Annotated in this window: 109 protein-coding genes, 3 tRNA genes, 1 other RNA gene and 3 pseudogenes (2 of these 116 running past the window's edge); 57 read left to right on the forward strand and 59 right to left on the reverse strand. The window is 70.8% G+C overall.

What is annotated here, in order from left to right; all coding sequences use genetic code 11:
- On the forward strand, positions 1-347 hold the end of the coding sequence (locus tag LRS74_RS15210) for a cytochrome P450 (protein WP_277741510.1). It extends 934 nt beyond the left edge of the window; the window shows 347 of its 1,281 coding nt (coding positions 935-1,281); the start codon falls outside the window, past its left edge; its stop codon occupies positions 345-347.
- Positions 348-409: 62 nt separating this feature from the next.
- On the opposite strand, the gene LRS74_RS15215 is transcribed toward LRS74_RS15210, so the two are convergent.
- On the reverse strand, positions 410-1,252 hold the full coding sequence (locus LRS74_RS15215) for a class I SAM-dependent methyltransferase (RefSeq protein WP_277741512.1): 843 nt from the start codon (positions 1,250-1,252) through the stop codon (positions 410-412).
- A gap of 71 nt (positions 1,253-1,323) precedes the next feature.
- On the opposite strand from LRS74_RS15215, the gene LRS74_RS15220 reads away from it, so the two are divergent.
- A complete protein-coding gene (locus tag LRS74_RS15220; protein ID WP_277741513.1) occupies positions 1,324-3,213 on the forward strand; it encodes a prolyl oligopeptidase family serine peptidase in 1,890 nt (629 codons plus the stop codon).
- A gap of 917 nt (positions 3,214-4,130) precedes the next feature.
- On the opposite strand, the gene LRS74_RS15225 is transcribed toward LRS74_RS15220, so the two are convergent.
- The 10 genes and pseudogenes from LRS74_RS15225 to ffs all read right to left on the reverse strand — a co-directional run bounded on the left by LRS74_RS15225 (position 4,131) and on the right by ffs (position 15,301).
- Complete coding sequence (locus tag LRS74_RS15225; protein WP_277741514.1) at positions 4,131-5,267, reverse strand: SURF1 family cytochrome oxidase biogenesis protein; 1,137 nt, start codon at positions 5,265-5,267, stop codon at positions 4,131-4,133.
- Positions 5,268-5,364: 97 nt separating this feature from the next.
- Positions 5,365-6,897: a hypothetical protein gene (locus LRS74_RS15230; protein WP_277741515.1), complete on the reverse strand. Its 1,533-nt coding sequence runs from the start codon at positions 6,895-6,897 to the stop codon at positions 5,365-5,367.
- Positions 6,894-7,550, reverse strand: coding sequence for a SigE family RNA polymerase sigma factor (locus LRS74_RS15235; protein ID WP_186318972.1), 657 nt, complete (start codon positions 7,548-7,550; stop codon positions 6,894-6,896). Before LRS74_RS15235 ends, LRS74_RS15230 begins: the two co-directional genes overlap by 4 nt.
- A gap of 392 nt (positions 7,551-7,942) precedes the next feature.
- Entirely contained in the window at positions 7,943-9,013 is a 1,071-nt protein-coding gene (locus LRS74_RS15240; RefSeq protein ID WP_277741516.1) for an aspartate-semialdehyde dehydrogenase, read from the reverse strand.
- A complete protein-coding gene (locus tag LRS74_RS15245) occupies positions 9,010-10,290 on the reverse strand; it encodes an aspartate kinase (RefSeq protein WP_277741517.1) in 1,281 nt (426 codons plus the stop codon). Before LRS74_RS15245 ends, LRS74_RS15240 begins: the two co-directional genes overlap by 4 nt.
- Positions 10,291-10,560: 270 nt before the next feature.
- Positions 10,561-11,226, reverse strand: a complete 666-nt coding sequence (locus LRS74_RS15250) for a DUF5063 domain-containing protein (protein WP_277741518.1) — start codon at positions 11,224-11,226, stop codon at positions 10,561-10,563.
- Positions 11,219-11,818: a recombination mediator RecR gene (recR, locus tag LRS74_RS15255; protein WP_277741519.1), complete on the reverse strand. Its 600-nt coding sequence runs from the start codon at positions 11,816-11,818 to the stop codon at positions 11,219-11,221. Before recR ends, LRS74_RS15250 begins: the two co-directional genes overlap by 8 nt.
- 185 nt (positions 11,819-12,003) lie before the next feature.
- A complete protein-coding gene (locus tag LRS74_RS15260; RefSeq protein ID WP_277741520.1) occupies positions 12,004-12,336 on the reverse strand; it encodes a YbaB/EbfC family nucleoid-associated protein in 333 nt (110 codons plus the stop codon).
- A 356-nt stretch (positions 12,337-12,692) separates the two neighbouring features.
- Positions 12,693-15,079: pseudogene (locus tag LRS74_RS15265) on the reverse strand (DNA polymerase III subunit gamma and tau).
- Positions 15,080-15,202: 123 nt separating this feature from the next.
- Positions 15,203-15,301, reverse strand: an RNA gene (ffs, locus tag LRS74_RS15270) — signal recognition particle sRNA small type.
- Between the two features lie 73 nt (positions 15,302-15,374).
- Here ffs and LRS74_RS15275 point away from each other — a divergent pair.
- Positions 15,375-15,459: transfer RNA gene (locus LRS74_RS15275), tRNA-Ser, on the forward strand.
- 55 nt (positions 15,460-15,514) lie between these two features.
- On the opposite strand, the gene LRS74_RS15280 is transcribed toward LRS74_RS15275, so the two are convergent.
- The 14 genes from LRS74_RS15280 to LRS74_RS15345 form a co-directional block, all read right to left on the reverse strand.
- Entirely contained in the window at positions 15,515-16,807 is a 1,293-nt protein-coding gene (locus LRS74_RS15280) for a site-specific integrase (RefSeq protein ID WP_277741521.1), read from the reverse strand.
- 83 nt (positions 16,808-16,890) lie between these two features.
- Positions 16,891-17,130 carry an excisionase family DNA-binding protein gene (locus LRS74_RS15285; RefSeq protein ID WP_277744766.1) on the reverse strand — a complete coding sequence of 80 codons (240 nt, stop codon included), beginning with the start codon at positions 17,128-17,130 and terminating at the stop codon, positions 16,891-16,893.
- Between the two features lie 510 nt (positions 17,131-17,640).
- A complete protein-coding gene (locus LRS74_RS15290) occupies positions 17,641-19,119 on the reverse strand; it encodes an ATP-binding protein (protein ID WP_277744767.1) in 1,479 nt (492 codons plus the stop codon).
- A gap of 2 nt (positions 19,120-19,121) precedes the next feature.
- On the reverse strand, positions 19,122-20,003 hold the full coding sequence (locus LRS74_RS15295) for a bifunctional DNA primase/polymerase (RefSeq protein ID WP_277741522.1): 882 nt from the start codon (positions 20,001-20,003) through the stop codon (positions 19,122-19,124).
- A gap of 89 nt (positions 20,004-20,092) precedes the next feature.
- Positions 20,093-20,590, reverse strand: coding sequence for a hypothetical protein (locus LRS74_RS15300; RefSeq protein WP_277741523.1), 498 nt, complete (start codon positions 20,588-20,590; stop codon positions 20,093-20,095).
- 22 nt (positions 20,591-20,612) lie between these two features.
- Positions 20,613-20,906: a hypothetical protein gene (locus tag LRS74_RS15305; RefSeq protein WP_277741524.1), complete on the reverse strand. Its 294-nt coding sequence runs from the start codon at positions 20,904-20,906 to the stop codon at positions 20,613-20,615.
- A 16-nt stretch (positions 20,907-20,922) separates the two neighbouring features.
- On the reverse strand, positions 20,923-21,399 hold the full coding sequence (locus LRS74_RS15310; protein WP_277741525.1) for a hypothetical protein: 477 nt from the start codon (positions 21,397-21,399) through the stop codon (positions 20,923-20,925).
- A gap of 14 nt (positions 21,400-21,413) precedes the next feature.
- Positions 21,414-21,608 carry a hypothetical protein gene (locus LRS74_RS15315; RefSeq protein WP_277741526.1) on the reverse strand — a complete coding sequence of 65 codons (195 nt, stop codon included), beginning with the start codon at positions 21,606-21,608 and terminating at the stop codon, positions 21,414-21,416.
- A gap of 4 nt (positions 21,609-21,612) precedes the next feature.
- The gene (locus LRS74_RS15320; protein WP_277741527.1) at positions 21,613-21,852 is read right to left on the reverse strand and encodes a hypothetical protein; all 240 of its coding nucleotides are present in this window, start codon (positions 21,850-21,852) and stop codon (positions 21,613-21,615) included.
- A gap of 36 nt (positions 21,853-21,888) precedes the next feature.
- Positions 21,889-22,131: a hypothetical protein gene (locus tag LRS74_RS15325; protein WP_277741528.1), complete on the reverse strand. Its 243-nt coding sequence runs from the start codon at positions 22,129-22,131 to the stop codon at positions 21,889-21,891.
- 150 nt (positions 22,132-22,281) lie between these two features.
- Entirely contained in the window at positions 22,282-24,513 is a 2,232-nt protein-coding gene (locus LRS74_RS15330) for a cell division protein FtsK (protein ID WP_277741529.1), read from the reverse strand.
- Positions 24,514-24,598: 85 nt separating this feature from the next.
- Positions 24,599-25,216: a GGDEF domain-containing protein gene (locus LRS74_RS15335; protein WP_277741530.1), complete on the reverse strand. Its 618-nt coding sequence runs from the start codon at positions 25,214-25,216 to the stop codon at positions 24,599-24,601.
- On the reverse strand, positions 25,213-26,331 hold the full coding sequence (locus tag LRS74_RS15340; protein ID WP_277741531.1) for a conjugal transfer protein: 1,119 nt from the start codon (positions 26,329-26,331) through the stop codon (positions 25,213-25,215). Before LRS74_RS15340 ends, LRS74_RS15335 begins: the two co-directional genes overlap by 4 nt.
- Entirely contained in the window at positions 26,328-26,618 is a 291-nt protein-coding gene (locus tag LRS74_RS15345) for a hypothetical protein (RefSeq protein ID WP_277744768.1), read from the reverse strand. Before LRS74_RS15345 ends, LRS74_RS15340 begins: the two co-directional genes overlap by 4 nt.
- A 644-nt stretch (positions 26,619-27,262) precedes the next feature.
- Between LRS74_RS15345 and LRS74_RS15350 the strand changes: the two genes are divergently transcribed.
- The 10 genes from LRS74_RS15350 to LRS74_RS15395 all read left to right on the forward strand — a co-directional run bounded on the left by LRS74_RS15350 (position 27,263) and on the right by LRS74_RS15395 (position 35,739).
- Positions 27,263-27,613, forward strand: a complete 351-nt coding sequence (locus tag LRS74_RS15350; protein ID WP_277744769.1) for a winged helix-turn-helix domain-containing protein — start codon at positions 27,263-27,265, stop codon at positions 27,611-27,613.
- Positions 27,614-27,839: 226 nt separating this feature from the next.
- Entirely contained in the window at positions 27,840-28,856 is a 1,017-nt protein-coding gene (locus tag LRS74_RS15355) for an AAA family ATPase (protein ID WP_277741532.1), read from the forward strand.
- The gene (locus tag LRS74_RS15360) at positions 28,853-29,440 is read left to right on the forward strand and encodes a guanylate kinase (RefSeq protein ID WP_277741533.1); all 588 of its coding nucleotides are present in this window, start codon (positions 28,853-28,855) and stop codon (positions 29,438-29,440) included. Before LRS74_RS15355 ends, LRS74_RS15360 begins: the two co-directional genes overlap by 4 nt.
- On the forward strand, positions 29,437-30,288 hold the full coding sequence (locus tag LRS74_RS15365; protein WP_277741534.1) for a DUF1932 domain-containing protein: 852 nt from the start codon (positions 29,437-29,439) through the stop codon (positions 30,286-30,288). Before LRS74_RS15360 ends, LRS74_RS15365 begins: the two co-directional genes overlap by 4 nt.
- Before the next feature lie 202 nt (positions 30,289-30,490).
- Positions 30,491-31,525 carry a Shedu anti-phage system protein SduA domain-containing protein gene (locus LRS74_RS15370; protein WP_277741535.1) on the forward strand — a complete coding sequence of 345 codons (1,035 nt, stop codon included), beginning with the start codon at positions 30,491-30,493 and terminating at the stop codon, positions 31,523-31,525.
- Positions 31,526-31,580: 55 nt separating this feature from the next.
- Entirely contained in the window at positions 31,581-31,871 is a 291-nt protein-coding gene (locus LRS74_RS15375; RefSeq protein ID WP_277741536.1) for a hypothetical protein, read from the forward strand.
- 589 nt (positions 31,872-32,460) lie between these two features.
- Positions 32,461-32,739: a CopG family transcriptional regulator gene (locus tag LRS74_RS15380; RefSeq protein ID WP_277741537.1), complete on the forward strand. Its 279-nt coding sequence runs from the start codon at positions 32,461-32,463 to the stop codon at positions 32,737-32,739.
- The gene (locus LRS74_RS15385; RefSeq protein WP_277741538.1) at positions 32,736-33,161 is read left to right on the forward strand and encodes a PIN domain-containing protein; all 426 of its coding nucleotides are present in this window, start codon (positions 32,736-32,738) and stop codon (positions 33,159-33,161) included. Before LRS74_RS15380 ends, LRS74_RS15385 begins: the two co-directional genes overlap by 4 nt.
- 761 nt (positions 33,162-33,922) lie before the next feature.
- Positions 33,923-34,906: an ATP-binding cassette domain-containing protein gene (locus LRS74_RS15390; protein WP_277741539.1), complete on the forward strand. Its 984-nt coding sequence runs from the start codon at positions 33,923-33,925 to the stop codon at positions 34,904-34,906.
- Entirely contained in the window at positions 34,903-35,739 is an 837-nt protein-coding gene (locus tag LRS74_RS15395; RefSeq protein WP_277741540.1) for an ABC transporter permease, read from the forward strand. Before LRS74_RS15390 ends, LRS74_RS15395 begins: the two co-directional genes overlap by 4 nt.
- Before the next feature lie 36 nt (positions 35,740-35,775).
- Here LRS74_RS15395 and LRS74_RS15400 read toward each other — a convergent pair whose 3' ends face one another.
- The 3 genes from LRS74_RS15400 to LRS74_RS15410 form a co-directional block, all read right to left on the reverse strand.
- Entirely contained in the window at positions 35,776-38,901 is a 3,126-nt protein-coding gene (locus LRS74_RS15400; protein ID WP_277741541.1) for a BTAD domain-containing putative transcriptional regulator, read from the reverse strand.
- 325 nt (positions 38,902-39,226) lie between these two features.
- Positions 39,227-39,688 (reverse strand): rhodanese-like domain-containing protein, encoded by a 462-nt coding sequence (locus LRS74_RS15405; RefSeq protein WP_277744770.1) that lies wholly within the window; start codon positions 39,686-39,688, stop codon positions 39,227-39,229.
- 412 nt (positions 39,689-40,100) lie between these two features.
- Positions 40,101-41,120, reverse strand: coding sequence for a helix-turn-helix domain-containing protein (locus LRS74_RS15410; protein WP_277741542.1), 1,020 nt, complete (start codon positions 41,118-41,120; stop codon positions 40,101-40,103).
- Between the two features lie 101 nt (positions 41,121-41,221).
- Here LRS74_RS15410 and LRS74_RS15415 point away from each other — a divergent pair, with 101 nt between their 5' ends.
- Positions 41,222-41,545, forward strand: a complete 324-nt coding sequence (locus LRS74_RS15415) for a plasmid stabilization protein (RefSeq protein ID WP_277741543.1) — start codon at positions 41,222-41,224, stop codon at positions 41,543-41,545.
- Complete coding sequence (locus LRS74_RS15420) at positions 41,542-42,018, forward strand: DUF6328 family protein (RefSeq protein ID WP_277741544.1); 477 nt, start codon at positions 41,542-41,544, stop codon at positions 42,016-42,018. The genes LRS74_RS15415 and LRS74_RS15420 overlap by 4 nt, the downstream gene beginning before the upstream one ends.
- A 216-nt stretch (positions 42,019-42,234) precedes the next feature.
- Here the strand turns inward: LRS74_RS15420 and LRS74_RS15425 are convergent, their stop codons facing one another.
- Entirely contained in the window at positions 42,235-43,665 is a 1,431-nt protein-coding gene (locus tag LRS74_RS15425; RefSeq protein WP_277741545.1) for an MFS transporter, read from the reverse strand.
- A 156-nt stretch (positions 43,666-43,821) separates the two neighbouring features.
- On the opposite strand from LRS74_RS15425, the gene LRS74_RS15430 reads away from it, so the two are divergent.
- On the forward strand, positions 43,822-44,793 hold the full coding sequence (locus tag LRS74_RS15430) for a LysR family transcriptional regulator (RefSeq protein WP_277741546.1): 972 nt from the start codon (positions 43,822-43,824) through the stop codon (positions 44,791-44,793).
- A 22-nt stretch (positions 44,794-44,815) separates the two neighbouring features.
- Here LRS74_RS15430 and LRS74_RS15435 read toward each other — a convergent pair whose 3' ends face one another.
- The 3 genes from LRS74_RS15435 to LRS74_RS15445 all read right to left on the reverse strand — a co-directional run bounded on the left by LRS74_RS15435 (position 44,816) and on the right by LRS74_RS15445 (position 47,924).
- The gene (locus LRS74_RS15435; protein ID WP_277741547.1) at positions 44,816-46,069 is read right to left on the reverse strand and encodes a cytochrome P450; all 1,254 of its coding nucleotides are present in this window, start codon (positions 46,067-46,069) and stop codon (positions 44,816-44,818) included.
- Positions 46,070-46,282: 213 nt separating this feature from the next.
- Positions 46,283-47,677 carry an FAD-dependent oxidoreductase gene (locus LRS74_RS15440; protein WP_277741548.1) on the reverse strand — a complete coding sequence of 465 codons (1,395 nt, stop codon included), beginning with the start codon at positions 47,675-47,677 and terminating at the stop codon, positions 46,283-46,285.
- Positions 47,667-47,924: a ferredoxin gene (locus LRS74_RS15445; RefSeq protein WP_277741549.1), complete on the reverse strand. Its 258-nt coding sequence runs from the start codon at positions 47,922-47,924 to the stop codon at positions 47,667-47,669. Before LRS74_RS15445 ends, LRS74_RS15440 begins: the two co-directional genes overlap by 11 nt.
- Before the next feature lie 426 nt (positions 47,925-48,350).
- Here LRS74_RS15445 and LRS74_RS15450 point away from each other — a divergent pair, with 426 nt between their 5' ends.
- The gene (locus tag LRS74_RS15450; protein ID WP_277741550.1) at positions 48,351-49,019 is read left to right on the forward strand and encodes a CAP domain-containing protein; all 669 of its coding nucleotides are present in this window, start codon (positions 48,351-48,353) and stop codon (positions 49,017-49,019) included.
- A gap of 106 nt (positions 49,020-49,125) precedes the next feature.
- On the opposite strand, the gene LRS74_RS15455 is transcribed toward LRS74_RS15450, so the two are convergent.
- Positions 49,126-49,527, reverse strand: coding sequence for a hypothetical protein (locus LRS74_RS15455; RefSeq protein ID WP_277741551.1), 402 nt, complete (start codon positions 49,525-49,527; stop codon positions 49,126-49,128).
- Complete coding sequence (ctaD, locus tag LRS74_RS15460) at positions 49,524-51,188, reverse strand: cytochrome c oxidase subunit I (protein WP_277741552.1); 1,665 nt, start codon at positions 51,186-51,188, stop codon at positions 49,524-49,526. The genes LRS74_RS15455 and ctaD overlap by 4 nt, the downstream gene beginning before the upstream one ends.
- Before the next feature lie 107 nt (positions 51,189-51,295).
- On the opposite strand from ctaD, the gene LRS74_RS15465 reads away from it, so the two are divergent.
- Complete coding sequence (locus LRS74_RS15465) at positions 51,296-51,940, forward strand: sigma-70 family RNA polymerase sigma factor (RefSeq protein ID WP_277741553.1); 645 nt, start codon at positions 51,296-51,298, stop codon at positions 51,938-51,940.
- A complete protein-coding gene (locus LRS74_RS15470) occupies positions 51,933-52,985 on the forward strand; it encodes a CU044_5270 family protein (protein WP_277741554.1) in 1,053 nt (350 codons plus the stop codon). The genes LRS74_RS15465 and LRS74_RS15470 overlap by 8 nt, the downstream gene beginning before the upstream one ends.
- Positions 52,986-53,111: 126 nt before the next feature.
- On the opposite strand, the gene LRS74_RS15475 is transcribed toward LRS74_RS15470, so the two are convergent.
- The 3 genes from LRS74_RS15475 to LRS74_RS15485 form a co-directional block, all read right to left on the reverse strand.
- The gene (locus tag LRS74_RS15475) at positions 53,112-53,771 is read right to left on the reverse strand and encodes a DUF4360 domain-containing protein (protein ID WP_277741555.1); all 660 of its coding nucleotides are present in this window, start codon (positions 53,769-53,771) and stop codon (positions 53,112-53,114) included.
- Between the two features lie 235 nt (positions 53,772-54,006).
- Positions 54,007-56,274, reverse strand: coding sequence for a terpene synthase family protein (locus LRS74_RS15480; RefSeq protein WP_347178136.1), 2,268 nt, complete (start codon positions 56,272-56,274; stop codon positions 54,007-54,009).
- Between the two features lie 134 nt (positions 56,275-56,408).
- The gene (locus LRS74_RS15485) at positions 56,409-58,439 is read right to left on the reverse strand and encodes an APC family permease (RefSeq protein WP_277741557.1); all 2,031 of its coding nucleotides are present in this window, start codon (positions 58,437-58,439) and stop codon (positions 56,409-56,411) included.
- Between the two features lie 293 nt (positions 58,440-58,732).
- Here LRS74_RS15485 and kdpB point away from each other — a divergent pair, with 293 nt between their 5' ends.
- The 3 genes from kdpB (at position 58,733) to LRS74_RS15500 (ending at position 63,342) form a co-directional block, all read left to right on the forward strand.
- On the forward strand, positions 58,733-60,904 hold the full coding sequence (kdpB, locus tag LRS74_RS15490) for a potassium-transporting ATPase subunit KdpB (RefSeq protein ID WP_277741558.1): 2,172 nt from the start codon (positions 58,733-58,735) through the stop codon (positions 60,902-60,904).
- Between the two features lie 112 nt (positions 60,905-61,016).
- On the forward strand, positions 61,017-61,601 hold the full coding sequence (locus LRS74_RS15495) for an HhH-GPD-type base excision DNA repair protein (protein WP_277741559.1): 585 nt from the start codon (positions 61,017-61,019) through the stop codon (positions 61,599-61,601).
- 172 nt (positions 61,602-61,773) lie between these two features.
- Positions 61,774-63,342 (forward strand): M28 family metallopeptidase, encoded by a 1,569-nt coding sequence (locus tag LRS74_RS15500; RefSeq protein ID WP_277741560.1) that lies wholly within the window; start codon positions 61,774-61,776, stop codon positions 63,340-63,342.
- Between the two features lie 69 nt (positions 63,343-63,411).
- Here LRS74_RS15500 and LRS74_RS15505 read toward each other — a convergent pair whose 3' ends face one another.
- Complete coding sequence (locus tag LRS74_RS15505) at positions 63,412-65,037, reverse strand: helicase HerA-like domain-containing protein (protein WP_277741561.1); 1,626 nt, start codon at positions 65,035-65,037, stop codon at positions 63,412-63,414.
- A gap of 88 nt (positions 65,038-65,125) precedes the next feature.
- Between LRS74_RS15505 and LRS74_RS15510 the strand changes: the two genes are divergently transcribed.
- On the forward strand, positions 65,126-65,422 hold the full coding sequence (locus tag LRS74_RS15510) for a type II toxin-antitoxin system VapB family antitoxin (protein WP_003986294.1): 297 nt from the start codon (positions 65,126-65,128) through the stop codon (positions 65,420-65,422).
- A 250-nt stretch (positions 65,423-65,672) separates the two neighbouring features.
- Positions 65,673-66,374 carry a LytR C-terminal domain-containing protein gene (locus LRS74_RS15515; protein ID WP_277741562.1) on the forward strand — a complete coding sequence of 234 codons (702 nt, stop codon included), beginning with the start codon at positions 65,673-65,675 and terminating at the stop codon, positions 66,372-66,374.
- Positions 66,375-66,664: 290 nt separating this feature from the next.
- On the opposite strand, the gene upp is transcribed toward LRS74_RS15515, so the two are convergent.
- The gene (upp, locus tag LRS74_RS15520; RefSeq protein ID WP_277741563.1) at positions 66,665-67,300 is read right to left on the reverse strand and encodes a uracil phosphoribosyltransferase; all 636 of its coding nucleotides are present in this window, start codon (positions 67,298-67,300) and stop codon (positions 66,665-66,667) included.
- 159 nt (positions 67,301-67,459) lie between these two features.
- Between upp and LRS74_RS15525 the strand changes: the two genes are divergently transcribed.
- The 4 genes from LRS74_RS15525 to LRS74_RS15540 all read left to right on the forward strand — a co-directional run bounded on the left by LRS74_RS15525 (position 67,460) and on the right by LRS74_RS15540 (position 69,028).
- On the forward strand, positions 67,460-67,642 hold the full coding sequence (locus LRS74_RS15525; protein WP_144383014.1) for a hypothetical protein: 183 nt from the start codon (positions 67,460-67,462) through the stop codon (positions 67,640-67,642).
- Between the two features lie 140 nt (positions 67,643-67,782).
- Entirely contained in the window at positions 67,783-68,310 is a 528-nt protein-coding gene (locus tag LRS74_RS15530) for a hypothetical protein (RefSeq protein WP_277744772.1), read from the forward strand.
- A gap of 69 nt (positions 68,311-68,379) precedes the next feature.
- The gene (tadA, locus tag LRS74_RS15535) at positions 68,380-68,880 is read left to right on the forward strand and encodes a tRNA adenosine(34) deaminase TadA (protein ID WP_277741564.1); all 501 of its coding nucleotides are present in this window, start codon (positions 68,380-68,382) and stop codon (positions 68,878-68,880) included.
- A 61-nt stretch (positions 68,881-68,941) separates the two neighbouring features.
- Positions 68,942-69,028: transfer RNA gene (locus LRS74_RS15540), tRNA-Ser, on the forward strand.
- A 103-nt stretch (positions 69,029-69,131) separates the two neighbouring features.
- Here the strand turns inward: LRS74_RS15540 and LRS74_RS15545 are convergent.
- A complete protein-coding gene (locus tag LRS74_RS15545; protein WP_277741565.1) occupies positions 69,132-69,857 on the reverse strand; it encodes a helix-turn-helix domain-containing protein in 726 nt (241 codons plus the stop codon).
- 223 nt (positions 69,858-70,080) lie between these two features.
- Between LRS74_RS15545 and LRS74_RS15550 the strand changes: the two genes are divergently transcribed.
- Genes LRS74_RS15550 through LRS74_RS15560 form a run of 3 tightly spaced genes read left to right on the forward strand, consistent with a single transcriptional unit; the run spans position 70,081 to position 72,560 of the window.
- Positions 70,081-70,749: a DUF4097 family beta strand repeat-containing protein gene (locus LRS74_RS15550; protein WP_277741566.1), complete on the forward strand. Its 669-nt coding sequence runs from the start codon at positions 70,081-70,083 to the stop codon at positions 70,747-70,749.
- A 33-nt stretch (positions 70,750-70,782) separates the two neighbouring features.
- The gene (locus LRS74_RS15555) at positions 70,783-71,745 is read left to right on the forward strand and encodes an ATP-binding cassette domain-containing protein (RefSeq protein ID WP_277741567.1); all 963 of its coding nucleotides are present in this window, start codon (positions 70,783-70,785) and stop codon (positions 71,743-71,745) included.
- Positions 71,742-72,560, forward strand: coding sequence for an ABC transporter permease (locus LRS74_RS15560; protein ID WP_277741568.1), 819 nt, complete (start codon positions 71,742-71,744; stop codon positions 72,558-72,560). The genes LRS74_RS15555 and LRS74_RS15560 overlap by 4 nt, the downstream gene beginning before the upstream one ends.
- A gap of 217 nt (positions 72,561-72,777) precedes the next feature.
- On the opposite strand, the gene LRS74_RS15565 is transcribed toward LRS74_RS15560, so the two are convergent.
- On the reverse strand, positions 72,778-73,461 hold the full coding sequence (locus tag LRS74_RS15565) for a TetR/AcrR family transcriptional regulator C-terminal domain-containing protein (RefSeq protein WP_277741569.1): 684 nt from the start codon (positions 73,459-73,461) through the stop codon (positions 72,778-72,780).
- A gap of 142 nt (positions 73,462-73,603) precedes the next feature.
- Here LRS74_RS15565 and LRS74_RS15570 point away from each other — a divergent pair, with 142 nt between their 5' ends.
- The 7 genes and pseudogenes from LRS74_RS15570 (at position 73,604) to LRS74_RS15600 (ending at position 78,826) form a co-directional block, all read left to right on the forward strand.
- Complete coding sequence (locus LRS74_RS15570) at positions 73,604-74,122, forward strand: hypothetical protein (protein WP_277741570.1); 519 nt, start codon at positions 73,604-73,606, stop codon at positions 74,120-74,122.
- A 127-nt stretch (positions 74,123-74,249) separates the two neighbouring features.
- Positions 74,250-74,711 carry a carboxymuconolactone decarboxylase family protein gene (locus LRS74_RS15575; protein WP_277741571.1) on the forward strand — a complete coding sequence of 154 codons (462 nt, stop codon included), beginning with the start codon at positions 74,250-74,252 and terminating at the stop codon, positions 74,709-74,711.
- 302 nt (positions 74,712-75,013) lie between these two features.
- A complete protein-coding gene (locus LRS74_RS15580; protein ID WP_277745051.1) occupies positions 75,014-75,184 on the forward strand; it encodes a hypothetical protein in 171 nt (56 codons plus the stop codon).
- 37 nt (positions 75,185-75,221) lie between these two features.
- Positions 75,222-75,515: a Dabb family protein gene (locus LRS74_RS15585; protein ID WP_277741572.1), complete on the forward strand. Its 294-nt coding sequence runs from the start codon at positions 75,222-75,224 to the stop codon at positions 75,513-75,515.
- Between the two features lie 615 nt (positions 75,516-76,130).
- A pseudogene (locus tag LRS74_RS33625) lies at positions 76,131-76,898 on the forward strand (RNA polymerase sigma factor SigF); the annotation flags it as partial.
- A 187-nt stretch (positions 76,899-77,085) separates the two neighbouring features.
- The gene (locus LRS74_RS15595) at positions 77,086-77,916 is read left to right on the forward strand and encodes an RNA polymerase sigma factor SigF (protein ID WP_144383024.1); all 831 of its coding nucleotides are present in this window, start codon (positions 77,086-77,088) and stop codon (positions 77,914-77,916) included.
- Between the two features lie 430 nt (positions 77,917-78,346).
- Positions 78,347-78,826, forward strand: a complete 480-nt coding sequence (locus LRS74_RS15600; protein ID WP_277741574.1) for a hypothetical protein — start codon at positions 78,347-78,349, stop codon at positions 78,824-78,826.
- Positions 78,827-78,849: 23 nt separating this feature from the next.
- Here the strand turns inward: LRS74_RS15600 and LRS74_RS15605 are convergent, their stop codons facing one another.
- Positions 78,850-80,097: a helix-turn-helix transcriptional regulator gene (locus tag LRS74_RS15605; RefSeq protein ID WP_277741575.1), complete on the reverse strand. Its 1,248-nt coding sequence runs from the start codon at positions 80,095-80,097 to the stop codon at positions 78,850-78,852.
- Between the two features lie 137 nt (positions 80,098-80,234).
- Between LRS74_RS15605 and LRS74_RS15610 the strand changes: the two genes are divergently transcribed.
- A complete protein-coding gene (locus tag LRS74_RS15610) occupies positions 80,235-80,585 on the forward strand; it encodes a hypothetical protein (RefSeq protein WP_277741576.1) in 351 nt (116 codons plus the stop codon).
- 119 nt (positions 80,586-80,704) lie between these two features.
- On the opposite strand, the gene LRS74_RS15615 is transcribed toward LRS74_RS15610, so the two are convergent.
- Both LRS74_RS15615 and LRS74_RS15620 read right to left on the reverse strand, forming a co-directional pair.
- Positions 80,705-81,202 carry a ricin-type beta-trefoil lectin domain protein gene (locus LRS74_RS15615; RefSeq protein ID WP_144383028.1) on the reverse strand — a complete coding sequence of 166 codons (498 nt, stop codon included), beginning with the start codon at positions 81,200-81,202 and terminating at the stop codon, positions 80,705-80,707.
- Positions 81,203-81,643: 441 nt separating this feature from the next.
- On the reverse strand, positions 81,644-81,982 hold the full coding sequence (locus LRS74_RS15620) for a hypothetical protein (RefSeq protein WP_144383029.1): 339 nt from the start codon (positions 81,980-81,982) through the stop codon (positions 81,644-81,646).
- A 160-nt stretch (positions 81,983-82,142) separates the two neighbouring features.
- Between LRS74_RS15620 and LRS74_RS15625 the strand changes: the two genes are divergently transcribed.
- Positions 82,143-82,415: a hypothetical protein gene (locus LRS74_RS15625; RefSeq protein WP_277741577.1), complete on the forward strand. Its 273-nt coding sequence runs from the start codon at positions 82,143-82,145 to the stop codon at positions 82,413-82,415.
- Positions 82,416-82,440: 25 nt separating this feature from the next.
- Here LRS74_RS15625 and LRS74_RS15630 read toward each other — a convergent pair whose 3' ends face one another.
- Positions 82,441-82,893 carry an Lrp/AsnC family transcriptional regulator gene (locus LRS74_RS15630; protein WP_144383031.1) on the reverse strand — a complete coding sequence of 151 codons (453 nt, stop codon included), beginning with the start codon at positions 82,891-82,893 and terminating at the stop codon, positions 82,441-82,443.
- Positions 82,894-83,080: 187 nt separating this feature from the next.
- Between LRS74_RS15630 and LRS74_RS15635 the strand changes: the two genes are divergently transcribed.
- Positions 83,081-83,761 (forward strand): LysE family translocator, encoded by a 681-nt coding sequence (locus tag LRS74_RS15635; protein ID WP_277741578.1) that lies wholly within the window; start codon positions 83,081-83,083, stop codon positions 83,759-83,761.
- 90 nt (positions 83,762-83,851) lie between these two features.
- Here LRS74_RS15635 and LRS74_RS15640 read toward each other — a convergent pair whose 3' ends face one another.
- Positions 83,852-84,067, reverse strand: a complete 216-nt coding sequence (locus tag LRS74_RS15640) for a hypothetical protein (RefSeq protein WP_277741579.1) — start codon at positions 84,065-84,067, stop codon at positions 83,852-83,854.
- 224 nt (positions 84,068-84,291) lie between these two features.
- On the opposite strand from LRS74_RS15640, the pseudogene LRS74_RS15645 reads away from it, so the two are divergent.
- Positions 84,292-84,699, forward strand: a pseudogene (locus LRS74_RS15645) (MarR family transcriptional regulator); the annotation flags it as partial.
- 246 nt (positions 84,700-84,945) lie between these two features.
- Positions 84,946-86,658 (forward strand): MDR family MFS transporter, encoded by a 1,713-nt coding sequence (locus LRS74_RS15650; protein ID WP_347178137.1) that lies wholly within the window; start codon positions 84,946-84,948, stop codon positions 86,656-86,658.
- 502 nt (positions 86,659-87,160) lie between these two features.
- On the opposite strand, the gene LRS74_RS15655 is transcribed toward LRS74_RS15650, so the two are convergent.
- From LRS74_RS15655 to LRS74_RS15670, 4 genes are all read right to left on the reverse strand, one after another.
- Positions 87,161-88,063, reverse strand: coding sequence for a TetR/AcrR family transcriptional regulator (locus tag LRS74_RS15655; RefSeq protein ID WP_277741580.1), 903 nt, complete (start codon positions 88,061-88,063; stop codon positions 87,161-87,163).
- A 116-nt stretch (positions 88,064-88,179) separates the two neighbouring features.
- Positions 88,180-89,718, reverse strand: coding sequence for an MFS transporter (locus tag LRS74_RS15660; RefSeq protein WP_277741581.1), 1,539 nt, complete (start codon positions 89,716-89,718; stop codon positions 88,180-88,182).
- Positions 89,719-89,783: 65 nt separating this feature from the next.
- The gene (locus LRS74_RS15665) at positions 89,784-90,518 is read right to left on the reverse strand and encodes a response regulator transcription factor (RefSeq protein WP_277741582.1); all 735 of its coding nucleotides are present in this window, start codon (positions 90,516-90,518) and stop codon (positions 89,784-89,786) included.
- 241 nt (positions 90,519-90,759) lie between these two features.
- Positions 90,760-90,833 (reverse strand) — tRNA-Met (locus LRS74_RS15670).
- A 229-nt stretch (positions 90,834-91,062) separates the two neighbouring features.
- On the opposite strand from LRS74_RS15670, the gene LRS74_RS15675 reads away from it, so the two are divergent.
- A complete protein-coding gene (locus LRS74_RS15675) occupies positions 91,063-91,794 on the forward strand; it encodes a hypothetical protein (protein WP_277741583.1) in 732 nt (243 codons plus the stop codon).
- A gap of 118 nt (positions 91,795-91,912) precedes the next feature.
- On the opposite strand, the gene LRS74_RS15680 is transcribed toward LRS74_RS15675, so the two are convergent.
- Together LRS74_RS15680 and LRS74_RS15685 are read right to left on the reverse strand one after the other, a co-directional pair.
- The gene (locus LRS74_RS15680; RefSeq protein ID WP_277741584.1) at positions 91,913-92,356 is read right to left on the reverse strand and encodes a MerR family transcriptional regulator; all 444 of its coding nucleotides are present in this window, start codon (positions 92,354-92,356) and stop codon (positions 91,913-91,915) included.
- Between the two features lie 135 nt (positions 92,357-92,491).
- Positions 92,492-93,262 (reverse strand): SDR family oxidoreductase, encoded by a 771-nt coding sequence (locus tag LRS74_RS15685; RefSeq protein ID WP_277741585.1) that lies wholly within the window; start codon positions 93,260-93,262, stop codon positions 92,492-92,494.
- Positions 93,263-93,391: 129 nt separating this feature from the next.
- Between LRS74_RS15685 and LRS74_RS15690 the strand changes: the two genes are divergently transcribed.
- Positions 93,392-94,156, forward strand: coding sequence for a class I SAM-dependent methyltransferase (locus LRS74_RS15690; RefSeq protein WP_277741586.1), 765 nt, complete (start codon positions 93,392-93,394; stop codon positions 94,154-94,156).
- A gap of 43 nt (positions 94,157-94,199) precedes the next feature.
- Here LRS74_RS15690 and LRS74_RS15695 read toward each other — a convergent pair whose 3' ends face one another.
- Positions 94,200-94,871, reverse strand: coding sequence for a hypothetical protein (locus LRS74_RS15695; protein ID WP_277741587.1), 672 nt, complete (start codon positions 94,869-94,871; stop codon positions 94,200-94,202).
- Positions 94,872-95,277: 406 nt separating this feature from the next.
- On the opposite strand from LRS74_RS15695, the gene cutA reads away from it, so the two are divergent.
- On the forward strand, positions 95,278-95,595 hold the full coding sequence (gene cutA, locus LRS74_RS15700) for a divalent-cation tolerance protein CutA (protein WP_277741588.1): 318 nt from the start codon (positions 95,278-95,280) through the stop codon (positions 95,593-95,595).
- Positions 95,596-95,845: 250 nt separating this feature from the next.
- Here the strand turns inward: cutA and LRS74_RS15705 are convergent, their stop codons facing one another.
- Positions 95,846-96,316, reverse strand: coding sequence for an NUDIX domain-containing protein (locus LRS74_RS15705; protein WP_277741589.1), 471 nt, complete (start codon positions 96,314-96,316; stop codon positions 95,846-95,848).
- A gap of 2 nt (positions 96,317-96,318) precedes the next feature.
- The gene (locus tag LRS74_RS15710) at positions 96,319-97,062 is read right to left on the reverse strand and encodes an XRE family transcriptional regulator (protein WP_277741590.1); all 744 of its coding nucleotides are present in this window, start codon (positions 97,060-97,062) and stop codon (positions 96,319-96,321) included.
- Positions 97,063-97,181: 119 nt separating this feature from the next.
- Here LRS74_RS15710 and LRS74_RS15715 point away from each other — a divergent pair, with 119 nt between their 5' ends.
- Positions 97,182-97,541 carry a DUF6415 family natural product biosynthesis protein gene (locus LRS74_RS15715; protein ID WP_277741591.1) on the forward strand — a complete coding sequence of 120 codons (360 nt, stop codon included), beginning with the start codon at positions 97,182-97,184 and terminating at the stop codon, positions 97,539-97,541.
- A gap of 1,446 nt (positions 97,542-98,987) precedes the next feature.
- Here the strand turns inward: LRS74_RS15715 and LRS74_RS15720 are convergent.
- The gene (locus LRS74_RS15720; RefSeq protein ID WP_277741592.1) at positions 98,988-99,641 is read right to left on the reverse strand and encodes a hypothetical protein; all 654 of its coding nucleotides are present in this window, start codon (positions 99,639-99,641) and stop codon (positions 98,988-98,990) included.
- Between the two features lie 595 nt (positions 99,642-100,236).
- Positions 100,237-100,734, reverse strand: coding sequence for an NUDIX hydrolase (locus LRS74_RS15725; RefSeq protein WP_277741593.1), 498 nt, complete (start codon positions 100,732-100,734; stop codon positions 100,237-100,239).
- 115 nt (positions 100,735-100,849) lie between these two features.
- Between LRS74_RS15725 and LRS74_RS15730 the strand changes: the two genes are divergently transcribed.
- The 3 genes from LRS74_RS15730 (at position 100,850) to LRS74_RS15740 (ending at position 102,792) form a co-directional block, all read left to right on the forward strand.
- Entirely contained in the window at positions 100,850-102,052 is a 1,203-nt protein-coding gene (locus LRS74_RS15730; protein ID WP_277741594.1) for a helix-turn-helix transcriptional regulator, read from the forward strand.
- Between the two features lie 114 nt (positions 102,053-102,166).
- Positions 102,167-102,496 (forward strand): DUF6415 family natural product biosynthesis protein, encoded by a 330-nt coding sequence (locus LRS74_RS15735; RefSeq protein ID WP_277741595.1) that lies wholly within the window; start codon positions 102,167-102,169, stop codon positions 102,494-102,496.
- On the forward strand, positions 102,493-102,792 hold the full coding sequence (locus LRS74_RS15740) for a hypothetical protein (protein WP_277741596.1): 300 nt from the start codon (positions 102,493-102,495) through the stop codon (positions 102,790-102,792). The genes LRS74_RS15735 and LRS74_RS15740 overlap by 4 nt, the downstream gene beginning before the upstream one ends.
- 1,255 nt (positions 102,793-104,047) lie before the next feature.
- Here LRS74_RS15740 and LRS74_RS15745 read toward each other — a convergent pair.
- The gene (locus LRS74_RS15745) at positions 104,048-104,509 is read right to left on the reverse strand and encodes a winged helix-turn-helix domain-containing protein (protein WP_277741597.1); all 462 of its coding nucleotides are present in this window, start codon (positions 104,507-104,509) and stop codon (positions 104,048-104,050) included.
- Between the two features lie 143 nt (positions 104,510-104,652).
- On the opposite strand from LRS74_RS15745, the gene LRS74_RS15750 reads away from it, so the two are divergent.
- The 6 genes from LRS74_RS15750 to LRS74_RS15775 all read left to right on the forward strand — a co-directional run bounded on the left by LRS74_RS15750 (position 104,653) and on the right by LRS74_RS15775 (position 109,109).
- Entirely contained in the window at positions 104,653-105,027 is a 375-nt protein-coding gene (locus LRS74_RS15750) for a hypothetical protein (protein WP_277741598.1), read from the forward strand.
- A complete protein-coding gene (locus LRS74_RS15755) occupies positions 105,024-105,227 on the forward strand; it encodes a hypothetical protein (protein WP_277741599.1) in 204 nt (67 codons plus the stop codon). Before LRS74_RS15750 ends, LRS74_RS15755 begins: the two co-directional genes overlap by 4 nt.
- A 53-nt stretch (positions 105,228-105,280) precedes the next feature.
- On the forward strand, positions 105,281-106,576 hold the full coding sequence (locus LRS74_RS15760) for a cell division protein FtsK (RefSeq protein ID WP_277741600.1): 1,296 nt from the start codon (positions 105,281-105,283) through the stop codon (positions 106,574-106,576).
- A gap of 50 nt (positions 106,577-106,626) precedes the next feature.
- The gene (locus LRS74_RS15765; protein WP_277741601.1) at positions 106,627-107,340 is read left to right on the forward strand and encodes a DUF2637 domain-containing protein; all 714 of its coding nucleotides are present in this window, start codon (positions 106,627-106,629) and stop codon (positions 107,338-107,340) included.
- 126 nt (positions 107,341-107,466) lie between these two features.
- Positions 107,467-108,930, forward strand: a complete 1,464-nt coding sequence (locus tag LRS74_RS15770; protein WP_277741602.1) for a replication initiator — start codon at positions 107,467-107,469, stop codon at positions 108,928-108,930.
- Positions 108,927-109,109, forward strand: a complete 183-nt coding sequence (locus tag LRS74_RS15775) for a helix-turn-helix domain-containing protein (RefSeq protein WP_277741603.1) — start codon at positions 108,927-108,929, stop codon at positions 109,107-109,109. Before LRS74_RS15770 ends, LRS74_RS15775 begins: the two co-directional genes overlap by 4 nt.
- An 8-nt stretch (positions 109,110-109,117) precedes the next feature.
- On the opposite strand, the gene LRS74_RS15780 is transcribed toward LRS74_RS15775, so the two are convergent.
- Positions 109,118-110,314, reverse strand: a complete 1,197-nt coding sequence (locus LRS74_RS15780; RefSeq protein ID WP_277740518.1) for an IS110 family transposase — start codon at positions 110,312-110,314, stop codon at positions 109,118-109,120.
- A gap of 239 nt (positions 110,315-110,553) precedes the next feature.
- On the opposite strand from LRS74_RS15780, the gene LRS74_RS15785 reads away from it, so the two are divergent.
- Positions 110,554-111,154 carry the beginning of a site-specific integrase gene (locus LRS74_RS15785; RefSeq protein ID WP_277741604.1) on the forward strand. Its footprint extends 674 nt past the window's final position, so 601 of the gene's 1,275 nt are visible here — the first part of the coding sequence; the start codon lies at positions 110,554-110,556; its stop codon lies off the right edge, out of view.

The raw sequence follows: 111,154 nt of genomic DNA on the forward strand, positions 1-111,154 counted from the left end.
TCCCGCGCTTCGCCAAGGAGGACATGGAGATCGCCGGCACGAAGATCGCGCGCGGCGACTTCATGCTGTGCTCGCTGAGCGGAGCCAACCGCGACGCGGCCCTGGGCGAGGACATGGAGCGCTTCGACCCGCACCGCGAGGCCGGCGCGTCCCACCTGGCCTTCGGATTCGGCATCCACCGCTGCATCGGCGCCGAGCTGGCCCGGATGGAGCTGCGGGCCGCGCTCCCCGCACTGGTGCGACGCTTCCCGGACATGCGGCTGGCGGTCGCGCCGGAGGAGCTGTCGTTCCGCAAGCTCTCGATCGTCTACGGCGTGGACGCGCTGCCGCTGCGGCTGCACGGGTAGCGGGCGGAGCCCGTGCGGGTCAGGGCAGGACTCCACGCCCCGGGCCGGACCGGTGCCCGTCATCACCCACGGCTGGCCTTCAGCGAGTACATCAAGGGGATGCGAGGGCGGTCCGCCGGCAGGCGGTGATAGCCGTCGGCGTCGCGGCGAAGCGCGTCGAAGCGAGCGAAGAGCGTCATGTCGTGCTCGTGCAGGAAGTCGATGCGGAGACCGGCCGCGGCGAGCGCGGAGACGACGTCACCCAGCGGGTGCTGCCACTCCACACTGCGGTGGGTACCGGACATGCCGGCGGAGTCCACGTAGCCGGTCGCGCTCTCCTCTATCCACGGCTCACGGCTGAAGTAGTCGTATGTCACCCGCGATCCGGTCTCCTCGTCGAGCGCGTCGGTGAGCGGGTGGAACTCGGCGAGGTAGAGGAAACCGCCGGGGGCCACGAGACGGGCGGCGGTCTCGGCCCAGCGGCCGATGTCGGGCAGCCAGCAGAGCGCCCCCACGCCGGTGTAGACGATGTCGTACGAGGAGTCGGGCACCGCCTCGACCGCGTCGTAGACGTCGGCGGTCACGAACGAGGCATGGTCGGGGCCGAGGTCGAGCTCGGCGGCGAGGTCGCGGGCGGCCTCGACAGCCGGCTCGGAGAAGTCCAGGCCGACGACCCGGGCGGCGCCGCGCCGGACCCAGGAGAGGGTGTCCAGGCCCAGGTGGCACTGAAGGTGGAGCAGGGAGCGGCCGGTCACGTCCCCCACCTCGGCGACCTCGAAGTCGCGGAGCGAGTCCCGGCCACCTCGGAAGGCCGCGAGGTCGTAGAAGTCGCTGACCAGATGCTCGGGAACGCGCTGGTCCCACAGGGCTCGGTTGGTCTCACGCCAGTCGCCCGCCGTGTCGTCCCGCGGCATGGATCGGTGCATGTGCCGGAGGTTATCCACAGGCGCGCGGCGACACCAGCGAGTTGTCTGCGCGGCGGCGCAGAATGGGGGGCATGGCTGAGAGCACAGGATCCATCCCGGAGTCCATGCCGGACTGGGAGAAGCGCTTCCGAGCGCCGCGAGTAGGGCTGCCGGACTGGGCGGAGGACGCCCCCGACCGCTCGCTTTTCGTATCGAACGCGACGGGCACGTACGAGCTGTACGCCTGGGATCGGACCACCGGTGTCCAACGCCAGGCGACGGACCGGCCCAACGGGACGACGGGCGGGGTGCTGTCGCCGGACGGCGAGTGGATCTGGTGGTTCTCCGACACCGACGGCGACGAGTTCGGGATATGGCGGCGCCAGCCGTTCTCCGGATGGGACTCCCGGCGTCCCGAGGGTGAAGAGGACGAGCCCGCGACGCCGTTGGCGCCGTCGTATCCGGCCGGGCTCGCGCTCGGCCGGGACGGCACGGCGATCGTCGGCCGCTCCACCGACGAGGACGGCTCCACCCTCCACGTCGTGGAGCCGGACGGCGCCTCGCGGGAGATCTACCGCCACCGGGAGTCGGCCGGGGTCGGCGATCTCTCCTACGACGGCGCGCTGATCGCGATAGAGCACACCGAGCACGGCGACGCGATGCACTCGGCGATCCGGGTGGTGCGGCGCGACGGCACCACTGTCGCCGAGTTGGACGACACCAAGGGCGGCGCGGTGGAGCTCGGGCTCTCGGTGATGGGCTTCGCGCCGGTCGCCGGGGACTCCCGGCTGTTGGTCGGGCACCAGCGCCGCGGCCGCTGGGAGCCGGTGATCTGGGACCCGCTGACGGGCGAGGAGACCGCGCTCGCCATCGAGCTGCCGGGTGACGTCGGCGTCGACTGGTACCCGGACGGTTCGGCGCTGCTGGTGGAGCACGGCTATCAGGCGCGCAGCGAGCTGTGGCGGTACGACCTGGGCTCCGGCGAACTGACCGCGGTGGAGACCCCGGCCGGGACCATATCCGGCGCCACGGCCCGGCCGGACGGCACGGTCGAGTACCTGTGGTCCTCGGCCGCCCATCCGCCCCAGGTGCGCTCCACGAGCGGGCGAATCGTGCTGGAGCCGCCCGCCGAGGGCGCCGCGGGCGCCGTGGTCGCCCAGAGCGGCGCAGGGCGTGCGGACGCCGCCTCCTGGCTCAGGGCCCCGGAATCGGTGCCGGTCACGGACGCCTGGGTGGAGGGGCCCGGCGGCCGGGTGCACGCGCTGGTGCAACGGCCCGAGGGCGAGGGCCCCTTCCCGACCGTCTTCGACATCCACGGCGGGCCGACGTGGCACGACAGTGACGCCTTCGCCGCCGGTCCGGCCGCCTGGGTGGACCACGGCTTCGCGGTGGTGCGGGTCAACTACCGCGGCTCCACCGGGTACGGACGGGAGTGGACGGACGCTCTCAAGCACCGCATCGGGCTCATAGAGCTGGAGGACATCGCGGCGGTCCGGGAGTGGGCCGTGGCCTCGGGGCTGGCCGACCCCCGCCGGCTGGTCCTGGCCGGCGGCTCCTGGGGCGGCTACCTCACGCTGCTGGGCCTCGGTACGCAGCCGGAGGCGTGGGCGGTGGGCCTGGCGGCGGTTCCGGTCGCCGACTACGTCACCGCCTACCACGACGAGATGGAGGCCCTGAAGGCGCTGGACCGCACCCTCTTCGGCGGCACGCCGGAGGAGGTCCCGGAGCGGTTCGAGGCGTCCTCCCCGCTGACCTACGTGGACCAGGTGCGGGCGCCCGTCTACATCTCGGCCGGCGTCAACGACCCGCGCTGCCCGATACGCCAGATCGAGAACTACGTGACCCGGCTGGAGCGGCGGGGCGCCCCGCACGAGGTGTACCGCTACGACGCCGGACACGGCTCGCTCGTCGTCGAGGAGCGGATCAAGCAGCTCCGGCTGGAGATCGAGTTCGCCCAGCGTCACCTGAGCCGCCTGAGCTGACGGCCGCCGGACGGACACCGTCCGGACCGACGGCTGGGGGCGGGCGAGCCCGATTGCGAGGCGGCGCCGCCCGCCCCCGGCCGCCGGGAACGAGCGCGGGCTCGCCCCGCACGCCCCCGGGACGCCGCCTCCCGCGCCGGCAAGGCGCTTCCGAGCCGTCAGGCGGGCCCCGGGACACCGGGGCCGCGCCTGGGTACCGGGGGCCGCTCCCGGGAGGCCAGAGAGCGCAGCCCGCGCCTTTCTGGGGCACGGCGCAGGGAGGCGGAGGTAGGCGGTGGAGCGGCAGGGCTGAGTCCCTGAAGCGGGTGCCTGGCCGCCGCCTTGGCGACCGCCGACGGCGGGGCACCCCGCCTCGCGCGGACGCGGCTCGCGCGGACGCAGCTCGCGCGGACGCAGCTCGCGCGGACGCAGCTCGGGCGTGCGGACGCGGCTCGGGCGTGCGGACGCGGCTCGGAGGCAGCCGGGCATGACCCGCGGGATCGGGAGCGGCCCCGCTCGGAGTCGGTCGGGCGGCTCGCGGGCGTCGGCCGCAGGAGCGAAACGCACGGGTCGGCTTGGAGACGGCGGCGCCCGGCCCCGGGGGCGCGTTGTCCGGGCGCAGGCGGTGTAGGCCCCGGGCGAGGGGCGTCGTCAGCGAAGGGGAAGGCGAAGGCGAAAACGGCCTCGGCGCCCGAGCCGGGCTGCTGGCCCCCGGTCACACGGCCCACTGTGGTGCGACCCTCCGCGCCGGGCTATCGCCGGCCCCACACCGGCTCCGTAGGCCCGGCACCGGCTTCCACCGGCTCCAGGCCGCCCGCTCTCTGCCAGTCCGACACCGTGCTGCACCAGGTCGACGCTGGGCTGCGCGGGATCGGCACAGGGCTTCGCCGGATCGACACCGGGCTGCGCGGGGTCGACGCCACCGGGCTGCGCCGGCGTCACTCGGAAGTGGTCGCGCCCGCGCCCGAGGTCGCCGACGCCTTTCCAGAGGCAGCCGGCTCCGGCTTCGCGCCGGAGGGCGCCGTATCCGCCCCAGACGCCGCCGGTTCCGGTTGCGCTCCGGGGGCCGCGGGGTCCGCTTCCAAGGCCGAGTCCGCTCCGGAGGCCGCGGGATCCTCGCTCGGGGCCGAGTCCGCTCCAGAGACCGATCCCGCGCCGGAGTCGGCCGGCTTCCTGGGGCCTGGGGCGGCGGGGGTGGCGTCGGCGCCTTCGTCGTCGGATGAGCCCGCCGCGGTCGGGGCGGGGGTGCCGGCGTCGGCGGGGACGATGCCCAGGGCGAGGTCGCGCGCGGCCTCGGCGTCGCGGCGGAAGAGGCGGAACCACATGAAGAGCACGAAGCCCACGAAGACGAACCACTCACCGGTGTAGCCGAGGTTCTGGAACGCCTTGAGGTCCAGGCCGGTGCCTTCTGCCGCGGCCGGCGGCACCGGGCGCAGGGCTCCGGTGGTCTTGGAGGAGGTGACCCATGCGTCGTACACGTCATACGGCACCACGTTGATCAGCGAGGCCGCGCTGATCATGCCGAGCTGGCCTTCGGGCAGTCCGCCTTCGGCGCGTACGCCGTCGGTGCCGCGGTTCTCCGAGGCCTGGAGCGCACCGGTGACCGTCACCTCGCCGGAGGGCGGCGCGGGCACCTTGGCTGTGGCCGCCCTGTCGTCGGCGTCGCCGGGGAGCCAGCCGCGCACGACGGGGAGCGCCTTCTCCCGGCCTGCCCCCTTGGCGGCGTCCTGGCCAGCGCCGCCGCCGGCGTCCGTGCGCAGCAGCGTCAGCACGTAGAAGCCGGTGCGGTCGTCGAGCCGGCGGTCGGGGACGAGCAACTGGTGTTCGGCGTCGTAGCGCCCGGTGACGGTCGCCAGCCGGCCGGAGGTCTCCTTGGTGACCGGCAGCAGCTTCCGCAGCGGTGCGGCCTCGGCCTCCTGGGCGTCGGACGCGCGGTTCTGCTGCTTCTTGTGGGAGTCGACGCGCGCCTCGAAGCGGCTCAGCTGCCAGCTGCCCAGCACCACGCAGACCACGATCGACAGCACGGTGAAGATGTTGAGTGCCCACCACCGAGGCGTCAGCAGAAACCGATACACACCACCACGGTACGGGCCCCGCGCGGGGTTCCCTGCGCCGGGGGCGCGGGAGTCGAGCGGCAAAGGCGCCGAAGGCAAGGGCGCCGGGCGCGGCCGGCTAGCCCTCCAGCATCCCGGTGCGGTACACGGTGCCGGCGCAGGCGCTGGTCAGCGTGGTGCTCGCGGCGGCCGGGTCGCCCGCGTCCGGGGTGTAGCTGAGCTGCACGCTCGCCTCGGGCTGCTCGCCGCCGGTCCCTCCCGTCTCGCCGCCGCCGTCGGTGCCGCCGCCGGTCTCCTCGCCACCGGTGGGCTCCTGCGGCGTGGGCTGCTCCTCGGGGACGGCGCCCGTCGCGGAGTCGCTGGGCTCGGGGGTCGGCGAGGCGCCGGTGGTCTGGCAACCGGAGGTACCGCCGCCGGCGGCCGGGACCCACGCGAACTTGACCTGGTAGGCCGCGCCCGGCTGAAGGATCAGCTTGCCGGGCTCGCTGGACGGGTCGGGGAGCTGGCTCGCCGCGTCGCCCGCGGTGTGGTCCAGGACCGCGATCCTGGTGGCGTCCGCCGCGCCCTGCGCGGTGGCGCTGACCGTGCCGCCGGCGTCGACGGCACAGGGGACGGCGGAGATGTTCACGACGCGGAAGGAGCCGTAGACGCGACCCTCGGCGTCGGCCGCGCCGGCAGAGGCGGTGCCGTTGCCGAGCTGGGCCCGGGTACAGGTGGGCGAGGTGGCGTTCAGCGTTCCCGTCGGGATGGGCACGGGGGCGCCGGACTCCTCCTTGTCCTCGGGCTTCTTCGTCGGGTCGTGCTTCTCCTTGTCCTTCTTCTTCTCCTTCTCGTCCTTGTCCGGACGGTGGCTGGCGGGCATGCCGGTCTCTCCGCCGTCGCTGCCCTCGCCGTGCGCTCCGCCCTGCACCCCGGGGGTGCGGTGGCTGGAGGCGGTGTTGGCGGAACGGTCGTCAGAGGTGGTGACGGTGGCGGCCACGTGCACCACGGCGGGCATAGCGGCCCCGCCGAGCACTACCGCGGCCGCCGCTCCGACCAGGGCCTGTCGACGGCGCGTACGGCGGGCGGGGACGGCGCGATGCAGGTGTTCCAGGGCGTCGGGTCGGGGTTCGAGGTCGCCCACGGCCCCGTGCAGCAGTCGCCTCAGCGCGCCCTCGTCCAGCAACGGCGGGTGGCCGCCGGCGGAGCCACCGCCGTCGGCGTCGCCGTCGCGGCCGGCGTCGCTGCCACATTCGGCCTCACTGCCACGTTCGGCCTCACTGGCGCGGTCGGCTTCGCTGGCGCGGTCGGCTTCGCTGCCATGCTCGGCGTCACTGCCGAGGCCGGCGTCACTGCCGCGATCGGCGTCATTGGCGCGGTCGGCGTCGCCCGCCGGGGCGCGCTCCGGTCCCGCGAACGGCTCGGCCGGCTTCGTGGTCGGCTCGGCGGCGGGGCGCTCGGAGCTCCGCTCCTCGGCCGCGTCGGCCCCGAGAGACCGGCCCAGGTCCGTGCCGCGGCCGTCGCCCTGGCCCGGGTCCTGGTCCAGGTCCGTGCCCTCGCCTCGGTCCCGGCCCCGGTCTCGGCCCTGTTCCAGGCCCTGTTCCGGGTCCGGGTCGTGCTGGTGTCGCCGGTCGCGGTCGCCCGCGTCCGGCCGGTTGGTCCTGTCGTTCATGCTGGAGCCTCCATGGCGACGCGGAGCGCCGCGATGCCGCGCGAGCCGTACGCCTTGACCGAGCCGAGCGATATGCCGAGCGTCTCGGCGACCTGGGCCTCGGTCATATCGGCGAAGTAACGCAGCACCAGGACCTCGCGCTGGCGGCGCTGCAGTCCTCTCATCGCCTTGATCAGTTGGTCGCGCTCCAGCTGCTCGTACGCGCCTTCTTCGGCACTGGCCATGTCGGGCATCGGCTTGCTGAGCAGCTTGAGCCCGAGGATGCGCCGGCGCAGGGCGGAGCGGGAGAGATTGACGACCGTCTGCCGCAGATAGGCAAGGGTCTTCTCCGGGTCACGGACCCGGTTGCGCGCGGAGTGCACGCGGATGAACGCCTCCTGTACGACGTCCTCGCAGGAGGCGGTGTCATCGAGGAGCAGCGCGGCGAGACCGAGCAGCGACCGGTAGTGGGCGCGGTAGGTCTCGGTGAGGTGGTCGACTGTGGTGCCCACTGCCATCGCGCCGTCAGTCTCCCCGCGACCCGTCGGAGCCTGCGCAGGGCGGGCGGTCGGCCATGGAGCGATCACCGGCATACCGCCTGGCGTGCGGGGACGCGAAGGACGCAGCGTCGAGCCGCGCCCCGGGGCCGTTGCGATGCCGAGTACCTCTGCCACGCACGTTGGACACGCTTCTCCCCGCCAGGGTTGTATGCGCACGGAGCCGCGTTTGACGATGCATCAAATGCCCCCACGCGCACCATCTCTTCCCCAAATGCCCCAATTTTTACCGCGCCCGAGCGGGGCGGCCAGAAAGACGCTCCCCGCGCCGCTGCCGGTTGCAGCGAGGCGGGGAGCGCATCGTCAAACAGATCGTCTGCGCAGTTCAAGTGGTCCAGGCCATTGTATTGGTCACAGAATCTTCACAGGCTCCCGGTCGTCACGCGACCGCGTTCCTCGGACTCCGATTCCTCGACTCCGATTCCTCGACTCGACTCTTCGGTTCGATTACTCGGTTCCGTTCCCCGGTTCCGATTCCTCGACTGGGCCGACCACCGAACCGCGGCGGGTCAGACGGTGAGTTCCGCCGCCACGACCTCCGCGATCTGCGCGGTGTTGAGCGCCGCACCCTTGCGCAGATTGTCGCCGCACACGAAGAGCTCCAACGCACAGGGGTCGTCCAGCGAGCGCCGCACCCGCCCCACCCAGGTGGGGTCGGTGCCCACGACGTCCGCCGGGGTCGGGAACTCGCCCTCGGCCGGGTTGTCGCAGAGCACCACGCCCGGCGCGCCGGCCAGGATCTCGTGGGCGGCGGCGACCGTGACCTCGTTCTCGAACCGCGCGTGCACCGCCAGCGAATGCGTCGTGATCACGGGCACCCGGACACAGGTCGCGCTGACCCGGAGCTGGGGCAGGCCCAGGATCTTCCGCGACTCGTTGCGCACCTTGAGCTCCTCGGAGGACCAGCCGTCCTCCTTGAGCGAGCCCGCGAACGGCACCACGTTCAGCGCCATCGGGCCGGGGAAGGGGCCCAGGTCGCCGATGGCCCGTCGGACGTCTCCGGGCTGGGTGCCCAGCTCCGTGCCGGCGACCTTCGTCAGCTGCTCGCGCAGCGTGTCGACGCCCGCCTTCCCGGCGCCGGACACGGCCTGGTACGAGGAGACGATCAGCTCGCTCAGCCCGAACTCGGCATGCAGCGCGCCGATCGCGACGATCATCGACAGCGTGGTGCAGTTGGGGTTGGCGATGATGCCGCGCGGCCGGACCCGCGCCGCGTGCGCGTTGACCTCCGGCACCACCAGCGGAACGTCCGGGTCCATCCGGAAGGCCCCGGAGTTGTCGACCACGACCGCGCCCTTGCTGGCCGCGATCGGCGCCCACTGCGCCGAGACCTCGTCCGGCACGTCGAACATCGCGACGTGGACGCCGTCGAACGCCTCCTCGGTCAGCGCGAGGACCTCGACCTCCTCGCCCCGCACGGTCAGCCTGCGGCCGGCCGAGCGCGGGGAGGCGATCAGCCGGATCTCGCCCCAGACGTCGGCCCGCTCGGAGAGCAGGCCGAGCATGACGGTGCCGACCGCGCCCGTCGCGCCGACCACCGCGAGGGTCGGCCGACCGGCGCGGTCGGCGGCCGTGGTCATCGCCCGGTCCCTCCGTAGACGACCGCCTCGTCGTTCTCGCTGTCCAGGCCGAAGGCGGTGTGCACGGCGCGGACCGCCTCCTTGACCTCGTCCGCCCGGGTCACGACCGAGATGCGGATCTCGGAGGTCGAGATCAGCTCGATGTTCACGCCGACGTTCGAGAGCGCCTCGAAGAAGGTGGCGGTGACGCCGGGGTTGGTCCGCATGCCGGCGCCGACCAGCGAGATCTTCGCGATCTGGTCGTCGTAGCGGAGCGAGTCGAAGCCGATGACCGGCTGCGCCCGGGTCAGGGCCTCCATCGCCTTGTGACCGTCGGTCTTCGGCAGGGTGAAGGAGATGTCGGTGAGACCGGTCGACGCGGCGGAGACGTTCTGCACCACCATGTCGATGTTGATCTCGGCGTTGGAGATCGCCCGGAAGATCGCCGCGGCCTCGCCCGGCTTGTCCGGCACGCCGACGACCGTGATCTTGGCCTCGGAGGTGTCGTGCGCGACCCCGGAGATGATCGCCTGCTCCATACCCTCTGCTCCTTCTCCAGGCTCTGGCCTGTTGCGCACCCACGTCCCCCAGTGACCGGAGAATGAGGACCGGACGTGGATCGGGATGTTGTAACGACGGGCGTACTCGACGCAGCGCAGGTGCAGCACCTTCGAGCCGCTCGCGGCGAGTTCGAGCATGTCCTCGAACGCGATCTCGTCGATCTTGCGGGCCTTCTTCACCACGCGCGGATCGGCCGTGAACACGCCGTCCACATCGGTGTAGATCTCGCACACCGCGGCGTCGAGAGCGGCCGCCAGGGCCACCGCCGTGGTGTCCGAGCCGCCCCGGCCCAGCGTGGTGATGTCCTTGCTGACCTGCGAGACGCCCTGGAAGCCGGCCACGATCGCGACCGCGCCCTGCTCGAGCGCGTCCCGAATGCGGCCCGGCGTGACGTCGATGATCCGCGCTTTGTTGTGAACGGCGTCCGTGATGACTCCGGCCTGGCTACCGGTGAACGACAGCGCCTCGTGCCCGAGGTTTTTGATCGCCATCGCCAGCAGAGCCATGGAGATTCGCTCTCCGGCGGTCAGCAGCATGTCGAACTCACGTCCGGCAGGGATCGGAGATACCTGCTCGGCGAGTTCGATCAGCTCGTCCGTCGTGTCGCCCATCGCGGAAACCACGACGACCACCTGGTGGCCGTTCTTCTTGGCTTCGACGATTCGCTTGGCGACGCGCTTGATGCCTTCGGCATCGGCAACGGATGAGCCTCCGTACTTCTGCACGACAAGGCCCACGTGCGCTCCTCGCAAACTGTTAGTAAAGCGGTCGACTCAGTTTAACGAGCGACCAGGATCCGCCCTCCTGATATCACATAGCGAGATGACTTGCTCACCACATGATCGACGGGGCGCACCCGGTACGCCCCGCACCCGCTCAGCAACGACCCTGCCCGCTGCTCGACCTGGCACACGAAAACGTAATTCAGGTCACAGCGGCCTGGTGCACGAAGGCGGCCGATCGGCGCTCGCACGCCCCGCGACGGCGAGCGAGCGCCCCGACCGGTGTCAGCCCCGCGCGGACCGCATGCCCAGCGGCCCCGCGATCTCCGCGGCCATGACCCGCCCGGCCTCCTCCTCCAGCGCCTCGTCACCGTCCGGCTCGCTGTCGGTGTCCAGGCCGTCGAGCTCGTCCAGCGGGCTGTCCAGGCGCACATGGGCGACCAGGGACTGGAGCGCGCGCAGCGCGGCCGAGGCGGTGGGGCCCCAGTTGGACAGGTAGGAGAACTGCCACCACCACAGCGCCTCGGTGACCCGGCCGCCGCGGTAGTGGGCCATGCCGTGCCGCAGGTCGGTGATGATGTCGGCCAGGTCGTCGGAGATGCGGCAGGCGACGGGCGCCTTGCGCGGCACGTAGGGGTCGAAGACCTCGGAGTAGACGTCGACGGGGTCGAGCAGGGTGGCGAAGTTCTCCCGCAGCTCGTCGACGTCGGGCTCCGGGCCCACGTCGGGCTCGTACCGCTCGTCGGGGACGATGTCCTCGTGCGCGCCCAGCCGCCCGCCGGCCAGGAGCAGTTGGGAGATCTCCAACAGCAGGAAGGGAACAGCGCTGTCCGGCTCGTCGCCCTTCGCGACCTCGGTGACCGCGACGATGAAGCTCTCGATCTGGTCGGCGATCTGAACCGCGAAGTCGTCGGGATTCTGGTGAGTGTCGTGCAGGGTTGCGTCAGACATCGAGAAGTCTTCTCCCTTCGAAGGCCCGACCGAGGGTCACCTCGTCCGCGTACTCCAGGTCGCCGCCGACCGGCAGGCCGCTGGCCAGGCGGGTGACCTTCAAGCCCATGGGCTTGATCATGCGCGCGAGGTACGTGGCGGTGGCCTCCCCCTCCAGATTGGGGTCCGTGGCCAGGATCAGCTCGGTGACGGTGCCGTCCGCCAGCCGGCCGAGCAGCTCCCTGATCCGCAGGTCGTCCGGGCCCACGCCCTCGATGGGGCTGATCGCCCCGCCGAGCACGTGGTACCGGCCGCGGAACTCCCGGGTGCGCTCGATGGCGACGACGTCCTTCGGCTCCTCCACCACACAGATGACGGCCGGGTCGCGGCGCGGGTCGAGACAGACCCGGCACCGCTCGGCCTCGGCGACGTTGCCGCATACGACGCAGAACCGGACCTTCGCCTTCACCTCGGTCAGCGCGTGCGCCAGCCGGCGGACGTCGGCGGGGTCGGCCTGCAGGATGTGGAAGGCGATCCGCTGCGCGCTCTTGGGACCGACGCCGGGCAGCCTGCCCAGCTCGTCGATGAGGTCCTGGACCACGCCTTCGTACACGGATCGCTCTCCTTCGTGGAACGTCTGGGCGACTGTCGGACGCCGGGGTGACGCCCGTGGGAAGCCCGCGGAACGTCCGGGGGACGCCGGCCTTACGGGCTCTCGTACGGCCTGCTCACGGCTGCCGTACGCGGCTCACGACCGGCTCCCGGCCGTCCCCCGGGCCGCCGCGGCTGCCCTGGGGCTCAGAACGGCAGGCCGGGCATGCCGCCGAGGCCCTGGGCGAGCGGGCCGAGCTTCTGCTGCTGAAGTTCGTGGGCCGCCTGGTTGGCGTCCCGAACGGCGGCGACGATCAGATCCGCGAGGGTCTCGGTGTCCTCCGGGTCCACGGCCTTCGGGTCGATGACCAGGTCCCGGAGCTCACCGGCGCCGGTCACGGTCGCCTTCACCAGGCCGCCGCCGGCCGAACCCTCGACCGGGGTCTCCGCCAGCTCCTGCTGGGCGGCGGCGAGGTCCTGCTGCATCTTCTGAGCCTGCTGAAGCAGCTGCTGCATGTTGGGCTGGCCACCGGGGATCACGAGTGCGCTCCTGGCTGTCGAGGGAGGCTCTGCTGCCGTCCGTCTGTGTTCTTCATTCCGATAGCCCGAGCCTACGTGCTGAGGGGACACCGCGCGCTACCCCGGTGGTAGGAGGAGTTCCGCTCTTTCTCCTCCCTCGTCGCCCTCCTCCCTCGTCGCCGAGGTGGTCCCATCTCCGGCGCGGTCTTGTCTCCGGCGCGGTCTTGTCTCCGGCGCCGGCTCGTCTCCGACGCGGTCCTACGGCGTGCCGGCTCCAACCACCCGGCTCCGCGCCAGCGGACTCCGCACCTCCGAGCGGACGCCGTCGACGCGGCGCCCGTGGCGGAGCCGCGCGCCGGCGGGCCGCCCCGGCCGGGCTACTCGTTGGCGATCTCCTCGACCACCGTCGCGCCGAGCTCGCGGACGATCAGGTCGTGGCCGCTCAGCGCGGACTCGTCGAGGTCCGGGTCGTCCTCCTCCGGGATGTCGTCCTCGGGCGCGACCGGCGGCGGCTCCGGTTCGCGGTAGGCCGGCGAGGCGGCGGGGCCGACAGAACCGCCGGACCCGGCGGGACCGGCCGACGCGGGCCGTCCGGGGGCGGGTCCGGAGGCGGCGGGGACGGACGGGCCGCTCGGCGCCTGGGAAGCCGCGGCGGGCGCCGGAGGGGCGGCGTGCGGCCGGGGCGCGGCCGGAGCACCGAAGCCGCCGCCCGCGCCGCCGAAGCCGCCGCTGGGGGCCGCGCCGGGGCCGGCGAAGCCGCCGGAGCCACCGGCCGGCTGGCCGGCGCCGCCCGAGAGGTCGACGATCGCCTCGACCCGCCACTGCACGCCGTACTGCTCGCTGAGCACCTGCCGCAGCACGTCCTCGCTGCCGCCGTTGACGAAGCTGTCGCGGGCGCCGGAGTTGGAGAAGCCGACCTGGAGCGTGGTGCCGTCGAAGCCGGAGACGTGCGCGTTCTGGCTGAGCAGGATCCAGGTGAAGCGGCGGCGGTTCTTCACCGCCTCCAGGATGTCGGGCCACATCTGCCGCACCTGCATGGCGCCCTGGGCTGCCGCGGCCGAGGGGGCCGCGCCCTGGGCTGCCGATCGCGGTGTGGCGGCGCGGCGGCCGGGGGCGGGCGCGGCGGGGGGGCGGGCGCGGCGGGGGCCGGCTGTCCCGGCGCGGCCGCCGTGGGCCAGCCACCCGGCCGCCGGGGCTCGGCGGCGGCCGACCCGGCCCCCTGGCCGGGCGCGGTGGCCGTGGGCCAGGCGCCGGGGCGCGCCCCGGCAGGCTGGGCCGGCGGGGCGGACGGGGCCGGAGCGCCGGGCGCCGGGGCGGACGCGACCGGAGCACTGGGCGCCGGGGCGGGCGTGGCGGGCTGCTCGGCGGGCGGTTGCGGAGCCGCGTGCGGGGCCTCGGGGGCGGCGGGCTGGAGCGCGGCGGCCGGAGAGGCCGCCGCGGGGGCCGTCACAGGGGCGGGCGCCGGGGCGCCGGAGCCGGCGGCCATGGCGGCGCGGGCGGCGGCGGGGCCGGAGGGTCCGGTGAGCGGCGCGTGGGCGTCCGGCCCCGGCACGTATCCCATGGGCGGGCCGGCGGCGGCGCCTCCGCCGCCCAGACCGGCGACGGCGGCGCCGCGCTCCAGCCGCTCCAGGCGGGCCTGCACCGACCGCTCGTCGTCGAAGGCCGCGGGCAGCAGCACCCGGGCACAGATCAGCTCCAGCTGGAGTCGCGGCGAGGTGGCGCCGCGCATCTCGGTGAGGCCCTCGTTGACCAGGTCGGCCGCGCGGCTGAGCTCCGAGCCGCCGAAGACGGACGCCTGGGCCTGCATCCGCTCGACGACGTCGGCAGGGGCGTCGATCAGCCCCTTCTCGGCGGCGTCCGGGACGGCGGCCAGGATCACCAGGTCGCGCAGCCGCTCCAGTAGGTCCGCGACGAAGCGCCGGGGGTCGTTGCCGCCCTCGATCACCCGGTCCACGACCTCGAACGCCGCCGCGCCGTCGCCCGCCGCGAAGGCGTCCACGACGGCGTCGAGCAGCGAGCCGTCCGTGTAGCCGAGCAGGGACGTCGCCATGGCGTACGTCACACCGTCCTCGGCGGCGCCGGCCAGCAGCTGGTCCATCACGGACATGGAGTCACGCACCGAGCCGGCCCCGGCCCGCACGACCAGGGGCAGCACGCCGTCCTCGACCGGGATGGCCTCCTGATCGCAGACCGCCCCGAGGTACTCGCGCAGCGTGCCGGGCGGCACCAGCCGGAACGGGTAGTGGTGCGTGCGCGACCGGATGGTGCCGATGACCTTCTCCGGCTCGGTGGTCGCGAAGATGAACTTGAGGTGCTCCGGCGGCTCCTCGACCACCTTCAGCAGGGCGTTGAAGCCCGCCGAGGTGACCATGTGCGCCTCGTCGATGATGTAGATCTTGTACCGACTGGAGGCCGGCCCGAAGAACGCCTTCTCGCGCAGCTCACGGGCGTCGTCCACGCCACCGTGGGACGCCGCGTCGATCTCGATCACATCGATCGAGCCCGGCCCGTTCCGCGCCAGGTCACGGCAGGACTGGCACTCCCCGCACGGCGTCGGTGTCGGCCCCTGCTCGCAGTTGAGACAGCGGGCCAGGATGCGGGCGCTGGTCGTCTTGCCACAGCCGCGCGGCCCGCTGAACAGGTACGCGTGATTGACCCGGTTGTTCCGCAGCGCCTGCTGCAGCGGGGTGGTGACATGCTCCTGCCCGATGACCTCGGCGAAGGTCTCCGGGCGGTAGCGGCGGTAAAGCGCGAGGGACGACACGCATACGACGATATCGGGGCCCACCGACAAGTGGCTCCCGCCCGAGTGGCGCTCGTCACAATCGCACCACCGGCCACAGCCCGCAACCGGCCCCGCCGGGCTCCGCTCCCCCGCCACTCCCCCAACGCAAGCGCCCCTCACGCACCCGCCAGAGCCCACCTACCCTTGCTGCCTTCCGGCCCTGGGGGAGTTCAGTGAGATAGCGCCACGTGAGGGGCTGCCCCCCACCCTAGCGGATCGGAGCCGTGAGGAACGAGTTCGCGAGCACTGCTTCTGGTCTTGTATTGTTTGCGGCGGAGGATTCGCCTAGAGGCCTAGGGCGCACGCTTGGAAAGCGTGTTGGGGGCAACCCCTCACGAGTTCGAATCTCGTATCCTCCGCACTCGCCCACCTGGGCAAACGAAGGGCCCCGCTGATCATCAGCGGGGCCCTTCGTCATGCAGCCGGACCGTCGTTGTCCTGGTTTTTGTCCACAGGGGGTGTCTCCGGGCGCCCCCAGATTGCTTCGGCGAGCTTCCGGGCCACGTCCTTGAGCATGGCGTCCGGCACGTGGAGGTACCGCGCCCGCATGCGCGCGGAGGTTCCCGGCTCCCACCCCATGATCTGATCGATGACGCGGTCCGGGACACCGAGCAGCATGAGCACGGTGGCGGCCGTGTGTCGGGCGTCGTGCAGCCGACCATCCCGGACTCGCGCGTCCTCCAGCAGCCGCTTCCAGTCGTGATAGTCCGTGTTCGGGCTCAGCGGGCCACCGAGCGGCTTCGTGAACACGTACTGCGACTCGGCCCACAGGTTCCCGGCGGCCTTGCGCTCGCGCGCTTGCGCCTCGGCATGCTGTCGGAGCATGGCGACCAGCGGGCCCGGCAGCGGTACCGCGCGTCGACCCGCTCTGGACTTTGTGTTCTTCGTCTCACGTCGGACCTGCACACGGTTCGGGCAGTACCCCGCCTTCCGGCCGCACGGCGAGGCTTCCCCGCACCCGTGCTCGTACTTCGGGCGCAGACGGTTCCTGCGCAGCTTCAGGTACTCGTTGTCCAGATCGACGTCAGACCAGCGCAGTCCGAGCGTCTCGCCCTGCCGCAGTCCGAGCGCCAGCGCCAGCATCCAGCGGGCACTGTTCCGGCGTTTGTTGACCTCGATCAGCAGGCGCTGAACCTCTTCCAGCGAGTAGGGCTCAACCTCGTCTTCCGCCTCTTCCATCCGTGGCGGCTTCGCCAGCGCGGCGGCGTTCTTCGCCGCGTACCCGCGCCGTACCGCCTCCCCCAGCGCGGTTCGGGCGGTGCGGTGGGCCTGGTGAGCCGTACCCGCCTTGCGCGCCCCGTTCGCCTGCATACGGCGGTACAGACTCTCCAGGTGCTCGGGCTGCAAGCGGTCAAGGCGGTGCTTGCCGACACCAGGAACGAGGTGAACGCGAACAGCGACCTCATAGCCGTCGTACGTGTTCTCGCTGACGGTCGGCTTGGCTATGTTCTCAACCCAGTGGCAAAGCCACTTCTCAACCGTCCACGGCTTGCCCGGTTGCCGCGCCGACCCCGCGTCGCGCTGCTTCTCCAGCTTTTTGACCTCGTCAACCAGGTCATCGCGTGTCTTGCGCGTGAGGTGTCGACGGTAGGGCTCCCCGTTGTCCTTGTAGCCCATCGGGACGCGCGCGTGCCAACGACCATCCGCCCCGAAGTAGATCGCGGATTCGCCGTTGGCGCGGCGGGTGCCCTTCTTCTTCTCTGCCACAGGCAGGCTCCTGTTTCTTGGTGTCGGGATGGGGACCGGGGCGGCGGGTTGTCCTTGTCCGGGAGCCGCCGCCCCGGGCGTCGTCAAGCGGCGCGTTTGGCCGCACGCCGGCGGGCGACGTATTCGGCGGGTGCGTCAGCGGGCACGCGGCGGAGACGGCCGACCTCGATGGACTCCAGCTCTCCGGTCCGGATGAGTGCGAAGCACGTGGTCCGGCCGATGCTGAGGCGGCGCGCAGCCTCTTTCACGGTGAGGAGGACCAGCGTCGGGTCGTCGTGTGCGGCGGTCGCGAGGGTGCCGTGTTCGTCCCGGGCATCGCTCAGGTGCAGCAGTTCGTCCTTCGGTGCGCGCCGCTGATCGGTTGGGGTGCTCATGCAGAGATCTCCCTGGGGTGAGGCGGGCCGGGTGTGGTCGGAGCCTGTGTCTGTCCGAGGTGCGGATTTCTGCGTCACCTGCGTCATCTGCGTCATTCACCGCTCTGACCTGCGACTTTGCGGTGACGCAGCACGGTGGGGGTGCGTCACCGGTGACACGGACCTGCGTCATCGGGTGACGCAGGTGACGCGGGGTGACGCAGGAATCGGCCGTCTGCGTCACCGCTGTTTCGGCAGGTCACCGGCCGTTTGCGGGGCATGGGTGACGCAGGTGACGCAGCGTCTCTCTACTTCGGACAAAGAGGGGGTGGTGTCTGTTGTGGTGCGCGGCTCAGAGAGTGAAGAACGGGCCGCTTCGCGGCGCGTCCATTGCAGGGCGGCGGCGCCGCCGAACAGCAAGAGGAGCACGCGTGGGCGGGTGCTCCTCTTGCTGTTGCGGGCGGTCGTGGTGCCGCGCGGTCAGAAGGCCGCTTCCTGCTCCGGCGAGGGCGGCGCGGCGGACGGCCGCGCGATCTCGATATAGCGGGACGCGTTGGTACGTCCCCAGTCGATGAGCACGCCCCGGGCCGCGAGGGTGGGCTGAAGCCGCTTGAGCCGGTCTGAGAGCACCTTGCCGGTGGTCGGCCACCCTTTAGGCAGGGGACGAAAGTCCTCACCCGCGTAGAGGCCGCTGAGGCAGTGCAGCCACTCGGCAGACGTCATCCGCTGCTCGGTGCCCGGGTCGATGCCAGCGGCGTGCTTGAGCACGGTCTGTGCCAACAGGTCGCCCTCAATGACGTCGTCGTTGAGATCGTCCAGGCTGGCCCGGTAGGCGGCCAGCGCCCCAAGACCGGTGGCCGCGTCAAGCTGCGCGCACAGATGCGCGAAGTCGGCCATGCGCAGGTCGGTCGGGATGTCCCCCTCAGCCGCCCGCACCTGCACGGTGAGGTCGAGCAGAGAGCCGAGGATGACGGGCAGCACCTCTGCGAAATCCGACCACAGTTCGGCCTCGGTGCGCCGGACGCGGGGGCGTTCCAGGCGGAGCGGCAGGAGTCGTTCGGCGAGGTCGGGCCGGATGACGCCGACGTCGATGCCGGTCAGGAGCAGGGGGCGGCGGTAGCCGATGCGGAAGACGTCCCCGTCGGTGAACAGGGCACGCTTGACGTTCTCCGCGCCCGTCACGATGCAGCACATCGCATCCGACAGCTCCGGGGTCATGTGGGAGAGGTTGTCCAAGGCGGTGACCCAACCGGCCGCCACCGCCGTGATCAGGTTCTCCTCATCCTTCGGTGCCCGGCGCAGGTCCCCGGTCATGCCCTCGATGATCCGCACGAGCATGCGCCCGCCGGTGGACTTGCCCGCGCCCTGCGGCCCGGTGAGGAACGGGGCCGGGACGGGCACCGTCGGCCCGAGACAGCCGATGAGCCAGGCGATGGCCAGGCACTCGGTCTCCGCTGTGGCGAAGTTGCACAGCCGCATCAGCAGATCGATGCCCTTGCCGTCGGTGTCCTTGACCGGCAGAGGCAGTTCCCCGGTGAGCTGGGTACGTCGCCAGCACACCTCGCGCGGGTCCGGGGTGGCGATGTCCCATCCGGTGGGGTGGATCCGTACGGACTGCCCGTCGCTGCGCCCGAGGTCCAGCCACGTCGCCCCGTCGAATCCGGGGGCGACGCGGATGTGCACGGGCTGTACGTCCTCGGTCAGTGCGAGTGCCTCGATCAAGTCGAGCGCCTCCTTCATGGCGGTGCCGTTGAACACGCCGATGCCGTCCCTGAACAGTCCGACCATGAGTTCCTGCCGGTGGCTTCCCGTCGTGCCCTGGGAGCGGATCGGGCGGGCCACGGGGTGGCCGTTCCGCTGCGCGTACACGGTCCCGTCGGCGGTGCGGAAGTAGCGGAAGTGCGCTTGCGCGTAGTCGGTGATGACTTCGCGGGCCGGGTTCTTCTCGTCGTCGGACATGGTCACAGTCCCAACGTGGAGCGGGCGTTGGTCCACGCGTCCGCGCAGTGCCGGGCCGTCTCGCCCATGCTCTGCGCGGCGGTGAACAGACGGGCGACGTGGGTATCGGTGAGGCAGCCGCACCGGCCGTGCCTGGACAGCACCGCGAGGAACGTCCCGTAGACGGTGGCGTGGATCGCGCTGCGGGCGGCGGTGATGCGCTGCTCGGCCATGGCGATGCCGCGTTCCAGGAAGGCGGGCGTGCGGTGCGGGCACTGCCCGCCGGACCCGGCGGGCACGCCGGCGTGCGGTACCGGCCGGGCCGGGGAGCGCGTCTTGGCGGCCAGGGCGCGCACGGTGTCCGGCAGGTCGGCCATAGCTCCGGTGCCGGGCCCGAGGTAGCGGGCGTAGGACATGGACGACTTGACGTCGACACCGGGACGCACCTTGTTGCGGGAGGTCATGGGCCCCCGGTAGATCCAGTGCTCACCGCGCGTCGTCGGCACGGTCCGTGTGGCTGGCAGGGTCTCGCGGGCCCATGCGATTGCGTCCGCGTCGTCCAGGTCGACCACGGTCAGTCCGGCGCCGCCGGGGTGGTAGCCGACGCACACCGCGCGCCGCCACGCCGCCGCCCACGGGGTCGAGACGATGACGGCCGGCTGGGTGGTGGCGGCGGCCCACGCGTGGCAGACGCCGGGACAGTCGCAGGGGCCCGGGGTCTTCATGTTCGGCCGTCCACCGCACGCGTTGTCCGCGCACGTCGTGCAGTTGCCGAACGGCACCTTGCCCCGGCGCAGGGGCAGCACCGGGACGCCGGCCGCGGCGAGGGTCAGCGCGGTGCGCAGGTGACTCCCGTCCGGGTGGTTCCCGGCGAGGGGGAGCCGGGTCTTGCCGTCAGGTGTCATGCTGTAGGTCTCCTGTTCTGCTACGTCGGGATAGGGAGACCGAGGGCGGCGGGTTGTCCTTGTCCGGGAGCCGCCGCCCTCGGGCGTAGCTAGTGGTTCTTGGCCCAGTGGGCGTATTCCTGGCGGACGTAGCCTCGTGGGTCGGTTTCGGTGGCCGAGTGCTCGGGCCAGTACGGGCCCCTGTGGTAGTCACCCTTCCCGTCCCGGTCGTAGGCGATGAGCCGACGGGCCGCTTCCGTGGCCACGTCGCTGCGGGTCTCGTCCCCTTCTTCCAGCGCGATGCGGTCCATAAGCGCGGCCTTGCGGAGCCAGTACTCCCGGTCCAGGTCGACACCGAACGGCTTGTCGGCGGCTGCCTGAGCGGTCCATCCGATCTCGCGGACGATGCTCGGGGCGAGCGCGTACGCCTCTTCCGGGGTCGGCCACCGTCCCGGTTCGGAGCGGTGAGCGGCGGTGACGTACAAGCGGGTGCGCGCGCCGTCGCGGGTGGAGTAGGTGCGGACGGTGCCGGTGGCGAACGCGCCGTTGAGCGCGGTGGTGACGCGGTCAGTGTCGGCCGGGTCGCAGATGACGCGGATCTCGAACACGTCTCTCCTCTCGGGGTTCGGTTCAGAACGGGGGTTCGTCGCTGTCCCCGCCGGGCCCCCACGGGTCGCGGCCGTGGTCGCGCCGGCGCAACCATCGGGGACGGCGCGGCAGGGGAAGCAGCGTCCAGCGGCGGGACTCGTTCCAGCAGGGGCAGGGCTCCCAGTCCGTACCGGCGTACTCGCCGGTCTCGTAGTCGCCGTAGTCGTGTTCGATGCCGCCCAGTCCCTCGCAGTTGGAGCAGTCGGAGAGGGGCGTGCCGGTCAGGACCACGGACCGGCGAGGCCAGTCGGCGACCTGAATGCGCAGTCGGATCACGGGTGTCGGTCTCCTGTCAGCCGTAGAACTTGTTCCGCTTGATGACGGCCTTGCGGATGTTGACCGTGATTCCGCCCCTGTGGGCGCTGGCGCTGAACACCTGCGCGGCGACCCATCCGCCGAAGACGACGGCGGCGAGAACGATCAGTTGGGTGATGAGCACTGTCAGGGCGGTGATGAACGCGGTCAGCAGGAACAGCCCGCCGCACACGGCGAGGAACCCAACGCCCCCGAGGGCGAGGTTCACCGCCGCGCGGGAGACGACCGGCTTGGCCGCGACCGGTTCGGGCTTGACAGGCTCGATGGCATATCCGGTGACGACCCGGCCATCCGGCAGGACGACGCTGGCCACCGTGGGGACGTTGCCGGGCTGGATGGGCACGAGAGGCCCGGTGTACGTGGGCGTGATCGGGGCGGGGCGTTGGACTTCCACGGCCGCCTTTTCGCACCCGGTCGGGCGGTGGAGGTTGTAGGGCAGGGTGGGTTCGTCCACGTCCTGGCTCCCTTCTAGCGGCCGATTCCGGCGAGGGCGTCGGTCACGGCGGTGACCAGCTGGTTGACGTTGTCGCTGGCGCCGGTGTCGGCGAGGTAGAAGCCGAACAGCACGGCGAGCAGCGCGCCACCGGCGGCGAGGGTGCGCATCTTCAGCGCGACCAGCAGAGCGACGCCCAGGACAAGGACCAGGGAGACGGTGACGGTCATCGAGTCACCGCCGTCCGCGCTTCTTGGCGGCCTTCTCGCGCGCCGCGGCCAGTTCGGCCTCACGCCGGGCACGGGCCTCATCGCGGGCGCGCTGTTCGGCCCTGGCCTCGATGGCGTCGATCTGCTTGTCGATGCGGTGGGTGTTGGCGTGCTCGTCGGCGAGGATCAGCCGGGAACCCTTAGCGATCAGGCGCAGGCGCTTGAGGCGTTCGGCGGCGGTGTAGGAGCGCTCGGGGAGCGGCATGGCAGGGGTTCTCCTTCGAGTGGGTGGTGGGTGGGTTCAGCGAGTGCCGTCGCGACGGAGGCGGCGGGCACGGTTGTGGAGGCGGCGGCCGATGCGCAGGGACTTGCCCACGCCGTGGCAGCGGCGGCAGATGCGGCCGACCTTGGCCCGGCCGCGGCGGTTGATGCGGACCTTCGCGCCGAAGCCGTCGCACTTGCGGCAGTTGCCGAACGGCGAAACGACACACAGGAGGATGTAACAGAACGTGACGCCCGCGAGGATGAGACTAGCGAGGGGCATGAGGGGGCCACCTCCCCTTCCAGGGCCGGTTTCGAGGGTTTCCGCAGGTGGGCCGCTAGGTGCTAGCGGCCTGATCAGGGGCGGTTTGGGTTGCTAGCAAGGTCGCTACCGGTAGCAGCGGTGGCCGCTACCGGTAGCAAGTCCTGAGACCTATCCGGCGTCCCGCTTCTTGTTGCGCTCCGTAATCGCGGTGGCGATGTCGTCGCGCTTGATGCCGCGCTTGTTGACCTGCCGTCCATCGATGCGGCGGCTGATCTGGTCGGTGGCCACCCCGAACGGCTTGAGTGCCGCGGTGAGCGCTTCGGCCTTGGGCTTGGGCTTCAGCTCGGCCCATGCGCCGTAGATCGCGGGGCGCAGGTCGGCGAGACGGTCAACGATCGTCTCGGACCACACCTTGGCCTCGCCCTTGCCGAGCACGGCCGCCACGTCGTCCAGGATCGTGGCCGATACCTCCGGGGCCGCAGCCTCGCCGATCGCGTCGCCGGACAGCGTGCCCTCGGCCTCGCGCAGCGCGGCCGCGCGGGTCAGGATGCTCTCCGCGTCGCGGCCGTTGGCGAGGTAGGTGCGCACGATGCCGGCATCGTCCGACATGCCCTTAAGGATGCCCACGCCCTTGTGCGACTTCAGCAGCTTGGACGCGTCCAGCCCTTCGCTGTAGGAGCCGGCGCCGAGGATGGTGTCCGACACCTGGTAGGCGCCGACCCGCAGGGCGAACCGGGCCTGGTGCTGGTCGCGCAGCTCCGAGGGGCACGCCTTGTCGTCCGGCTTCTGCGTCGCGGTCATCACCGACACGCCGACCGCCGGGGCGACTCGGGCGAGGTAGACCAGGAGCGACAGGATCTCCTTGCCGTGCTCGGGGTGCTGCAAGTACTCCTGCACCTCATCCACCACGAACAGCGTGAGGGGCATGTTCAACTTCTTGTCCCGGCTGATCTCCGGGGTGAGCTTGCCCTCCGGGCACACGTGGAGCGGGAGTTCGGAGAGCCGGTGATAGCGGTCTTCAACGTCCGCCTTCAACTCGCGCAGCGAGGTCAGCAGGTGGACGACCGGGTCGAACCCGTTCTTCGGAACGATGCCGAAGGCGATGCGGTGGGCGACCTTGGTGAACTTGCGCCAGTCCGGCGATGCCTTCCCGTCGAACACGTACAACCTGACGTACGGGTCCAGTGCCGCGGCGAGCGCGATGGTCCGGGCGGAGAACGTCTTACCCTGCCGCGGGACGGCGCCGACCAGGAGGGACAGCCACAGCATCGTGGCCATCACCGGGTTGCCCCGCTCGTCGACACCCCAGGGGAAGGGCTTCCAGAAGTCCACCCGCGTCGCCCCGAGCAGGGGCGACTTGCCGGACGGGACTGCGAGCGGGTCACGGTCGGCGATCCAGTAGGAGACCCGCCGGCCGCTGGTCTCGTCCTTGTCGAGGAAGAGCTGCGTCGGGGCGATGTCCATGCCGGAGGCGAGCCGGGCATGTGCGTTGACGGCATCCTCGAAGGTCTTGCCGTAGGGCAGGTCAACGACCACACGCCACCCATCGCCGTCCCGGCCGATCGGGCGGGGGAAGGCGATGGACTGATCCTTGTTGGTCAGCTTGGACGCTTCGTGGGCACGGATGACGATGTCCGAGGACAGCCGCCGCTTGCGGAACGTCACCTTGGCCCTGTCGATCAGCGGCCGATCTACCGGAGCACCGGCCGCCCCGAGCGTCGTCGTCAGCGTGGCCACAGCCAACAGCAGCACCCACGACGGCGCCATCACGTACAAGACCAGCGCGGCGGGCAGGCCGATCAACCCGACGATCACGGCAACGATCCCGCGCAGCCGGACTCGGTCGTTGCGCTGCCGCGACAGCATCATGTATTCGCCCGCGTCCCCCGCAGCCACGGCGGCGACACGCAGTGACCTGCCTTCCGCGTCGAAGACCCACCGGCCGACCGCGGCCGACCACCGCCACGCGCCGCGCGGCGAGTAGAACAGGATCTTCGGGGTGTAGATGCACGGCAGGCGTAGGGCGTGGTAGCCGACCACGGCGGAGTAGTGGCGGATGGCCCACTTCCGCACGGCCGTTCGCTGGTCCGGCAGCTTCACCCAGTCCGGCAGCACCGGCAACCGGGCCTTGTCCCTGGCTTCCATCCACTCGGCCACCGAGGGCGGGTAGACCTCCCGCGGCGGGTCGACCGGGGCGCCCTCGGTCAGCCCCTCGATCTCGGGGCTGTCGGCGTCGTCGGGGAGTTCGGCCTCCCACTCGCCCGGCTTCACCACACCCTCGCTCGGGGCGGTCGGGTCGGGGTCGGTCGTCTTTTTGAGCGGGAACGGCACGATGGCGGCCGTGGGCTGTTCGGTGTCTTCCGGATCCCCGGAGGGCGTGAAGGTGGTGGTCTCGGTCACGACGTACGTACTCCTTCGGGAGTCGACGGGTCCGGCTGGCTCGCTGTGGAAAGTTGGGCGGCCGGGCCCGGGTTCGGGGTGCTGCTCATGCCGCACCGCGCCGTCCGGGACGGCGGCCGGCCACCGACCCGAGCAGCCGCCCGAGGCGGGCCCGGCGAGGACCGGACCGGCCGGACCGCTTGGCCGCGTACATGGCTTCATCAGCACGGCGCAGCAGCGATGACAGCTCCTCGCCCGGATGGTCGACGGCCCGTACCCACCCCAGCGACACCGTGGTGTGCACCTCAGGGGCGGTGTCCACCGGCCGGGCGAGGACGCGGGCGAGGGTGTGCAACCGGTCGGCGGCCGTGCCGTCGCGGTCGACGACGACGGCGGCGAATTCGTCCCCACCGAGCCGCCCCACCACACCGCCGGGGGTGGTGCCGTGGGCGAGTCGGGCGGCGACCGTGGCGAGCAGCACGTCACCGGCCGCGTGGCCGAAGCGGTCGTTGATCTGCTTGAAGTGGTCGACGTCCGCCAGCACGACCACGGCGCGGGGGTCGCGCAGCAGGCGGCGGGCCCGCCGGGTGAACGCGTCCCGCGTCCACAGCCCGGTGAGCGGGTCACGGCGGGCGGTGGTCAGCCGTCCGTGCAGCCACCGGGCGTGTGCCGCCCACCCGATGACGGGCGGCACTGCCGGTAAGAGCGCAGCGAGGGTGCTCACGGCGTCACCGCCCCGGTGGCGCGTTCGGCGAGCAGGGCGTCACGCAGCTTGCGGGCGTTGGCGGGCGAGGTACGCAAGGCCCGGCGAATGCCCTCGCCGGTCACCTCAGCGTCCGTCATCCCGGCCGTCGCCTTCCGTGCTTCCGCCATGAGCTGTTCGGGGGTGCGGCGGGTGCGGGTCGATTTCGCGGCGACCGGGACACGGCCCGTCGCCCGGCGCGGCGCGGCCGACGCGGCCGGGACCGAACGGGCGGGCGCCGACGCGATTGGCACCGGCTTCACCGTCGGGACGACGGCGGGCATCGGCTTCATGCCGCCGCCCGACTTTCCGAGGTCCACCGGCGCCGGGTCGGGCACCGCAAGCCGCGTCAGCACGACCGTGGCCGGGGTCGATCCTCGCAGGTCAGGGGTAGACCGTTCTCGACTACTTCCGGTCGATTCATCCGCATTCGTGACGGCGGCAGGGATCGGGGCGGCGGTGCCAAACATCGAGGCAAGGGCCGCGTCCGCGCCGTCAGTGATCCGATCGCGCTGTACGTCCAGCAGCCTCGATCCGAGCGCCGCGTCCCCGACCCCGACCTTGCGGGCCAGACGCCACGACGCCCGATCGGACCGCTTCCGCACCCTGTCGACCGGGTGGTGAGCGGCGCGCGCCCGGTGGTAGGCGAGGGCCTGCACGATGTCGGCCGTGCGCTGCTCGTTCTCCGCGTCGCGGCCGTCGGTGTGGACGACGATCCGGCGGGCGAGGAACGCCATGCCCTCAGCCGAGACGGACATGCCCATCGGGGTCAGCGCGTAGACGACCGTACGGCCCGGGTCCGGCGCGGCCATGGCGCCCATGACGGCGGCGGCAGCCGGCAGGGCCCACAGCCCCGCCCGCACGATGCACGGCGAGGACTGACCCAGCATGGTCAGCCCCAGCAGGACCAGGGCGAGCACGGCCGTGGCGCCTTCACCGGCACCGAGCGCACCGAGCGCGGTGCCGGTGCCGTAGGCGTGACCGATGTTGCTGTAGGTGCCGATACCGCCGACAACGCCCGTGGCGAGCATGGGCACGAACGCCGCAGTGAGTACGCCGATCTGAACCCTGGTCAGAGGCTTGCGGGTCTCGTTCATGCCGCTTCCCCCGTCCCCGGACGGAGGTCGCGAACGGCGCGCAGGAAAGGCACCGTGTGGGTCAGCGCGTCGGCGTACAGGGCGTCCCAACCGGCGATCTCGTCACCGGCCTCGCCCATCGCGACCAGGTCGGCGAGGATGTCACGTGCAGCGTCCTCACGGGCCGCGCGCTCCGCCGACGTCTCCGGCGCGAGCGGGCCGCGGAACAGCTCGATGTCGAGACCGAGCGCCAGTTCCGCGAACTCCGCGTCGCTCACGGCCTCTTGGCCGGCGACGAACATGCGCATACGCATGGTGGATCTCTCCTCTGACTGCGTCGGGATAGGGAGACCGGAAGCGGCGCGTTGTCCTTGTCCGGGAGTGCCGCCGCACCGGATACGAGGGGCCAGCGCCGCAGGAAGCGGCGGGCCGGTGCCCCGGGCGGAATCTGATTCCGCGCCCTCGCGGCTGGTCGCCGGGGCTGTCGAGTGGATTCGAGGACTTCACCGGGTGCCGTCGCCACGGCCACCCAGTCCCGACCCTCGAACTGTCGGGGCGCCCTATTCACACTGCTCGGCGCCAGCAGAACGACCATGAGCCGGCGTGCCCTCAGCGGGACACCGGCAGCGGTCGTCGACGGTCATCACCCGGCCGTCGCGGGGACGGGGCAAGCCCCGTCAGCCTCAAAGCACACTGTTGAGTTCTCAATCAACCCGCGCTTCCGTCGTACTCACCCCACGGGCTTTCCTTCAGGCGCCATTTGTGCAGGTCAAGCAGCGCTCGCGAGCGCTTACCCCTTCCGGGGCGGCCACTCACGAACTATGCCTCAGAGTGCACTGTGAGGCAGAGTGCGTCAAGTCCCTTCGAGCGGAACGAGCAGCGTGAAGCGCTGGCTCTAGCTCTGCGACTTGGGCACTATGAGGCAGGGACCGTGACGAGACTTGGGGTGCAGATGGTCGAATGGACGGGCAGGTTTGCCTACAAGCAGGTGGCCGATGACCTGCGGCGACGTATCGCGGCTGACGAGTTCGCCGAGACCGGCCGACTCCCCTCGCTTGCCCAGCTCCAGGAGGGGTACGACGTCACGGTGACCGTGGCCCGCGCCGCCATCAACCAGCTGAAGGCAGACGGCCTCGCGGTAAGCCACCAGGGCAAGGGGGCCTTCCTGACGCCCAACGCCGGCCGCGCCGCACAGCTTGCCGACCCTGCCGCGACGGTGACCGAACTGCGCGAGGAAGTCGAGAAGCTGCGGAGCGAGGTCGGAGACCTGCGCCAACGCGTCGCCGCCCTGGAAGGCAACTGAGCCTCGGGCAAGCCGGGGCGGGATCGTGTCGCAGTCATCTGAACCTCCTCGTTCGGCATGGGCACAAGTTCACCGCCAAGGCGCGAAAACCGGTATCACGTCCCGCTACCTGAGAAAGTTCCAGCGGTTTTATACATCCGCTTACACATGCGCTATCACGAATTTCCATAGCCCTAGTCGAGCCGCTACACTCGCGGCTGCTCGACTAGCTATCTAGGAGGGGCAGATGGCTCGGAAGCACCCGGATTGGAAGCCTGATCTTCTGCGAATGCATCGCGAGGGGATTGGGCTCACTCTGGAAGAAACGGGGGAGAAGCTCCGCGAAATCGCGGAGCGCCACGGCTTCAATATTGCCGCGAACTTCCAGACGATCTGGGGCCACGAGAAGGGAACGGTATATCCCGGCCCGCATTACCGCCGGGCTTATTGCCGCCTCTACCACCGAAATGAGGCCCAACTCGGCTTCCGTCGCGCCCTGCCCGGAGAGGATGCCCCTGTGGAATCCGTACCGGCGCCCATATCAATGGAGCGAAAGCTCCCCGATCAGCCAGACGTGGTACGCCGAGCGCTGAGCAGCATCCGCGAAGGCACGGATGACGTGGACAGTGAGGCTCTGCACAATCGTTTGGTTGACGCATGGCGCCGCCATACGACAGGAGGGAGCATCGACGGCCCTACCGTAATCCTGGTCGGAGGATTCGCAGGCTCAGGGAAGTCCGAGTTCGCAAAGTTCCTCGGAGGTATCACCGGCTGGCCCATCCTCGACAAAGACTCTTTGACGCGTCCACTCGTGGACCAACTATTGGTCGCCATGGGCGGGCAGGCACACGACCGAAGTTCAGAGCTCTACCGGGAAAAGGTGCGACCGCTCGAATACCGCTGCCTCATGGAAGCGACATGGGACAATGTGGACTGCGGAATTTCCGTTATCCTCGACGCTCCATTCGTCTCTGAATTCTCCCAGGCCGAATGGATGCAGCGATTCCAGAACCGCTGCCGATCCAAGCGGGTTTCCGTCGCGACGATATGGGTTGAGTGCGACCCGGAGTCGATGCGCGAGTACATCGACTTTCGTGGAGCGGCACGGGACGCTTGGAAGATGGAAGCATGGGAGGAGTACGTCTCGGGCCTCGACCTGAAGATGCGGCCGCGGGGGCCGCACTTCATCGTCGACAACCGGCTAGGCGCCGCTGTGGCCCTGGTCGACGAAGCCCGCGAAGTGCTGAGTGGAGGCGGACTGTGAACCCTTCCGGCGTCATCCTCTACGGCCCGCCGGGGGCCGGGAAGGACACGATCACAGCCGAGCTATCGCGCCTACGGCCGGAGTACGTGCTCTTCCGGCGGCTCAAGGCAGGTCCGGGGCGCACCACGGGATACCGACTCACCACGGCCCAGCGCATCGAGGAGATGGCTCAGGTCGGAGAGATCCTGTACCGGAACAGCCGGTACGACGCCGAGTACGCCATCGATCGCGCCGAAGTCTCCACGCTCGTGAACGCTGGGCGCTTCCCTGTCCTCCACATGGGTCAGGTTGCCGGAGCGCACGCCGTCACTACCTTCCCCATTCACTGGGTGCGGGTCCTGTTGTGGTGTGCCGAAGAAGTCACGCGGCAGCGCTGCCAAGGACGCGGCGACAAGGACGTGGAAGCCCGGCTCAAGGTGTGGCACGAGACCCGGCAGGACCTGCAAGACCACGCGGCAGAGCCCTGGTCGGTCGTGATCCGAACCGACCAGATGAGTCCATCTCAGGCCGCCCAAGTCATCGACGGCGCTCGCTCGGCCGGCGTGCCTTCCGAAGAGCGCGATATCCGCGGGCTGGTCGGATGACTGTCGTCGGAATCCTTCACCCGGGCAGCATGGGCGCGGCCGTAGCAGCGCAGGCCAGCCTCAACGGAGCCGACGTTCTGTGGTGCCCCCGCGGCCGTAGCTCCGCGACCAGGGAACGGGCTCAGCGGTACGGACTGACAGCGGTGGATGGCCTCGCGGAGCTGACCGAGCGAGCCGACATCATCCTCAGCATTTGTCCCCCCGCGTACGCGGAGGACGTCGCCGTCGAAGTCTCGGCTCACCCCTTCACGGGAATCTACGTGGACGGGAACGCGATCTCACCGGCGAGCATGGCGCGCGTCTACGCCCTCGTGGCCCGGACCGGGGCAACCGTCGTCGACGGCTCCGTCATCGGTTCACCCCCGTCCGCTTCGAAGTCGGCTCGCCTCTACCTGTCCGGCCCTACGGACGCACTGACACCAGTTGCCGCCCTCTTCACGGGGTCAGCCGTACAGGCTCACCCCCTACCCGGCGGCATCGGGCGTGCCTCCGCACTCAAGCTGTCGTACAGCAGCTACCAGAAGGCGAGCCGTGTACTGGCGGCAGTCTCGTATGCCCTCGCCCGCGACTACGGCGTGGAGGACGAGCTGCTCGACATCGCCCAGGGCCGCACGACCAGCTACCTCGCTGAGACTGCCTACATCCCCAAAGTCGCCGCCCGGTCATGGCGCTGGGGCCCTGAGATGCGAGAGCTGGCATACGCCCTCCGGGAAGCTGGGCTTCCCTCCGAGCTGGCCGATGCGTCAGCCGCGGTCCTGAGCCGGTGGGACAGCCTGAAGGACTCGTCTCCGGGCATCCCCCAAGCACTTGACCACCTACACGACGCCCCGGACGGTGAACCCGGCTAAGCGGCCACTGCCCGCAGTGCCTCGATGGCCTCCGCCACGCCCCGCACCACGATGTCGGGCTCACGGAGGCCATCTCTCCATCTACGCCCAGCTGCCAGCCACCCCGTACGCAAACCCGACCCCGGGGTCTCGCTACCCGCACAAGCGTTCCACTTTTACGTAACCCCATGCGCCCCAAGGGTTGATTGGTCACAATGTCGCCATGGACTGGGACGAGCCTGCCTACTTTGACCGCCGCCCCGCGTCGTCGGGGCGGGTCTCGTACTGCGACGCACTCACTATCCGAGATAACCGATCAGTGAGCATCAAGGCTCTACCGTACTTCATACCTCACGACTCTTCTCGGTCCGAACTCGCAATCAAACTAATCCGCGAAGACAAGAGGACAGCGGAGATCTGCGAGATATCCCTGAAAGAAGAAGATCTTCGCATATTGAAGCGGCATATCGCGCAATGCTTGTCGGTTGCGGAAGAGGACGAAGACGGGCGATACCTGGTCTTACGCACCGATGACCTGGGCAGCCAACCGGAGGTTAGCGAAGATGCAGCACGCGCCTTGGGCGGCGCACTCGACAGTCGCCAGTTCGCAAGAATGGTGGCCCGCAGCGTCGATCCGATGAAACTCGCCAAGGCATTTTCAGCGAGCGTACGGATAGGCGAGCTGCGGGCTGCGGTAACTGAACTCAGACAGAACCTGTACGAGGGCAAGGCCAGAGAATCAATCTATCAAGACTGGTGCGAGCGCCACTCTTGGGCGTTCGGGAATGCATATGTTGCTCGCGATAATCAACGAGTCATCGGAATCGGCGACCACGTTGACGTGATGATGCAGTCCACTGCGAATGGACTGCGTGACATTTTCGAACTCAAGCGTCCCGACATGGACGTGATCCTGTTCGACGAAACGCACAGGAATTGGTATTGGTCCTCCGCTACAACCAAAGCAATTGGACAGTGCCATCGGTATCTCGACACACTGCACCAGATGGCTCAGAGCGGCCTTTACCAGGGCCGTGCCGACATCGCCGCATACCACCCCCGTGCGGCGGTCGTGATCGGTCGTTCGCATGACTGGGGAGACACGCAATTGCGAGCACTCCATGGCCTCAACAGCAGGATGCACGGGATCAGCGTGATGACGTACGACCAATTGCTGGCCCAAAGTGAAACGCTCTTGCGGCAAGTGACCGATCACGTCGGGGGGCAGCAAGGCGAGCCGGATGCGCTCTCGGCCTGACCTGCGCGATGGAATTCTGCTAGGTAACACTAACGTGCGAGGAGGCATAATGCCCATGGACCACAACGGCACCCTTGTGCCTACGGAGAGCGCCCCCGGCTCATGGAATCTTCAGTGGAAGCTCATGTGCCCGGCCTGCGGAATCACCGAGGTCGAACGGGCGGCCGACGGAGGTGACCACGGCTCGGTAACCGTGCACCCCGACAGGGACGCCTACGACAGCCCTCTTGGCACCCGAGGCGGGTACTTGCAGGTAGACCTCACTTGCGCAGCTGGCCACGGCTTCGCCTTCATCATGGGCAACCACAAGGGGGAAGAGTTCGTCGGCGTCGTCCCTCGCGTCTGAGCTGGAGCCTTCGTGCTGACCTCGCGTTGTCCTGGTCTTTGTCCAGTGCACTAACGGACGCCACCGTTCACCGCCGTACGCACACCCCGTCTGACCTGCCCCACGAACCCCCACGGACGCCCCCGTACAGCCATGCGGACAGTTGGAAAGCGTGTTGGGGGCAACCCCTCACGAGTTCGAATCTCGTATCCTCCGCAGCCGCCTGAACAGGCGAAACAAGGACCCCGGACCGCTTCAGCGGCCGGGGTTCTTGGCATGCCCTGGTCTCAGTTACAGTCTCATTCAACTCCGACATCTACGACATTCCGCACGCGCGGCGGAGCGCATCCGGCGGCGACGGCGGGAGCGCCGTCCAAGCGTCCGTTCGCCGACTTGCACACCGCCGAGACACTCCGCGCACTTCGTGCGCTTCCCACCGCTTCGCGGACACGACTGCCTCCTGCTCCGCATCGGAGGTGACCGAGTGACACGGCACGACCTCGCGAACATGTACGGGAAATGCTCACGGGTTGACCATCTGCCTCCCGGGTCTGACTGATCACAGCAACCCCTTGGTAGGGGCCCTTGCACCAAGAGTATGGTCTCTTGTATGGCAACCAAGAAAGTGACCGTGACGATCCCCGAGGATCTCCTGGACGAGATCCGCGCCGAGGCGGCTGAGCGGGGACTTTCGGCGTATGTAGCCGAAGCGCTGCGATTCAAGCGCGACCGGGACCGGCTGCTGGAGCTCGTCGACTGGCTGCAGGAGGAACACGGCCCGGTCACCGGGGACGAGCGCGCGGCAGCACTCGCGGAACTGGAAGATCTCGACGCCGAGCACGAGCGCCGCCGCACCACCGGAGGACACAACGCCGGAGAGGCCGCGTGAAGAAGCGCGCCAGTGAGCACAGCCAGCGGCCACTGCGTGTCTTCGTACTCGACTGCGAGGCATTGTCCCTGGCCGTGCGCGGCGACCGGAAGATGATCGCCTGGCTCGACCTCGCGGCGCGAGGTGAGGCCGAGGTGGTGACTTCCCCGATGACGCTGGTCGAGGCGTACGACGGCAGAACCACCGAGCAGCGCTGGGACTGGGTGCTCTCGCGACTCAAGGTCGCCGACATCGGCAAGGACGAGGCCCGCCAGGCCCGCCGACTCCTGGCCGACGCCAAGCTGCACGGCCACAAGTACGCGATCGACGCCGTGCTCGCGGTCGTCGCCCGACAGCAGAAAGGACAGGTCACCGTCTTCACCTCGGACGCGGATGACCTGGAGAGGCTGGTTCCACGCTCGATCGTCGTCAAGACGATATGACACAGCGCTCTGGTCTCGGTTCTGGTCTCATTCGCCCCCGTCCGGCCCCGTCCAGACGTGGCCACCCCGAACGCTCCGCCGCAGGTCAGGACACCTACACCCCTCGCCGGACACCCGTGTGAACATGTGGAAAGCGTGTTGGGGGCAACCCCTCACGAGTTCGAATCTCGTATCCTCCGCCAGCTCAGAGGGCTGGACCGCTCCGGCGGTCCAGCCCTCTGGCGTTTCTCCGTCTCGGTCTCCGTCCCAGTCGTGGCCCGGCCGGCCCGTCCGGCCACACCGGCACCGGGCACCGGCACCCCACAGGACTCCTCCGACCCTCCTGGCGACAGTCGCAAGCCGCGGCCCGGTGACATCGCATGTACCGAGCGCGCATACGGGCGGACCCGCCCGGCTCCTCTCCCGTGATGGCGTCCACGACATCGGGGCCCCAGAGCGGCAGGACCGCCCGGCGGTGCGACATGCGTCACACAGGCTGCCCGTCCCGCGCGTCCACGTCCTTCAGCCGGGGCTTTCGCGGCGCGCTGACAGCGTGGGTGACCTCGCCGCGGCGGCCGCTCGGTGCTCCGCGCCCGCACGGCCACGGCGGACGCACCGCCGTGCCCCGCCGTCGCGCCGGCACTGATCGCACGGCACGTCCCCTGTCAGGTGCTGACAGCCGTCCGGAAGCCCTGTCAGCGCCCTGGCCGTCCCCTGTCAGCAGGTCCCGGCATCGTCTTGCTCATCGAGAACGGCGAGCGGGCCTGAAGAGGAGAAAGCACATGTCGTACGCCATCCGGGCCGAGGGTCTGGTCAAACGCTACGGGGACTTCGTCGCGCTGGACGGCGTCGACCTGGAGGTGCCGGCCGGCAAGGTGATCGGGGTGCTCGGTCCGAACGGAGCCGGGAAGACCACCACCGTGCGGATCCTGTCCACGCTGATCCGGCCCGACGCCGGCCGCGCCACCGTCGGCGGCCACGATGTGGTGCGGGACCCGGTGCGGGTGCGCCAGCTCATCGGCCTCACCGGGCAGTACGCCTCGGTCGACGAGAGTCTGTCCGGCATCGAGAACCTGGTGCTGATCGGCCGACTGCTCGATCTGTCGAAGCGTGCCGCCAGGGCACGGGCCGCGGAGCTGCTTGAGCAGTTCTCGCTCACCGAGGCCGCGAGTCGGCCGATCAGCACCTTCTCCGGCGGTATGCGCCGCCGCCTCGACCTGGCGGCGAGCCTGGTCGGCCGACCGCAGGTGATCTACCTGGACGAGCCGACCACCGGTCTCGACCCGCACGCCCGCAACGAGGTGTGGGACGTGGTCCGGCAGCTGGTGAACGACGGCTCCACCGTGCTGCTCACCACACAGTATCTGGAGGAGGCCGACCAACTGGCCGATTCCATCACGGTGTTCGACCGCGGCCGGGTGGTCGCCGAGGGCCGCCCCGGGGAGCTGAAGCGGCAGGTCGGCGGCCAGATCATGCAGGTGCGCCCGACGCTGGCCGCCGATGTGGATCAGGTGGCCCAGATCCTGACCGAACTCACCGGCACCGTCCCCGCCCGGGAGCACAACACCGGTCTGCTCACCGCCCCGGCCGACGACCCGCTGCTGGTGTCCGCCCTGGCCCGACGGCTGGACGCGGCCGGCATCTCCGCCGACGAGATGGGCCTGCGGCTGCCCAGCCTGGACGAGGTCTTCCTCGCGCTCACCGGTCGCACCGCCACCAACGACAAGCAGGACGACGAGATCAACCCCGAGAGGACCGCGGCATGAGCGCCCAGACCATCACCCCCGCCCACGCAGCCACCCGGCACGTCGCCGCGCCCCCGCTCCGCCTCGGATTCGCCCGGACCGTCCGGCACAGCCTCGCCCTCGCCGGGCGCGGCGTCACCAAGTTCGCCAAGTCGCCGGCCCAGCTGGCCGATGTGGTCCTCACCCCGATCGTGTTCCTGCTGATGTTCGTCTACCTCTTCGGTGGCGCCATCTCCGGCGGCGACGACCACGCCTACCTGCAGCTGATCGCCCCGGGCATCATGGTGATGACCGTCTTCCAGGCCAGCATCGGCATCGGCACCTCGCTGAACGCCGACGCGAGCACCGGAATGTTCGACCGGTTCCGCTCCATGCCGATCGCCCGCTCCAGCCCGCTGATCGGCGCCGTCCTGGCCGATGTCGTCCGCTACGTGGTCTGCCTCGCCACCCTGCTGGTCCTCGCGCTGGTGATGGGCTACCGGATCACCACCGACCCGCTCTCCACCCTGGCCGCGATCGCGCTGCTGATCGGCTTCGGGCTCAGCTTCTCCTGGCTGTCGGTCTACATCGGCATGCTGGCCAAGACCCCCGGCTCGGTGCAGGGCCTGATGACCGTCGTGGTCCTGCCGCTGACCTTCGCCAGCAACGTCTTCGTCGAGTCGGAGACCATGCCGGGCTGGCTGCAGACCTGGTCCGACGTCAACCCGGTCAGCCTGATGGCCGACACGATGCGCGGCCTGCTCAACGGTGGCGAGGTCGCGGGTCCGCTGCTCGGCAGCCTCGGCTGGATGGCCGGCGTGGTCGCGGTCTTCTTCCCCCTGGCGATGCGCGCCTACCGCAAGAACGCGGGCTGAACCACCTCGCTCAGGAAGCGAGGCGATCCACTTCGCTCACGATGCGACCGGCTGGCCGACCTCCTCGGCCAGCCGGTTCAGCGCGTCCGGTCTCGGCAGTTCGGCGCCCTTGCGGTACGCCTCCCGGTAGCCCTCCTCGCCGAGCCGTCCGACGAGCCGGTCGACCAGCTCGCGCAGCTCCGGCTCGCCCGCGTCGAAGGCGCCGCGGATGACCTGGCTCATGCCGAGTGCGGTGGCCGCGCCGACGGGATCGCCCTCCAGGTCGAGCAGCCCGCCGAGCAACTCCGCAACCCAGGCGAGACCGGCCCCGGCGCCCTGGGCGAACAGCGCGGCGGCAGCCGTGGGCAGCAGCGCGCGAGCCTGTGCCGCCGCCCCCTGCGCGAGCCGGTTCTCCATCCTGGTGCTCACGATCAGGTCCTCGGCGGCCTCGACGGGGATGGCCCGCCGCCGCACCAGGGCCTCCAGATGGTCCAGGACCCCGTTGGCCTGCTCAAGGTCGCCCGTCCGGCGGTGCAGGTTCGCGAGGCCCACCAGGATGTTGGCCTCAAGCCTTCGGTGGCCGCGCTCCTTGGCCCGGCGGAGCGCGGACTCGAGGTCGCGTCGGGCGCCGTCCAGATCGCCGCTGCGCCTGCGCTCCCGCGCCAGTCTGGCCTTGCTGAGATGGAGGAAGTCCTCGGTGCCGAGCTCGGAGCTGAGCGCGACGGCCCGCTCGAAGACGGCGATGGCCGCCGCGTGCTCGCCCCGCAGCGAATGGTCCCGGCCGACCGGGATCAGGCTCATCACCAGGCCCCAGCGGTCACCCACCGTCTCGAAGCCGTGCAGCGCCTCCAGGCGCGACGGGGCTCCGGTCCGCAGATCGCCTTGCTCGGTGAGGACGAAGTCGTACGCCAGGTGGGCACTGGCCCGCACCCAGGGGTCCGGCGAGTCCAACGACCGCCGCGGGCCGCTGTCGGTATCCGCGGACTCCGACTCCCCGTCGGAGAAGGCGAGCTGGGAGAGCCGGAGGAGGAGGCCCGCGGGATGGAACTCCCGTGCCCCCGCCGAGTCGGACGAGCTGACCAGCGAGTGCGCCCGGGGCAGCGCGTCGCCGAGCTTGCGCACCTCCGCCAGTGCCGTCTCCAGCTGGGCGTTCATCCCTCGAACCCCCCAGTACCAGAACATCGCGTCGACGAACCGGGAGGCCAGGGCCCCGTTGCCGGCGTCCACGGCCGACCGCAGCGCGAAGACCAGGTTGGCGTGCTCGGCGTCGAAGACCGTGATCGCGTCCAGTTGTTCCCTGGTACGCAGCCGGGGTTCGTTCTCCTCGGCCAGGGCGAGGAAGTACGCCGCGAAGGGACCGGAGATGTCGTCTCCGGACTCAGCGAGCCGGTTGGCCGCGTAGGCGCGTACGGTCTCCAGCATCCGGTACCGCGGTTCATCCCCTTCGGAGGCGGTCACCAGAGACTTCTCGATCAGCGAGTCGAGGACGTAGAGCACGTCGTCGACCGGCAGCGTGGGGTCCGCACAGACCGCCTCCAGGGCGGCGAGGGTCGCCCCGCCGGGGAACGCCGACAGCCTGCCGGCGAGGGCCCGTTCGGCCTCGTCGAGGAGGTCCCAGCTCCACTCGACCACCGCGAGCAGCGTCCGCTGGCGGGGCAGTGCCGTCCGACTGCCCGAGGTGAGCAGCCGGAAGCGGTCGTCGAGACGGCGTGCGAGCTGGTCCACGCTCATCGAACGCAGCTTGGCCGCGGCGAGCTCCAGGGCGAGCGGCATCCCGTCGAGGCGCCAGCAGATCTCCACCACGGCGTCCACCGTGGTCTCGTCGACCGCGAAGCCGGGCCGGACACTGGCGGCCCGGTCGACGAAGAGCCGCACCGCCTCCGCCCGCGCCGCCGCGGCGGGCTCGGGTGTGCCGGTGGGCACGTCCAGCGGGCCGAGGTGGCACAGCGCCTCCCCGGTGATGGCAAGGGGTTCCCTGCTGCTGGCGAGGATCCTCAGCTGCGGGAGGCGCTCCAGGAGTCGGTCGGCGAGTTCCGCGGTCGCCTCGACGAGGTGCTCGCAGTTGTCGAGAACGAGTACCGCGTCGCCGACGTCGAGCAGCTCGGCCATCCGGTCGACCGGAGCGGTCTTGTGGGTCTGCCCCGCGTCATACAGGCCGCCGTCCGTCGCGCCGATCGCGCCGAGGACGGCGTCGACCAGCTGATCGGCCGCGGCCACCGCGGCCAGCGGCACGAACCACACCCGGCCGCGCGCATAGGCCCGGTCCCTGGTGAGCGCCTCAAGGGACAGCCTGGTCTTGCCCGCGCCTCCGGGGCCGACGATGGTGACGAGCCGGGAGGTGGTGAGCAGCCCGGCGAGCCGCGCCAGCTCGGTCTCCCGGCCGACGAAGCTGGTCAGCTGTGCCGGGAGCCGGCTCGCCGCGGTCTCGGGCCGGCCCGCTGGCCGCTCCAGTTCGCCGCGGAGCAGCGTGAGGTGGATCTCCTGAAGTTCGGCGGAGGGGTCGACGCCGAGCTCTTCGCTCAGCCGGTCGCGTATCTCCTCGTACGTCGCCAACGCGTCCGACTGCCGTCCCGCCGCCCACAACGCCCGCATCCGCAGCCCGGCGAGGCGCTCGCTGAGCGGGTGTGCGGCACCTGCCGCACCGAGGTCGGCCATGACCTCGGCGTGCCGGCCGAGCCGCAGCTCCGCGTCGAAGCGGTCCTCGGCCGCCGCGGCTCGCACCTCCTCAAGGCGCGCCGCGGCGGCCCCGGCGAACGGGGCCTCCAGCACATCCGCCAGCGCCGCGCCCTGCCACAGCCCGAGAGCCGTGCCGAGCGCCGCGGCCGCCTCGTCGAAGCGGCCCGCCGCGAGGTGCCTTCTGCCCTGCCCGGCCAGCTGCTCGAAGCGGTGGGCGTCGACGTCCTCGGTCCGCACCGAAAGGCGGTAGCCCCCCGCCGTGGATTCGACCGTGCCCACCCCGCGCAGCGCCTTGCGCAGCCGGGACACCAGGGCCTGCAGCGCGTTGGCGGCATCGGCCGGCGGGTCCTCGCCCCACACTCCGTCGACCAGCCCGTCGACGGACACCACGCGTCCCGCCTCCAGGGCGAGCCTGGCCAGGAGCATGCGCAGCCGCGCGCCCCCGATCGCGATCGGCGACGCGTCATCGGTGTACGCCTGAACCGAACCGAGCAGAACCAGTCTCACCGCATGTCCCCCATTGCCGCACCAGCTCCTCGGGCCCCTGTTCCCCAGGGCTCCGACGCCGGCTCAGCATCGCCTACTTGTCCTGCCTGGTAAAGGCCTGACCAGGCACGACACACGGGACACCGCCGGCACGGCGGTCAGCACGTCGACCGAGTGCGGCCGGAGCAGCGAACGGGGCAGCCCCCCGGACCGCGCCGGAGACACGATGTTCGCCACGGCGCTGTGGAGGGGGTCGGCCTGCTCGCGGCCGCGACCGGCGCGCCCCGCCGGACCGAACGGGTCGAGCGGCGCTGAGCCGTGCCGAGCCCCGGCGGGCGGGCATGGGTCAGCAGGCGCAGGAGATGCCCGAGCGCGGGGCGGTCAGGTCGTCGACCGGCCGCTGCTCGGTGCCCTGGGGCGTCTCGTACGGGAAGCCCTCGCGCACCCAGTACTCGAAGCCGCCGATCATCTCCTTGACCCGGTAGCCGAGCCGGGCGAAGGCGAGGGCGGCGCGGGTGGCGCCGTTGCAGCCGGGCCCCCAGCAGTAGGTCACCACGGTCGCCGACGGGTCGATCAGCTCGGCGGCGCGTTCGGCGATCTCCGCGGTCGGGAGGTGCACGGCGCCGGAGATGTGTCCCTGCGCCCAGGCCGCGTCGCCACGGGAGTCGACCACGACCACCCCGGCGGCGCCGGCGAGGAGGTCGGCGCGCACATCGGAGACGTCGGCCTCGAAGGCCAGCCGGGCGGCGTAGTGGGCGGCGGCCTCGGCGGGCGCGGCGGCGGGGACGTTCAGAACGGCGCTGACGATCCCGGTGGCGGCCTCGGCGGACGGGGCGGCTGCGGCGGACCGCGCGGCCTCGACGGACGGGGCGGCTGCGGCGGACCGCGCGGCCTCGACGGACGGGGCGGCTGCGGCGGACCGCGCGGCCTCGACGGACGGGGCGGCTGCGGCGGACCGCGCGGCCTCGACGGACGGGGTGACCTCGGGGGACGGGGCGGCGACGGTCATCTGCGTACTCCTTGCGTGGCGCGCGGGGTGGGACGGCGGCGATGGTGGTGGTCCGCGCCGGCCGGGGGCTCCCCCGCTCGGCGGTGGTCCGCGCCAGCCGGGGCCCTCGCTCGGCGGTGGTCCGCGCCGGCCGGGGGCTCCCCCGCTCGGCGATGACTCCATCCTCCGGGCCCCGCTCCCGCCCCACGAGTGGCGTGAACGCCGCCCTTCGTCAAGATCCCGCCAGCCGGATCCCCGGTCCGAGCGGCTGCCCCGCGGGGCCGGGCACCCGGGTGAACGCCCTGCGGTAGGCGGTCGGTGTCGTCCGCATCTGCCGGGTGAAGTGGTGGCGGTACGTGGCCGTGCTGTCGAAGCCGACCGCGGTGGCGACCTCGTCGATCGACCCCTCGCCCGACTCCAGCAGCGGCAGGCTCGCCGCCACCCGCTGCGAGACGACCCAGCGCATCGGGCTGACCCCGTTCCGGCGGGCGAAGTGCCGCAGGTAGGAGCGCTCCGACATGCGGGCGGCGCGGGCCAGGGCGGGCACCGAGAGCGGGGTGTGCAGCCGGCGCAGCGCCCAGGCCATGCTTCGCGCCACGCCGTCGTCCTCCTCGCCGATCGGGCGCACCGCCGCCTCGATGAACTGCGCCTGCCCGCCCTCGCGGTGGGGCGGCACCACGAAGCGACGGGCCACGGTGTTGGCGACGGCGGCGCCGTGGTCGGCGCGGACCAGATAGAGGCACAGGTCGATGCCGGCGGCGCTGCCGGCGCTGGTGAGCACGTCGCCGTTGTCGACGTAGAGCACGTCCGGGTCGACCTCGACGTCCGGATGTCGCTCGGCGAGGGTGCGGGCGTACCGCCAGTGGGTGGTGGCCCGGCGACCGTCCAGCAGCCCGGTCGCGGCGAGCGCGAAGGCGCCCGAGCAGATGGAAACCAGCCGGGCTCCGCGGGTGTGCGCCCGCAGCAGCGCGTCCACCAGGGCCGGGGAGACCGCCCCGCCCGCGCGGGGCACGCCCGGCACGATCACCGTGTCGGCGGCCGCCAGCGTGTCCAGGCCGTGCTCGGCGCGGAGCGAGAACCCGCCGATCGCGCGCAGGTCGCGGCCGGGCTCCTCGGCGCAGACCCGCAGCTCGTACCAGGGCAGTTCCCCGAGCTCGGGCCGGGCGAGCCCGAATACCTCCACCACCACACCGAGTTCGAACGGCGCCATTCCGTCGAACGCCAGCACCGCCACCACGTGCGACTTCGCCATGGCCGGATCTTAATGAGAGGGAGGGTTCCCGCCGGGCGCCGTACGCCACCGTGACGCATGACCGGCGGCGACCCGGTGATACGACGAACGAGGTGAGTGTGATGCCCAGAGGTTCCAGCCCCAAGCGCGAACGCCAGTACGAGCACATCAAGGAGAGCGCGAAGGACCGGGGCGAGAGTGAGAAGCGGGCCAAGGAGATCGCCGCCCGCACGGTGAACAAGGAACGGGCCCGGGCGGGCGAGTCCGAAACCGCCAGCCGCAGCTCCCTGGAGGACATGTCCTCCGGGCGGCGCGGCGGCCAGCGTTCCGGCAAGGGCGCGCAGGGTCCGACGTACGACCAGCTGTACGCCGAGGCCCAGCGGCGCAACGTCGAGGGCCGCTCGCACATGAACAAGGCACAGCTCAAGCGGGCCCTCGGCGAATGACCGAGCGCAGGGGGCGGGACGAGACGGACGAGGAGCGCGCCGACCGGATGTGGGGCGACCTCCTCCAGGAGGTCCGGGTGGCCCAGACCGGCGTCCAGGTGCTGTTCGCCTTCCTCCTGGCCGTCGTCTTCACCCCGCGCTACGAGGAGCTGGGCCAGGCCGACCAGACGATCTACATCGTCACCGTGGTGCTGGGCGCGGCGACGACCGGGGCGCTGATCGGACCCGTCTCCTTCCACCGCCTCGTCTCCGGCCGCCGCATCAAGCCGGAGACGGTGCGGTGGGCGCACCGGCTGACCAACATCGGGCTGGTGCTGCTGCTGGGCACGATGGTCTCGGCGCTGCTCCTGGTGCTGCGGGTGGCCACCCACAACGCCTTCGTGCCGTGGATGGTCGCCCTGGTCTTCCTCTGGTACGTGCTGTGCTGGTACGTGCTGCCGCTGTGGGCCCGGCACCGCCACCGCGCGGACTGAACCACGGGGCGCACCGGGGCCCTGGCCCTCGCCCCGCCAGATCGTGCCGCTCAGGTCGGTTCCGCGGACCAGCCGGACGCGGCGCGGGTCGATGCGGATCACGTGGTACTCGGGGTCGTCGGGGCCGCCGCTCCAGTACCGGATCGGGTCGTAGCCGACGCCGGGCGGGCCGCCCTCGACGTACAGGTCCCAGGCGTGGCCCCGGGGTGGGGCGGGTCAGCGGGCGGCGGGGGTCTGCGCGCGGTCGGCGGCGCCCGTGTCCCCCGCTGCCGCGACCACGCCCGGTCGGCGGCCGGACCGCAGCCCGAAGGCGCCGACGGCGGCGGCGAGCAGCGCGGTGACCACCGGGACGACGAGGCCGGCGTGGTAGCCGTCGAGCAGCGCCGCGGGGCTGTTCCCGTCGGTGGCGGCGACGTTGACCGCGGTGACGGCGGAGAGGCCGAGCGCGGCCCCGAACTGGAAGGAGGTGTAGAGCAGACCGCCGGCCAGGCCCTGTTCCTCCTCCCGGACGCCCTCCGTGGCGACGATGGTCAGCGGGCCGTACGCCAGCGCGAAGCCGAGGCTGAGGAGGACCAGGCTCGGCAGCATCATCGGATACGTCCAGTCGGCGCCGACCGGCAGGAACAACCCGTACGCGAGCGCCGCCAGCAGCAGCCCGCCGAAGATCACCCGGGCGTTGCCGAACCGGTCGACCAGCTTGGGGGTGAGGGTGGGCGACAGGACCGAGTCGAGGCCGATGACGACCATCGCGAGGCTCGTCTGGAGCGTGGACCAGCCGCGCAGCTCCTGGAGGTAGAGCACCACGAGGAACTGGAAGCCGAAGAAGCCGGCGGCGAAGAGCAGTCCCACGACGTTGGCGCGGACCAGCGGGCCGCCGCGGAGGAGGCCGAGGCGGACCAGCGGGGCGGCGGCGCGGCGCTCGACGGCGACGAAGGCGGCGAAGAGGGCCAGCCCCGCGGCGAGGGTGCCGATGGTCTGGCCGAGGCTCGCGTGGGCGGCCCGCTCGACGCCCAGGACCAGCAGCACGATGGCCGCGGTGACGCTCACCGCGCCCGCCAGATCGACGCGCTGCCCGGTCCGGTCCGGGCGGGGCGAGGCGGGCACCAGCGTCAGCGCGCCGACCAGGATGACCGCGGAGAGGACGACGGGGGCGAAGAACACCCAGCGCCAGTCGACCGCGGTGAGCAGCCCGCCGACGACCAGGCCGACGGAGAAGCCGCCGGCCGCGGTCCCGGAGTAGATCAGCAACGCCTTGTTGCGCTGCGGCCCCTCCGCGAAGCTCGTGGTGATGATGGACAGGCCGGCCGGTGTCATGAAGGCGGCCGCCACCCCGGTGACGAACCGCGCGGTGATCAGCATCCAGCCTTCGGTGGCGAAGCCGCCCAGGCCGGAGAAGAGCAGGAAGACCGCCAGCCAGAGGACGAACATCCGGCGGCGCCCGAAGAGGTCGGCCGCGCGCCCGCCCAGCAGCATGAAGCCGCCGTAGCCGAGGACGTAGGCGCTCATCACCCACTGGAGCTCGCCGGTGGACATGCCGAGCTCGGCGCGGATCGACGGCAGGGCCACATTGAGCATGGCCACGTCGATGCCCTCCAGGAAGATCGCCCCGCACAGGACGAACAGCACGCCCCAATTTCTCGCGCTCATCTGCATTTCCGTGATTCCTCTGGTCGGTCGAGACGGTGACGGCGGGGGAAGTTCTCCGCCCCACCACCCTCGATCGGCCGGGGAGGGGGAACAACGGCGAAGATCGCAATGTTGGTTCAGTCAGGCTTACCGATCCGCGGGACCGAAGGGGCGGCCATGGAGCGCGACGAACTGGAGTGCTTCCTGATCCTCGCCGAGGAGCTGCACTTCGGGCGCACCGCGGACCGCATGCGGCTGTCCCGGGCCCGGGTGAGCCAGCTGGTGCGGCGGCTCGAACGTCGCGTCGGCGCCCCGCTGTTCGCCCGCACCAGCCGCCGGGTCGCCCTCACCGCCCTCGGGCGGCAGCTTCGCGAGGATCTCGCCCCGCACCATCGCGCGATCGACGCGGCCGTCGCCAGGGCCGCCGCCACCGCGCGCGGCGTCAGCGGCGTGCTGCACGTCGGCTTCTCCAGCCCGCTGGCCGGGGAGGTCGTGATGAAGACGGCCGAGGCGCTGCGCGCCGGCCACCCGGGGCTCGACGTCGAGATCTGCGAGGTGCCGCTGGCGGACCCCTACGGGCCGTTGCGCAAGGGCGACTTCGACATCCAGCTCATCGAGCTGCCCGTGCGGGAGGCGGACCTGGGCGAGGGACCCGCGCTGCTCACCGAGGAGCGGGTGTTGGCCGTCGCGGCCGGGCATCCGCTCGCCGCCCGGCGGCGGGTCTCGCTCGAGGAGCTGGCCGAGGTGCCCCTGCTGACCGTCGAGGGCGAACTCCCCGCGTACCGACGGGAGCACCACGGCCCCGCGCGGACCCCGAACGGCCGGCCCATCCCGCGCGGCCCCGGCATCACCAGCCTGCAGGAGGCGCTGATGCTGGTCGCCGCGGGCAAGGGCGCCTTCCTCACCACCGCGCACACCGCCGCCTACCACCCCCGTCCCGGGGTCGCCTACCTGCCGCTGGACGACGTGGCCCCGGTCGGCTACGGACTGGTGTGGCGGGCGGCCGACAGCACCGGCGCCGTGCGGGCCTTCGCCCGGACGGCGCTGAAGACGGCCCAGGAGCCGTCCGAGCCAGGCCGGGGCGAGTCCGAGCCGGCCCGGGGCGCGGCCCCACGCCAGGTCGCGGAGCCGGCCGGGGCCCCGGCCTGAAGCGGACCGTCGCCGACCGGGCTCAGCCCACGAGGCGGTCGAAGGCGATGTTCAGATGCCGTGGGCCGCGCAGCACCGCGTTCCGGCGGTAGGGCGGCGGGTCCTCGACCAGGTGCGGGCCCTCCAGTCGGCGGGCCAGCTCGGCGAGGGCGATCTGTGCCTCCAGCCGGGCCAGCGGGGCGCCGAAGCAGCTGTGGATTCCGCTGCCGAAGCCCAGGTGCTGGATGTCCGGGCGGTCGGGGTCGAAGCGGTCGGGGTCGGCGAAGCGCCGCGGATCGCGGTTGCCCGAGGCCAGGATCAGCCAGAGCGAGGCCCCCTTGGGGACGGTGGTGCCGGCGATCTCGATGTCGGCGAGGGTGGTGCGCTGGGGCAGCAGTTGCACCGGAGGTTCGAAGCGCAGCAGTTCCTCCACCAGCGGGACGGCCAGGCCGGGTTCGTCCCGCAGCCGCTGGAGCACCGGCGGGTTGCGCAGCAGGGTGAGCATCCCGTTGGTGATGAGGTTGACCGTGGTCTCATGGCCGGCGATCAGCAGCAGCGCGGCGGTGGTGAGCACTTCCAGATGGCTCATCTGCCCGTCCGGGCCGTGCCCGGCGGCCAGCGCGGAGAGCAGGTCGTCGCCGGGGGTGCGGCGGCGCTCCTCGATCAGGCCGGAGAGGTACATCCCCAGCTCGGTACGGGCCCCCTGGGCGACGCGCCGTCGCTCGACCGGGTCCGCGGACGGATCCGGGTCCAGGCTGGCGGCGATGGTGTCGGCCCAGGTGTGGAAGCGCGTCTCGTCCTCGCGCGGGATACCGAGCAGCCGGCAGATCACGGTCACCGGGAACGGATAGGAGAAGGAGTCCACCAGGTCGATCCGGGTCCGGTCGCCGAAGCCGTCGATCAGGTCGGCGACGATCCGGGTGAGTTCGCCGCGCATCTCGTGGATCCGGCGAGGGGTGTGCGGGGGGCCGAACGGGGTCATCGCCATCCGGCGCAGCCGGTCGTGCTCGGGCGGGTCGAGCCGCAGGAAGCTGGGCGGCAGCCCCGAGCCCTCCTCCTCCTCGGTCGCCCCCGCGACCTCGGGGGAGAGCCGCGCGGCCGCGGGGGACAGATTGCGGGCGTCGGAGCTGATCCGCGGATCGTGCAGCAGGCCCCGGATCTCCCAGTAGGTGCTGACCACGTACGGGCCGTCCTCCTCGTGCAGCACCGGCGTCTTCCTCAGCTCGGCGTACAAGGGGTACGGGTCGGCGCGGTTGGCGTAGTCGGTGATCTGCCGCAGGAGGGTGCCGTGCGTCATGGGGAGTCCTTGGGCGGAGGCGGCGGAGCCGCGGGACGTGCGGGGCGGGGTCGTCGGGCGATACAGGCGGGTCGACGGGAGATGCGGACGGCTGGTCTGGCGTGGGGCCGGACGGTCGGGGCCGCGGCGCGTCCGTCGGGCGTACGGCCGGGGCCGGCGAGGCGAGCGGGGGCGGGGCGGGGCGGGCACGGGCGGGCCGCCGCGGCGCCTCGCTCAGACCCGGGCCGGGGTGAAGGTGATCCGACGGTCGGTCGGCGAGTAGCCGCTGACCGTGACGGTCGGCCCATGGGTGGGCTGCGAGGGGTCGGGGAAGCCGGCCGGGACCGGGTGCAGGTTCTCGGCCCGGCGATCCACGGTGGTGAAGGCGGGTGGGAAGGGCGCGGCCGACTCGATCTGCCGCTGGTAGAAGTCCAGCCACTTCGTCTGGTCGAAGGTGACGGCGGCGATGACCCGGCCCTGGTAGCCGTAGACGCCGGTGAAACGGCGCTCGGCGAGCGCGCCTTGGGCGATGAGCAGCTGCTCGCCCATGGGCGGGACGCCGACCGACTTGATGTTGACCCCGAACTGCGAGGACCAGAAGGCCGGCACGTTGAGGTGCGGACGGCGGTCGGCACTGGCGTGGATCATGTTGTGCGCCGCGATCTCGGCCTGGGCGACGGCGTTCCCCCAGTGCTCCAGGGAGAGGAACTGGTACCCGAAGAGCGGATGCGGGGACCGGGCGACGTCCCCGGCCGCGAAGATGTCGTCGGTGACGATGCCGCTGGCGTCGAAGGCGCGGCAGCCGGCGTCACACGCGATGCCGCGGGGCCCGGCGCCGAGCCCGGAGCCGGCCAGCCACTCGGTGTTGCGGGTCGCGCCGAGCGCGACCACCGCCACATCGGTGTCGACGGTCTCGCCGTCGGCCAGATGGGCGCGGCACAGCCGCCCGGCCGAGTCCCCCTCCAGCCGGGTCACCATCGCCCCGCAGCGCAGGTCCACTCCGTGCTCGCGCTGGAGGGCGGCGGCCACCTCGCCGACCACGGCCCCGAGCGCGCCCACCAGCGGGGCCGCGCCGCGCTCCACGACGGTGACCGGAAGCCCCCGTTCACGGCAGGCGGAGGCGATCTCCGAGCCAGTGAATCCGGCGCCGATGACCACCACCCGGCGCGGCCCGGCCCGCAGCCGGGCGTACAGCCGGGCCGCGTCGTCCCGGTCCCGCAGCACGAACACCCCGTCCAGTTCGGCCTCCAACTCATGCGGCCACGGACGGGCCCGGACCCCGGTGGTGATCAGCAGCCGGTCGTACTCCACCTCGTCGCCGTCGGCCAGCCGCACCGTGCGGGCGGCCATGTCCAGCCCGGTGGCGGCGACGCCGAGCCGCCAGGTCGCGTCGATCTCCCGGCGCCGGGGGAGGGTGGTGCGGTCGGCGGCGGCCTTGCCCAGCAGCACCTGTTTGGAGAGCGGCGGCCGGTCGTACGGCTCGGCCGGCTCGTCCCCGATCAGGGTGAGCGAGCCGGTGAAGCCTTCGACGCGCAGGGTCTCGGCCGCGCGCAGTCCGGCCAGCGAGGCGCCCACGATCACGATCCGGCCCTCGCGCCGCAGCCGCTCGAGGGTTCCGTCAGCGGGCATCGGAGCCCACCCCCGCGGCCGCGGAGTCGACGCGCCCGCCGGTGCCGGTCGGGGCCTCGGTGTCCTCGACCGTGATGGCCCGGACCGGACACGCGGTCGCCGCGCGCAGCACGTTCTCCCGCTGCACCGCGTCGGCGTGCGGGTTGTACAACAGCGCCTCTTCGCCGTGCATGGTGAAGACGTCGGGCGCCAGGAAGGCGCACTGCGCATAGCCCTGACAGCGGACGAGATCGACCACAAGTCTCATATGCCCCAGCATGGGTGGGCTCTCGCGGTCACGCGCGCACAACCGGACCAAAGGGGTGACCCCCGAAGGCCGTCACCGATTCGTGACATCCCTCACAGCGCATTCCGCTTCTCACCCCGCCGGATAGTAGAGAAGCACCGGCCGACATTTGAGACGCGTCCCGCCCGGAATGGACATTTGTCGCACAGGGCGAGGAATGCGCTGTGATCCACTCAGCGATTTCCGTCGTCTGGTCCGCGCATAAGGGGATTTGACGGTCCACCAGATTTCGTGGCGCATCCCCGCGTGCGGGAAGAGCATGCCCACTCACGCATCGCAAGAACCCTGCCGCCCTACGAGTCTGCTTAGTAACGCAGGTCATTGCCGGGCCCCTTCGGCGGTCTCCAGAATGACGGTCCCCCCACGAAAACGAGGTGAGGTCGCAATATGACGAAGCACCGCAGGAACACCCACTACCGGAAGATAACCATCGCCGCCGTGGCCGTGGCCGCGGTCGGCATCCCGTCCGTCGCCATGGCGTGCCTGGACGATCAGGGCGGCAAGGGCGACTCCTCCGGACATCGCGCCTCCCAGAAGGACTGGCGCGACGCCTCCCAGAAGGACTGGCGCGCGCAGAACGGACGTGGCGCGAAGGCGCCCGCCGACCCTGTCGCCCCGAGCGCCTCCGGCTCGCCGAGCGCCACCCCGAGCACCCCCACCTCGGGCACCACCACGCTGACCACCGCGCAGAAGCGCGTCGTGGAGCTGGTCAACGCCGAGCGCGCCAAGGCCGGCTGCTCCGCGCTGACGGTGAACGCGAAGCTGACCCAGGCCGCGCAGGCCCACAGCAAGGACATGGCCGCGCACCAGAACATGTCGCACACCGGCTCCGACGGCTCCAACCCCGGCCAGCGGATCACCCGCGCCGGCTACAACTGGAGCACCTACGGCGAGAACGTGGCCTACGGCTACTCCACTCCCGAGAAGGTCATGCAGGGCTGGATGTCCAGCGCCGGCCACAAGCGCAACATCCTGAACTGCTCCTTCAAGGAGATCGGCGTCGGCCTCGCGCAGCCGGGCAACTACTGGACGCAGAACTTCGGAACGGCCCGCTAGAGCCGTCTCCGCTCAGACCGCCGCCAAGCCCCCTGAAACGGCGGACAGCCCGCGCGGGCCCCGGCCGGAGGAGATCCGGTCGGGGCCCGCGTGGTCTTTTCGGCGGCTAGCGAAGAGCGATCACCGCCGCCACCGTCCCCACCGCGGCCGCGCCCGACAGGAAGGCGACGAGGAGCCGGCGCCGCAGCACCCGGTAGACGCCCTCGTACTCGGCGCGCAGCTCGGCGCTGCGCCGCGCCACCCGCTTCAGATACGCCGTCGAGGTGTTCAGGTGGTCCTCGACATAAAGCCGCTCGACCTCGGTCCGCTGGGAGTCGGTGAGCCAGGGCATCCGCCCGCACAGCGCCCGGGCGCGCGCCTGGGCCTGGTGCTTCTCCCCCTCCCACAGCAGATAGCCCTCGATGGCGTTGATCACCTCGGCGGGGTCCACGGACCGGGCCGCGCCGACCGGGTCCGCCGCTCCGGCCGTCCCCCCGCCGTTCACCGCGTTGCCGTTCACCGTGGTCATACGAGGGCCTCCTGCTGCTCGTCGGGCGCGTCGAGCGGGTCGGGTCCGTCCGCGTCCGCCGCGATCTCGGGGTGGTGCAGGTCGAACGCCGGGGATTCGGAGCGGATCCGCGGCAGGGCGTGGAAGTTGTGTCGCGGCGGCGGGCAGGAGGTGGCCCACTCCAGCGAACGGCCCCACCCCCAGGGGTCGTCGACCTCGACCTTCTCGCCGTACCTGGCGGTCTTCCAGACGTTGTAGAGGAACGGCAGGATCGACATGCCGAGCAGGAACGAGAAGACCGTGGAAACGGTGTTGAGCGTGGTGAATCCGTCACCCACCAGATAGTCGGGAATGCGGCGCAGCATTCCCTGGGCGCCCAGCCAGTGCTGCACCAGGAAGGTGCCGTGGAAGCCGATGAACAGCGTCCAGAACGTGATCTTCCCCAGCCGCTCGTCCAGCATCTTCCCGGTGAACTTCGGCCACCAGAAATGGAAGCCGGCGAACATCGCGAAGACCACCGTTCCGAAGATCACGTAGTGGAAGTGCGCCACCACGAAGTACGACTCGGAGACATGAAAGTCCATCGGCGGCGAGGCCAGGATGACACCGGTCAGACCACCGAACACGAAGGTGATGAGAAATCCGGTCGCCCACAGCATGGGCGTCTCGAAACTCAGACTCCCCTTCCACATCGTGCCGATCCAGTTGAAGAACTTGATACCGGTCGGAACCGCGATCAGGAACGTCATGAAGGAGAAGAACGGCAGCAGCACACCGCCTGTGACATACATGTGGTGCGCCCACACGGTCACCGAGAGACCCGCGATCGAGATGGTCGCCGCGATGAGGCTGATGTAACCGAACATCGGCTTACGCGAGAACACCGGAATGACCTCGGAGACGATGCCGAAGAACGGCAGCGCGATGATGTACACCTCGGGGTGGCCGAAGAACCAGAACAGGTGCTGCCACAACAGCGCCCCGCCGTTGGCGGCGTCGAAGATGTGGGCGCCGAACTTGCGGTCCGCCTCCAGCGCGAAGAGCGCGGCGGCCAGCACCGGGAAGGCCAGCAGCACCAGCACACCGGTGAGCAGCACGTTCCAGGTGAAGATCGGCATGCGGAACATCGTCATGCCTGGGGCGCGCATGCAGATGATCGTGGTGATGAAGTTGACCGCGCCCAGGATGGTGCCGAAGCCGGAGAGCGCCAGACCCATGATCCACATATCGGCGCCGACGCCCGGCGAGCGGACCGCGTCCGACAGCGGGGAGTAGGCGAACCAGCCGAAGTCGGCCGCACCCTGCGGGGTGAGGAAGCCGCCGACCGCGATCAGCGAGCCGAACAGGTAGAGCCAGTAGGCGAACATGTTCAGCCGCGGGAACGCCACATCGGGCGCACCGATCTGCAGCGGCATGATCCAGTTCGCGAAGCCCGCGAAGAGCGGGGTGGCGAACATCAGCAGCATGATCGTGCCATGCATGGTGAACGCCTGGTTGAACTGCTCGTTCGACATGATCTGCAGCCCCGGGCGGGCCAGTTCGGCGCGCATGAAGAGCGCCATCACGCCGCCGATGCAGAAGAACGCGAACGAGGTGACCAGGTAGAGCGTGCCGATGGTCTTGTGATCCGTGGTGGTCAGCCACTTCACCGCCGCGGGCCGGCGGTCCTGCGTGTGCCTCATGCCCCGTAGGTGTCCGGACACCCCCCTCTCCCTCACCGGTCCGGTCGCCGGGAAAAGTCACAGCCCCGGGGTGTGATGATCGGCGGCATGCCGGACACCAAGCGGACATGAGCACGGACGAGGCGTTCGCCGATGCCTATCGGGAGCACTACTGGGCGGTCAGCCGCTATGTCGCGCGGCGGCTGGACGGGCAGGCGCACGAGGTCGAGGAGGTGGTGGCGGAGGTCTTCTCCGTCGCCTGGCGCCGCCGCGCCGAGCTCCCCGAGGCCACACTCCCCTGGCTGTACGGCGTGGCGCGGAACTGCCTGGCCAACACCGTGCGGGGGCAGAGCCGCTACCGCCGCCTGCTCAACCGGATCGGTCACCACCAGGCCGCGCACGGCACCCACATCGTGCGCAGCCCGGACAGCGACGACCCGGCCGCCTGGGTGCACGAGGCGCTGTCCCGGCTCTCCCCCGCCGACCAGGAGGTGCTGCGGCTGACCAGCTGGGAGGAGCTGAGCCTCGCCGAGCTGGCGGTGGCGCTCCAGTGCGGCCAGAGCGCGGCGGCCATGCGGCTGCACCGCGCCCGCCGCCGGCTGCGGGACCAGATCGACGCCATGCGGGCCGAGGGCGCGCGGAGCGCCGCCCCGCCCCCCGCCCCGGAGCCGCCGCCGAGGGAGCCGGCGGCCGTGGCGCCGCGCACCCCTCGCGCTCCCCGCGCTTCCCGAACCACCCCCCGTACGACGCAGATGGGCCTGGGCAATGGCTGATGAACTGGAGCGGCTGCGGCTGGCCAACCCCGTGCGCGCCGACGAGGGGCCCTGGCGGGACCGGCCGCTGGACGACGCCGCCGAGCGGCGGCTGAACCTGCTCATGCGGGGCGAGCCGCGGACCGCGGAGCTGTCCGGAAACCGCCCGCGGGAGCGGGCCCGGGCGGGCGGGTGGCCCGGCCGCCGGCCGAGCCTCGCCCGGCGGTTCATGCTGAGCGCCGCGGCGACGGCCACCGCGGCGGTGCTCGTGGTGGTCACCCTCACCGTGGTCTTCTCCGAGGCCACCACGGCTCCCGCGGCCGCCGCGCCCACCGCGCTGGTTCCGCGGGCCGGCTCCCGCCCGGTGCCGCTCGCCGAGATCGCCCAACGGGCCTGGGCCGCGGCGGATGGCAGCACCGCCCCGCCACGCCGGGGCAGCCACTTCCAGGCCTGGTACGTGAGCCTGGAGGTGGGTGCCGACGCCGCCGCGCCCGTCACCCTGCCCCAGGAGCGCGTCATCCGCTGGAGCGCCGACGGCAGCGGCACGGACCTGACCGTGGCCACCGATCCGCGCAGGCCCGGCGAACCGGTGATCGACGACTCCGGCGGCAGGGCCCGCCCGGTGGCGGACGGGAAGGTGATCGAGCGCACGGAGTACCCCGCCGGCACCCGACTGCCCGGGGACGAGCCGCCCGACGAGCCGGCGGCGCTGCGGACCTACCTCACCCGGCTGCACGGCCCCACCGGCACCACCGGCACCACCACGGAGCTGCTGGACGACCTCTCCGCACTGCTGCGGACGTGGACCCCCGGCCCGCGCGGGCACGCCGCGATCGCCACCCTGCTCTCCCGGACCGAGGGCCTGCGCCCCGCCGGCGCGGTCACCGACCGCCTCGGCCGGCGGGGGCAGGCGTACACCCACCGGTCCGGTGAGGCCCGCTACATGGTCGTCCTCAGCCCGGAGGACGGCCGTGTGCTGGGCGTCGAGCTGACCGCCGCCCGGGACCAGCCGGAGTTCCGGCTCAGGGCAGGCGACGTCCTCTCGTACGAGGCGTGGCTGCCCTGAGCCGGCGGCGCGGCGCTGAGCGACCCCGGTGAAGCCGGCGCCGCGTGGGCGCGCCCCCCACGACGGGCCCGCGGACGATCGACGGCCCGTCACGGCACTTCGCGCGGAGCGCCTACCGCGGAGCGGTTACCGCCGCGGGCACTGCTTCCAGATCAGCCGGTAGACGGTGTTGATGTCACCGTCCACGGAGTCCATGGCCATGAAGCTGGTCTTCCGCGGGTCCGAGGAGCCGGCGTTCACCCGCAGTTCGGTGTTGATGTTGAAGTTCCGCCGCTCGCCGCACGGGGCCCAGACCACCTGGCCGACCTCGGTCTCGTCCCTCTCCTGCCAGTTGTCGCTGTACGGGCCGGCGTAGGGGTGGCTGATCGGCATCGTCTGCTGGGAGCCCTGGAAGTAGTACGAGGCCTTCTGGACGGCGGACGCGCCGCGCTCCAGGTGGGCGAAGCCGCGGTAGTCGGCGCTGGCGATGGCGTAGGTGAAGCCGTGCGGCACGTACACGATCAGGTTGAGCTGGCAGTTCTTGCGGAAGTCGGTGGGCTGGGCGCCGGCACCCACCTTGGCCGTGTAGGCGCTGTACGTCACGGTGAACGCGGTGTTGTCCGGGGAGACGGCGATCGCCGCGGTGCCCGCGGGACAGCCGGATCCGTTGACCGTCGCGATCTCGATCTGGATCTTGTCGGGCGGGAGGGTCGGGCCGGACGAGCCGGCCGAGGCCGGCTGGGCGGAGAGCATCGACGCGCACAAGGCCGCGGTCGCGGCGCCCGTGAACAGGGCACGTGCTGCCATGGGGTGCTCCGATCGATTGTCGGTGGACGTGCGTGGGGACGGTGCGACGGGTGCTCACTTCATGGGGATACCGATCATGCTCATGCCAATAGCGGAGACACCCTCCGGCCATGCGCAGGAACGGTGAATGAAGTAGTGAAACCGTAGGAACCGGCGGGCCGCGAGAACAGACCACAACGGGCCAGACCGATCGCGCCCCGCCGCCTCCCCCTCCGGCGGCCGCCCCGCCGGGCCGCTACCCCGCGCCCACCGCCGCCCGGCCGCCCCGGCCGGCGAGCAGCCGGGCGGCCGAGGTGCCGAGCCCGGTGGGCCCGGCCGGCGGCGACCCCGCCCGGGCCCTCGCGTGGTGGCGGCGCAGGTCCTCCTCGCGGTAGCGGCGGCAGCCCCGGTGCCAGGTGAGGATCCCGGACAGCCAGTTCTCCAGCTCCCGGACATACCCGGCCAGTTGCTCACGGTCGGCCTGGTCGAGACCGAAGTCGTCGCACACGACCGGCAGTTCGCGCGCGGCGACGTGCTGGAACTGGCGCATCCGCGACTTCATCAGGTCGTCCACGATGGCCAGCGCGGTCGGGTAGTCGCAGCTGAAGAAGTTCTGCACCACCAGGACGACGTTGTGCACCTCGCCCTCGTACTCGATCTCCTTCTGGTACGAGAAGACGTCGTTGATCATGCAGGCGTAGTCGGCCGCGGCGTTCTCCAGGGAGCGCATCGGCCCGCTGCGGTAGATCTCCGACGGGAGCCGCCTGCCGTGCGCGAAGCGGGCCAGGGCCATGGTGAGGTCGGAGCCGAAGGTGAGGCGGCGCATCTCGATGTAGTCCACCGGGTCCGGGACGTGGTGCCGCACCTGGTTGTCGAGCTCCCACAGCCAGCTGCCGAGCATCCGCTCGACGGCGCCGCGGAACTCCCGGCGCTGCTCGACCCCCATCGGGGTGGCGGTACGGGCCCACAGGTCGGCGAGGGAGCGCTCCATCCCGTTGACGGGCGCGAGCGGCGGCGCGTCGGGGGACTCCACGGACATCAGGGCCAGCAGCCGCTCGTTGCAGGCCGCGGCACCGGCCAGATCCCCGACGCGGCCGAAGACCGCGGGGTAGTAGTCGTCCCCGAAGGTCCCCCAGGTCAGCCACTGCGACTCCAGGTCGAGCCCCTCGGGCGTCGCCTCCGGGTGCAGCCCGGCCGCGCACAGCGGGAAGTCGTAGTCCGCGAGCTTCTCCGCGTCCCAGACCGCGGCCCCGGGCGTCCCGGGCCCGGTCTGCGGTCCCAGGATCCCGGTCTCCCGGGCCCAGGCGACGGTGTTCCGCCGGGCCGTGGGCAGATGCGGGCTGAGGGTGGTCGGGAACGGCATCTCGAAGTCGGGCAGCCGGGACGGCCCAACCCTCTGGAAGGGCACATGGCCGTGGCTGCGCGCCCTGGCGGCGAGCGACGTCCCGATCGCCCCCCGGATGTCCAGCGCCGAGGTCCCCAGCCCCTCGACCCGGAAGGGCGACCAGGCGGCCCCGGGCGCCCCGGCCCCGGCCTTCTCGTTCATATAGCGGCTGGACCGCAGGTGCCACTCGTGGCCGCCCGCCTGCCAGTCCTGGAGCCCCTTGACGTACCGCAGCACGTCCGCGCAGGACCGCGGGTCCAGGCCCTCCCGGGCGAACAGCGGCGGGAGTTCGCCGAGGGCGGTGTCCTCGAACTGCCGCAGCCGCGAGCTCAGCAGGTCGTTGACGGCGTCCGCGGCCTGCTGGGTGGTGCAGCCGAGGAAGGTCTCCAACACCAGCACTCCGTTGGCGAGTTCGCCCTCCTCCTCGGTCTCCCGCTGGTACGAGAAGAGGTCGTTGCGCAGGTGGACCCCGTCGGAGAAGGTGTCCCGGAGCACCCGCAGCGGCCGGGAGTCGGCCACCCGCGCGGGCACCTCGGCACGGGCCGCGTACTCCACCAGTCCGGCCGACCACGGCGCCCCGCCGACCTTGCGCCGCATCTCGATGTACTCGACGGGGTTGGGGATCCGCCCGGCGTTGATGTTGGACAGCTCCCAGAGCGACTCGTTGAGCAGGTGCTCGGTGCTCTCGGCGAACCGGGCCCGCCACTCCAGCGACATGGCCGGAACCGTACGGGTCCACAGGTCGGCCAGCCCCGCCTCGACCGGATTGACCGGCTCCGGCATGCCGGCGGACAGGTCCATCGGCATGAAGGCGGGCAACCGGTCCAGATACGCCTTGCCCGCCTCGCGGTCCTGGGTGCGCTTGAAGGTCTCCAGGAAGTGGTCGTCGAAGAAGAAGACCCACACGTACCAGTCGGTGACCAGCGCGAGGTCCGGGCCGGAGCAGTCGGGGTGGGTGTAGGCGCACAACAGCGGGTAGTCGTGGGCGTCCAGATCGCTCTGCTCCCAGACCCCGGAGCCCTCCAGCATCCCCATCTCCCGGGCCCAGGCCGTGGAGTGGGCCCTGACCTCCTCCAGATGCGGGTTCAGCCGCGCCGGATACGGCATGTAGAAGTCCGGGAGTTCAAACGGCTGTGCCACGAGCGCCCACCTTTACTGAAAGCCGTCTACTGAGAGAGCCGTTCCGTCGCCGCCCGGACGGCGCGCTCAGCACTACCCCGGCCCGTCGCCGGTTATCCGGAATCCAGAACAGTCATACAAACGGCGCGGCGGGGTCACGACCTGGCCCGGTGGTGCGCCGGGCGTTCGGTGGTCGGCTCGCCGCGCCGCACCGAGCCGGGGGCGCGGGCGGCGGGCCGGTCGGCCCGCACGGAGGAGGTCAGCTGCCAGGGCACGCTGGTGACCATGACCCCGGGGGTGAACAGCAGCCGGCTCTTGAGCCACAGCGCCGACTGGTTGTGCAGCAGGTGCTCCCACCAGCGGCCCACCACGTACTCCGGGATGAAGACGCTGACCACGTCCCGCGGGCTGGTGCGGCGGATGGAGCGCACATACTCCACCACCGGACGGGTGATCTCCCGGTACGGCGAGTCCAGGATCCTCAGCGGCACCTCGATGTCCAGCTGCTGCCACTGCCGTTGCAGCCCGGCCGCCTCCTCGTGGTCCACCGCGACCGTCAGCGCCTCCAGCCGGTCCGGCCTGAAGGCGCGGGCGTACGACAGCGCCCGCAGGGTCGGCTTGTGGAGCGTGGAGACCAGCACGATGGCGATCACCCGCGAGGGCCGCGACAGCTCGCTGCGCGGGTCGGCGACGGCCAGCTCCGCGGCGACCGCGTCGTAGTGGCGCCGGATGGCGCGCATCATGAGCCACAGCAGGGTGGCGGCCAGCACCGCCAGCCAGGCGCCCTGGGTGAACTTGGTGGCCAGCACGATCACCAGCACCAGCCCGGTGACCACGGCGCCGGTGGCGTTGACGGTGCGGGCCAGGTGGTACCGGCGTCGGACGGCGTGGTCGGGCTCGGTGCGCAGCTCGCGGTTCCAGTGCCGGACCATGCCGGACTGGGAGAGCGTGAAGGAGGTGAAGACGCCCAGGATGTAGAGGTGGATCAGGCTGGTGACGTCCGCCCGGTAGGCCCACAGCAGCAGCCCCGCGACCACCGCCAGCGCCAGGATGCCGTTGGAGAAGGCCAGCCGGTCGCCCCGGTTGTGCAGCTGCCGCGGCAGATAGCGGTGCTGGGCGAGGATCGAGGCGAGCAGCGGGAAGCCGTTGTAGGCGGTGTTCGCCGCCAGGATCAGCACCAGGGCGGTGGCCGCCTGGATGTAGTAGAAGCCGAGGGACTGCGGCCCGCCGAAGACCGCTGCGGCCAGCTGGGCGATGACGGTGCGCTGGGTGTGGTCCTCGCAGTCGGGCAGCCCGATCAGGTGGCAGGGGTGCTCCACCATGTGCACCTTGGCCACCACCGCCAGCGTGGTGACGCCGCTGAACATGGTGATGGCGATCAGGCCCATCGCCGCCATCGTCGTCGCCGCGTTCTTCGACTTGGGCTTGCGGAAGGCCGGCACCCCGTTGGAGATCGCCTCCACGCCGGTCAGCGCCGTACAGCCGCTGGAGAAGGCGCGCAGCACCAGCATCAGCAGCGCCAGCCCGGTCAGACCGGCGTCGGCCGGCTCCGGCTCGATCCCGTACCGGGCGCTCTCCGCCACCGGCGCGTCGCCCATCAGATAGCGGAAGAGCCCCGTGCCGACCATGATCAGCACGCCGGTGATGAAGAGGTAGGTCGGGGCGGCGAACGCCGAGCCCGCCTCGCGCACCCCGCGCAGGTTCACCGCCGTCAGCAGGGCCACGAAGGTCAGCGCCATCGGCACCCGGTGATCGGCCAGCCCCGGCACCGCCGAGATGATGTTGTCCACCCCGGAGGCGACCGAGACCGCCACCGTCATCACATAGTCGACCAGCAGCGCCGAGGCGACCACCAGCCCGGCTGAGGCGCCGAGGTTGGTCGAGGCGACCTCGTACGAGCCCCCGCCACTCGGATACGCGTGCACCACCTGCCGGTACGACAGCACCACCACGGTCATCAGAGACACCACGGCCAGCGCGATCCAGGGGGTGAAGTGCAGATACGCCAGCCCGCCCAGGGTGAGCACCAGCAGGATCTCCTGCGTGGCGTACGCGACCGAGGACAGCGGGTCGGAGGCGAAGATCGGCAGCGCGAGCCGCTTGGGCAGCAGCGTCTCGTGCAGTTCCTCGCTGCGCCGCGCCCGGCCGATCACCAGCCGCTTGAGCAGACCCGTCAGGTTGAACACAGCGCGAGCGTAAGCCGGGCATGCTTCGCATACCCGGCGTGCGGCGCATTCGGCGGTATACCCACCCACGCCCCGGGCCCTGCTCGTCGTCGCGGCGCCGTGAGCGGGTCCGGACGCCGGTGGCCGGCTTTGACGACCTCCTGACACCCTTTCCGGACCTTTTGACAGACGCTTGACGCGTTCACCGACGGGGCGTCAGGAAGGCGTGAATTCTCCCTGGTAGGCACGGTTCCGCGGCCGTGCGCGCACCTAGATTGCGAGGCTGTCCCCAAGCCCCGGAGAAGGTCACCCCCATGCTTCCCGCCGCTTCGCAGCAGGCTCCGACGGATCCGCGTGACATCGAGCACCGGCCCGTGCACCGGCCCGGTGACCGGGGTGCCCGGCGGCGGAGACGCCGCGCACCGGGCGGCCTGCTGGACCCCGTCTCCTTCCTCAGGGGCTTCCCCGAGGCGTTGCGCAAGCTGCACCCGCGGGTGCTGTCGCGCAACCCGGTGCTGTTCGTGGTGGCGACCGGCGCGCTGCTGACCACCGTCTCCGCCGTCGTGCACCCGTCGGTGTTCACCTGGGTGATCGGCTGCTGGCTCTGGCTGACGGTGATCTTCGCCAACCTCGCCGAGGCGGTCGCCGAGGGCCGCGGCAAGGCGCAGGCCGAGTCGCTGCGCCGGGCCCGCACCACCATGGTGGCGCAGCGGCTGCGGCACTGGCGGGTGGGCGTGGAGCCGGACCGCGCCGAGGTGGTGACGGTCTCCGCCGGCGAGCTCCAGATGTTCGACTTCGTGCTGGTCGAGGCGGGGATGCCGATCCCGGCCGACGGCGAGGTGGTGGCCGGCGTGGCGGCGGTGGACGAGTCCGCCGTCACCGGCGAGTCGGCGCCGGTCATCCGGGAGGCCGGCGGCGACCGCTCGGGGGTGACCGGCGGCACCACCGTGCTGTCCGACGCCATCGTCATGCGAGTCACCTCCCGCCCCGGCCACAGCTTCCTGGACCGGATGATCGCCCTGGTGGAGGGCACCTCCCGGCAGAAGACCCCCAACGAGATCGCGCTGAACATCCTGCTCTCCGCGCTCACCATCGTCTTCGTGCTGGTCGTCGTCTCCCTCCAGTCGATGGCCTCCTACGCGGACGCCGCCCAGTCCACCACCGTCCTGGTCGCCCTGCTGGTCACCCTCATCCCCACCACCATCGGCGCGCTGATCTCGGCCATCGGCATCGCCGGCATGGACCGGCTGGTCCAGCGCAACGTCATGGCCATGTCCGGCCGCGCGGTGGAGGCGGCGGGCGACGTGGACACCCTGCTGCTCGACAAGACCGGCACCATCACCCACGGCAACCGCCAGGCCGCCGCCTTCGTCGCCCTGCCCGGCGTGGACGAGGTACGGCTGGCGGACGCCGCGCAGTTGGCCTCCCTCGCCGACGAGACGCCCGAGGGCCGCTCGGTGGTCGCCCTGGCCCGGGAGCGGTACGGGCTGCGCGAGCCGGCCCCGCAGGAGCTGAGCGGGGCGCGCTTCGTGGAGTTCAGCGCCAGGACCCGGATGAGCGGCGTCGACCTGCGCTGGGACGACGGTGCCCGGTGGCACATCCGCAAGGGCGCCGCGACCGAGGTGATCCGCTGGGTGGAGATGTACGGCGGCCGGGTGCCGCCCGAGGCGCGGATGTACGCCGACACGGTCGCCGCCTCCGGCGGCACCCCGCTGCTGGTCGCGACGCACGACGGGGACGGACCCCGGGTGCTCGGCCTGGTCCACCTCAAGGACGTGGTGAAGGAGGGCATCCGGGAGCGCTTCGCTGAGCTGCGCCGGATGGGCATCCGTACCGTCATGGTCACCGGCGACAACCCGCTGACCGCCAAGGCGATCGCCGCCGAGGCCGGCGTGGACGACTGTCTGGCCCGCGCCACCCCCGAGGACAAGCTCGCCCTCATCAAGCGGGAGCAGGCCGACGGCAGGCTGGTGGCGATGACCGGCGACGGCACCAACGACGCGCCCGCGCTGGCCCAGGCCGACGTGGGCGTGGCGATGAACAGCGGCACCTCCGCCGCCAAGGAGGCCGGGAACATGGTCGACCTGGACTCCGACCCGACCAAGCTCATCGAGATCGTGGAGATCGGCAAGCAGCTGCTCATCACCCGTGGCGCGCTCACCACCTTCTCGATCACCAACGACGTCGCCAAGTACTTCGCGATCACCCCGGCCATGTTCGCCTCCGCCTATCCGGGGCTGGAGGCGCTCAACATCATGGGGCTGCACAGCCCGACCTCGGCGATCGCCTCCGCGATCATCTTCAACGCGCTGATCATCATCGCCCTGGTCCCGCTCGCGCTGCGCGGCGTGCGCTACACACCCGCCTCCGCGCACGACCTGCTGCGCCGCAACCTCGCGGTCTACGGACTGGGCGGCCTCGTCCTGCCGTTCATCGGCATCAAGCTGATCGACATGCTGGTCTCGACCATCCCCGGCCTCGGCTGACACCGCCTCGCGGGCATGGGCGGCACGGCGGCCGCTCCGCCTGGCGAGGCCCGTGCGCTCGTCCGACAATGGGCGAAGACGACCAGCGAGGACGGCAACGACCGAGGTGCCCATGGACGCCACCGTGCGGCTCGCGCAGCAGCCCGAGGCCGACGCCCTGCTGGGACGCAGCCCGCTGGCGATCATGACCGGCATGCTGCTCGACCAGCAGGTGCCCATGGAGTGGGCGTTCGCCGGCCCGTACACCATCGCGCGGCGCATGGGGCGCGACGACCTGGACGCCCACGAGATCGCCGTCTACGACCCCGACCGGTTCGCCGAACTGCTGGCCGAGAAGCCCGCCGTGCACCGCTACCCGGCCGCCATGGCCAAGCGGGTGCAGCAGCTGTGCCAGTACCTGGTCGAGCACTACGCGGGCGATGCCGGCGCCGTCTGGCGCGATGTCAACAGCGGCGCCGAACTCCTCTCCCGCCTCACCCGACTCCCCGGCTACGGCCAGCAGAAGTCGCAGATCTTCGTGGCCCTGCTGGGCAAGCAGTTCGGCGTGCGCCCCCGCGGCTGGCGCGAGGCCGCCGGGCCCTACGGGGACGTGGGCTCCTACCGCTCCGTCGCCGACATCACCGGCCCCACCTCCCTGGACAAGGTGCGGGCGTACAAGCAGGAGATGAAGCGGGCGGCGAAGGCGAAACAGGCATGAGGCGCACGCGGCCGCGCGGCCGCGGGGTGTCGTCGGTCGAGGCCGCGGATGTCTTCGGCTATCGGCGCGGTGTCGTCATGTATCGGAGAGCTCCGCGCGGGGCAGGCTCAGGCGACCCCGGGGCGCACAGGGTCCCCGGCACGGCCTCGTATGCCTGGAAGGACCGCTTCCCATGGACGTCCGTTCTCTGTCATCCGCGCGCCGCGCGGTCGCCGCGCTGGCCGCCGCCGCGCTGGCCACACCGCTGCTGATCTCCTCGGCCTCGGCCGCCCCGGCGCAGGGCGCCGGCCACGGGGAGGACCCCGCCAAGAAGGCCCGGAAGCTGGCGCGCCAGCTGGTCCGGGCGTCCTCCGCCGAGGGCGCCCTGGACCACCTGGAGAGACTCCAGGAGATAGCCGAGGAGTCGGACGGCCATCGCGCCGCCGGCTCACCCGGCCACAACGCCTCCGCCGCGTACGTCTACAAGCTGCTCCGGAAGGCCGGCTACCGCGTCTCGTACCAGCCCTTCGAGTTCACGTACACCGAGGCCCTCGCCGAGAAGCTCTCGGTGGTCTCCCCCGCGCCGCGGGACGTGCCGATCAAGGAGCTGACGTACACCAAGAGCACCCCGGTCGGCGGGATCACGGCCGCCGTGGCCGTGGCCCGGGTCGACGACACCCCCGGCTGTGAGGCCGCGGACTACGCCTCGGGAGGCTTCACCGGGAAGATCGCGCTGATCAAGCGCGGCGGCTGCGCCTTCGCGGACAAGCAGAAGGCGGCGGCCGAGGCCGGCGCGGTGGGGGCGATCGTCTACAACCACGTGCCGGGCGCGCTGAACGGCACCATCGGCGACCCGGCCGACGCCCGGATACCCACCGGCGGCATCTCCCAGGCCGACGGCGAGGCGCTGGTCGCGGAGGCCGGGCGCGGCGAGGTGACCGTCACCCTCGAGGTGCGCGAGCTCCAGGAGAAGCGCCGGACCCACAACGTGATCGCCGAGACGCGCGGCGGCAACCCCGACCGGACGGTGATGCTCGGCTCGCACCTGGACTCCGTCGCCGCCGGCCCCGGCATCAACGACAACGGCTCCGGCTCGGCCGGTCTGCTGGAGGTGGCGCTGGAGCTCGCCGAGACCCACAAGAAGCCCACCAACAAGATCCGCTTCGCGTGGTGGTCCGCGGAGGAGCTGGGGCTGCTCGGCTCCGACGCATACGTCGCCAAGCTCACCGAGGCGCAGCGCAAGCAGATCGCGCTCTACCTCAACTTCGACATGATCGCCTCGCCGAACGCCGCCCAGTTCGTCTACGACGGCGACAACTCCGACGGCGTCGGCGCCCCGGCCGGCCCCGCGGGCTCGGCCCAGTTGGAGAAGCAGATCAACGACTTCCTGGACCGCCGGGGCCTCCCGCACGAGGGCACCGACTTCACCGGCCGCTCCGACTACGGCCCGTTCATCAAGGTGGGCATCCCCTCCGGCGGCACCTTCACCGGCGCCGAGGGCGTCAAGACGGCCGGCCAGGCCGCGAAGTACGGCGGCGAGGCGGGCGTGGCGTACGACGCCTGCTACCACGCGGCGTGCGACGACATCGACAACCTGGACCTCGACGCCCTGGACACCAACGTCGACGTGATCGCGAACGCCGTCGGCACCTACGCCCACGACCTGAGCTCGCTGTCCGAGCCGGTGACCACCGTGCCCACCACGGGTGACGCGGGCAGCGGCGGCGGGCTGCACGACGACCACGACCGGGTGACGGAGTGACGACGGCGTAGCACCGCAGACGGCACAGCGCGCACCACCACTCACCGCCGCGGGCGCCGGGCCGAGCGCTCAGCGCCCGCGGCGGCGGGCCGTGCCGCAGAGGGAACGGGAGATCTCCCCACCCCGCCGGGTGGCGACCGAACGGGCGAGAGTGGTGCGGATCCCGCCGCCGACGACCTGGTCGACGAGGGTCTCAGGCTCGAACCGGGGCTCTCGGTCCCGCCGGGCCCTCCGCTCCCCACCGCCCGCGCCCGTCCCGGGCCCCGCGGAAGCGGCCGCGGCTCCCGCCGCCCCCGTCTCCTTCGCGGCCTCGACCGCGGCCAGCTTCTCGTACGCGGCGTCGCGATCCACAGCCTGTGCATAACGTTCGAAGAGCACGGAGCCGGTGACCGCGCGTTCCAGCTCCGCCGGCTCGATCGGCCCCATGCGGGACCGGGGCGCCCGCAGCCGCACCGCCGCGACCGGCGTCGGCGCGCCCCGCTCGCTCACCACGGTGACCACCGCCTCGCCCGTCCCCAGCCCGGTGAGCAGCCCCTCCAGGTCATAGGCGGTCTCGGGAAAGGTCCGCACGGTCGCCTTCAGCGCCGTGGCCTCGTCGGGCGTGAGGGCGCTCAGCGCGTGCTGCACCCGGTTGCCGAGCTGCCCGAGCACCTCGGCCGGGACGTCGCCCGCCGCCCGGGTCACGAAGTAGATCCCGACACCCCTGGAGCGGAGCAGCCGCACCGTCCGCGTGATCGACTCCAGGAACCCGGCGGAGGCGTCGTCGAAGAGCGGACGGGCCGCGGCGAAGAAGAACACCAGCTTGGGCCGGTCCACGTCGCCGACCTCCGGCAGCTCGTGGAAGAGGTCGGCCAGCAGCCACATCAGAAAGGTGGAGAACAGCCGCGGCCGGTCCTGGCCGGCGGGCGGTCGCAGCACGGAGACGACGCCACGGCCGTCCGGGGCGGTGCACAGCAGCTCCGCCGTGTCGAACTCCGGCTCCCCGAAGAACGCGCCGGCGCCCTCCCGCTCGAACGCGGTCAGCGTCCGCAGGACCACCCCCGCGGTCGCCGCCGAGAGCCCGCCGACGGCCTTGAGCTCGGTCTTGCCCTCGTCGGAGACGAGGAAGGCGACCACCGCCCGCAGATCCCTGAGCTCGATCAGCTCCAGGCCCTCGGCGTCGGCGTAGTGGAAGATCAGCTCGAGCGACCGCTCCTCGGTGCGGTCGAGGCCCAGCGCCCTCGCCAGCAACAGCGGGCCGAAGTCGGTGACGGTGGCGCGCAGCGGAACGCCGGGGCCGATGCCGCCCAGCGCGTAGAACACCGCGGGGAAGCCGCCCGGCGACCACTCCTGCCCCACCTCGGCGGCCCGCCGGGCGACCCGCTCCCCGCCCGCGCCGGGGGCGGCGATCCCGGAGACGTCGCCCTCAACGTCGGAGAGGAAGACCGGGACCCCGGCCTCGGAGAGCTGCTCGGCGATCAGCTGGAGCGTCGTGGTCCTGCCGCTTCCGGGGGCGCCGGCGACCAGCCCGTGGCGGTTCAGGACGGACAGCGGGACGCGGATCGGAGCGTCGGCGCGGCAGCCGCCGTCCCACAGCAGCGCGCCGAGATCGAGCGCCGGCCCGGAGCAGAGATACGCCTCGGCGATCCGCCTCGGGACGTCCTCCCATGGCGCTCGGGGGGAGCGCTCGGTGGCGGACGGAGGGCTCTCATTCATGGCTCGCTCCATATATGCGGTTGTTTGTCACCTTCGCACTCCGCCGCCTTGGCTGCGCCGGAACCCACTTGACCGGTAGGCTTTCCGTGTGATCTTCAAGCGCATCGGAAACGGGCGGCCGTACCCCGACCACGGCCGGGAAAGCACCCGCCAGTGGGCGGATGTCGCCCCACGCCCGGTACGCCTTGACCAGTTGGTCACCACGAAGCAGCAGCTCGACCTGGAGACGCTGCTCGCGGAGGACTCGACGTTCTACGGCGACCTGTTCGCCCACGTCGTGAAGTGGCAGGGCGACCTCTATCTGGAGGACGGGTTGCACCGTGCGGTGCGCGCGGCGCTCCAGCAGCGTCAGGTGCTGCACGCGCGCGTGCTCGAACTGGGCTGACACCACTGGCCCCGCGCCATGGCGCGGGCACCGCTCCGGCGTTCTCCCCCTCTGCGCCCCGGCGGCTCCAGGGCGCGCGCCGCGCCCCGCGCCACCGTGTGCCGTCCGCACGCCGTCGTGCGGTTGATGCGCGCTCACCCTTCCACGCGCGGGCCGGTATTGACCCTTTTGGGTTGGCTTTGCGCCGGGCGGGCCGGCAACCATTGATCATCTAGTAGGCATGAGCTGCGGGCCGCATTACGCTGCGACCATGAGCATGCTCACCCCTCCCGGCATGGGCGGAAACTACCGGATCACGGGCAACCGTTATCCGCGGATGCGCCGCCCCACGGGTCGGCGCCGGCTGGTGCTCGCCGCCGTCGGCTCGGCCGCGGCGCTCGGCCTCCTGGGCTGGGGAACGGTGCAGCTCATCGACGTCTTCTCGGGTGACGACGAGGGCACGCGCACGGCCGCCCACGGCACCGAGGGGCGGGGAGACTGCGCGGACGGCGGTCGGGACACCGAGACGCGGAGCCAGCCCGCCACGGGGCCGAACCCGTCCGCCACGGCCGTGCCCAAGCCGTCCCAGATCACGGTCAACGTCTACAACGCGACCGAGCGCACCGGGCTCGCCAAGGAGACCGCCGAGGCGCTCGAGAAGCGCGGCTTCAGGATCGGCGAGGTGGGCAACGCCACGGCCGAGTACGACAAGAAGATCAAGGCCCCCGGCCTGCTGCTGGGCGCCCCGGCGGCCACCAACGGCGCCTTCGACGTGTTGGGCACGCAGGTGCGCGACGTCCGCACCAAGAACGACGCCCGCGGCGGCAAGGACGTCGACCTGATCATCGGGGACGCCTTCACCGACCTCACCGCGAAGCGGGAGGCGGACCGGGCGCTGGCCGCGCTGACCAAGCCCGCCCCGTCCGCGGCGGACGGCGCCGCCGCGAAGTGCGAGCCCACCGCCCGGGGCTGACCGGGAGCCTCCGAAACGACGCCGCACGCGCCCGCCCCACGCCTTACGCGGCGTGCCGCCGCGGGCCGGGGACCGACGGGCCCGGCGAGGCGTCGTACGACGCCCGCACGACGCCGGCACGCGCCGGCGGGCTGGTGTCGTACGCCGTACGGACGTCGTCCGTCAGGGTCGTCGTGCCGGCCCCGGCATCCGTCCGGGAACGGCGTCGCCGCCGCGGCGGGGACCCACCACGGCGGCGATATGACGGTTTCGGCGAAGACCGCGGCTCGGGCCGAGCCCGGGGCGGCAGGTCAGCCGGCCGCGCCGTACATCCGGTCGCCGGCGTCGCCGAGGCCCGGAACGATGTAGCCGCTCTCGTTGAGCCGCTCGTCGACGGCGGCGGTCACCACGGTGACCGGGGCGCCCTCCAGCTCGCGCTCCATGATCTCGACGCCCTCCGGGGCGGCCAGCAGGCACAGGGCGGTGACGTCGTCGGCGCCCCGGGAGATCAGCTCGTTGATGGCCGCGACCAGGGTGCCGCCGGTGGCGAGCATCGGGTCGAGCACATAGACCTGGCGACCGGAGAGGTCGTCCGGCATCCGGGTGGCGTAGGTGGACGCCTGCAGCGTCTCCTCGTCGCGGATCATGCCGAGGAAGCCGACCTCGGCGGTGGGCAGCAGCCGGACCATGCCGTCGAGCATGCCGAGGCCGGCCCGCAGGATCGGCACCACCAGCGGACGGGGCCGGGCCAGCCGGACGCCGGTGGTCGCCGTCACCGGGGTGTCGATGTCGACCTGCTCGGTGCGCACATCCCGCGTCGCCTCGTAGGCGAGCAGGGTGACCAGCTCGTCGGCGAGCCGCCGGAAGGTGGGGGAGTCGGTGCGCTTGTCGCGCAGCGTGGTGAGTTTGTGCGCCACCAGCGGGTGGTCGACGACGTGGATCCGCATGACATCGACATTAACCGAGCTTTCGGGCACCGGCGTCCGCCCGGCACCTGCCGAAACTTTGCCGCGCGGTGGCATCAAACCACCACTTCGGGGGAAAGTGGGCACGTACGCCCGGACTGTCCCACCGGGCGGAGACCTCGGCCCGAGGTGGTGTTGCCCATGGCTGATCGAGACGACTTCGGCGGCATGACGGCGGAGAACGACGCGGACCGGCGACGACGACGCGCCCAGTTCCTACGCGACTTGAACGAGGCCAGAGAGCTGCGGGACCGGGTTCAGCCGCGCCGGGCCCGGGCCGCGCGGGCCCGGCAGGCCATGCGCATGCGGACGTTTCGGTGGTAGTGAGCCACATCTCCCAGGACCGCGGCACGACGCAGCGCGGAAGACCTCTCGCGACGCCGTTGTTTCTGCCACGATTCCGAATGGGCGGGGCGTGGTCCCCCGCCCGCTCCGGCACGCCTATGACCAGTGGGAGAGTCACGGTGTACTTCGCCGCACTGCTCGCGCGCACCGAAGACGGGTGGCAAGCGAGCGACACAGAGCTCGACAATGTGGAGACCCTGGCCGACCTGGCCGACCTGGCCCGCGAGGCCGCGGTCGACGACGACACGGTGCTGGCCCTCATCGAGCAGGAAGACGCGTGGTTCGGCGTCGTCCGCGTGGACGGCGAGGACGACCCGCGCGTCTTCGTCTCGGACGGGGTCGCGGCCGGCCGCAGCTCGTACGGCGCCATGCTCGTCGACGAGCTCATCGGGAGGGACGACAGCGACGCCGAAGACCTGGACAGCCTGAACCTCGACGGCACCGAGGACGGCGAGCCCGAGCCCGCGGAGGACGAGGACGCGGCACCCGGATCGGAGCCGCTGGTCCCGCGCGGGCCGGTCGGCGACCCCGGCATCCTCAGCGACCTCGGCGTGACGCACAGAGAGCTGCTCTCGCTCGACGGGGACGCCCTCAGCACCCTCGCGGACGCACTGGGCTGCACCGACGTCCTGGAGGCGGTGCGCTGAGCCCCGATCCCCCCGCCCGACCCCACCCGCCCGCGTAGCCGGCCACCGCCCGTCACCCACACTGGTGCCATGACCGCTGATCCCCCGCCCGCCGTCGCTCCCGACCCCGTACGCGACCCCTGGCGCGCCGCCATGCGGCTCGCCCTCGACGAGGCCGTACGAGCCCCGGAGACGGGCGATGTGCCGGTCGGCGCCGTCGTGCTGGGCCCCGACGGCGCGGTGCTCGGCCGCGGCCACAACGAACGCGAGGCGACGGGCGACCCCACCGCCCACGCCGAAGTCCTCGCCCTGCGCGAGGCGTCGCGACGCATCGGCGAGTGGCGGCTGACCGGCTGCACGCTGGTGGTGACCCTGGAGCCGTGCACCATGTGCGCGGGCGCCATCGTGCTGTCCCGCGTCGACCGGGTCGTCTACGGCGCCGTCGACCCCAAGGCGGGCGCGGTCGGCTCGCTCTGGGACGTCGTGCGCGACCGCCGGCTCAACCACCGCCCCGAGGTCATCCACGACGTCCTCGCCGAGGACTGCGCCACCCTCCTCACCCGCTTCTTCCGCGACCGCCCCCAGCCCTGAGCCCGCCCTCTTCCGACAACCGATTTCGGAGCACGGCCCACCGTCCGCTAAGCTCTCTCTCGGTAGCGTGTCCGAGCGGCCTAAGGAGCACGCCTCGAAAGCGTGTGAGGGGGCAACTCCTCCGTGGGTTCAAATCCCACCGCTACCGCTCTCAGACGGAGGGCCCCACCCGATCGGGTGGGGCCCTCCGTCGTTGTGGTCTCAGTTCTGGTCTCAGTCCTGGCCTCAGGAGGCCCGACTCAGGCCCCCGTTCACTCCGAGGTCGTGTCGGGCTTCACGTAGAGGATGTCGCGGGCCTGTTCCGCGGCGCGGGCGGTGCTCTCGGAGACGAAGTCGAGGAAGCGGGCGATGTTCTCCAGGCGGGTGGCGGCCGGGGTGTCGGGCCCGACGATGCCGACGCCCTGTCGTGTGATCTCGACGATCTGGGCGATGGCGCGGGCGCTGGCGATCATCGACTGGTACCAGACGTCGTCGTCGACGACGTAGCGCTCGCGGCGGCCTTCGTCGCGTTCCCGGCGGACGAGGTCCTGGCTCTCCAGGAACGCGATCGCCTTGGAGACGGACGCCGGGCTGACCCGGAGGCGCTGGACGAGTTCGGACGCGGTGAGGCTGCCGTTGTCGGAGAGGGTGAGGCAGACCATCACCCGAGACGTCATCTTGGGCATGCCCGACTGCATGAAGACGGTGGTGAGCGTCTCCTCGTACGCGCGCAGCGCCTCGGTGTCGCGCCCCTGGGCCTGCGGGGGCGCCTCCGACCCCCGGGGCGCGGCCTGCCTGCGCCGGTGGGCGCGGTGTTCGGTGGCGCGGTGGGCGAGGTCGGCGCGGTAGCCGATGGGGCCGCCGTTGCGCATCACCTCACGCGTGACCGTCGAGGTCGGACGGTCGAGGCGCCTGGCGATCTCCGCGTAGGCGAGGCCGTCGGCCAGCCCCAGCGCGATCTGCTGGCGTTCCTGCTGGGTGAGCCTGCCTCCCGGCATCGCGATCTCCTTCGCACCTCTCGGATGCCTCCAGTATAGCGTTCACTCTCAAATCATTGCAACGACCAGAGCCTCTGACGTTGCGTTGAATTCTGGCCCATTGCAACGATATTACGGGTCTCACCTGCGGTTATACGGATCCTGCGCAACAAGCTTGTTGTGAGATTCGGAAAGGCAACGTAGCGTTTCCGTCATCAGAAACAACGAGTCGCAGGAGAACATCATGCAGAAGTTCGACACCACCGCCCCGATCGCCACCGTCCTCGACATCCCCGCGGGACGCATCCGGTTCATCGCCGCCGACCGGGCCGACACCACGGTGGAGGTCCTGCCCGCGGACGCCTCGAAGAGCCGCGACGTGAAGGCGGCGGAGCAGATCCAGGTCGCATACGGCGACGGCGTCCTGCGGATCGAGGCCGCGCCGGCGAAGAGCCGGATCCTCGGCAGCTCCGGATCCGTCGAGGTGACCGTGCAGCTGCCCGCCGGCTCCCGCGTCGAGGCGAAGGCGGCCGCCGCCGAGTTCCGCGGTGTCGGACGGCTCGGCGACGTCGTCTTCGAGGGCGGCCACCGCTCGGTCAAGCTCGACGAGGCCGCAAGCGCCCGCCTCATCGCCCTCGACGGCGACGTCTCGGTCGGCCGCCTGGGCGGCCCCGCGGAGATCAGCACCCAGAGGGGCGACATCCAGGTCACCGAGGCCGTGCGCGGCACGGTGACGCTGCGCACCGAGCAGGGCGACATCTCGGTCGGCGCCGCCCGCGGAGTCTCCGCCTCCCTGGACGCGGGCACCGGCTACGGCCGGATCCACAACGCGCTCAAGAACACCGACGGCGTCCACGGCCTGAGCGTCCACGCGACCACCTCATACGGCGACATCACCGCCCGCAGCCTGTAAACCGCCCGCAGCCCGCAAGAAGGAGCACCCCTCGTGACCGACCTGGCCATCGCGGCGAACGGACTGCGCAAGTCCTACGGCGACAAGACCGTCCTCGACGGCGTCGACCTGGCCGTCCCGGAAGGAACGATCTTCTCCCTGCTCGGCCCGAACGGCGCCGGCAAGACCACCGTCGTGAAGATCCTCTCCACCCTTGTCTCCCCGGACCCCGCCAGCGGTCGGATCCGCATCGGCGGCCACGACCTGGCCGCCGACCCGCAGGCCGTACGGGCCGCGATCGGCGTCACCGGGCAGTTCTCCGCCGTCGACGGCCTGATCACCGGCGAGGAGAACATGCTCCTCATGGCGGACCTGCACCACCTCGGCAAGCGCGAGGGGCGGCGGGTCGCCGCCGAGCTGCTGGAGCGCTTCGACCTCACCGAGGCCGCGTCGAAGCCCGCCTCCACCTACTCCGGCGGCATGAAGCGCCGTCTCGACATCGCCATGACGCTGGTCGGCAACCCGCGGATCATCTTCCTCGACGAGCCGACCACCGGCCTCGACCCGCGCAGCCGCCACAACATGTGGCAGATCATCCGTGAGCTCGTCTCCGGCGGCGTCACCGTCTTCCTCACCACCCAGTACCTGGAGGAGGCCGACGAACTCGCCGACCGCATCGCGGTGCTGAACGACGGCAGGATCGCCGCCGAGGGCACCGCCGAGGAGCTGAAGCGACTCGTCCCCGGCGGGCACGTACGCCTCCGCTTCGCCGACCCGACCGCGTACCAGTCCGCCGCCGCCACCCTGCGCGAGGCGTCCCGGGACGACGAAGCCCTCGCACTGCAACTCCCCAGCGACGGCAGCCAGCGCGAACTGCGCTCCATCCTCGACTGGCTGGACTCGGCCGGCATCGAGGCGGACGAGCTGACCGTCCACACCCCCGACCTCGACGACGTGTTCTTCGCCCTGACCAGCGGCACCAAGGTGCCCAACCAGCCCAAGGAGACGGTCCGATGAGCGCCCCGCTGGCTCCCACCCGCCCGACCCGGATCTCCCTGGCCGTACGCGACTGCTCCACGATGCTGCGCCGCAACCTCCTGCACGCCCGGCGCTACCCGTCGCTCACCCTGAACCTGCTGCTCACGCCGATCATGCTGCTGCTGCTCTTCGTCTACGTCTTCGGCGACACCATGAGCGCGGGCCTCGACGGCGGCGGCCCGGACCGCGCCGAGTACATCGCCTATGTCGTCCCGGGCCTCCTGCTGATGACCATCGGCAGCACGGTGGTCGGCACCGCGGTCTCCGTCTCCAACGACATGACCGAGGGCATCATCTCCCGCTTCCGCGCGATGGCGATCCACCGCGGCTCCGTGATCATCGGGCACGTCATCGGCAGCGTGCTGCAGTCGATCGCCAGCGTGGTCCTCGTCGGCGCCGTCGCCGTGGCCATCGGCTTCCGCTCCACCGACGCCACCGCCCTGGAGTGGCTCGCGGCGTTCGGACTGCTCGTGCTCTTCGCCATGGCGCTCACCTGGATCGCGGTCGGCATGGGCCTGGTCAGCCCGAACGCCGAGGCCGCCAGCAACAACGCCATGCCGCTGATCCTGCTGCCGCTTCTCTCCAGCGCCTTCGTCCCGCTCGACGCGATGCCGGGCTGGTTCCAGCCGATCGCCGAGTACCAGCCGTTCACCCCGGCCATCGAGACCCTGCGCGGCCTGCTGCTCGGCACCGAGATCGGCCACAACGGATGGCTCGCCGTCGCCTGGTGCCTGGGCCTCGCGGTGCTCGGCTACCGCTGGTCGACCGCGAGGTTCAACGACGACCCGAGATAACCGCCATGACCACGCGGGCCGGCTCCCGCGACTCGTCCCACCCGGGGGCGGCGCACACCGACACCCCGTCGGCGTACGCCGCCCCGTTCGTACGCGAGGAGACACGGAGGGCCCCACCCGCACGGGTGGGGCCCTCCGTCGTCGTGTCGTCCGTCGTCGCGTCTTCCCTCGTCGCGTCTTCCGTACGTCGCGTCGTCCGCCGTCGCGTCTTTCTCCGTCAGACCCGGTCGTGGGAGGCCAGTTGGGCTTCGAGGCCGTCGAGGAGGGCGTGGAGGCCGTACTCGAAGGTCTGCTCGGGCGAGGCGTTGTAGTCGGCGGCGGGGGTTTCGAGGCGGGCGCGCAGGCGGGGGAAGCGCATGGCGATCTCGCTGGCCTTGGCCATGGTCTCCCGCAGCTCCTCCTCCGCGTCGCCGCCGTCGCGGCCCAGCTTTCTGGCGAGCGAGGCGTTGGCGGAGGTGCCGAGGACGCTGCCGAGGACGAAGGTGAAGACGGTCGCGGCGGCGCGGTCGGCGGCGGGGCCGGCGAAGCCGGCGGCCTCGTAGATGGCGAGGCTGTGGTCGTCGTGCCGGGCCTTGCCCGGGCCGTACAGCAGATGGGTCCCGATGGCCTGCACCAGCCAGGGATGCCGGCCGAGCATCGCGTGCAGGCTGGTGGCCATCCGGGTGGCGGCCGTGCGCCAGTCGACCGCGGCGAGATCGGGCAGCTCGATCTCGTCCCACACGTGGTCGCCGGCGAGCAGGATGAGGTTGTCCTTGTTCTTGACGTGCCAGTAGACGGCGGTGGCGGCGCTCCCCAGCCGTTTGCCGAGGCTGCGCATGTTCAGACCTTCCAGGCCCTCTTCGTCGAGCAGCTCGATGGCGGTGTGGACGATCTGTTCCTTGGTCAGCGTGTCGCGCGGCATGCGCTCACGATAGGCCAGTCGAACCCGACTTGTACAAAGTACAGGAGATCCCTTGCACTTAGTTCAAGTGATGCTCTACCTTCGTCTTGTACTTAGTTCAAGCCGAGCGGCGCCGGAGGGCGCCCGACGAGGGAGACCGACCATGAACACGCTCATCGCCGTCCTGCAGCTGCTCGTCGCCGCCGCCTTCCTGAGCATTCCGCTGGTGCGCTCCCGCTACGGGGCCGTCGCGACCGCGGGCGCCGAGGCGGAGCTGCGGCGCCAGGGCGTGCGGCCCACGGTGCTGGCCGAGAACGGCATGCGGTTCGACGCCGGCGGCCACGAGACCTGGGCTCCGGTCTCGATCGCCGCGGTGATGGCGGGCGTGGCCGCCTTCAACTTCGCCGACCACTCCTGGTCCCACCCGCTGACCTGGGTCTTCCAGTCGATCGTGCTGGCCATCAACGTCGTCATCCTCTACAGCAACCTGACCGCCACCCGGTCCGTGCAGGCCGCCTTCGCCCGTAAGGGCGACCCGATGCTGGCGCGCATCGACGTGCCCGCCCTCCTCAAGGCGGCCGAGGCCGGCTTCCCCTCCTGGGTGTGGATCCTGCAGAACGCCCGCCACGTGGTGGTCTTCGGCGCCTCCGCCGTCGCCCTCGCCACCCTCTTCACCGCCTGACAGCGACAGTGACCCACGTCACACCGCCAGCCGTCACACTCCCGCCCCGAGCTCCGTCAGTGATGTGTAGGCGCCGGCGAGAACGGCCGGAAACCACCGCCACCACCGACGAAGAAGGAGACGCATCATGCAGGCACGGATGAAGAACCCGGCGTTCGTTCTGGCCGACGCGATGAAGGGCGTGGGCAGCCTCTTCAAGGCGATCAACCAGGGCGGCCTCCCCCACGAACTGCAGGAGATCGTCGGCCTGCGGGCCAGCCAGATCAACGGCTGCAGCGCGTGCGTCCACTCCCACACCCAGAACCTGGCCAAGGCCGGTGCCGGCTCGGAGCGGATCGCGGCCGTCGCCGCCTGGCGCGAGGCCCCGTTCTTCACCGACGCCGAGCGCGCCGCCCTCCAGCTGACCGAGGCCGTCACCCGGATCGCCGACCGCTCCGACGTAGCCGTCTCCGACGAGCTGTGGGACGAGGTCGCCGACCACTTCGACGAGCAGGAGCTCTCCGCGCTCATCCTGCTCATCGGCGTGACCAACATGTTCAACCGCATCAACGCCACCATCAAGGAGCCCGCGGGCACCGTCTGGGGCTGACGGCACCGACGGCACCGGGGGGACGCCCCCGCCGCCGACACGCCGCGACGCGAAAGGCCCGGCTCACGCGAGCCGGGCCTTCGCGCGCCACGCCCGCAACTCACGGCCGGGGCTCGACGCCTCCGCGGCCGCCGTGCCCCCGCGCCCTCCGCGCCCTCCGCCGCCAAGGCGGCTGCGCCCCGCAGCGGTTGGGAGCAACGCGGCCGCGCCGCTCAAGCGTTCCCCCGGATCGGCCATACGTGTGGATAGACTCACGCGATCGTGATCGTGATCGACGGGACTCGCTGGGGAGGCGGCACGGGATGGGGTTGGCACAGGCCAAGAAGATCGTGCTCTACGGGCTCGTCGTCTTCGTGCTCTACACGATCATCAAAACCCCTGAGCGGGCGGCCGAGCTGGTCCAGGTAGGGTTCGAGGGCATATCCGACGCCGCGAAGAGCATCGGCGATTTCATGACCGCGCTGATCAGCTGACCGGCGACCGGTCGCGTTCCATCACGGAGGTCAGCCAGTGATACGCCATCTGGTCCTGTTCAAGCTCAACGACGGAGTGGCGCGCGACGAGCCGCGCGTGGCCGCCGGCGTCGAGGCGTTCCGTGCGCTCGACGGGACCGTTCCCGAGCTGCAGTTCTGGGAGTGCGCCTGGAACATCACGGACCGGCCGATCGCCTACGACTTCGCGATCAACTCGGCCGTGGCCGACCGCGACGCGCTCAAGCGCTACCTCGAACACCCGGCGCACCAGGCGGCCGCCGCGCAGTGGCGCGAGTTCGCCACCTGGGTGATCGCCGACTACGAGGTCTGAGACCCCGCGACCCGAGCGCACCCCGCCGCCCGATCGGGCATCGGCCCCTCGCCGCGTGGCGAGGGGTTCTTTCATACCACCAACACGGCGTTATGCGGTGCTTGCACACAGTGCACATGTCTTGTGATGCTATGACCGCTTTTGACGGGTGAGTGGAGGACAGTGAAGGGTGGCGTGACCGTGTCGGCCCGTACTGCGCCCAGAACGCCACCCCCGAGCGACACTCCGGACCAGCCGCCCGGCGACCGCGGCCGCGGTGCCCGTGACGGCGAGACCCCGGACCCCGAGGCCCGGAACCGCGAGACCCAGGACCCCGAAACCGCGGACCCCGAAACCGCGGACCACGAAACCGCGGACCCCGAAACCGCGGACCACGAAACCCAGGACGCGGAAACCGCGGACCACGAAACCCCGGACCACGAGACGCCGGACTCCAAAACCCCGGACCACGACGCCCCGGACCACGAGGTCCGGGACCGCGCCGCCGCGGGTGCCGTCGTCGGCCACACCGACGCCGGGCGGCCCACGCCCGCTCCCACCCCCGCTCCCGCCCCCAGCCCCGGCGCCGGCGCCGCCCCCGGCGAGGCCGCCGACACCCCGCCCCCCACCACGCCCAAGAGCCGCGGCGCCGACGCGCGAGCGCTCACCCAGGTGCTCTTCGCCGAACTGTCCACCCTCGAACCCGGCACCCCCGAGCACAATCGCGTACGGGACGCGCTGATCGAGGCGAACCTGCCGCTGGTCCGATACGCCGCCGCCCGCTTCCGCAGCCGCAACGAGCCGATGGAGGACGTCGTCCAGGTCGGGACCATCGGGCTGATCAACGCGATCGACCGGTTCGACCCGGAGCGGGGCGTACAGTTCCCGACCTTCGCCATGCCCACCGTCGTCGGCGAGATCAAGCGCTACTTCCGCGACAACGTCCGGACGGTGCATGTGCCCCGCCGACTCCACGAGCTGTGGGTCCAGGTGAACAGCGCCACCGAGGACCTGACGGTGCAACACGGCCGCTCCCCGTCCACCGCGGAGATCGCCGAGCGCCTCGGGCTGAGCGAGGAGGACGTCCTCGCCTGCATCGAGGCGGGCCGCTCGTACCACGCGACATCCCTGGAGGCGGCCCAGGAGGGTGACGGGCTGCCGGGGCTGCTGGACCGGCTCGGCTACGAGGACCCGGAGCTGGCCGGGGTCGAGCACCGCGACCTCGTACGTCACCTCCTCGTGCAACTGCCGGAGCGCGAGCAACGCATCCTGTTGCTCCGTTACTACAGCAATCTGACGCAGTCGCAGATCAGTGCGGAGCTGGGGGTCTCTCAGATGCACGTCTCCCGGCTGCTGTCGCGGAGCTTCGCCCGACTTCGGTCCGCAAATCGGATCGAGTCCTAACCGCTGCGGGTGACCACGACCCCCGGTTTCCGGGACGGAATGTCGATATGGCGCTACAGCGTGTTGCCGACATGTGACATTCTGCTGGAACCGCGTTTGCCGTGGCCCGACCTCCGGTATTCAGGGGGAGGCTGCGCTCGACGCACAGAGCGCTGCTGAGATCCGTCCGCGACCTCAAGGGGGTGGCATGTCCGCAGAACTGGGCAGCTCGAAGGTGCTCACCAACGACGCACCGCACGTGCTTGACGACTGCGACGCCATCGACACCCGCACCCTCTCCCGCTCACTGTTCCTGCGGCTCGCCGCCCTCGACCGGGACAGCGCGGAACGCACCTATGTGCGTGACACCCTCATCGAGTTGAACCTCCCTCTGGTGCGGTACGCGGCGGCGCGTTTCCGCAGCCGGAACGAGCCGATGGAGGACATCGTCCAGGTCGGCACGATCGGTCTGATCAAGGCGATCGACCGCTTCGACTGCGAGCGGGGCGTGGAGTTCCCGACCTTCGCGATGCCGACCGTCGTGGGCGAGATCAAGCGCTTCTTCCGCGACACGAGCTGGTCGGTGCGGGTGCCCCGGCGGCTCCAGGAACTGCGCCTGGCGCTGACGAAGGCGAGCGACGAGCTCTCCCAGCGACTCGACCGCTCCCCCACCGTCACCGAACTCGCCACGGCGCTCGGGGTGTCGGAGGAGGACGTCGTCGACGGGCTCGCGGTGGGCAACGCGTACACCGCGTCGTCGCTCGACTCACCCTCCCCTGAGGACGACGGCGGCGAGGGCTCGCTGGCCGACCGACTCGGCTACGAGGACAGCGCGCTGGAGGGGGTGGAGTACCGCGAGTCGCTCAAGCCGCTGCTGGCCAAACTCCCGCCGCGCGAGCGCCAGATCATCATGCTGCGCTTCTTCGCCAACATGACGCAGTCGCAAATCGGCGAAGAGGTCGGGATCTCCCAGATGCATGTCTCACGGCTGCTGACGCGGACCCTGGCGCAGCTGCGCGAGGGCCTCATCTCCGACTGAGTCTTCGGTCCAGCCCCACCTCTTCTCTTCTTCTATACATCTGACACTCCGTCATACACACTGTCCGCCATGCGACGATGCCGGACAGGCCGCGCGCCAGGCCGCCGAGGATCGACGATCACCGCCTCGGCGGCCGCGCTGTGTGTGGGCGCCACCCTGCTGAGCGGCTGCGCCGGTGGGGCGGGGGACGGTCGCCTCCCTCTGGACGCCGCCGCCCCGGCCCGTCGCGTCCCACCCACCGGCCGGGTGGAGTTGAGCCCGCTCGACGGCGCCCCGGCCCGCGGCAGCGCCGAGCCGGTCGGCCCCTCGACGCGCGGTGTCGACTCCCCCCGCCGATCCGCCGCGCCCCCGTCGGGCCGCGACACGGCGTCGGGCGGCGAGCCGAGCGCCGACGCCACCGCCGCCCCGGCCCCGGCCACCTCCGCGTCCCGTGGGCCCGGACCGTCCGCCCCCGGCCGGCCCCGCACCGACGCCCCTCGGCCGCCCGGGCCCCCCTCCCCGCCGTCGTCGCCCTCGTTCGCCCTCGTCGCCCTCGTCCCCCGCCCCGAGCCCCACCCCGCCGCGCCCGCACCCGCGTCCCTCGACCCCACCCCCGAGCCCGCGCCCCGCCGCCCTCTCCCTCGGCGACCCCGAACGCGCCCCCGCCGCCGACCGCTGGTGCGAGAAGGTCACCCTGGCCCTCCACAACACCGGCGGCTCCCCCGTCCGCTCCGGCACCCTCACCTTCGCGACGCACATCGTCGACCTGCTCGGCACCGACTGGTCGACGGTCGAGTCCACGGCGGATCTCCCCACCCCCATCGCCCCCGGCGAACGCAAGGAACCGACCTGGGAGGTGTGCGTCGACGCCTGGCGGGTGCCCCTCGGCATGCATGTGGAGACCCGCGAGGTGACCGCCGACTGGCGGTGACGGGAGCGGACCGGGCCGTCGGCTCAGTCCAGCTCCGCCAGGGCGGCGGTCAGCTCCCGTCCCTCCCGGGCGCCCCGGCGCAGCAGTACGGCCGCGGTGGTGTGCAGTTCGTTCCACGAGTGGGGGCGGCCCACGGCGGCCGCGTCCGGGAGGCAGTGGAGGGCGACCTTCAGTGCCTGGGGGCCTTCGCCCGCGGCGGCCAGCGCGTGGGCCAGACAGGACCGGTACCAGGTCTTGTCCCGGCGATAGCCGTCGGGCAGGGCGTCGAGCCCGGTGCCGAGCCGGGTGATGGCCGACTGCCAGGCGCGCAGGTGGATGTCGGCCATGCCGCGTTGCAGGGTGAACCAGTTCTCGTCGTAGAAGTACAGCCACGGCGGCTCGTCGCCGGGTCGCTCCGCGGCGCGGGTGATCAGCTCCTGCGCCTCGTCCATCAGGCGCACGGCGTCGGCGGCGGACCCGCCGAGGGCGTGGCCGCGGGCCGCCATCTGGGCGGACATGCCCTGCACGCCGAGTGAGGTGCCGGGCGCGGACCAGCGCGACGCCTCCGCCAGCCGCACACACCGGGTGGCCCGCCCCTTGGACCAGGCCATGTGCGCCTTCATGTTGAGCGTCGTGGCCGCCATGTCGGCGTCGCCCGCCTCCAGCGCCCATTCATGGGAGCGGTCGTACCAGGCGAGGGCGGTGGCCGCGTCGTCCTGGTCCTGGGCCATCCAGGCGAGGAACTGCGCGTGCTCGGCCGCCAGCCGGACCACCCGGTCCGCGAGCGCGCCGCGCGCCCCGGCGTGCAGCTCCACCACGGTGCGCAGCTGCTGCCGCATCACGTCGACGAGCGGCCGCGAGCCGATGACGTCCTCCGCGCGGCGATGCTCCGCGAGGAGCCGGTCGAGCCAGTCCAGGGTCGCGGCGTCCACGCGCCGACCACCGGCGACCACCCCGACGACGCGGTCCAGCAGATCCGTGTCCGGCGCCGCTCCGTCCAGACGCATGCCCGCCACCGGCCCCGCCGCCGCGGGGGCGCGGCCGTCCAGCAACCGTCCGGGCACCCCCAGCCCGTCGACGATCCGCTGTCGTACCTCCAGGGAGGTGACCCGTCGCCGACCGCGCTCGATGTCGGACACCTCCGGCTGCGCGAGCCCGACCCGCTGGCCGACCCTCGTCTGACTGACTTTCATGAGCTCCCGGTACGTCCGGAGGACGGCACCCCAGTCCTCACGGCCGACCGCCACGACGAGCCGAGGGTGATCCCACACATCCACAGAGTGACCCTCCATGGGCCCAATATAGGGCGCGCCTATAGGGCCCTGGGATGGGCGAACGTCCGCCTCACCCGCCACGGTCTATGCGTGCCCGCACACCGCTCGCCGGCGGGCGGGCACACAAAGAGGCGACGTGAGAGGAGACAGGCGACATGAGCCAGCGACCCCGGCTGCTGCCCTGGAACGGGCCCGACGGGAAGCCCTGCTATCTGGTGGGGGACGGGACGGGGCACCTGTGGCGGCTCGCGGACGAGCTGGAGACGGTCCAGCTGGCGGCGGGGGCGCAGTTGCTGGGCACCGCCGACGAGATGCTCAGGGACGCGAAGACGGACGCCCGCGCGCTGCACTTCCTCGGCGACTGCCTCACCGTGGCGCTGCGCAACGCGTTGCGGGTCGCCGAGAGTCGTGGCGACCGGCTGCCGACCCCCGTATACGACGGCGGGGAGGACGACGGGCCCGCGGAGTGGCGGCGGGCCGCGCGGAGGCGGTTCGGAATCGGGTAGCGCGGTGGACGTGGGACTCCCCCGGGGCCGGCGAATTTCTTCGCGCGGGCCTCGGGGGAGCCAAGTGTCACGGCCCCGGAATCAGCGGTCCGGGGGCGCGGAATGGCCGCGCTGTGGCGTTAGTACGCCAGGGCCAGGTAGACCTGGTTGTCGGCCCAGGTGCAGTGCCGGAGGATGGCGGAATTACGGTCGCCCTCGTCGGTGATGCAGTTGTTGCGGAACTTGCGGCTCGCGAAGGTGGAGCCGGAGTCCTTCAGGTCGTAGTCGAAGTACTGCGCCTGAACGTTGGAGTTACACATTTCCAGCGTGATCTGCTTGTCGGCGCCCTTGGCGGTGGCACAGCGACCGGGGTAGTACTTGCTCTCCAGCTGGTAGCCGGGGAGGCTGCCGTCGCGCAGGTAGAAGTCCTGCGTGCCCGAGCTGTCGGCGGTCCAGGACAGGACGTTGCCGTTGCCGAAGGCGTCGAGGTTCAGGTCGCTCGCGACGTTCTGGAAGGTGTACCAGACGTCGGTCTGACCCGTCGGGGCGGCCGACGCGGGGGTTCCGGCGGCCAGCATGCCGGCGCCGAGCAGGGCGGCGGCGGACACGGCGACTGCGGTCTTCCTGATTCTCGCCACGTTCCCTCCCTTTCGTGTGAACCGCGGGGGCCCACACAACGCGGAATTTGAGGTGCGGAATGCAGTGCGAATTTCCGAGGCTTTCGCCTCGCCGGAAACCCTAGGGGCCGGCGCACCGGGGAGGTAGGGCCGGATCAGGTCAGCGCACCGAAATGAAAGTGGAGTTTTCAAGCATCCGCATTCCCGCAGAAACCGCGGGCCGGGCAAGTACGCAAAAGCGGCCAGCCCGTCGTTGGCCGCATTTCACCGCAACGCCGCGGGCGGCGGCGCGTATACAAAGGTGGCGCCCCTGGCGCGGGCGCATACCGGGCACTGGGTTCAAGCCAGGGCAGCACACCACGCACGGGGCGGGACGGCGCGATCCCTGCGAAGCGCTCATGTCCGATAGTCGCGCCGATAGTCGCGTAGAAGAGACATTCCGCGCCGCCCGCCCCGCGGCGGTCAGTCCTCGTCCGGCAGGGTCACGTCCACGGTCGCGGCCACGTACAGCCCGCCGTGCTCCTCGTTGACCTCGTAGTCGGTGTCGACCTTGCGGACGGTGAGCGGACCATGGCCGTACACGTGCACCGTCTGACCCACGGCCGGGATGGGCACCGGGGTGTCGGCCCCGAAGCGGGCGATCACCCCGAGGCCCTTGCCCTCCGGGTCATAGGTGAAGGCGATCTCGTAGCGGGTCGGTCCGGTGGCCTTGCCCAGGTCCAACCTGGTCAGTTCGGAGCGGGTGGCCTGCTTCTCGGCGTCGGCGATGTCGGCGATCACGGCGGGGAGCTCGTAGGTCATGGTCCACATCTTTTCGCGGCCACGAACGGCTCAGCGCGAGGACTCGACGGCGAGTCATCGTGAGCTGTCGCACGCGCACCGGTTTCACTGGCCACCGTCGCGGGCGGACGCGACGCCGCACACCACACGAGAAGCGGCACACCACACGAAGGGACCGCGCATGGCCACCGAGGACCAGGACCACGACCCCCACCACGACGTCGGGGCCTATGTGCACTACTACGACAGCATGGTGGTCTTCCTGAAGACGGCGCACTTCAGGGAGCTCGAGGAGGCCGACCGCAGGACGGTCGAGGAGAAGATGAACGCCGAGGACACCTGGTACCAGTCGCGGTACCGGGAGGACGAGTGCGGCGCCCGGCTCAGGGCCCTGCGCACCGTCATCGACCCGCTGCTGAAGAAGGTGGGCTTCGAGATCCACGACCCCGAATAGCGCCCGCGCCGCGGGGCACCGGGGCTCACCCGGGCAGCGGACGGTCGCTGACCACCTGCTTCATCACGAGGGTGGAGTTCATCCGGTGCACGCCGGGCAGGGCGGCCAACTGCTCGTCGTAGAGGCGCTGGAAGGCCGTGAGGTCGGCGGTGACGACGCGCAGCAGATAGTCCGGGTCGCCGAACAGCCGCTGGGCCTGTACGACCTGCGGGACCTCGGCCACGGCCTGCTCGAATTCGGCGACGGCGGCCCGGTCCACCTGGCGCAGCAGCACGAAGACCAGCGCCTCGAAGGTCAGGCCCACGGCGACCGGGTCCACGACCGCCCGGTAGCCGCGGATGGCTCCCGTGCGCTCCAGGTCGCGCAGGCGGCGGTGACAGGGCGAGACGCTCAGCTGCACTCGCGCGGCCAGCTCGGTCACCGTCAGCCGGCCGTCCTGCTGAAGCTCGGCAAGGATTTTGCGGTCAAGGGCGTCCATGGGGCAGATCCTTCCCCAGTTCCCCCGGTGGCGGGTAGATGTTGGAAACATATTTGGCGTAAATAAGCCTAATCTTCCTCGGTGCCGTCCTTCGACGACGGCCCGGAGCCGTTCCCAAGGGTCCGGAGAAGTCCGGAACGCGACACAACGCTACGGAACGCAACGGTACGGAGAGGAAGAGCACGGCATGGACGTGGGCGCGGTAGCGGCCTTCTTCGCGGTGGATCTGCTGCTGGTCTGCACCCCGGGCGCGGACTGGGCGTACACGATCACCGCGGGGCTGCGGGACCGCTCGGTGGTGCCCGCGGTCTCCGGGCTGGTCGCCGGGTACGCCGCCCACACCCTACTGGCGCTGTGCGGGCTGGCCCTGCTCGTTTCGCAGTCGGCGAGCCTGCTCACCGTGCTGACGGTGGTCGGGGCCGGCTATCTGTGCTGGCTGGGGTGGCAGGTGCTGTCCTCGCCGCCGGCCGACCCCGTGGGCGAGGGGGCCGCGGGGTCGGCGGGTGCCGCCGTGGGGACCGGGGGCGGGGCCGGCGGCGTGGTCGCGCTGGCGGCCACGCCCTGGCAGGCCGTGTGGAAGGGCGCCGGAATCAGCGGGCTGAACCCCAAGGGACTGCTGCTCTACTTCTCGCTGCTGCCGCAGTTCATCAGCCCCGGCGCGGGCTGGCCGGTCGCCGCCCAGACCGGGCTGCTCGGGGCGCTGCACACCGCCAACTGCGCCGTCGTCTATCTCTCGATCGGCATGCTGTCCCGCACCGTGCTGCGGACCCGGCCGTCGGCGGCCCGCGTGGTCACCCGCACCGCCGGCGTGATGATGCTGGCCATCGGCGCGTTCCTGCTGGTGGAGCAGGTGGCCGCGGCCGGCTGACCGGCCGGCCGGCCGGCCGCGGACGCTCGCGGAACCAACTCGCGAAAACAGCTCGCGGAAATCAGCTCGCGTCGAAATCAGCTCGCGAAATCAGCTGAGCGCGAGCCAGGCCACCGCCGCGACCACGGCGATCGCGGCGACCACGCCGACGATCACGCCGAGGCGCGGGCCGCCGGAGGTCGCCGCCGCCTGTCGACGCTGGCCTCCCTGCTGCTGCTGGCCGCCCTCGTCGACGAAGGCGCGGAACATCTGCGTGCTGCCCGCCGGGTCGTAGTTGCCCTCGGGGCCATGGGGGTTGTTCGCCATGGGGCCCGACCCTAGCGAAGACCCTCAAGATCGCCCAGTCCCGGGGCTTCCGCCCGGTCAGCGGTCGGATCACCCGCCGCCTTGACCCCACCCCGACCCAGCCTTTGTCCGCAATTTACTCAGCAAAGCCACTTTTCGTTTGCCTGTAGCAACTAACTAGGGCTACGGTTGCCCTAAGCAACCTATTAGCCGCGACGACGGCCCTCGACGGGAGGTGGACGACCATGGCGGCACGAGGCCAGTACGAGGAACTCGCACGACAGTTGAGCGCGATCGGTAGCATCAAGCGCGGACTCGGTCGGTTCCTGCCGTCCGACTGCCCGCCGGCATCGGTGGTGACCCTCATGCTGCTCGACCGCTACGGCGACATGCGCATGAGCAAACTCGCCGAGCTGCTGGACATCGACATCTCCGTCACCAGCCGCCATGTCGCGCATATCGAGGCGCGCGGCTGGATCGAGCGGCTCCCCGATCCCCAGGACGGGCGGTCCCGGCTGCTCCGCGCGACCGCCGACGGCGAGGCGCTGCTCGCCCAGGTCACCGCGCGCTACGTCGACGTGCTCGCCGACCGCCTCGGCGACTGGTCGGACGACGACGTCGGCCGGCTCAACGAACTGCTGGTCCGGCTGCGCGCCGGCTTCGCGGAGGCGACGACGGGCCGCGCGGCGACGGAGCCCGCGGCCGGGGCCGCACCCGGGCCCGCTGTCACGTCGGCTGGCCCCGTTGGCACGGCGGCCGGCACGGCGCCTGGCCCCGCCGGCACGACGGCCGGCACGGCCACCGGCCCCGCCGGCACGACGGCCGGCGCACGGCGGCCGGCCACACCCGCGACCCGTACACCCGCACACACCTAGCACTCGCACACGCAAAGGAAGTTCATGGCGACGACCACACCGGACGGCGGTGTGCGGGGACCCGCGGGGCGCCCCGCCCACGCCGGAGGCCACGAGGGCGACCCCGAGGCCCCGATGACCCACCGGCAGATCATGGAGGCACTCTCCGGGCTGCTGCTCGGCATGTTCGTGGCGATCCTGTCCTCCACGATCGTCTCCAACGCCCTGCCGGAGATCATCACCGATCTGCACGGCAGCCAGTCCGCCTACACCTGGGTGGTCACCGCCGCCCTGCTGTCGATGACCGCCGCCACCCCGCTGTGGGGCAAGCTCTCCGATCTCTTCAGCAAGAAGCTGCTGGTCCAGATAGCCCTGGTGATCTATGTCGCGGGCTCGGTGGTGGCCGGTCTGTCGCAGAACACCGGCATGCTGATCGCCTGCCGCGTGGTCCAGGGCATCGGCGTCGGCGGCCTCTCCGCGCTCGCCCAGATCGTCATGGCCGCGATGATCTCCCCGCGCGAGCGCGGCCGATACAGCGGCTACCTCGGCGCCACCTTCGCGGTGGCGACCGTCGGCGGCCCGCTGCTGGGCGGCGTGATCACCGACACCGACTGGCTCGGCTGGCGCTGGTGCTTCTACGTCGGCGTGCCCTTCGCGATCATCGCGCTGATCGTGCTGCAGAAGACCCTCAAGCTGCCCGTCGTGAAGCGGGACGTGAAGGTCGACTGGGCCGGCGCCTTCTTCATCAGCGCCGCCGTCTCGCTGCTGCTGATCTGGGTGACGCTGGCCGGCGACGACTACGACTGGATCTCCTGGCAGTCCTACGCCATGGTCGGCGGCGCGATCGCCCTCGGTGCGATCTTCGTCCTGGTGGAGTCCAGGGCCAGCGAGCCGATCATCCCGCTGCGCCTGTTCCGCAACAAGACCATCGCCCTGGCCTCGTTGGCCTCCCTCTTCGTGGGTGTGGCGATGTTCGCCGGCACGGTCTTCTTCAGCCAGTACTTCCAGCTGGCGCGCGGCGAGTCGCCGACCATGTCCGGCGTGCTGACCATCCCGATGATCGGTGGACTCTTCGTCTCCTCGACCGTCTCCGGCCGGTCCATCACCAAGACCGGCCGCTGGAAGGCGTGGCTGGTCGCGGGCGGCGCGCTGGTGACCGCCGGCCTCGGGCTGCTGGGCACCCTGCGCTACGACACCCCGTACTGGCAGACCGCGGTCTACATGGCGCTGCTGGGCCTCGGCATCGGCATGATGATGCAGAACCTGGTGCTCGCCACGCAGAACCAGGTAGCCCCCGAGGACCTCGGCGCCGCCAGCTCCGTGGTGACCTTCTTCCGCTCGCTGGGCGGCGCGGTCGGCGTCTCGGCGCTCGGCGCCGTGCTCGCCCACCGCGTCACCGACTACGTCAAGGACGGCCTGACCGCCCTCGGCCCGGCGGGCGCGGCAGCGGCGGGCCACGGCTCCAGCAGTGGCATCCCGGACCTGGACAAGCTCCCGGCACCGCTGCGCGAGGTCTTCGAGAGCGCCTACGGGCACGGCATCGGCGACGTCTTCCTGTATGCCGCGCCGGCCGCGCTGATCGCCTTCATCGTCTCGATGTTCATCAAGGAGGTCGCGCTCAAGGGCGGCCCGGGGATCCAGCCGGGCTCCGGGACCCGGCAGGGCGCCGAGGTCCAGCGGGACTCCGCCGGTGAGGTTCAGACTGCGACCGCGGACGGGCAGGGCCGGCGGCCCGCGCTCACCCGCACCGAGGACTGACCCGCGAGGAGAGGCCGACACGCCTCGGAGAAGACCGACACGCCTTGAGGAGAGCCCGGAAAGCCTCGGGGAGAGAGTGACAAGACCCCGGGTCCGGAGCGCGCGATGAGCGGAGACGCGCCCCGGATCCGGCCCGGGACCGGTTCGGCCACGGACGGTTCCGGAGTGTGGGTCCCGGCGGTGGCGGGCCGGGCAGGGGACGGCCTGCCCGCCGCCGCCCGGACTCGCGCACGCCGCATCGTGGCCGCACCGAGCCACCGCCCGTACGATGCCCCCCGCCGTCGTACGGGCGGTGTCATACGAGCGGGATCGTACGGACGGCGTCGTACGCACCGCGTCATAGGGACGGCGTCGCACACCCGCGGCGTCATACGACGGGCGTCACACGGGCGGCGGCGTACGCACGGCCTCACACGAACGGCGTCGCACACGCGCGGCGTCACACCGACGGCGTCATACGCGCGGCGTCATACGGACGTTGCCCCACACCGACCGCTTCGGGTCAGCGGCCGCCGCGGTCCCGCATCGCCTCGATGCCGGCGATCACCGTGTCGAGGGCGAAGGCGAAGTCCCGCTCGCGCATCTCCTGGAGGGTGCTGCCGCCGCGTGCCTCCATCACCCGCGCCGGCTCGGCCAGCGGCTCGGCGAACTCCGGGCGGGCCCGGATGGTGGTCATGATGTGCTTGAAGTAGTCGTCCATCTCCATCCCCGCCTCCTTGCAGCGGGCGTCGAACAGGCCCTCGTTGGTGGCGAAGCCGTAGACGAACTGGAAGACGGCGGCGATCGCGCCGGTGCGCCCCTCCATGGGCAGTCCACTGCGACCCATCACGCGCAGCGTCGCGTTCGAGAAGGCGAGCCAGTGCGGGCCCACGTTGATGAACTGGCCGGTCAGCTGGGACACCCAGGGGTGCGCCAGGAGCAGCCGACGGTATTCGACGGCGAGTTGGCGCAGCTGGTCGCGCCAGTCGGCCGACTCGTCCGTCGGGTCCGGGAGGGCCATCTCGCCGTTGACCGCGTCCAGGGCGAGTTCAAGCAGGTCGTCCTTGGTGTCGACGTACCAGTAAACCGACATCGCGGTGACGCCGAGCTCCGCCGCGAGGCGGCGCATGGAGAACTTCGCCAGCCCCTCGGCGTCGAGCAGCCGCACCGTGGCCCCGACGATCCGGTCGAGATCGAGCCCGGCCGCCTGCTCGGTGCCCATCTGCTCGGCGCCACCCTGGCCGGTCCCGTCGGTGACCCCCTGGTCGGTGGCGCCCTGCGCGGCCTCGCGGCCCGGACCCTGGTCCGGAGCGCGGACCGCCCCCCGCTCCGGCGCCGGGGCCTGGTGCGGCTTGCGCCGGGAGGCCGGGCGCTCCGCGAGCCAGACACTGATACGCGGGCGGCTGACGCGGCGGCCGGTTGCCAAGGCGCGCTCCCCTTCTCCGACGCCGCTGCGGTGCGTCGTGCTCGTCGTGCTGGTGGTGCTCGTCGTACTGGTCGTACTGGTCGTGCTCGTCCTGTTCCCGCGCTACGTAAACGATGCTATTCCGCGGGCGTCGCGGCCGAGAGCCGCTGGGCGCGCCGCAACAGCAGCGCCGACAGCACCCCGCCGACCAGCACCCCGGCCGCACCGACCAGCTGGCTGGTCTGGAGCCCGGAGGCGAAGGCGTCCACGACGGCCGCCCGGTCCGCGCTCCCCGCATCCGTCGACTCGAGCGCGGCGGGCAGCGAGCCGGCACCGGCGGCGACGGCGGGCAGCAGCGCGACGAAGCGGGCGTTGAGGACGGCGCCGAGGACGGCGACGCCGAGTCCGTTGCCGAACTCCACCACCGTGCCGTCGACACCCGCGCCCACGCCCGCCTTCTCCTGCGGGATGGCGCTCATGATCGCCTCCGCCATCGCGGGGTTGGCGAAGGCACAGCCCGCGCCGATGAGCACCAGGCCGAGCAGCAGCCCGCCGTAGCCATGGCCCGCTCCGCCGAGGAAGGCGACGTCGGTGAGCCCCACCGCGATCAGCGTCATCCCGGTGCACAGCGCGCCCGGCAGGCCGAGCAGGCGGGTGACCCGCGCGGAGATCCCGGTGAAGTTGAGCGCCACGATGGTGAGCGCGAGCGGCGCCGTCCGCAGCCCGGCCTCCAGCGGCCCGTAGCCGCGGACGAACTGGAGCTGCTGGGTCAGCAGGAAGAGCGCCCCACCCATGCCGAAGGTGATGACGACCGCGCCGACCACGGCCGCGGAGAACCGACGGTCGCGGAAGAAGCGCAGATCCAGCATGGGGTACGGGACCCGGCGCTCCCACAGGACGAAGCCGCCGAGGACCAGCAGCCCCAGGGTGCCGCCGGCGACCACCGGGGCGGCGGTCCAGCCGTGCTCCGGGCCGGAGATGATCGCGTAGACGACCCCGACCATGCCGACGGTGGAGAGCACCGCGCCCACCAGGTCCGGCCGGTCGCCCTCTCGGTTCTTGGACTCCGGCACCAGCGCCAGGACGGCGACCAGTCCGATCGCCACCACCGGCAGGTTGACCAGGAAGATCGCACCCCACCAGAAGTGGTCCAGCATCACCCCGCCGAGCAGCGGCCCGGTGGCGAAGCCCAGGGCGTTGACCGCGGCCCAGACGCTGATCGCCCGGATCCGCTCCTCCGCGGAGAAGATCTGCATCGCGACGGCGAGCGTGGTGGTGAGCAGCAGCGCCCCGCCGACGCCCATGCTGGCGCGGGCGGCTATCAGCTGTTCCGTCGTCTGCGAGAGTCCGGCCGCCAGCGAGCCGAGACCGAACAGCGCCAGCCCGATGGCGAGCATCTTCTTGCGGCCGTAGCGGTCGGCCGAGCTGCCGGCGGTCAGCAGCAGACCGGACTGGACCAGGGAGTAGGCGTTGACCATCCACTGGATGTCCGCGGTGGACGCGTCCATCTCCTCGGTGAGGGAGGGGATGGCGACGTTCAGCACGGTGTTGTCGATCAGCACGGTGAGCTGGGCGAGGCAGATGACGCCCAGGATCAGCCAGCGCTGCGGATGGCCCCCGTCCGGGGGTGCCGCATCCGGCGCGGCGGTGGTGGTCTCTGCTGGCACCGCCGTCATGCGGGCTCCCTATACGGTGTACGAGGTGGATCGCCATACACCGTACAGGGGCTCGGTCGGCCGGCCTAACCGGCCGGCTTGATCAGATATCCCGCCCCCCGCCGGGTGTGGATCATCGGGCTACGCCCGGCGTCGACCTTGCGCCGCAGGTATGAGATGTAGAGCTCGACGACGTTGGCCCGGCCGTCGAAGTCGTAGCTCCAGACCCGGTCGAGGATCTGCGCCTTGCTGAGCACCCGCCGCGGGTTGCGCATGAGGTAGCGCAGCAGCTCGAACTCGGTGGCGGTGAGGTGGATCTCCGTGCCGCCCCGCGACACCTCGCGGCTGTCCTCGTCCAGCACCAGGTCGCCGACGATCAGCGAAGCGGCGCTCCGTGCGGCGGCCGCGCCGGACCTGCGCAGCAGGGCCCGCAGCCGGGCCACCACCTCCTCCAGGGCGAACGGCTTGGCGAGACAGTCGTCGCCGCCGGCGGTCAACCCGGCGAACCGCTCCGCGGCCGCGTCCTTGGCCACGAGATAGAGCACCGGCACCCCGGGCCGCGCGTGCCGCAGCCGGGTCGGCAGGTCGGCGGCCGCGCCCGGGCTCGTGACATCGAGCACGACGGCGTCCGGGCGCCGCTCCCGTACGGCGCGCAGCGCCTCGGCGGCGTCGTCGGCCGTGTGCACCTCCCAGCCTTCGTAACGCAGGGCCGTCGAGAGCAGGTCGGTGAGCGCCGAACCGTCGTCCACCACCAGCAGCCGGACGGGACCTCCGTCGGACCGCGACAGCTCGGAACGCCCCTGGGGCGAGGTCGTCTTCATGCCCCCAGGCTGTGCGGGCCGGGTGAGAACTTCCTTGCCCCCACCTGTGAATCGGCTGAGAAGACGACGGCGCACCGCCAGGCGTGACACGGGTCACGAAGCACAGGCACGCACGGGGCGCGGGCACGAGGCAGGAGACACGGGGTGCGGGCACGAGGCACGGGCGAGAAACCCCGGCACGGCCGAAGACACCGGGCATGACGAAGGGCCCGGCACTCATGTGCCGGGCCCTTCGCTTCAGTAGCGGGGACAGGATTTGAACCTGCGACCTCTGGGTTATGAGCCCAGCGAGCTACCGAGCTGCTCCACCCCGCGTCGGTAGGCACAACCATACGGCACTGGGCCGGTGAGGGGAAATCGGGTTTCCGGCGACGTTACTTTGCAACGGCACAGTCCCAGCCTCGCTGCGGACGGATCTTTATGCATGACCATGCCATCCGGCCCGCCAAGATGTACCGCACAAGATCGCGCACGCCCCCACCAGAACCGTCTGCCCTGCGCGCATCGGCCCGCTCACGCACACATCACCACGGGGATCCCTTCCATGCACATACGCCGCTCCGCCGCCGCCCTCGTCTGCGCGACCAGCTTCGCCCTGCTCGGCACCGCGTGCAACGACAACCTCGCCGAAGGCGGTCAGGGCGCCGACCAGTCGCCCAGCCAGCAGCCCAAGCCCACGCCCAGCAAGGCCGTGGACAGCGACGCCGGCAAGACCCTCGAGCTGGGCGAGGCCACCCCGCTCACGTACAAGCGGGGCTCGGACAAGAAGGCCACGCTCCAGGTGGCGGCGACGAGCGTGAAGCAGGGGTCGCAAGCCGACCTGGGCGCGGTGAAGCTGGACGCCGCCGAGCGGAAGCTCCAGCCGTACTACGTCACCCTCGACTTCAAGAACATCGGCAAGAACACCATCACGTACCCCTTCCTGACCTCCCCGGTCGACCTGCGCGACAGCCGCGGCGAGGACGCCAAGTCCCCGGTCACCATCGGCAACGAGGTCACCCCCTGCCCGGGCAAGGACCCCGACGAGTTCACCGCGGGCGCCACCGCCACCCTCTGCACCGTCTTCCTCCTCCCCCAGAGCGAGACCCCGTCCGTCGTCCTCTACCGCGGCGACTACGACACCGAGCCCGTCTTCTGGAAGGTGACGGAGGCGAAGGATTCCAAGAGCAAGAAGGGCACCACGGGCGGAACGACGGGCTCGACCGGCGGGGCCGGCTCGACGGGTGGGGCCGGCACCGAGAATTCGAAGACGTCGAAGGGCACGAAGAGGCGTTGACGCGGTGGCGCGCTGACGCGCTGTCATGGCGGCGCGGTGGCGCGCCCTGACGCCGAAAGGGCCCGTCGACGCGAGACGGGCCCTCCGGCTCCCTGTGCACCCTGTGGGCGGGGTCAGATCAGGCCCGTGACCCGACCGGCGGCCCCGACGGGTCGTCCGACGCGTCCGACGGGTCCAGCACGGAAGCGTCCGGCTCGCCGGCGTCCGGCTCGCCGGCGTCCGCCGCGCGCAGGGCGCTCGCCAGCCGGTCCCGTACCCGCGTCTGGGCGGCGATGCGGGCGTCCAGGACGGCGAGCCGGTTGCGCGCGACGTTCAGACCCGTGGCTCCGACGGGCCCCTTGGCGAGGTCGCCGTCCAGGCAGGGGAGGAAGCAGCTCACGTCCTCCAGGGTGAGCCCGGCATCCAGCAGGTAGCGGATGTTGCGCACCCGCCGGACGGCCCGCTCGGGGTAGTCCCGGTAGCCGTTGTGCCCCCGCTCGGAGCTGAGCAGCCCGGCCTGCTCGTAGTGGCGCAGGGCACGCGGGGTCACCCCCGTCACCCGTGCGAGTTCCCCGATCCGCAACCGTCCCACCTCCGGGCCCCGTTTCTACCAGGCGCGGGGACCGGGGGGTCGGACTCTCCACGGCCTCCGCGACCGGGGAGATCGGGGTGACCGGAGCGATCGGGGCTACCGGAGCGATCGGGGCGATCGGGGCGATCAGCCGACTACGGCGCCGCCGTCCACCGGGAGGACCACGCCGGTCACGAACGACGCGCCTGGCGAAACCAGTTGGGTGATGGCCCAGGAGACCTCCTCGGCGCCGCCGACGCGGCCCAGCGGGGTGTGGGCGATCTGCCAGGCGCGGGTGGCCGTGCGCTCCTCGGGAGTGAAACCGGAGTGGTCGGCGATCGGGGTCTCGATGGCTCCGGGGGCGACGGCCACCACCCGTACGCCGCGCGGGGCGAGCTCCACCGCCCAGCTGCGGGTGAGCAGTTCGAGGGCCGTCTTGGTCGAGGCGTAGACCCACCCGCCCGGCCAGCCGCGCTGCCCCACCGCCGTACTGACGTTGACGACCACTCCGCCGGCCGCCTCGAGCGCGGGCAGCGCGGCCTGGGTCAGCAGGGCCGGGGCGATGAGGTTGGTCGCCAACTGGGTCTCGAAGAGCTCGCGGGTGACGCCGCCGAAGGTGCCGCCCCGCACGATCCCCGCGTTGTTGACGAGGATGTCGAGCCTGCCGTGGGTGTCCAGCACGCTCCGCACGATGTCGTCCGGGGCGGTGTCGGCGGTGATGTCGGCGGCCAGCGGGTGGATGCCGGGGAAGCCGTCGGCGGTCTCGGCCAGCGGCCCGGGCCGGCGCCCCACCGCGACCACCCGCGCGCCCGCGGCCGCCAGGTCCCGCGCCGTGGCGCGGCCGATCCCGGTACCGGCCCCGGTGACGACGGCGACCTTGCCGCGCAGCGTGTTGTCGCTCTCGCTCGTGTGGTTCATGTGCGCAAGCCTGAAACCCTGCCGCCAGTGTCAAGGTCAAGCGCCGGACCGCGTACGGAGCCGGTCCGCCGACGGGCGCCGGGGGAATTCCGCTCGCGGATACGGGGGCTGAGCTGCGACGATGCGTTTATGGCAGGCAGCACGTTTGAAGATCTGGTGGCGGAGGCGGAGACGGCCCCGGTGGAGGGCTGGGACTTCTCCTGGCTGGCCGGCCGGGCCACCGAGGAGCGCCCGTCATGGGGCTACCAGCGCCTGATGGGCGAGCGGATGGCACGGGCCTCGGCCGCGCTGGACATCCAGACCGGCGGTGGAGAGGTGCTGGCGGGCGTGCCGAAGCTGCCGCCGCTGACGGTCGCCACGGAGTCCTGGCCCCCGAACGTCGCCAAGGCGACGCGGCTGCTGCATCCGCTCGGGGCGGTCGTCGTCAGCGACGAGGACGAGCCGCCGCTGCCCTTCGCCGACGAGGCGTTCGACCTGGTGGTCAGCCGGCACCCGGTGACCGTGTGGTGGGAGGAGATCGCCCGCGTCCTCCGCCCGGGAGGCACGTACCTGTCCCAGCAGGTCGGCCCGGCCAGCGTCTTCGAGCTGGTCGAGTACTTCCTCGGCCCCCAGCCGGAGGAGGTCCGCCGCCGCCGGCACCCCGACGACGCCCGCCGGGCCGCCGAGGCGGCCGGGCTGGAAGTCGTCGATCTGCGCGCGGAGTCGCTGCGCACCGAGTTCCACGACATCGGCGCGGTGATCTACTTCCTGCGGAAGGTCATCTGGATGGTGCCGGGCTTCACGGTCGACGCGTACCGGGACCGACTGCGCGAGCTGCACGACCGGATCCGGTCCGAGGGCCCGTTCCTGGCGCACACCACCCGCTTCCTGATCGAGGCCCGCAAGCCGGCCTGACGCGGGGGCCAAGGCCGGCTGGGGGCGACCCGACCGACGCGGGTCAGGCGTCGGGGTTCTCGCCCGCCGCGACCTTCCTGATCCGTTCGACCTCCTCTATGGCGAGGTGCTCAGCCGTTTCCAGCTTGGAGCCTTCCTCGAGGTCCTCGCTCCGCAACTCGACGAGAGCAAGAACGCCGCCGACACGCACGATCGCGTGAGGTCCGTCGAAGTCGGAGTAGGAGTAGGACTCGTCGGCCCCCAGGTCAAACGACAGCTCCTCGAAATCTTCGGAGGCCTTCTGCCTCGACGAGGTCTGTATCGCCTGGTAGAGCACCTTCGCGTTCTCCGGGGAGTCGACCGCGTATATCGAGAAATCCGCGAAGATGGTGGTCGAGTCCTGGCTGTCCGAAATGAACTTGCTCTCGCCTCCGGCCAACACCCCGGTGCAGGCAGTCCCGGTGTACTGCTGGCATGCGCTGGCGGTCTCCGCGCTGTCGCGCAGTCTGGGCTGGTTCATCAGCTTCCACCCACCGCCGAGGCTGCGCTCGCTGGGCAGCGCCTCACCCACTTGCTGCGTGCTGCTGATACCGGACGCCGACTTCTTCCCGCCACCGAACGCTCCCCCGGTGACGCCCTGTCCCGAGCTGCCGCCGCCCTTGTCCTCGTCCCCACAACCGGTCAGCACCGCCATCAGCGCCACACCCGCCACGGCCCCCCGCACCCACTTGGACACGCCCAGCTCCCTCACCATCGGGCCCTCACTTGGATGCGTACAGTCAACCCCAGGATTTGATCATCACTCCAACCGGTCTCATCGAGGGTGCGATCCCCGGGATGACCGGCTGCCTGTGCGTTGAGGCGGCGTCATCCGGACGCCCCAGGGCGCGATTCCGAGCGTGGAGCCGACGCACGAACAATCATGGAAGCCCTCGGGCACAGCCCCATCCGCGTCACGCTGGCCGGCTACTACGGCCGGAGCGGAGTCCCGGCCATCGCCTGACACGTAGCCCGGCGGTTGATGTCAGTTCGGATGTCACCCAAACGCCAGAGCCCTTCGGGCCCCTCGGGGCCTCCGGTGGTCCACACCTGGTCCGCCGGCGCCATATGGGCGCGATGCATGGGGCGGATACGTTGCCCCCATGGCTGACTTCTTGATCGTAATCACGACCGTGGACAATCAGGACGCTGCGCGGACGCTGTCGCGCTCGGCGGTGGAGGCGAGCCTAGCCGCTTCCGGGCAGGTGACCGGGCCCATCGAGACGACGTACCGCCACCTCGGCGAAGTTTCAGAGGGCACCGAGTATCAGGTGACGTTCCGTACGACCGGTGACCGGCGCGAGGCACTGGAGAAGCACCTGGTGGACAACCACCCCTACGACTCGCCGGAGGTCATCGCGTTCACGATCGATGCCGGCCGTGCGGAGTACCTGGACTGGATCACCCGGGCCACCCGCTAGCCTTCGCACGCTCCAGTAGTGCGCCGACCGGGGTGAGGGACCGGTGGGGCTCCAGCCGCTTGGCCATCAGACGGGCTCGAGTGCTCGACCTCCCCGCGTCCAGGTACGCCGCAGCCAGCCATGACAGGTACAGCGCCTTGTCCCGAGCCCGGGTGTCGTCGTACCGGGCCAAAGCGTCCTCCAAGGCTGGGATGGCAACGGTTAACTTGCGCTAGGTGTAGGCCCTTTCAATTCCTTAGCGCAAGTCTCGTCATCCAAGGTAAGGGCTTACGCGGCGCTCCATATAGTGACGCAGACGCAGACGCTGCGTGTGATGCATAGGTAGGTCGTCTAGCTCTTCACGCTTAACGAATTGGAGCTCTGTTGACTCGTCGGAGATCTCAAGATGTCCACCGACTACACGCGCGGTGAAGCAGACGTTGAACTGTCGGCGCACCTCACCGTCCGAGTAGGCGATCACATGCCGCGGATCGGTATACGTCCCGACGAGGCCCGTGATCTCGACATCCAGGCCGGTCTCTTCTTTAACCTCACGGATGGCTGCGCCCGGCAGTGAGTCGGTCATCTCCATTCCGCCGCCAGGTAGCGCCCACAGGTCGTTGTCTCGTCGGCGCTGGAGCAGGATGCGTCCCTCGTCATCGGTGACCACTGCGGACGCCGCAACCACCAGGCTGTTCGGCTTGGGAGCCTCCGGATCGTCGTAGTACTCGGTCCGCGCCATGCTCACTCTCCTCGTACTGGTGTCGCCGTCTCCCACACTGCTTCGAAGCTTGCAACGTAAGTATCGAACATGCCGCCTTCCCCGCTCCGGCGCAGATGCCAGACCGGAGCTGCAAACGCGTTCACACCCCAGACATGGGCGTTGATCAGGGCCTGGTCGTCTGCGCGATAGATGGAGTTGTAGAGGGTGGTGCCGTGGGTTCGCACCTCGACGCCAGGTGTCCCAATCAAAGAGCGGTAGTGCATGAGGGCAAGCCGGCAACGGGACTCGATGCCGTGCCCAAACCTCTCCTCCTGTCCACGCTGCTGAACATTGATGCTGCCCGCATCACCGATGGCGATGCGAACGGCGCACCCTTTCGCGGCCCGCTCCGCCAGGAGGTCGTTGAGTCTTGGGTACGCCTCGTGCAAAAACACGGCGGCGTACACCAGCACGTCGATCCGCTCACTGGCCTGCTTCAACATGTCCACGAACGCACTTACCGGGATATCTGCACGTTGCTCGTAGAGCGCCACCAGCTCGGGACTCACCGCGCGGGCCGCTCGCGCCTGCCGCAGCGCCGGCCATAGTGCGTGCACGTCTTCTCCTAGAGTTTCCGCGGCTCGCAAGGCCGTAGTGCGACGTGGCGTGCGTGCCAGATTGACCCATCGCTCAACGGACTTGGGGTCGACCTCGACCTTGTCTGCGAGGGTGGCGTACGTCCAGCCTCCGGCCGCCATGGCGGCTCGTAGCCTCTCGTTCGACATCTGAGTCTCTCCCTGCATCCTGGGACGGCACCAGGGACGTTCTACCCGATGCGGGACGTCCCGAAGTGGGGTTTGGCGGTGGTTCCCACGTCCTGGTGCTCAGACCGATGATCCGTCTCATGGGCATCGACAGAACTCTTCGATCTGGCATTGACGTTGACGCGATCAAGGCGACGATCGCCCGTGCCGTGGTGAAGCGCTCGGCGCTGCCCCCGTACGAGGAACTGCGCGAGCTGCACGCTGAGCTGCGGGGGCACATCGAGGCTCTGTTGCCGCTGGCGGAGAAGCAGGTCGGTGAGCTGTGGCGGGGCTCGGTGGAGTGGTACCAGAAGCGGAGCAAGCTCGACACCATTCCCCACCTGGTGGGCCAGGGGCTCGGCCCGGGGTTGCGGTCGGCCTCGGACCACGTGCGCCACTTGGGGCGGACCTGCCAGTTTCTGCTCAACAACGCGGGTGCCTCCGAGGAGGAGGCCGGATGAAGCGTTGGAAGCTGCGAGCGGCGGTCGCCCTCATCTTGGCGGAGCGCGGCGAACAGCGAGTGCGCTCGGGGGAAGGTCGGCAGTCGTGATCAACCTTGTTTCCCGGCTGCGTTTCGATGTGGCTCCGGATGCGCCTGTCCTGCGGGTCCAGGTGACCTGCGACGAGTGTGGGGACGGCTCGGTGTGGGCCACGGACGGGGTACCTCTGTTTGAGCTGTGGATGCGGCTGCATCGGGCCAGTAACCCGGAGCACGACCGCTTCACCGAGACGGTGACGCGCCACTGGGCGGTGACCGACCCTGAAGGACTCGGCGCTGGACTGGCACCTGCCCGGCCGTGGGATCAGGCCGTGGTCCGCGCAACCAACCGGGTTGATGGTCAGCGATGGGTGGTCCGGTGGGCTCGGGCCGTGGAGCAGGTTTGCGGCCGGGCCGTCGACGCGGTGAGCTGTTGGTGGGGTCGGCACCTGAGTGAGCGTGAGCTGTACCGGCGTCTGGACGAGTGCCGGGAACACGCGGCCGCGGCGGTGCGGTTCGAGGATCCGGCCCTTCAGCAGCAGTCGGCACGCAGGCTTCGCGAGCTGGCCCCGCGAACGCGGCCGTTGGCTCCTGACGGTCCTGGCCCTGCTCTTGATCGGGTCTCGGCCGGTGACGGCGAACCGGGCGGTTCGCCCGGGAGCAGTCCTCCGTAGAGCGGCGGGCCGCTGTCGACCAGCGAGCTCCGGTCCCCCTTGATCCCTGACGTGCTCTTCCCAGGTGGAGGCCACATCGCCCGGTGGCCGGGGAAGTCACGTCAGGTGGTGGCGGTGTCGTCCATTCCACCGCCACGCGGTCCGGCTCCTCGCCTCCCTGTCACGCCGGGGGGCCGGACCGCTGCCACGCCGACGGCCCGAGCGGAGTCCCGGCCACAGTCTGACCCAACTCGCTCGGCGGTTGCTGTCACCGTTGCCGTCACCGCAAACGCCAGAGGCCCCTTCCGTTCCCGGAAGGGGCCTCTGGCCTGCTGCGCGCTCGGCAGGATTCGAACCTGCAACCTCTTGATCCGTAGGTTCGGGCAGGGGCCTGGTGGGTGCCTCGCCGGCCTTCCCTGTTGGGGCTCAGCGTCCGCCAGTGGTGGGCACTGGCTGCCGTCGTTGCCGTCAGCGTTGCCGTCACCGGCATCCGCCGAAATCCGTCGCCACAACGGCTTTCAAGGGGGTTGCGGGGAAGCTGCCGCCGAGGCGATGGCCTGCATGAACAGCAGCTATAGCGACTTGCCGGTGGGCGGCCTGGTCCGCCCGAGGGCCAGATCTTGGTTCCGGGCCCGCCCCGGGAGCGCGGACACCTCATGATCCGTGAGCCGCACCGGCAAGGGCTGTGTGCCCTCAGTCGACGCCGCTGCGACGTCAAGATCTAACGAGCAGGCTGGACCTATAAGGGGATCACTCCAGGCAGATCTGCACTTGAATTATTTGAGCATTCCCTTCTGCTTCTTCGTCAGTTCGGCAAATTGGACCGGCCTAGCCCTTGCCACCTTAGGGAAAAGCCAATGCGGAGCAACGTCAAGATTCTGAAGGATTACAACAATGATTGCCAAAAGAAGGACGCAGGCAGCAGCGAGAACTCCCCAAGTAACCTGCGTAAACAGAAGGAAGGCGACGCCTCCAGAAAGAGTCGAGAAAATGCCGATTGCCGTCGCAAGAGAAATTCTCCAGGAGTAGACGTCAACCATCCACTCATCTTCCCTCTGGAGCCTTCGCTCCTCCTCCAGAAGCGACGGGATGTACTTAGCTTCAGGCTTCCAACCCAGACGCTGCTCTGGAGTCGCCTGATACTGCGCCACAACTGTCATCAGCAGCAGCGCGACAATGAAGGATGCTACCGCGACCCCGAAAAGCAGCAGCGAGACGTCTCGCCACGCGCTCCCTTTGCGCGTAGCAGCATTCACCATGGCTGTGAGAGCAAACCCACCCAGGACTGCGACAGGTGTATTTCCCACCGAAGCCAGAGGGTTCCCCAGTTCTCGAGGGCTATCCCATATGGGAGTATGCACTTCCTGCGACCTTCCCGACTTCTCTAGAATCATTTTCGAAAAGCGAGAACCTAGAATCCGTATCTGCACGGCCGTGGCTCCCTTGGATGGTTCCGGCACGTCCGCCGGAATACCAGAGGGAAGGCATACGCGCTTTCTTGGACCGCAGACCCGAGCCGATCCCACTCACTCTCAACATCGACGTGCATTTCTTGCAGTACCGATAGAATTCCATCCCTCGATGAAGGATCTGCGCGAGCAATTACCACTACTACGTCGTCTGAAGTTTCATCAAGCACAGCATCAAGCGCCATCACCTTCTTGCGGCCGAAAGAAAAGAAGAGCTGCTCACTGCCCCCTCGGAATCCGAGCTCTTGCGAATTGGAAATGACACCAACTTCGGTCCAGCCGCCTTCGCCCATCTCCCTTATTGTCATGACGTCACCACTCTTTACTGACGTCGCCTCACCCTTCCAAAACATGCGGCCTCCCTCAAGGGGTCTCCAGACAGGGCGTTTCCACAAAACCCACGTTCCCCATCTACTCCAGGCTTAGCCGCCTCGACAGTAGGGCGCCAGAGTTACTAACCCATTCAGGTGGACCCGCCTACTGAAAGGCCGGACTAGTTTCCGCACGGTTTGGGAGAGGGCGAGCCCAGCTCAGAAGGCCTAGCCGCATGAGACGTCTATTCAGCGTTGTCGCCAGGAATGGCGCGTGCCGGTTCCCCGTGCTCCAGGTAAGTCGTGCGCCCTTCGGCCCGTGCCACCATGGCGCCCTTCACACGGCGGGCAAGCCTTGGGATCAGTAGCTGGTCGAGTTCCTCGCTCCAGAAGAACTCCGCGGCCAGCAGCTCGTCAGAGGCAAGCTTGATTGCCGTCCCCGCGTCCGGCGTCAACTCCCCGCCGTCGAAGACGTACAGGACTTTGTCACCTTCAGCAGGGTTTGGCGCCCAGTCGATCACCAGCAGAGAACCGATGGCCGGCGTGATGCCCAGTTCCTCTTCAACCTCGCGTCGACACGCTGCCAGGGGCGACTCGCCTTCCTCGATGTATCCGCCGGGGATCTCCCACATCGGCTTGTACGAAGGCTGCACCAGCAGCACGCGACCTTGGGCGTCGAAGAACAAGGCGCCGGCCGCCATCCGGGGTCGCGCCATCCGCTGCTCGTGCTCGTTCTCGGGCATGGCACGAGCCTACTGACCGTGCTCCTCGCCCCTGGTCGCCCCAATCCGCTGCCAACGCATGACGCACCGTGTGACACTCGGCCTCACAGAGTGAGGAGATCCGACGATGCGTGGCATGACTACTCAGCTCTCCTTCGGCGAGCGGGTTCAGTTCTACCGGGAACGACGCGGCCTCTATCAGTGGCAGCTCGGGGAGCTGGTGAACCGCTCCGAAGACTGGGTGTACCGGGTTGAGGCCGGGCGCATCCCGGTGAACAACGTCAAGATGCTCGCGGACCTGGCGGACGCCCTGCGGGTCCACGTGGAAGACCTGCAAGGCGCGCCGACACTCCTCGGTGATCACGACGACCACAAGGGCAGCGTGCCCGCCATCCGAGCCGCACTCATGCACTCTCGGCGCTTGGCCGGCGCACTGTACGACAACCGGGAGCCTCCGCGCTTGGAGCGGCTCAGGGTGGAGGTCAACGACGCCTGGGAGCTGTACCAGTCGTCTGCTTACGCGAAGCTCGCAGCGCGGCTTCCAGGACTGCTGGCCGACGTGCGAATGGCCACCCACGGGCACCTCGTGAGGCAGAACAGAACCGAGGCCCTTCGACTGTTCGCCCTGACCTGTCACGTGACCGCGGCGTTCCTCCGGAAGCTGGGCGAGACGAATCTGGCCTGGATAGCTGCGGACCAGGGTGACGTAGCCGCGACCGAGTCAGGTGATCCAGCCATCATGCTGGCGCTCCGCCGGTGCGTGGCACATGTCCAGCTCGGCGCCGACCACGCGGCGGAGGCGGTAAGCGTCACCCTCGACGCAGCCAACGATCTCCCACCCGGTTGGTGGGAGAGCTCCCCCGCGGCGCTTTCCCTCTACGGAACGCTCTTCCTGAACGGGGCGGTCGCCGCGGCGCGGCTGCGTGATCGAGCTCTCGCCGAAGACATGATCGCGAAGGCGCAGGCAGCAGCCGATCGCCTGGGCAGGGATGCCAACGAGATGTGGACGTCCTTCGGACCGAGCAACGTGGAGATTCACCGTCTGGCGCTGGCGCTTGAGTTTGAAGACGTGCAGGTTGCCGTGGACATAGCACCGGGTGTGCGGCCTGCTGGACTCCCACCGGAGCGGCGGGCCAGGGCACGCCTTGACGTCGCTCGGGCCTACGGGGAGGCTGGGCGGACCGACGATGCGGTGGATCACCTGAAGCGGGCCTTCAGGACTGCGCCGGAGCAGATGCGGGCGCACGAGTTCGCCCGTGACCTCGGGCGCCGGCTGCACGAGCGGAGTCGGCGCCGCGATGCGCATGAACTCGCCCTGGGCCTCGGGGTACTCACCTAAGTCCAGCCCCCGACCCCGCCATGTGGACCCGGAAATTTCTTCCGGGTCCACACCGCTTTCGGCGCCTACCGTCTCCCCACTCAAGCCGCCTTAGCCTGGGGAGGATGGCCAACGGTGGACGTACGCGCGATCGAAGTGACGATCAATCGTGCCGTGGTGCAGCGGTCAACGCTGCCCCCGTACGAGGAACTGCGAGAGCTGCACGCTGAGTTGCTGGCGCATATCGAGACCCTGTTGCCGCTGGCGGAGGAGCAGGTCAGTGACCTGTGGCGGGGCTCGGTGGAGTGGTACCAGAAGCGCAGCAAGCTCGACACCATTCCCCACCTGGTGGGCCAGGGGCTCGGCCCGGGTTTGCGGTCGGCCTCGGACCACGTGCGCCACCTGGGGCGGACCTGCCAGTTCCTACTCAACAACGCGGATGCCTCCGGGGAGCATGCCGGATGAAGCGTTGGAAGCTGCGTGCGGCGGTCGCCCTCAACGTGCCGAGGCAGCGGATCGATCGGCGGCTGCCTTCCGGTCGGCCCGTTGCTGCGGTCGGGGTGCTGCCCGGAGATCGGGTCTGGCTGGCGGGCTGCTGGATCGCGGTCAAGGAAGTGTGCTCGGGCCGGTACCCCACGGGTGTGCCGGCCGCGGTGCTGGTCTTCGACGCGGGGTCGGCGTGGTGGCCGCCTGAGCTGTCGCACGTCCTGGTGGAGCGCGGCGAAGAGCGGGTGCCCTCGGCGGGAGGTCGGCAGTCGTGATCGATCTTGTTTCCCGGCTGCGTTTCGATGTGGCTCCGGATGCGCCTGTACTGCGGGTCCGGGTGACCTGCGACGCGTGCGGGGACGGCTCGGTGTGGGCCACGGGCGGGGTACCGCTGTTTGAGCTGTGGATGCGGCTGCACCGGGCCAGTAACCCGGAGCACGACCGCTTCACCGAGACGGTGACGCGCCACTGGGCGGTGAGCGATCCTGAAGGACTCGGTGCTGGACTGGCACCTGCCCGGCCGTGGGATCAGGTCGAGGTCCGCGCGACCGACGGGGCCGATGGTCAGCGATGGGCGGTCCGATGGGCTCGGGCTGTAGAGCGGGTGTGTGGCTGGGCCGTCGAGGCGGTGAGCTGCTGGTGGGGTCGGCACCTGAGTGAGCGTGAGCTGTACCGACGTCTGGACGAGTGCCGGGATCACGCAGCCGCGGCAGTGCGGTCCCAGGGGCCGGCTCTGCAGGAGGAGTCAGCCCGCCGGCTTCGCGAGCTGGACCCGCGAACGTGGCCTCTGGCCCCTGACGGTCCTGGTCCCGCTCTTGATCGGTCCACGGCCGGTGGCGGCGAGCAGCTCGGTTCGCCCGGGAGCAGTCCCCCATAGAGCTGGGCGGGGCCGCTGTAGACCAGCGAGCTTCGGTCCCCCTTGATCCCTGACGTGCTCTTCCCAGGTGGAGGCCACATCGCCCGGTGGCCGGGGAAGTCACGTCAGGTGGTGGCGGTGTCGTCCATTCCACCGCCACGCGGTCCGGCTCCTCGCCTCCCTGTCACGCCGGGGGGGGCCGGACCGCCTTCGACAACTCCAGATGCAAAGACCAGACTCCCCCTCAAACCCTGGCAGGCCCGGGGGAGTCCGGTCGAGAGTCCGTTCTCAGGACCCTGGTGCCCGATGGTACCGGGGTGCTCGTCGTGTCCTGCTCGACGCCTCGGTCTGACCGTACGTAGCAGAGCGCGAGAGGACTTGAACGGATGGCTGAGACACAGGCGGCGTTCGGCGAAATCGGGGTNTTAAAATCTCGTCAAAACCGGTATGGAATCGGGCACTTGATCCAGTAAAGAAACTCTGAACAGCTCTAGCCGCTGGCCGGGCCGGGCGGTCTGCCCTGATGCCCTGCAAGACCCGGCAGTTCCAGCACGTACGAATACGGGGAGGAAGCACCTTGAGTCCGGAAGACCGCGCGCTGCTCGCAGAGATCGCGGAGATGGTCGAACGGCTGCGCCGGGAAGTGGAGAGCCTGCGCGCCGAGGTGTCCGCGATCAATGAGCGGCGGCCCCCGGCCCCTGGTGAGACTTCAGCTCGGCGACTTCCTGCTTGAGCGCCTGGACGTCCGCGTTCAACGTGCGGAGCTGGTCCCGGATGGCTTGGAGAACCTCGGTGAGAGAGCCCGCGGCCGGCGCATCGTCCGGCTCCGCCCCGGCCTCGGTAGGCGTGGGCTGCTGCGGTCGCCGGTAGGTCTTGGCCTCGTAGTTCTCGCCGTTGGGCCCGATCACGTCCGCGACATAGCTACCCCGCCCCTGGACGGTGTAGATCAAGCCCTCGTCGCGGAGTACGCGTAGGGCGCTGCGCGCGGTCATGTTGGCGACGCCGAACCGCTCTTGCAGCTCGCGGTGCGAGGGGAGCTGTTCGCCCGGCCTGATCTTGCCCGCCTTGATCTCCGCCCGGAGAGCGTCGGCGGCCTGCTGGTAGGGCGGGCGCGAATCGTGCGTCGGCGGCGTCATGGCCCAAGGGTAGCCCGCGTTAGCCCACCTATCACACCCACCGAACAAACCAAGGTAGCTAGATCGCTTGACATAGCTAGCCTAGCTAGGTGAAGGTGGAGTCCCGCCGCACAAGCGGCCGGTGACGAAAGGAAGTTCAAGCAATGGCTATGACCCGCATCCGTGTCGGGCTGCTGCCGTCCACGCAGTTCATCGTGGGCACGCTGCCGGTGCCGAAGGTGAAAGACCCGGAGACCGGCGAGCTGGCCACCGACCGGGAGACCGGCGAGACCCTGTTCACGCTGACCGTGTTCCTCATGGAGGAGGGGCGGGCGGAGCAGATGAAGATCACCGTACCGCAGTCCGGTCTCGTGGACGGCCTCAGGCAGGGTCTTCCGGTCCGGCTGATGGAGCTGTTCGCCCTCCCGTGGGCTCGCATCTTCAACGGTCAGCTGTCCGACGGCGTCGCCTACCGGGTCTCGCGCCTGGAACTGGCGGGTCTGCCGCAGGCTCCCGAGGTGTCGGAGTCGGCCGCGTGACGGCCGCCGACATCAACCCGGCCTACCCGGTCGTGCCGGAGGGTGGGGCCAACGACTCCCGGTTCAACAACGGCCTGGTCTTCGACGTGGCCGATGTCCTGGAGGCCCACGGCTTTCCGCCGCTCAGGTCCGGTCGTGACCTGGTGGAACTCATGCAGGCGCTTTACCGATTCATCTACACGACGAAGGGCAACGCGTGACTGCGCGGGAGTTCATTGGGTCTGCCCCGGCTGTGGCCGGGGCGGCCCTGGCCGTGGCCTCCATATGGGCGGTGCTGTGGCTGGTGCGCTACGTGCGTGCGGACACGATGACGCGGGCCAGCATCCGTCAGGCGGTCCGCGTCCGCTTCGGCTGGCGGCGGCTGGCGCCGATGGCGGGGCTGTCGGTGACGGACAAGACGCCGCCGACCGTGGTGGTCGCCCCGGACGGCAAGGTGCCCAAGCCTCGGGTGCTCATCCCGAAGATCAAGGTGGCCCCTGACCGGTACGGGGTCCTGGTCCGGGCGGAGTGCCTGCCCAAGGTGAGCCTGGGCGAGTTCCAGCGCGCGGCCCCGTATCTGGCCGATGCCTGGCGGTGCGCCCGCGTATCGGTCCTGCCCGACACGCCGGGCCGGCTCCTGATCCGCGGCGTGCGCATGGACCCGCTCATCGTCCGCACCGACCACACCCCGACCGGGGCCCCGCCGGAGGAGATCGCGACGTGGCACCTGGGGTTGGACGAGTACGCCCAGCCGGTGAGCGTCAGCCTGGCCGACGTACCTGGCGTGACCGTGGCTGGTCTGCCCGGCTTCGGCAAGACCTCGTTGCTGAACCGGTTCCTGTGCGACACCGCGCCCTCGGACGCGATCCAGTACGCGGTTGCTGACGGCAAGGTCACCTCGTCTGCTGAGGGGGACTACGCGGAGCTGGCCCAGCGTGCTTTCGCGTTCGTCGGGGATGACCTCGGGGAGGCGAACGCCCTGTTCACGCGCTTGGTGGAGCTGCGGCGGGCCCGTTCGGCGGCCATCCGCTCCGTGCTCGGGGTCAAGAACATGTGGCACGTCGGCCCCTCCGCCGCCTGGCCCCTGACGGTCCTGATCATCGACGAAGCGCACACCTACTTCCGCGAGCACAAGGGCTCGGACCCCCAGACGAAGAAGCTCGCCGCGCTCGCCGCGGAGAACGCCCGACTGGTGGAGGACCTGGTGAAGAAGGGGCGGAGTGTCGGCATGCTGGTGATCATCGCGACCCAGAAGGCGACCGGCGACGCTATCCCCACCTTCATCCGCGATGTCTGTCCGGTGGGCCTGTCCTTCGCGCAGAAGACTGCTGAGGCGGCCGTGGTCGCCCTGGGAGAGGACATCCGGAACTGGCCGGACGCCAACCCCACCGCTCTCCAGGACCCGGTCTACGTCGGCGTGGCGTCCATGGCCCACCAGGGTCGGCCCGGCTTCACCCGCGTCCGCACCCCGTATGTGGCCGACACAGACGCCGACCGCATCGCCGCCGCCACCGCGCATCTGACCCGCGACCCCGCCGAACTCCTCGCCCAACTCGTGAAGGCGGCCTGACCCCGCCCCGCTCCGGCTCCACCGACACCCGAAAGGAGGTGAACCCCCTCATGGCTGAAGATCGGATCACTCAGCGCACGGTGACCGTGGTCATGGCCGTCATCGCCGCCCTGGCCTTCGTCTTCTCCTTCGGCAACGTCTGGGCCCTCGCCCTCCGCCTCGGCATCCCTCGCCCCATCGCACCGCTGATCGCGCCGATGGTCGACCTCTCCGTGGTCGGCCTCCTGGTCGCCCTGCGCTACCTGTCCCTGCGCGGCGTCCCCGCCCAGCACATGAAGTCCGCAACCCGGCTCATGCACCTGTCCGGCCTGCTCACCCTGGCACTCAACATCGCCGAACCCCTGGCCACCGAGCACTACGGCCGCGCCGCCGTCGACGCCGTCGCCCCGCTCCTCCTCCTGGGCTGGGGAGCCGTCGGCCCCCAACTCCTGCGCCACTTCCACACCGTGGCCCAAGCCGCCGCGACGGCGCCCGAGCAGCCGGCCCCGGGCCCGGCCGACGCGCCCGCCCCGGCCACGGCACCCCCGACTCCTGCGGCCCCGGAGCCCACCGCGGCACCCGCTCCGGTACCGACGACAGCACCGGCGCCCAGCCCCGACCTGCCGGCCGTCGTCGTACCCCAACCGCTGATGGCGGCAGCCCGCGCCATCGCCAATACCCACCAGGCCGAACACGGCGAACCCATCACCCTCGCCCAGCTCCGCGCTCGCCTCGGTGTCGCCCTCCCCCTGGCCACCGCCGCGCACGCCCAGCTCACCCGCTGACCCCGGTGGCCACCCCGGGACCCACCCATCACTCCCGCCCGACAGGGCCCGGTCCGTCATGCCCCGAGCAGCCTCGCACCCCGCCCCGGGCTGCTCGGGCCCCACCCTCGAAAGGAGACCTCTCCCTTGAACCGCCCGCTGGACCTGCGCCACGTGGCGAGCCTGGCCGTCCGCGACCTGGTCGAGCTCGCCCACCTGCCCGACTTCGACCGCGTCCAGGACCAGATCCGCCAAGTCCGCGGCTGCACCCGTCCCGTCAACCTCGTCGGCTCCACCGAGACCCGCGACGCTGCGACCAATGCGGTCCTGCGCTCCTACACCACCGCCGATGAGCCCACTGGCCGCCTGCTCACCGCCTGCGGCAACCGCCGCGCCTCCCGCTGCCCGGCCTGCTCCCGGCTCTACGCCGCCGACACCTACCACCTGATCAAAGCCGGCCTCTCCGGCGGCAAGACCGTCCCCGACACCGTCCGCACCCACCCCCGCGTCTTCGCCACTCTCACGGCCCCCTCCTTCGGCCCAGTCCACAACCGCCCCACCACCGCCACGGCGAAGACCCGGCCCTGCCGCTGCGGCGGACACCACCTGGCCGACGACCCCGCCCTGGGGACCCCGCTCGACCCGACCACCTACGACTACGCCGGCGCCGTGCTCTGGAACGCCCACGCCGGAGCCCTGTGGGCCCGCTTCACCACCTACCTCCGCCGCGAACTCGCCGCACACCTGGACATGACTCAGAAGGAGCTCAACGCCTCCCTGCGCGTCTCCTTCGCGAAGGTCGCCGAGTACCAAAAGCGCGGCCTGGTCCACTTCCACGCCGTGATCCGCCTCGACGGCCCCGACGGCCACAGCGAACCCCCACCCGCCTGGGCCACCACCGACGCCCTCACCCACGCCATCACGGCAGCCGCCGAACGCGCGACGCTCACTGTCGACTCCGACGCCACCGGCGAACGCGAGCTGCGGTGGGGCCGGCAGATCGACATCCGAGAGATCGAGCACCTGGCCGCCGGTGAACTCACCGACCAGAAAGTCGCCGCCTACGTCGCCAAGTACGCCACCAAGAGCGCCGAGACCTCCGGCACCGTGGACCGGACCCTGCGCTGCCCCCGCTGCACCGGACGCGGCCACATCACCGGCCCCGACGGCTTCCACCACGCGTGCGCTGACTGCGACGGCACCGGACAGGCCGAACCCATCGCCGACCTCCCCGTGCGGCGCCACGTACGCCAGATGATCCGCACCGCCTGGGCCCTCGGCCACCTGCCCGAGTTCGCCCACCTCAACCTCTGGAAGTGGGCCCACATGCTCGGCTTCCGCGGTCACTTCTCCACCAAGTCCCGCGCCTACTCCACCACCCTCGGCGCCCTCCGCGACATCCGCCGCGCCTGGCGCACCGCCCAGACCCACTCCGAGCACGAGGCACCCGGAGCCGGCGGAGAGACCACCCTCGCCCTCTCCCACTGGCGGTACCTGGCCTCCGGCTACAGCCCCGGCGAAGAACTCCTGGCCGCCCAGGTCCGCCACGACATCGCCGAGACCCGCGCCGAAGCCGAACGACGCAAGACCGAAGGAGACCCCTGGCTGTGACCCCTGGGCTGCTCAACGTGGACCAGGTCGCCGCTCACCTCCAGGTGAGCCGCTGGACGGTCTACAACCTCATCCGCTCGCGAGAGCTGGCCTCCCTCACTGTCGGCCGCTGTCGCCGCATCACCGAATCCGCACTTCACGACTACATCTCACGACAGACCGAACGGGAGGCTTCCTAATGCTGTTGTCAAGCGGCAAGCGTGACGGGCGGTGTGACTTGGTAGCACCGTCGGTCACGGATGAGGGCCCACAGAACGTTGACGCGTCGGCGGGCGAGGGCGAGGACGGCCTGGACGTGGCTCTTGCCCTCGGCTCTCTTGCGGTCGTAGAACCGCTTGGAGTTGGGATCGCTCCAGGAGCTGACCAGCGCGGAGGTGTAGAAGACGCGTTGCAGGCGCCGGTGGTAGCGCTGCGGGCGCCGCAGGTTTCCGCTGGTCTTGCCGGAGTCGTGCGGGGCGGGAGCGACGCCGCCGAAGGCCGCGAGGCGGTCCGCGGTGGGGAAGCCGGCCAGGCTGCCGCCGACGGCGACCAGGAACTCGGCACCGAGCTTGGGCCCCATGCCCGGCATGCTCAGGATCACCTCGGCGAGTTCGTGCTCGCGAAACCGGCCCTCGATGAGTTTGTCGATCTCGGCGATCTTCTCGTTGAGGGCCATCACCTCCCTGGCGAGGGTGTGCACCATCTTCGCGATGGCCTTCTCGCCGGCCACGGCGGTGTGCTGCCGCTCGGCGGCCTCGACGGCGGCCTTGGCGAGGCTTTCGGCGCCGCGGACCTTGCGGTTGCGCAGCCAGGTGGTGAGCCGACTGACGCCGATGCGGCGCAGGGCGGCGGGGGTCTGGTAGCCGGTGAGGAGGACCAGGGGACCTGCGTTGGTGAGTTCCAGGGCGCGTTCGAGCGCGGGGAACATGCTCAGCAGGGTGCCCCGCAGGCGGTTGATGGTGCGGGTGCGGTCGGCGACCAGGTCGATGCGGTGGCTGGTGTGCAGCCGCAGCTCGATCGTGGTCTCGTCGTCGGGACGGATGATCTGCAGGTCGCGGCGCATGCGTGCCTGGTCGGCGATGATCCGGGCGTCGCGGGCGTCGGTCTTGCCCTCTCCCCGGTAGGCGTCGGAGGCCCGGTTGACCATGCGGCCGGGGATGTAGAGCAGCTCCTGCAGGTGGTTGACCAGGACAGCGATCAACAGACCCGGCTCGCCGCCGGTCATGTCCATCGCCCAGGTCAGCTCGCGGCCGTCGGCGAGGTCGAGGACGTCGCCCATGAGCTTCAGGAGCTCGGGCTCGTCGTTGGCCACCCGGCGCGACAGCAGGGTCTTGCCGTCGACGTCCATGGCGACGCAGTGGTGGTGGGTCTTGCCGCAGTCGATCCCGGCCCATATCCGGCTCATCGTGCTCCCGAAGTCGTTCCTGCCTTGCCTACCACGGACGACCTCGCCGGCATTGCCCTACACAGCGATCTTGTCGCACTTCCTAATCGGCGGCCGAGTCGTCGTGGGGAGCAGGGCGGCCAAGCCTCCGGAGCCACGAACAACGGCAGCCAGCCTGAGAGCCACACCCCGCTCCCCTGGGTGCCACAACCTTACGAATGGCTGCGGTTCACCCGTGAGTTGAAAGGTAGGGCTGCCTGATGGCGAAGAGGAATGCCAACGGCGAAGGGTCCATCTACCAGCGCAAGGACGGCCGTTGGGAGGGCATCGCGTTCGCCCTCCGCACAGACGGGACGTACAAGCGGCGCAGCGTCTACGGCAAGACCCGAGACGAGGTGCACGACAAGGTGACCCGGCTCAAGGCCGACTCTCAGAACGGGATTCCTGTCGCCACCTCCAAGATGGATCTCGGCGAGTACATGACCTACTGGTTGGCGAATGTGGCGCGCCTCAAGGTCCGGCTGTCGACGTACGCCGCGTACGAGTCGCTGGTGCGGAACTACATCACGCCGGGGTTGGGCAAGAAGAAGCTGACCCGGCTCACAGCTCGCGACATACGGTCCTTCCTCGTTTCGACCGCCAGGAAGTGCCAGTGCTGCGCACAGGGCAAGGACAAGGCCCGTCCTGAGAGGAAGCGCCGCTGCTGCGCGGTCGGCCAGTGCTGCGAGCAGTTCCCGTCAGACCGCACCGTGAGGTTCCTGCTGGTGATCCTGCGGGCCGCGCTCCAGCACGCCGTCCGAGAGGACGAGCTGCCTCGCAACGTGGCCCGGAACGTGGAGCTGAGCGCCGGCACCAAGAGGG

The organism is Streptomyces sp. LX-29, from assembly GCF_029541745.1.
In the GTDB taxonomy this organism is placed as follows: Bacteria; Actinomycetota; Actinomycetes; order Streptomycetales; family Streptomycetaceae; genus Streptomyces.

What these genes read in the sequence shown, in the direction of transcription:
- LRS74_RS15650 (WP_347178137.1), top strand. Translation starts at nt 84,946, where the DNA reads ATGGCGACGACCACACCGGACGGCGGTGTGCGGGGACCCGCGGGGCGC.
- LRS74_RS15495 (WP_277741559.1), top strand. Translation starts at nt 61,017, where the DNA reads ATGGACGCCACCGTGCGGCTCGCGCAGCAGCCCGAGGCCGACGCCCTG.
- LRS74_RS15220 (WP_277741513.1), top strand. Translation starts at nt 1,324, where the DNA reads ATGGCTGAGAGCACAGGATCCATCCCGGAGTCCATGCCGGACTGGGAG.
- LRS74_RS15580 (WP_277745051.1), top strand. Translation starts at nt 75,014, where the DNA reads ATGGGGTTGGCACAGGCCAAGAAGATCGTGCTCTACGGGCTCGTCGTC.
- LRS74_RS15595 (WP_144383024.1), top strand. Translation starts at nt 77,086, where the DNA reads ATGTCCGCAGAACTGGGCAGCTCGAAGGTGCTCACCAACGACGCACCG.
- LRS74_RS15635 (WP_277741578.1), top strand. Translation starts at nt 83,081, where the DNA reads ATGGACGTGGGCGCGGTAGCGGCCTTCTTCGCGGTGGATCTGCTGCTG.
- LRS74_RS15375 (WP_277741536.1), top strand. Translation starts at nt 31,581, where the DNA reads ATGGACCACAACGGCACCCTTGTGCCTACGGAGAGCGCCCCCGGCTCA.
- LRS74_RS15215 (WP_277741512.1), bottom strand. Translation starts at nt 1,252, where the DNA reads ATGCACCGATCCATGCCGCGGGACGACACGGCGGGCGACTGGCGTGAG.
- LRS74_RS15575 (WP_277741571.1), top strand. Translation starts at nt 74,250, where the DNA reads ATGCAGGCACGGATGAAGAACCCGGCGTTCGTTCTGGCCGACGCGATG.
- kdpB (WP_277741558.1), top strand. Translation starts at nt 58,733, where the DNA reads ATGCTTCCCGCCGCTTCGCAGCAGGCTCCGACGGATCCGCGTGACATC.
- upp (WP_277741563.1), bottom strand. Translation starts at nt 67,300, where the DNA reads ATGCGGATCCACGTCGTCGACCACCCGCTGGTGGCGCACAAACTCACC.
- LRS74_RS15690 (WP_277741586.1), top strand. Translation starts at nt 93,392, where the DNA reads ATGGCAGGCAGCACGTTTGAAGATCTGGTGGCGGAGGCGGAGACGGCC.
- LRS74_RS15470 (WP_277741554.1), top strand. Translation starts at nt 51,933, where the DNA reads ATGGCTGATGAACTGGAGCGGCTGCGGCTGGCCAACCCCGTGCGCGCC.
- LRS74_RS15340 (WP_277741531.1), bottom strand. Translation starts at nt 26,331, where the DNA reads ATGAACGAGACCCGCAAGCCTCTGACCAGGGTTCAGATCGGCGTACTC.
- LRS74_RS15640 (WP_277741579.1), bottom strand. Translation starts at nt 84,067, where the DNA reads ATGGCGAACAACCCCCATGGCCCCGAGGGCAACTACGACCCGGCGGGC.
- LRS74_RS15515 (WP_277741562.1), top strand. Translation starts at nt 65,673, where the DNA reads ATGAGCATGCTCACCCCTCCCGGCATGGGCGGAAACTACCGGATCACG.
- LRS74_RS15430 (WP_277741546.1), top strand. Translation starts at nt 43,822, where the DNA reads ATGGAGCGCGACGAACTGGAGTGCTTCCTGATCCTCGCCGAGGAGCTG.
- LRS74_RS15685 (WP_277741585.1), bottom strand. Translation starts at nt 93,262, where the DNA reads ATGAACCACACGAGCGAGAGCGACAACACGCTGCGCGGCAAGGTCGCC.
- LRS74_RS15725 (WP_277741593.1), bottom strand. Translation starts at nt 100,734, where the DNA reads ATGCCCGAGAACGAGCACGAGCAGCGGATGGCGCGACCCCGGATGGCG.
- LRS74_RS15395 (WP_277741540.1), top strand. Translation starts at nt 34,903, where the DNA reads ATGAGCGCCCAGACCATCACCCCCGCCCACGCAGCCACCCGGCACGTC.
- LRS74_RS15570 (WP_277741570.1), top strand. Translation starts at nt 73,604, where the DNA reads ATGAACACGCTCATCGCCGTCCTGCAGCTGCTCGTCGCCGCCGCCTTC.
- LRS74_RS15435 (WP_277741547.1), bottom strand. Translation starts at nt 46,069, where the DNA reads ATGACGCACGGCACCCTCCTGCGGCAGATCACCGACTACGCCAACCGC.
- LRS74_RS15545 (WP_277741565.1), bottom strand. Translation starts at nt 69,857, where the DNA reads ATGCCGGGAGGCAGGCTCACCCAGCAGGAACGCCAGCAGATCGCGCTG.
- LRS74_RS15550 (WP_277741566.1), top strand. Translation starts at nt 70,081, where the DNA reads ATGCAGAAGTTCGACACCACCGCCCCGATCGCCACCGTCCTCGACATC.
- LRS74_RS15350 (WP_277744769.1), top strand. Translation starts at nt 27,263, where the DNA reads ATGGTCGAATGGACGGGCAGGTTTGCCTACAAGCAGGTGGCCGATGAC.
- LRS74_RS15565 (WP_277741569.1), bottom strand. Translation starts at nt 73,461, where the DNA reads ATGCCGCGCGACACGCTGACCAAGGAACAGATCGTCCACACCGCCATC.
- LRS74_RS15750 (WP_277741598.1), top strand. Translation starts at nt 104,653, where the DNA reads ATGGCTATGACCCGCATCCGTGTCGGGCTGCTGCCGTCCACGCAGTTC.
- LRS74_RS15380 (WP_277741537.1), top strand. Translation starts at nt 32,461, where the DNA reads ATGGCAACCAAGAAAGTGACCGTGACGATCCCCGAGGATCTCCTGGAC.
- LRS74_RS15290 (WP_277744767.1), bottom strand. Translation starts at nt 19,119, where the DNA reads ATGTCCGACGACGAGAAGAACCCGGCCCGCGAAGTCATCACCGACTAC.
- LRS74_RS15630 (WP_144383031.1), bottom strand. Translation starts at nt 82,893, where the DNA reads ATGGACGCCCTTGACCGCAAAATCCTTGCCGAGCTTCAGCAGGACGGC.
- LRS74_RS15610 (WP_277741576.1), top strand. Translation starts at nt 80,235, where the DNA reads ATGAGCCAGCGACCCCGGCTGCTGCCCTGGAACGGGCCCGACGGGAAG.
- LRS74_RS15765 (WP_277741601.1), top strand. Translation starts at nt 106,627, where the DNA reads ATGGCTGAAGATCGGATCACTCAGCGCACGGTGACCGTGGTCATGGCC.
- LRS74_RS15660 (WP_277741581.1), bottom strand. Translation starts at nt 89,718, where the DNA reads ATGACGGCGGTGCCAGCAGAGACCACCACCGCCGCGCCGGATGCGGCA.
- LRS74_RS15780 (WP_277740518.1), bottom strand. Translation starts at nt 110,314, where the DNA reads ATGAGCCGGATATGGGCCGGGATCGACTGCGGCAAGACCCACCACCAC.
- tadA (WP_277741564.1), top strand. Translation starts at nt 68,380, where the DNA reads ATGACCGCTGATCCCCCGCCCGCCGTCGCTCCCGACCCCGTACGCGAC.
- LRS74_RS15620 (WP_144383029.1), bottom strand. Translation starts at nt 81,982, where the DNA reads ATGACCTACGAGCTCCCCGCCGTGATCGCCGACATCGCCGACGCCGAG.
- LRS74_RS15390 (WP_277741539.1), top strand. Translation starts at nt 33,923, where the DNA reads ATGTCGTACGCCATCCGGGCCGAGGGTCTGGTCAAACGCTACGGGGAC.
- LRS74_RS15415 (WP_277741543.1), top strand. Translation starts at nt 41,222, where the DNA reads ATGCCCAGAGGTTCCAGCCCCAAGCGCGAACGCCAGTACGAGCACATC.
- LRS74_RS15560 (WP_277741568.1), top strand. Translation starts at nt 71,742, where the DNA reads ATGAGCGCCCCGCTGGCTCCCACCCGCCCGACCCGGATCTCCCTGGCC.
- LRS74_RS15250 (WP_277741518.1), bottom strand. Translation starts at nt 11,226, where the DNA reads ATGTCTGACGCAACCCTGCACGACACTCACCAGAATCCCGACGACTTC.
- cutA (WP_277741588.1), top strand. Translation starts at nt 95,278, where the DNA reads ATGGCTGACTTCTTGATCGTAATCACGACCGTGGACAATCAGGACGCT.
- LRS74_RS15465 (WP_277741553.1), top strand. Translation starts at nt 51,296, where the DNA reads ATGAGCACGGACGAGGCGTTCGCCGATGCCTATCGGGAGCACTACTGG.
- LRS74_RS15715 (WP_277741591.1), top strand. Translation starts at nt 97,182, where the DNA reads ATGGGCATCGACAGAACTCTTCGATCTGGCATTGACGTTGACGCGATC.
- LRS74_RS15505 (WP_277741561.1), bottom strand. Translation starts at nt 65,037, where the DNA reads ATGAATGAGAGCCCTCCGTCCGCCACCGAGCGCTCCCCCCGAGCGCCA.
- LRS74_RS15240 (WP_277741516.1), bottom strand. Translation starts at nt 9,013, where the DNA reads ATGACCACGGCCGCCGACCGCGCCGGTCGGCCGACCCTCGCGGTGGTC.
- LRS74_RS15625 (WP_277741577.1), top strand. Translation starts at nt 82,143, where the DNA reads ATGGCCACCGAGGACCAGGACCACGACCCCCACCACGACGTCGGGGCC.
- LRS74_RS15320 (WP_277741527.1), bottom strand. Translation starts at nt 21,852, where the DNA reads ATGCCGCTCCCCGAGCGCTCCTACACCGCCGCCGAACGCCTCAAGCGC.
- LRS74_RS15665 (WP_277741582.1), bottom strand. Translation starts at nt 90,518, where the DNA reads ATGAAGACGACCTCGCCCCAGGGGCGTTCCGAGCTGTCGCGGTCCGAC.
- LRS74_RS15605 (WP_277741575.1), bottom strand. Translation starts at nt 80,097, where the DNA reads ATGGAGGGTCACTCTGTGGATGTGTGGGATCACCCTCGGCTCGTCGTG.
- LRS74_RS15325 (WP_277741528.1), bottom strand. Translation starts at nt 22,131, where the DNA reads ATGCCCCTCGCTAGTCTCATCCTCGCGGGCGTCACGTTCTGTTACATC.
- LRS74_RS15345 (WP_277744768.1), bottom strand. Translation starts at nt 26,618, where the DNA reads ATGCGCATGTTCGTCGCCGGCCAAGAGGCCGTGAGCGACGCGGAGTTC.
- LRS74_RS15315 (WP_277741526.1), bottom strand. Translation starts at nt 21,608, where the DNA reads ATGACCGTCACCGTCTCCCTGGTCCTTGTCCTGGGCGTCGCTCTGCTG.
- LRS74_RS15500 (WP_277741560.1), top strand. Translation starts at nt 61,774, where the DNA reads ATGGACGTCCGTTCTCTGTCATCCGCGCGCCGCGCGGTCGCCGCGCTG.
- LRS74_RS15455 (WP_277741551.1), bottom strand. Translation starts at nt 49,527, where the DNA reads ATGACCACGGTGAACGGCAACGCGGTGAACGGCGGGGGGACGGCCGGA.
- LRS74_RS15705 (WP_277741589.1), bottom strand. Translation starts at nt 96,316, where the DNA reads ATGGCGCGGACCGAGTACTACGACGATCCGGAGGCTCCCAAGCCGAAC.
- LRS74_RS15740 (WP_277741596.1), top strand. Translation starts at nt 102,493, where the DNA reads ATGAAGCGTTGGAAGCTGCGTGCGGCGGTCGCCCTCAACGTGCCGAGG.
- LRS74_RS15295 (WP_277741522.1), bottom strand. Translation starts at nt 20,003, where the DNA reads ATGACACCTGACGGCAAGACCCGGCTCCCCCTCGCCGGGAACCACCCG.
- LRS74_RS15370 (WP_277741535.1), top strand. Translation starts at nt 30,491, where the DNA reads ATGGACTGGGACGAGCCTGCCTACTTTGACCGCCGCCCCGCGTCGTCG.
- LRS74_RS15675 (WP_277741583.1), top strand. Translation starts at nt 91,063, where the DNA reads ATGCACATACGCCGCTCCGCCGCCGCCCTCGTCTGCGCGACCAGCTTC.
- LRS74_RS15445 (WP_277741549.1), bottom strand. Translation starts at nt 47,924, where the DNA reads ATGAGACTTGTGGTCGATCTCGTCCGCTGTCAGGGCTATGCGCAGTGC.
- LRS74_RS15525 (WP_144383014.1), top strand. Translation starts at nt 67,460, where the DNA reads ATGGCTGATCGAGACGACTTCGGCGGCATGACGGCGGAGAACGACGCG.
- LRS74_RS15365 (WP_277741534.1), top strand. Translation starts at nt 29,437, where the DNA reads ATGACTGTCGTCGGAATCCTTCACCCGGGCAGCATGGGCGCGGCCGTA.
- LRS74_RS15475 (WP_277741555.1), bottom strand. Translation starts at nt 53,771, where the DNA reads ATGGCAGCACGTGCCCTGTTCACGGGCGCCGCGACCGCGGCCTTGTGC.
- LRS74_RS15745 (WP_277741597.1), bottom strand. Translation starts at nt 104,509, where the DNA reads ATGACGCCGCCGACGCACGATTCGCGCCCGCCCTACCAGCAGGCCGCC.
- LRS74_RS15355 (WP_277741532.1), top strand. Translation starts at nt 27,840, where the DNA reads ATGGCTCGGAAGCACCCGGATTGGAAGCCTGATCTTCTGCGAATGCAT.
- LRS74_RS15440 (WP_277741548.1), bottom strand. Translation starts at nt 47,677, where the DNA reads ATGCCCGCTGACGGAACCCTCGAGCGGCTGCGGCGCGAGGGCCGGATC.
- LRS74_RS15230 (WP_277741515.1), bottom strand. Translation starts at nt 6,897, where the DNA reads ATGAACGACAGGACCAACCGGCCGGACGCGGGCGACCGCGACCGGCGA.
- LRS74_RS15710 (WP_277741590.1), bottom strand. Translation starts at nt 97,062, where the DNA reads ATGTCGAACGAGAGGCTACGAGCCGCCATGGCGGCCGGAGGCTGGACG.
- LRS74_RS15420 (WP_277741544.1), top strand. Translation starts at nt 41,542, where the DNA reads ATGACCGAGCGCAGGGGGCGGGACGAGACGGACGAGGAGCGCGCCGAC.
- ctaD (WP_277741552.1), bottom strand. Translation starts at nt 51,188, where the DNA reads ATGAGGCACACGCAGGACCGCCGGCCCGCGGCGGTGAAGTGGCTGACC.
- LRS74_RS15730 (WP_277741594.1), top strand. Translation starts at nt 100,850, where the DNA reads ATGACTACTCAGCTCTCCTTCGGCGAGCGGGTTCAGTTCTACCGGGAA.
- LRS74_RS15450 (WP_277741550.1), top strand. Translation starts at nt 48,351, where the DNA reads ATGACGAAGCACCGCAGGAACACCCACTACCGGAAGATAACCATCGCC.
- LRS74_RS15410 (WP_277741542.1), bottom strand. Translation starts at nt 41,120, where the DNA reads ATGGCGAAGTCGCACGTGGTGGCGGTGCTGGCGTTCGACGGAATGGCG.
- LRS74_RS15425 (WP_277741545.1), bottom strand. Translation starts at nt 43,665, where the DNA reads ATGAGCGCGAGAAATTGGGGCGTGCTGTTCGTCCTGTGCGGGGCGATC.